Origin of the sequence: Henriciella barbarensis (genome assembly GCF_003576345.1) — a bacterium.
In the GTDB taxonomy this organism is placed as follows: Bacteria; Pseudomonadota; Alphaproteobacteria; order Caulobacterales; family Hyphomonadaceae; genus Henriciella; species Henriciella barbarensis.
Window position 1 is genome coordinate 509,297 of record NZ_QWGB01000005.1, and the last position, 114,222, is coordinate 623,518.

Here is a 114,222-nt window from a genome sequence, read left to right on the forward strand (position 1 = left end):
AACCTTGCGAATGAAACCGCCTTTCCATTCCTCGCCGCCGAGATCGAACGCCGTCATGGTGACCCGCAGAAGCCGCCGGTCCGACATGAAATCGTCCAGCGACACCGGCTTGGACAGCTTTTCGCTCATATAGGCGCGGTCGTTCTTGACGCTCGCGCTGTCGGAAAACGTCTCGAGCTGACGGTTATAGGTAGACTGGAGGAAGCTCCAGCCGGCCAGGCCCGACATGGGGATCGCTGGCTGCACCATCGCGTATCAGGCGACCTTCGCCTGTTGATGCTCGGTCATCGCATTCTTCAAGTGAGCATGGCGGAAAAGCTCAGCTTCCAGCTCGACGAGATTGCGCATGTGGCAAAGCGCGGAATAGTGATTGCCCCGGCGCAGCATCTGGCGAAGCTGTGGGATGGCCTGCGAGTCGATGCCGCGGAAGACATCCTCAAGGCTGTCGATTTCACGAAAAAGCGCTGGCAGGACGCGGTCCTCTTCGAGGTCGCCTGTGATCAGCAGCTGGATTGCGTAGTAAACCTGTTTGACGGGGGTATTCACCTCGTCAGGGCGCAGCGCATCGCGGCAGCGCAGGACGCGCGCATTGGCGTCCGCAATTCTCAGGCTCGAAGGTTTGTCGCCGTTTTCCAGCAGGGCGCCGTTGATGACGACTTTCTCGCCAGCGGCGAGCTTCAGTATCAGTCCGGACATTTAGGTCGTGGTCTCCATCTGGCTGGGGCCAACTTCGCCAGAAAGCCCCTTCATTATCGTTTCGTTGATCTCGACGAGGTCGGAAATATCGGTGTCGCCTGCGAGTACCTGATAGCTGACACGGCGCACCATTTCGGCCAGCGTCAGAAGATTGGTACGGAGGCTGTCGTCCAGCCCGTTCTCAGGGCTGACCAGATCCACGGAAAGAATATGCCAGAGTTGGAGGTTGCGATCGATCGCATCTGCCCAAACGGCAGGAAGCGGCACATCCTGCGCCGCCACATCCTTGAGAGCGTTCGTAATTTCGCTGAACAGGGCAAGTTCGATCTGCTTGTCAGAAGCCGTCCGGCTCGTGACAGTGCTGTATGCCTTGTGCGCCAAATTATGCATGTGCCCTCACTCGTAATTACTGGGTGAAACCGGGCGCCCCAAGGGACGCCCGGCCTCAATTCATTGTCCTTAACGGAACAGGGACAGCAGGGTCTGCGGTGCGCTGTTCGCGATCGAAAGCGCCTGGACACCAAGCTGTTGCTGAACCTGCAGAGCCTGCAGTTTTGCAGATGCTGCTTCGATATCTGCATCGACCATGGCGCCGATACCTGACTTCATCGAGTCGACCAGATTCTGAACGAACTCTGTCTGGCCTTCGATCTGCTTCTGGGCCGAACCAAACGTGGTCGCTGCCGTGATCGCCTTGTTGAGAAGGGTCTCGATCGAGGTCAGAGCTTCGGTTGCGCCGGTCGAAGTCGAAACGTCGACGTCAGCGAGAGCGCCAAGACCGCCAGCTGCAACGGCCACATTGGTTGCGCCCAGAGCGGAGGTGGAAATGTTCACATCTCCGCCGCCTGCCGTAAGGGTCAGCGTCGCGTCACCTGTGAGCGGATCGGTCGCAGCCGTGCTATCGACGGTCAGGTTGGTGATACCCGCATCTTCGATGTCACCGGCAAGCTCGCTGAGAACATCGTTGATGGTCTCATCAGCCTGGGCTGTGTAGCTGAAGTCAGTGTCGCCCACATTGACGGTGAAGGTGTCACCCGCGGAGATTGCACCGCCCTTGAAGGTGACGACAACATCGTTTCCGTCTTCAATGATGGCCTGCTCAAACGTCGTTTCAACGTCTGCCGGATCAAGCGCAACCGTACCGCCCGATGCAGCGATCGTGATGGTCGTGTCATCAGACTCCGGATCAGTTCCAGCTGTGAACCCAACGGCACCAAGGTTGGTGATTGTCTTCGTACCGATGTCGTCAGTCAACTTCTCAGCAATGTCTGCGAGCGTGTCGTCAGCATCAGCGGTCGCCGTAATCGTTTCGCCGCCCAGTTCGAACGTGAAGACGTCGCCTTCATTGATGACACCAGCCTTCAAGGTCAACGTAGCGGTGTCGCCATCGCCGATGTTGGTACCCGTGAGGCCCGTAATCGCGATCGTGCCTGGATCGCCTGAATCTTTAGCAACGTCGCTTGAACCAGTCGTCGACGCGGTAGACACGTAGCCCGCGTCTGTCGCTTCCTTGTCGGCCTCAGGAACAGCTGCCGTCGCCTGAAGGTCAACGCGTGATACGTTGATGAAGGCAGGTGCGACTGCGCCCGTGCCATCGCGGTCGAGCGAAGCGAGAACTTTCAGGTCATCGGTGCCCTTGAGCAAGTTCTGACCGTTCATCTGCGCGCCGTTGACGATATTCGTGATCGTCGAACGGATCGCCGCAACGTCTTTCTGGATTTTCTCGCGGTCGCTGTCGTTGAGGTCCTGCTGGGCGTCAACGATCAGGTTTTTCATGTCCTGAAGCAGGCTGGTGATCTGCTCGGAAGAAGCGCGGGCAACACCAACGGTTGCAGAGCCTTTGTTCAGCGAGGAAGAGATTTGCTCGAAGCTTGCAGCGTCGGTCGACATGACAGTCGAGATGGCCCAGACGGAAGCGTTGTCCTTGGCAGACGCAACTTTCTTACCCGTCGAGATTTCGTTCTGGACGGATTCAAGATTGCGGTTGATGTTGCGCAGGGTTTCAAGCGCAACCATCGAGCTATTGTTCGTAAGAATACTGGACATCAGTTATCCCCTTTTAAGTTCCAGATCGAGCCGGTGAGACCCGACCTCGAAGTTCCAACTCATGTCATCCTGACAGCAGGTATTTGCCCTGAACCAATCTTGGTTATGAGACCTGATTAGGGGACACTCATGGACAATCGGTTAACTGGCTCAGGCTTTTTTTGCGTAGCCGCCAGTTGCTTTGGAAAATGCTGTTTTTTCCCCGGCAGCCGTGTAGGCGCCGACATAGGACTGAGCCGTAGAATTGCTCACGCGCGTGACAGCCTGGCCAACACCGTTACGTACGGCCGAGAACAGATTTGCATTTTCCGTTGCGAGGCGAACGATACGCTCCATACGGACTTTTACATCTGCCACACCGCGCAGCCGCGCGGGGTCTTCGACGAGCGCGTCAAAGGCCTGCATAGCTTCCATCTTTGGCTGCAGCAAACCGCCGGCCTTGCCGGCTTGCCCCGCCTTCAGGGCTTCATGCTCTGCCTCGAGGAGCTCCAGAAGGTTGCTCAAGATGGCGTCTGGGTCGGCCTGCATAGTCATCAGGTGTCTCCAACAGTTCTGGACATCTCATAGGCCTCTACCGCCCGGTCCACGGCATTCAGGCCCAGCGGATGTTTCTCGGCGAGATCACGTGCGATCGCTTCGACAGCGAATTGGGTGAATGCAGCCGCGCCTTCGCCGCCAACGCTGGAGAAAGCTTCTTCAAGCCCTGTATGCCGGAGCATTTCGGCCCAGAGCATCTGCTCAAAGCGAACATTCACATCAGAATTATTCTCGGATGAAGCAGTCGCCGCTGCCGATTGTGCGGCCGGCGCGCGAACAGGTTCCACGGGCGGGCTATATGTAGATTGCGCGCGCGAGGGCGCAGCTGGTTCAGCCGTGCGAGCTGATGGCAATGGCGGAGGCGTGGCCGCTTTACGTCTTGCTGGCGCAAGCTGATCGGCATTCGGCGTCAGTACTTTCAGAGGGATCATCTTCGGCCTCCCTTCATTCAGCGCACCCGGGGCGGCGGGCGGCGTCGATTTTTCTGCCAGCGTTAAATCCGCTTTTACTTGTGGTGGGGCAGATTTGGTTAAGAGAGCGCTAATCAGAGTTAACCAAGGACACTGAATGCCCGCAGCCATTGGACCATTGGGCCCGCTTCTGGCCGAACCGGCGCGAGCCCGCAGTGAGCCTGCTCAATCAGGCCGCGGCACAGCTTTTGCCGAAGTTCTTGAAACTGAAGGTCGCAGCGACCAGGCTTCGTCGGAAGACGACGGTGAACATGCGGACGGCGCAGGCAATGCAGCTGTTCTGGCCTTTTCTTCGCAACCACGCGCGGCCGAAGAAGACACAGCAACCGAGATTGCAAAAGCAGATTTGGAACCGGATCGCGCGGCGTCTGATCCTGCTGCACTCGCACCTGCACCAGCCGCCGCCGCAGCTGCGCCCGCCAACGAAGCCGAATCGGAGCCAGCCCCCTCGTTCTCAGACAAGCCGGTGCAACCATCAGGTGATGTCAAAGTGGATGATGTCGCGGCCAAGACTAAGACTGCTGCGAATGTTGAAATTGCGAGCACCGATTCAGTCGCCGAGGTTAAGTCTGAAGGCAGAGCCGTTCAGGCAGGTGCTGTTCCTGCGGACGCACCTCGCCCCATCGCCGAGACAGAAATCACCAGCACCGAGACTGCCTCTGATGGACGTGTTCGCGGCACGGCCAGCGATGCAGCAGCCCAACGCACGGAGACATCTGAAGTCGATGTCGCGAAAGTCGCCGAATTCAAGGCTGGCAAGGTTGCGACCTCAGATGCCATGACCGATGCGCGCGCTGAGATCAGAGGCGGCGAAGCGCCAGGACGTCCCGATCTAGTGCTCGCCTCACTTAACCCTGGCGCACAGATGACCGAACGCGGCACCGGCCGCTTGAAAGACGTACCTGCAACCGCGTCGCCAGCGACAGTCTCGGCGGCAGGTATCGATCCTGAAGCCACACCGCAAATCGATCGCGCTGGTACGCAGCCTGCAATCACTCCTGCCCCGCCTGCGTCGGACAGTGTCGCCGAGAGCAGTGCCTTTCTGAGCGGCGGACTGGAAGTCAGCGCGCAGGCAACGGCACCAAGCGATAGCGGGCAGCAGGCCCCCACTCTGTCACTAGCAGCAGGCGCTCCAGCGTCCGCACCCGTCGCGGCCCAAGCGCCCGCTGCAGGTGCCACTGGCTTCGGTGCCATGATGACGCCAGCGCAAGCAACAATCGTCGCGGCCCCTCAGGAAATCGTGGACATCGTCAGCAGCAAACTTGCAGGCGGCGACAAGCCAGATCGCATCATGGTGCAGCTGGACCCACCAGAGCTCGGCCGCGTGTCGATCGAGTTCAAGTTCGATGCCCAGGGCCTCCAGCAAGTCGCTGTCAGAGCAGACACACCGGAAGCCATGAAGCAGCTTCGCCTGCTACATTTCGATCTCGTCCAGTCACTGGAACAGCATGGCCTCTCTGCACGCGACATGACCTTCAGCGAGGGATCAGCGAACGGATCGCAGAACCAGCAGGCATCCGAATTCATCGATTACACTGCAGTCGCAGATATTGAGGCCGAGACCATACCGGCCCCTGCGCTGCTACAAGCACGCCGTGCCCCCATCACCATCGGCGCAAGCGGCCTGAACATCAAACTCTAGGAAGGAGTTTCGGGAATGAGCGTTATAAACGCAGCGCAGGCGACCCAGATCGCCCAGTCAGCGCAATCGCCGCAGTCAAACCAGACTACGAGCTCGCAGCAGGATGAAAGCGGGAGCACGCAGTTTGTCGGCGAGGAATTCAACAACTTCCTGAAACTTCTGACCGCGCAGCTGCGCCATCAGGATCCGCTTTCGCCTCTCGACTCGACACAGTTTGTCGAGCAGCTTGCTTCCTTCTCGACGCTGGAACAGCAGGTGCAGTCGAATACGAGCCTGAAGAGCATGGCCAGTATGATCGGCGACCTGCATTCCATGTTTGCCAGCGAATGGCTGGGACAGTCCGTGACGGTCGAGTCATCTTGGGTCCCCTATTCCGGCGACCCTGTAGATTTCTCCTTCGACGCACCAAACGAAGCAACGGCAGCCGTGCTGACGATCGCAAACTCATTCGGCGAGGCTGTCTATAATGACCGTCTGACGATCAATGATGAGAGCAAAAGCTGGGATGGCCGCTTCTCGAATGGTGGCGCTGCAGCTTCCGGTGAGATCTACCAGTTCGGGATCGATCTTTATGCCGGAGATACCTTCCTCGGCACGGTTGCGCCTCAGGTCCTTACGACCGTGACCGATGTCGGCACGGAGAATGGTGAACTACGCATCGGAACCTCATCCAGCCTGTCGGGCGATCTTGGTCAGGTTCGCCGCGTAACCGAATAGATAACTCTGTAACAGAATTCCGGACAGCAAGGCAGCGCGCTAGATGTGCTGCTTTGCCATGTCCAGGATGAGCACGTTTTCGAGCCCTGTTGGAAGAACCTCGCGGAGGTTTGCCAGGATCATCGAGCGGATCGTCTCATAGTTCTCCGGATTGGTCAGGTCGCCGAGCGTATTGCCTTCGTTCGACAGTCGGATCAGCGTACTCATCACATTGTCGCGCAGCTTCGGCTCCATCCCGTAGACCTGGTCTGACACGGACTTGTCGATCTCAAGGTTGAGATTGATGATGACAAGGCTGTCGACGCGCTCACCCTCAGTGATTGGCACGACAAATTCACGGCTGAACTTGTAGTACTCCACGTCACCGGACATGCCGGCGCTCGACTTGCCGCCATGACCGCTGCCGCCATGACCACCACTTTTGGCCTCACCATGGCTGTCCCCCTCTGCCTCATGTCCATCGGCACTGGCCGATGCATTTCCGCCCGCGGAAAACGCGCCTTTCATGAACAAGGCGCCGCCTGCGCCCAAGACAACAAAAATGGCGGCAATAATGCCGGGAATGATCTGCTTCATGTCATGCTGACTCTAGAAAGGGACAATGGTGTCCAGGAGTTTGGGGACAAAGCCCGCGCGTACAGGCTCTGTCGCCTGACCTGAACTTACATAGGATAGCTGGGCATCGGCAATCTTCTCATACGTCACCGTATTCATTCGCGTGATGTCCTGAGAACGGATCACGCCCGTCACGGTCAGCACGCGTACTTCATTGCTGACACGCGTGCGCTGGTAGCCCTGAATCACCAGATTGCCGTTCGGCTCGAGCCCGATAACGCGGGCGGCAAGACGGAATGTGACCTGCTCGGCACGATTGATCGCACCACTGCCGTTTAGGGCGGAATTGCGACTATAATCGACACCCGGCGAAAGGTTCGCCCCGCCAGGCAGCACACCATTTGCCCATTCTGGAAGACCAAACAGCGCATCAAGGTTGAAGTCCTGATTGGTGCCGCGCGTGCTTTGCAGTGAGTTCTGCATGCTCGCCTGATCGTCCATCTCAACGACCACGGTCAGAAGGTCACCAACAGACTTCGCCCGGCGCATGCTGAGCAGTGAATTGGCCGACGTCGTCCAAAGTGAATTCGTATCATTGTGCAACGGCGCCTGCGGGAAGGCCGCCATGGACTGAACCGGCGGTGGGCTCGCAGGAGGCGCTGCCATCAGAGCCTGCTGGCTGGACGGCGAGGAAGCGCACGCAACGCAGCCAAGCGCCAGTAGGGAGAAGAGGAATGCGTTCTTCATTGTGCCAGCACCCATCCGCCCGACTGGACGACGCCAGACACCATCTTTCGGGAGTTCGTGTTGATCAGTGAGACCGTATCGTTGAGCCCCCCCTCTTCCATCGCGCGGGCGGTGGTCGAGATTTCGAGGCCGCCGCGAATGTATTTCACGGTGACGACTTGGTTGCGGCTCACAAGACGCTGCGACTGGGTGTTCTCCATCGACACTTCGCGCCCGGCATAAACCGTGCGGCGAACTTCGCGGCCAATGAGCGGGCTGTCGAAAACAGGCGTGCCATCTTCGGTGACCAGCATTCCCGGCGAAATGACTTCGCCTGAGCGGATAACATCCTCGGCTACAACGGCACCTGAGGCGGTGAGCGCAAGCATGAATCCGCTTGCGAGGGTAGCGACAATACTCATCGGACTACCTCACTCTCGTCGTGGCGGCGAGCATTTCATCCGCTGCCGTGATGACTTTCGAGTTCAGCTCATAGCCCCGCTGCGCCTCGATCAACTCAGAGATTTCCTGAACGACGTCGACGCCTGAATCTTCGAGATAACCCTGGCGCAGAATGCCGACCCCTTCAGTCGCGGGGACCAGCCTGTTGGGCGCGCCCGATGCCTCTGTCTCGAGAAACATGTTGTCGCCCATGGCTTCGAGGCCCTTTTCGTTGACGAAGCGCACCAGGGAGATCGTGCCGATGGCCTGACCTTGCGCTTCGTTCGCGAAGTAAGCGACCACTTCCCCATCGCTGCTGATGGAGATGCGGCGGGCGTCCTCTGGAATGGTGATCCCGTCGGCGAGTTCAAAGCCATCCTTGGTTACGATCTGACCTTCTGCGCTACGGTTGAGCTTGCCATCACGGGTGTAGGCAGACTCGCCCGAAGGCAGCTGGACTTCGAAGAAGCCGGTGCCATCGATCGCGATGTCGAGTTCTGACCCGGTCTGGCGAAGCGAACCCTGCGTGATCTCCATGGAGACCGATGACGGCTTCACCCCGGTGCCAAGCTGGACACCTGCAGGCACGACCGTACCGACCTGCGAGGAGATCGTGCCCGGTGTCAGGTACTGCTGGTACATGAGATCGGCGAACTCTGCCGTGCGCGGCCGATACGCGGCCGTGCTCATATTGGCGATGTTGTTGGAGATGACGTCGACACGTAACTGTTGTGCCGCCATGCCCGTGGCTGCGATCTGCAGTGATTTCATAGGGTCCTCCCTCGATCCACGTCCTGTGCGTTAAAGCTGTCGTAAAGTGCTGATGAATTTCGCAATCCGGTCGTCTTCACGTTCGATGAGTGCCTGGCCGGCTTCGTAGGCGCGCTGCACTTCAATCATGCGCGCAATCTCCAGAACCGGTGAGACGTTTGACTGTTCGAGAGCGCCCTGCACCACGCGGGGCTCTACAACTGGCTGGAAGCCTTCTTCGGCCGTAAACATGGCGTCGCCTGCGCGGCTAAGCTGGCCTTCGGGCTCGACGACACCAACCTGGTCGATGATCTGCCCATCGAAGGAAATCGTTCCGTCTCCAGCGATGCTGACGTTTGTCGCTTCTTCAGGGATCTGGATCGCACCGCCACCCGCATTGAGCACGCGGAAACCCGTATCGGTAATGAGCTCAGCTTGCGCGTTCAGCTGGAAGTGCCCAGCACGCGTCAGACGTTCACCTTGCGGCGTCTCAATCAGGAAGTAACCCTCTCCCTGAATGGCAAGATCGAACGTGCCATTTGTGAAGCGAAGGCCGCCCTGCTCCAGATCAAATTCGTGCCCTGCCAGCGTTCCCATTGAAAGGTCGGCGAGATTGTTACGCGTCCCGGCGATAAACTCGGCAAAGATGGCCCGGTCGGACTTGTAGCCGGTTGTGCTGGAGTTTGCGAGATTGTTGGCCACAACCTGCATTTCAGTCATCAGGCCCGACTGGCGGGCAAGCGCAGCATAAATTGCGTTCGACATCAGCGAACCTCCGTCGGAATTGGCCCTAGGGACTCTCGCAGACGCTCGAGCCTTGAGGATACATCGGTCAGTTCGATCTCTCCTCCAGTCGGCGGCTCCGGGGCAGGCCGGGCATCGGAGACACGAAGGGCGCGGATCTGGGTTTCTTCGTCACCGCTTCTGGCGGCAATCGTATAAAAGCGTTGCGGCACGACCCAGTGACCTGCGGCGGCGTCCGCCTCTATGAGCATGAGAGCGGTATCGACATCTTCGGGAATACCGCGCACGAGACGGTTGAAAGCCGCGCGGTCGCCGCGATTGATCGCGTCAATCAACGCAACCTTGCGGATGGCAACACTATCCGGGTTCTCTTCCAGCAGACGGGCCAGTGTCGCATCGTCCTTGAGCCGGAAAGCCAGCTCCGCCTGCGCCAGAGCCAACGCGGCATCATGTGTGAGACGCTCGGAAAGCTTTGCTGACATGGATGGCAGGCCGAGATTAGCTGCGATCGCCGCCGCGCGTGCAAATCGTGCTTCGGTCCCCGCGCGATCGGCGAGGAGGGCCTCGCCCTTCATCAGCGCATCCATGGCCTTGAGATTGATCAAGAAGGCGTCGCTTTGCAGGTCTTCGTCCAGCATGTCTTCAAAGTGCCCAGCAAGACGTTCACGTGATTCCGGGTCTGCCGCGGCGGGCACATCGGCAAGGCGCAACGTCAAGTCGTAGCCAACCGCGCTATTGAGGTCATGCAGGATAAGATCAAGGTTTTCGGAGACTGAGGCTTCGGCTGGCAGGTTGCCGAGTTCATTGATGTAATAGTCGACGATTTCCCGCTCCAGTTCGCTTGAAATCGCCTTTCCATGGCGGCGAAGGGCCGAGGCCGCCTCATTGCGATACTGTGCGCGGCGGAGATATCCGCGAATATCGTCGGCAGCACTCGGTGAGCCCATAGACAGGCGCTGAAGCGCTTTCACGAACTGCAACTCGCGGCTTTGCGCAAATTCCTCTGCCGTAAAGCTCGTCATTAGGCGCTCAGACAGGATTGGGCGATCCAGGCGGTCGAGAGCAGGGATGACGATAAAGGCGGCGTCAGCGCGAAGACGAAGCGGCAGCGCGCGAAAGTCTGCAAAGTGCTGAGCGAGCAGGTCTGCCCCGTTTGCGTCGTTCGATTTCAGCTGTCCAATGGCAAGCCACACCCCGTCTGCGTGAGCGCAGCTGGCAACGTCGCGGAAGAATGAAAGGTCAGGCCTGGTGTCGCGGTCTAGCAGATCCGTCAGAAGACGCAGCGCCACGCCGCCCTGACCATAGTCTCCTTTGATCTCGGACCGTGCTTCCGCGATCATGCCAAGTGACAGATAGGCTTTCGCCATGAGGCGGCCGAGGGCGGTGGTGCGTTCTTCACCCTCAAGAAAGCCGCGCCACTGCGCCAGGTCCCCATAGGAGGTGAAGTCGGAGAACTCCGCAAAGTCGTAGGGAGAGGTTTCAGGGCAGAGATACTCGACCTGGATTTGCGCAGTGGCGGCAGGCTCTGCTGGCGCCTGCTCCTCTGCGGTTTCGGTCACCTGCGGTCGAATGTCTTGAGGGGATACGTTTTCGGCTGGTTGGTCAGCCACAGGTGAAGCTGGCGTCTCAGCAGGCTGAGGTTTCGCAGGTCTCAACAGGCCTTCATTGATCGCGTCCTGAACAAAGCTGTCGAGCTCTCCGGGAAGACGGTCGATTTCATCTGGCTGACCAGACACAATCGGCGGCTCCTGCTGAGCAGAAGCCGCCTGCGCCAGCATTGCAGCGCCAAGACATATGACCACGAAACTTCTCAAGCTGCCTGCTTCAGCCCCCTCAGTGCTTCTTCAATTTCGTTGAAGGATGGACGCACCCGCGCTGGCGCATGGCGCCTTGCGACCTCGACGCAGATGTTGACGGGATTTTTATGGAGGTTCGACACCAGCATCTCGCCGATCATCGAGTAGAAGAAGTGCTCCTCGGTCCGGAGCGCTTTGACGCGAGAGGCGAAGGGGCCGACGAGACCGTAGGCGAGAAACACGCCAAGGAAGGTTCCGACGAGGGCACCGCCGATCATCCCGCCAAGCACTTCAGGCGGTTTGTCGATGGACGACATCGTCTTGATGACGCCAAGCACAGCCGCAACGATGCCGAGCGCTGGCAGGGCGTCCGCCATGGTCTGCAGGGCGTGCGACCCGGCGAGCTTGTCTTCATGCAGGCTCTCGAGGTGCTTCTCGAGTAGCTCTTCAACCTGGTGGACGTTATCAAAGTTCATCAACATGGAGCGGATCGTGTCGCAGATCATGTTGATGGCATCCTCATCCTTGAGGATTTTCGGGTAGCGCTGGAAGATGGAGGACTGTTGGGGGTCCTCAATGTGCTGTTCGATGTCGACTGGATTGTTACGTAGCACGTTCAGAAGCTCTGACATGAGGCAGAGCAGGTCCTGATAGTCGCTTTTCTTCCACTTCGAACCGGTGAATGCGGCCACAACATCCGCGCCAGTCTGCTTGATGGTGCCGAAGTCGTTTGCCGCCAGAAGTGCGCCGATGGCTGCGCCGCCGATCATCATGCCTTCGAATGGAAGCGCGTGCGTAATGATGTCCATATGACCGCCGGCAAGCATATAGCCACCGAAGACCATGCCGACTGTCACCAAGATGCCCAGAATTGCGTTCAACTCATCCTCCATCGCGCCAATAAAAGCGCGGATATTTCCTTCGTTCAGGCGCCCGATAGCTCCTGAACGAAACTTTCCAGCAGGGGCGAAGTCAGCTTTATGGCGCGTCTGTCTTTCCAGTTGCCTAATTCAGCCTCACCGATTTCCACAGGTCCGGTCAGTGTCTCCGCGTGCAGGTAAAGCTTGCCATCCTCCGCATCGGATAGAGGCAGCACCTGCCCCACTTCGAGGCGAGAGCAATCGGCCACCGTTATCGGCAGTTTTGCCAGCACAGCATCGAGCCCGACGCTTGAACGGCGGATCGACTTTATGAGGTTTGACTTGTTGACCGCAGGCCTGGGCTTCGCACTTGCGGCGACCGCCTGGTCAAGACGTTCGGCATGGGCGGTCAGGCTCTCGACGTCATAGTAGAAGTCCAGACGCGCCGTGGGCTCGACATCGCCGCGCCCGAACAGATTGACGGTAATGCAAACAAGCTTTGGGCCATCAAGGAAGACTTCGGGCAAACCTGCCGGGTCCGCGACCATATAGTCCTCCGGTAACGCCAACCCGGCCGGTACAGCGTGCGAAAGATCGCTCATCAGCCGGCGCACAGGCTTGTCGCACATCAGACGAAGAAAGAGGGGCGGCGCAATCTCGACATGTGAAAGGTCTTCTTTCAGACGCCGTGCTACAAACCGCTCCGCGAGGGACGCACCGATCGAAATGCCGTGAAGCCCGCCAGTCCCCCGAGGTAAACAAATATACCCGAATTTTTCACGAATGCGGGCTTTGGCCTGCTCGAGGGTGCATAGCGCCCTAGCCCCGATCTGGGCCTTCATTTCGAATCCGAGGGCCTCTTTCAGCCACGTCTCACAGGCCTTCGCCATGGTCGCCCACAGAGGCTCACATTGCAGGAGGGACGGGGGTAATCCCCCCGCTGACCTCATCATTTTAAGCAATGTTTCCGACACGCCAGCCCCTCAGCTGAATGGATATTTCTCCACAGTCCGGTGTGGGCGGATTTGGTAAACGTTTCGTTAGGGATACAGCGCCAATCGCGCGCCTCGCTTAGACGATGTGTCAGCCACTCTCTGTTATTGGAGATACTGAAACTGCAGAAAGCGGGTCAAACTCATGGCACAAACGCCTTCCGACGCTCACCACGTCACGATCATCAAGCGTAAGAAAGTCGTCAAAGGCGATGGGCACCATGGCGGTGCCTGGAAGGTCGCTTATGCCGACTTCGTAACCGCGATGATGGCGTTCTTCCTGCTCATGTGGCTGCTGAACGCGACCACGGAAGACCAGCGCAAGGGTATTGCAGACTACTTCAACCCGTCCATTCCTGTCAGCCGGGTCTCCGGCGGCGGCGCCGACGGCCTGAACGGCAGCTCCCTGATGGCAGACGACTCGGCGGCAAAGGTCGGGACGGGCGCGACAGGCATTGGCGACGGCCATTCGCTAGAGCAGATGCGCCACACCGATATCCAGCGTGACCTTGAAGCGATGCGCGAGGAACTCGGCGATGATCCAGAGCGCCTATCAGAACATCTAATGGTAAAGATGACGCCAGAAGGTATCGTGCTCGAAATCGTCGATTCCGAAAGTCGGCCGCTCTTTGAACTCGGTCGCAGTGAGCCAACCGCGCTCATGACCGACCTTCTCGACGCGGTCTCCAATTCGCTCAACGCGTTCGAAAATGACGTCAAGATTGTCGGTCACACCGATAATCGCCCCTTCCGCGGCGCGGCGGGCTACGACAACTGGCGGCTGTCTTCAGACCGCGCGAACATCGCCCGTCAGCTTCTGTCTTCAAATGGTTTTCCGATTGATCGTGTACGGGAGGTTTCTGGGCGCGCAGACACTGACCCACTTGTCCCTGGCGACCCGTCGGCTGCACGCAACCGCCGTATCTCCATCACCATCATGACAGACACCCCAGACCCCGCGGCGAGCTAATTATCCGTCTATTAAACATTCAGCTCCAATTTCAGAGGAAATCTGACAAAGGAGTTGTCAATGAGTATCTCGTCGTCCCTGAATGCAGGAGTAATGGGGCTGAATTCAAACGCGAGCCGTTTGTCCACGATCTCCGACAATATCGCGAACTCTTCGACTTACGGCTACAAGCGCAGCGTCGCTGACTTTTCCAGCATGGTGATAAACGGCCAGGCCTCTGCCTATTCGGCGGGCGGCGTGACCGTGAACACCTTCAAGGACATCCAGCAGACCGGTTCCCTCATCAATACTGGCAACTCAACCGATATTGCCGTGGGGGGCCGCGGCCTTCTGCCAGTGACAGACGGTGCCGGTGTCAACTCGCTCGCGTCTGAACGGGAACTCATGCTCCTTCCGACCGGCTCCTTCTATGCAGATGAGTCCGGCAACCTTCGCACCCAGAGCGGCATGTTCCTGCTCGGTTGGGCCGTGGACAGCGATGGCGACATTGGCACAGTCAGCCGCAACAGCGGCGCGAACCTGCAGCCGGTCAACATCTCTGCTTCTCAATATGTGGCATCGCCGACGTCTCGTGTTGATCTCGGCATCAACCTTCCAGCCGATGCGACCCTCGCAGGCGCATCCGGCCAGCCATATGACCTGCCAATCGAATACTTCGACAATATTGGCCGAGCACAAACGCTATCCTTGTCTTTCGCCCCGAACGTCCCGGCAAGCGGTGCAACCAATCAGTGGACTGTCCAGGTCTTCGACAGCGCGACAAGCGACACGACCCCGATCGCCGAACTGGTCATGACCTTTACCGATGATGTCGACGAAGGCGGCCGGATCGACACGGTCGCACCGGCAACCGGCACCGTCTATGATGAGGATACGGGCATCATGACGCTGAGCCTTCCGCACGGCGATGTCGACGTCCTGGTTGGCGAACCTGGAGGCACGACGGGTATTACCCAGCTTTCCGCACCCTTTTCGCCTACCAATGTGACCAAGGATGGCGCGCCAATCGGTGACCTCCAGTCGGTCGAAATCGACGAGAAGGGCTTCCTTCAGGCCGTCTATAATTCGGGCTATCGGCGCGCGCTTTATCAGATCCCTGTTGGCGATGTGCCGAACATGAATGGTCTTCGCGCCAAGGATGGTCAGGCCTTCTCCGTTTCAGCTGAAAGCGGCAACCTTTATCTCTGGGACGCGGCCACCGGCCCTGTCGGTGATGTCGCCGGCTACTCCCTCATGGAGTCGACGACTGACATTGCGGCAGAGCTGACCGACCTCATCGAGACGCAACGCGCCTATTCGTCGAATGCGAAGATCGTCCAGACCGTCGATGAGATGCTTCAGGAAACAACCAATCTGAAGCGCTAGGCTAACGCTGAGCGAGGGGGCTAACCCTTGAGTCTGTCAAACGCCATCAACACCGCCCGCACCGGTCTGCAAGTGACCGGTCTGCGGGCGGATATGGTCGCCACCAACGTCTCGAATTCGACCACGCCGGGCTATGTCCGGCGTTCGGTGCTGGTCAGCGAGCAGATGACGGTGTCGAATCCATCCGGCGTGCGGGTGGATGGCGTCGGGCGCGCAGCAAGCGAGCCCCTGACCGCTCAACGCATGGCATCGGGTAGCGACCTGGCCCAAGCCAGCGTGATGTCCTCTACATGGGCGTCGCTCTCGGCGCGCCTTGGCGATACCGTTGACGGCACCGGCCTCTTTTCGATGATGTCGAACTTTGAGACCTCGCTCGCTAATGCGGCCGCCACACCTGAGTCTCAGGCAAACCTCAATGCTATTGTCGATTCCGTTCGCGCACTGGCATCGGAGTTCAATAGCCTGTCGGACTTCATTTCCTCTGAACGTATCGAGGCCGACCGCGAAATCGCGAGCGGCGTAGATACGGTAAATGACGCGCTGAACCAGATACAGGCAATTAATTCCAAACTCGCCGGCAGCGACAGGAACTCTGCAAAGGCCGCCGCCCTGATGGATGAGCGCCAGCGCTATGTTGATACCATCTCGGAATTCCTGCCCGTACAGACAGTGCAACGCACTGGAGGCACGATCGACATCGTCACGAAGGAGGGCGTATTCCTTCTGGCAGGCGGCGCGCGCGAGATCGAATTTTCGCCTGCCGCAGCTGTTGGCCCGGGTGACGGCATCGACACCGGCGCACTCTCGGGCATCAAGGTCGGAGATGTGGACATCACCCCGGGTGCAGCGTCTTATGGCGCAGTTTCAAGCGGTCTGTTCGGCGCGCTCTTCACCCTCCGCGACACTGACCTCCCCGACTTTCAAGATCAGCTCGATACGGTCGCGGGCGATATCATGGCACGTCTCGACAATGCAGACCTTGCAGGCGGTGCGAATACAAGCCTGCTCGTCGATACCGACCCTGGCGCGGGCGCCGGCGTCGCGGCCCGCATCTCAATCAATCCCCTCATCGACCCCCTTCAGGGCGGCCAGCTATCTTTGCTTCGCGACGGCCTCGACGCCATCACAACGGGCGACGCCGGCAATGGCAGCCTCTTCAACGCCATGCTGGACGCCATGACCGCCAATCGCACACTCGGCAGCGGCGGCTTTCAGGGCAGCTATACGGCAACCGGCCTCGTCGCTGGCTTTGCCTCGCGTACCGGTCAGATGCGCGTCTCGAGTGAGGCGGTAGAGGCCTCCACCGCCGCGCAGCACTCCATCATGGTTGAGGCCGAGCAGAAGCAGACCGGCGTGGACGTAGACGAGCAAATGCAGCTTCTTCTTGAGATTGAGCAAGCCTATGCCGCGAATGCGCGCGTCATCGAAGTCGCCAATCAGATGATGCTCAGATTGATGGAGCTCTAGGATGATCAACAATTCCTATCTCGCCAATTCGGTCACAACGCAGCTAAGCCGCGACATTCAATCCATCCGTGAACGCATTGACCGCACCTCGAGCGAAGCGGTCACTGGCCGGACGGCAGATCCCACCTCGCACCTCTCTGGCCAAATTGGCCGGGCGATGGTTGCCAATGACGCGCTCAACAAGATCGACCGCGACACAAGCTTGCTTCAGATTCGTGAGAGCCGACTTGATATCACGCAGCAAAGCCTTTCCCGGATGCAGGAAGGTCTTGCCGAGATATCGGTTCGGGCGCTGGACAGTCTCAGCGCAGGATCGCCGGTGGAGCGCACAGCGCTGGCGCAGGATGCACGCGCACAACTCGATAGCGCGTTGATGGCGCTCAATTCTCGCCATGGCGAACGTTTCCTGTTCTCAGGCGACGCGACCGACAAGGCAGCGTTCGGTTCACCCGACGATCTCATGGAAGACCTGCGCGCGATCGCAGATGCCGCGACCGACAAGGCCGATTTCGATGCAAGGCTGAACGCCTACTTCGATCTCGATACTGGCGACTTTGCAAACAGCTTCTATCGCGGCTCAAAGACAAACTCTGACGGTGACGCCATCACAGGCCTGGACCCGGCCATCACGCAAACACTTCGCAATCTCGGCGTGCTTGCCATGGCCGCTCCAGGCGATGGTCTCGATTCTCTGTCGAACACGGAGACGCTCGATGTTATTCGCTCGTCAGCTGACAAGCTGGTGCAGGCCGACGCAGCGTTAACACAGTTGCGCGCCGCGAACGGCATCCTTCAGGAGCGAGTTGCAACGGGGCTGGACAGCCTCGCCAAGGAAAAGCTCGTCGTGAACACCCTACTTGAGGGTATGACCTCGCGCGACCAGTACGAAGCTGCCGCAGAGCTCAAAGCTCTCGAGGCCAGTCTTGAAGCCTCTTACATGCTGACCGCGAGACTCTCGCAGCTCAGCCTCATGAACTTCCTAAGGTGATCTGATGAAGCCGATCCTCGTTCTTCTCGCCCTCGCAGCCATCGCTATCACGGGCCAACCTGCCTGGACGGCAGACGCCCAAACGCGGATCCGCGATGTGGTGGATGTGGAAGGCGTGCGCCAGAACGACCTGATCGGCTACGGCATTGTGGTCGGCCTCAACGGCACCGGCGACTCAGTGCGCAACTCCCCCTTCACCGAAGACTCCCTCACCTACATGCTGGAACGCCTTGGCGTGAATGTGCAGGGCGAGGACATCAAACCTGACAATGTCGCAGCCGTGCTGGTCACCGCAACGCTTCCGTCATTCGCCCGTAACGGCTCAACGCTGGACATCTCGGTCGCCTCGATCGGCGATGCAGAAAGCCTTGAAGGCGGCACACTGGTGCTGACCCCGCTCAAAGGCGCCGATAACGAAGTCTACGCCGTCGCCCAAGGCAGCATCGTGGTGTCCGGTATTGATGTCAAAGCAGACGGCGCACGGGCACGCCGCGGCACCCCGACACAGGGAGCCATACCAAATGGGGCGCGTGTCGAACGCGAAATTCCTTACCAGTTCAATGACCGCAATTCACTCGTTCTTGCCCTTCGCGATCCTGACTTCACGACAGCCGCGCGCATCGAAGACACGATCAATGCGGCTGTTGGCTCCCCGGTCGCCTATATGCGTGATCCGGGCACCGTCGACATCGATCTTCGCAGTCTTCAGGGGTCCCCGTCGCGGGTGCTGGCCAGCATCGAGAACCTGCCGATCGAGGTTGCCATTCCAGCCCGCATCGTCATCGACGAACAATCCGGAACCATCGTCCTCGGCAAGGATGTTACCATCTCCCGTGTTGCCATTGCGCAGGGCGATATCTCCATAAAGGTAACCGAAAGCCCGGTGGTGTCGCAGCCGAACCCGTTTGCAGATGGCGAGTCGATCGTTCTGCCACGTTCGCAAATCGAGATCGGCCAGACCGGCACGCGCAACATCGCCACGCTCGATGCCAATGTAACGCTCTCGCAGCTAATATCTGGTCTGAACGCTCTTGGCGTCTCACCGCAGGAGATGGGTGATATCATCCGCACCATGAAGGCGGCAGGCGCCCTGCACGCAGATCTGATTATCCAGTAAAACGTCGGATGGATAGGCGAGAGCGAATGACCTTTCGCCCAACGTTTCTCTAGCCTGTCTTTGCCGGCGCCTTTTCAAGCGTAATCAGGCCGCGGCGCTTCATGGACATGAGCGTTGTCAGGAATGTGCGCTGCGTCGCGTCCGGATCTTCGACCGGCGTTCGGTTCGGATCTGACAGTGCATCGCGATATTGCACCGCCAGACGCGAGGAGATGTTCTCCAGAAGGTAGTCCTGCACCCGCTGGGCAGGGCCTGTCAGCGTCGCAAGCACCGGCACGAGTGTGTCCTCACCAAGCTCCTTGAAGACAACCGGCACCGACTGGCGGGCCAGGATTTCTGGCAGGCCCTCAATCGTGAACATGACTTTCTCGATGCTCTCGAACTTGTCCTCATGCTCAGTACGAATGAAGGACATGATGCGGGCGCGCGTATGGTTGGGCAGCAGGCTGAGAAGCTCACCAACAGATTCTGCGTTGGTGTTTCCGTCGCTTTCTTCTGCCTGGGCCTGATTGAGGAATTCAATCTCGACCATCTGGGCAACTACGTCTTCGATTTCGGCATCGACATCATCGCCGCCGACCAGATAGCCGATCGTGTTGTCGAGCATGGGCTCCTGCAGGTGGCCGACGACTTCCGATGCGAAGGCGACGTCCAGCTTGCGCAGGATGATTGCACTGATATTTGCGGTCAGCCGCGACAGATAAGCCGCCACGACGGCTGGCTTGCGCGCTTCCAGACGTGTCCAGACATCACTCGATTTCGAGACCGGCTGGGGCTTGGGCATCTCGACATTGCCAAAGACAATGTCAGCGCGGTTCTCGTCCAGAAAGCTCGAAACGATCTCACGAGCCCGCTCGCGTCCGCCCCGGAAAGAGCCGTTGGCCGCTCGCAAGGCCTGGAGGAAATCCATCACGATTTCGGTCAATTCTTCGCGGCCAAGATAGGACACCGCCTCAAGCTCATTCGCAACCTGCGCGAGCGAAGCATTGTCCAGTTTCTCGACGATGGGGCGCGCGGCCTGTTCGCCCAGCATGGCGATGACCACAGCCGCCCGTCTTGCGGGAGGGATGACGCCAGCCTTACCGGACGCTGCGCCAGGTCGGGCGCGCATCTGGGTGACGTTCGAACCTTGCCTTGTCGCAGCCCCGCTCATCCGGCGTATCCTCTTACCAGCGCCTCGGTAATCTTGAGCCAGCCATCGGCCAGCACGAAGAACCCGATCTTGAATGGCAGCGACACGACGGTTGGCGGAACCATCATCATGCCGACGGCCATGAGGACAGAGGCTACGACGAGATCAATAACAAGAAATGGAAGAAAGATTACAAATCCGATCTGAAATGCATGTTTAATTTCAGAAAGCATGAACCCGGTGGCCAACATCGAGAAGGCTGGCTCTTCTCCCTCGACGACGGGCCGGTTGAGCGCATCGCCAAGAACACTGAGCGTCCCCGGCTCGACGCGCGCAGTCATGAAGGTCCGGAACGGATCGGTTGTCTGCTGCCAGGCGACGGCCTCATCAATGGTGCCATCGATATATGGAGAGACACCATTCGCCCAGGCCTGCGTGAAGGTGGGCTCCATGATGAAGAAGGTCAGAAAGATGGCGAGCGCCATCAGCATCATGTTCGGCGGAGCCTGTTGAACGCCGAGCGCCTGCCGGATGAATGAAAATACGATCACCAGGAATGGCAGGCAGGTCACCATCATGGCGAGGCCCGGCACAAGACTGAGCACCGTCACGACAAGGAACAGGATAATGACGGTGCCGCTCAGCCCGCCTTCGCCATCCTGACCGAGCACAGCATCCAGCGCGGCACCCGCATCCCCGGCTTCCTGCGCGTGCGCCGCAAAGCCAAGGATCAGGGCAAAGGCGATTAAGCTGGCAAGACGCAGGATCAGGCCACTATCGCTAGCCTTCGGAAGCATCAGCCTCTTCCGCAATTTCAGTGATTTTGACGGCGATACCGCCATTATCTGTCTCGACCAGTTCGCCGCGCGCGATGAGCTTGTCATCGACCATGAGGCGAACCGGGTCTTCTATACGGGAATCGAGCGCGATGACTGAGTCCGGTGTGAGGTCCAGAACCTCCTGAACGCTGAGACGGCGCTGGCCGACCGAAACCGTCAGGGTGACCGGCACACCATAGATCGCCCGGCGAAACTGATTGACCGGAGAGGTGTCTCGCCGGTCTTCTGCTTCATCGCTGGTTGGCTGAACCTCAGGAATTGCCATCACCCACTCTCCTGTTCACTCGGCCGCTCGCTGCGAAGGTGCCCGATACAGGCCTCCAGCAGTCCATCAAAATCGAAATCCAGACCGCCACTTTTCCAGCTGACATCAACCCGGCTCCCGCCCGCGTCTTCCTGCGGGACCACGTTGCAGATGTCAGCCAGCTGCTCAGAGCGCTGGATCGTTTCGTACAACTGCTCAGCCAGATGTGGTTCGGCCTTTATGTCAATGCAGACCTCGCCGGGCGGGATCATCTTTTCCAGATGAAGTGATATCTCTTCGGCGAGAAAACGCCGCGCGAGTTTGGGAAAGAGGCGCTCTGCAATCGCGGCGATAGATGCCGCCGTCTGTCGGCGTGCATCCGCCTCGACCTTTTCGACCTTGCCTGCAAGGGAGTCGAGGATGAGCTGGACCTCACCCATCTGGCGGCTGAACTGGCTGTCCTGTTCGCGGCGACGCTGTTCCATTTCGCGCTCATGGGCCTGTTCAAGTTCAGCAAGCCTGTCGCGCGGGTTCAATGCTGGCGCGGCAGTCGCAACCGAAGCGCCGGCGTGCACGGAGTCGAAACTCGGGAAACGGGAAAAGACTGTCCTACTCATTGACCGCAGCCTTTCTGTCCTCGCTCAGCCAGGACTGAAGCAGCGCGACGGCCTCGTCCGGGCGTTCACGGGTATAGTCTGAAAGATAGACGAACGGGTCCGGCGACTCGTCGCCGGCATTCTCAGCCCCATTCGGCGCCGGACCTTCAAGCGCAGCGGTTTCGAGCTTCTTCTGCGACAGGAGAGGGCGAACCACACCAAGGCCAAGAACAATGACCACAAGTCCAAGCAGCACGGCCTGGAGACCTGACCAGAAGTAATTCTGCACCAGTGTTTCGACCATGCCGGGGGCAGTGACCATTTCCGCGACTTCAGCGACCTGGAACGGCATGAGCTCAACCGTCAGCGTGTCGCCTCTTGCGGTGTTGAGACCTGCGCCAGACAGAATGAGCTGTTCAAAGTCATTCAGGATTTCCCGAGCGGCGGCTTGTGCGGCGGCAGGGTCGAGCCCTTCCTGCAGCAGCGCGTCTTCATTGAGAAGAACCGCAATCGAGATACGCTCCACCTGTCCCGGCAGGAGTTCTGTCTCCGTGCGCCGCTCATTGAATTCGTAATTGATGCTCTCGGTGGAGTTGCGCATCGTGCTCGAATTGCCTTCGCCGGCGCCAGTACCCTGTGGCAGGTTGCTGGCTGCGCTGAGCGCGCCGCTCGTGCCCGCACTGGTCTCGCTGACATCATTAGTGGTGCGGCTACGCACGATCCGCGAGTCCGGATCAACGGTGCGTTCTGAAATGGTCTGGCGCTGACGGTTCACATCGACACTGACCGAGACGCGCGCATTGCCTGCGCCGACCCGGGCCTCAATGAGCCGCATGACCTTGTCTTCAACCATCGTCGCCTGATTGTCGGCAGCGATTGAAGGCTGGGAGGACTTTGCGACGTTCGGGCCCGCCACGACGCCTTTTATCGGATCAATGACGGCAACGTCTTCCGGTGCGAGACCGGCAACAGCCAGCGCAACCATGTACTGGATCGCCTCAGCCTGGCCAGGTGAAAGGTCGTGTGCCGTGCTCAGCGTGACCGAAGCCGTCTGCGGTGCTTGCGAACGGGCAAAGCCCGATCCGAGGCTTGCGCCAATATGAACCCGCGCGGCCGAGACACCGTCTATGGCCAGAATGGTACGCGTCAGCTCGCCTTCCTTGGCGCGCCAGTAGGCAGCGTTGTACATTTCAGAGGTGACCGAGAAGCCGTTAACATCGTCCAGGAGTTCGTACCCCTTTACCGATTGCTGCGGCAGGCCCTGACGGGCGAGCGCATAACGAACCTGGTCCCGCTGGCTCTGCGCGATGAAGATTGAATCGCCACGCAGCTCATAGTCGACGCCGCGCTGTTCCAGTTCCTCAATGATTTCGCCTGCAGTTGCCGGTTCCATCTTGGAATAGAGCAGCGACTTGGGTTCGCTTATCGCGCCCTGGACAAGGAAAACCATCGCGAAGATGACGCCGAGCACCGCCGCGGCGAGAGCAAGCTGACGGCTTGGCGGCAAGGATCTCAAAGTCTCTAGAAATTTCATAGCGGATATCAGCCCCGGGTTCTGAAAAGCGCTTCAGATGGAATGATTAATATTTCGGGCGAAATCATTAACGCTTCCTTTACCGGGGATTTACTAAAGCAGCCGTGTGGAATGATGCATTGCCGAGAGGGGCAGATGGCCGCTAATAACGCCAATAATCCGAACGCAGACGATGCCGCGCCCGCTGAAGGCGGCGGCAATCTCCTTGTAAACTCAGCGATTATTGCGGTGATCTGCGGTGCGGCAGCCTTCGGTGTCGTCTATTTCCTGGCGCCCACCGGGCAAGCCGAATCGGCGGCCTGCGTGGCCTCAGCAGGTGCCAGTGGCCCGCCGCCGCTTGCGAGCGCCGATACGGGCTATGTGGAACTTGAAGACATGCTCATCACAGTCGGTGATGGGACCAATGCGCGCTACGTTAAAGTCAATGCTGTCGTGATGACCCCGGCCGCAGAAGTCGAAGCTGTCCAGGCCGCATCGCCGATGCTTCAGGACGCTTTCCTGACCTATCTGCGCGCGATTGATGTTTCGGACTTCGAGGCCGAAGCCTTCTATCCGGACCTGAAGGAACAGCTTTCACGGCGCGCCGAACTCGTCCTCGGTGCAGACCGCGCCCGCGGCGTCCTGATAACCGAATTCATGTTGAGGTAGCGCCATGCCAGAGTTTCATATCACAGACCTTGCGCTTTTCCTCGTCTCACTGGCCGCATGCATCTACTGTGTTCAGCTTTCACGCAGGCTCAAATCCCTGCAGGATACTCGCGATGGGCTCGGTGCCACCATCATGGCGATGACCAAGTCTGTATCTGCCGTATCATCCGCAACGCAGGAAACCCGCAACCAGGCTGGCGAACTGGCCGCGCAGCTTAGCAAGCTGATGAAAGAAGCCGATGAAACGTGTGATCGGCTTGAAGCGCAGATTGCGCGCGCCGATGGCGCTGCCGCCCCTCGCCGCCCCGCGACCCGCCCTGCTGCAACCTATGAAGAACCGGCCCGCGACCCCGAACCGGCGAGACTTCGTAACGGCGCTGAGGGAGGGCTCGACCAGCTTATCGATGAAATGCGCGCCCGTCAGGAACGGCTCAAGAAAGCCGCCCGGAACGGCGACTTTCTCTTTGAAGACGAAGAAACCTGGGTCACCCAGAACCATAATTAGGATCTGAACCAGAAATGGCCAGAAAAGCGCGCACACATGTCCTCATCACGCTCGGTGTCCTCTTCACTGTTGGCGGTGTTGTGCGCATTCTTCCCGACACACTGGCCTCCGCAGAGAACACGTCTCCGGCAGAAGCGGCTGTAGAAGCTGCCGCGTCACCGGCCCAGCAAGCAGCGCAAACCGCGGAAACGTCCCGCGCGGACCCAACGACATCGTCCATATCGACTGAGCCGATGGCGGCCCTGCCGTCCGAGTTCTGTTTGACGGGCGAGGCTGCCGCTGCGCTCGCAAGCGACCAGAGCGTGCTTCAGGCCCGCTCTGCCGACTTCCAGCAGCGAGAGATCGACCTTCGAGCGCGCGAAGCTGACTTGCGACGCAAGGCCGAAGAACTCACCGCCCTGCAGCAAGCGGTGGAGTCTCGGTGGGATGAAATGACAGTCAACGCCGAGGCCGACCTCGAACATCTCACCAGAATGTACAGCGCGATGAAGCCCGATCAGGCTGCGCCCATCTTCAACCAGATGGACCCGAATTTTGCTGCAGGCTTTCTACGCCTCATGGACAGTGATCAGGCCGGCCTGATCCTGGCGAGCATGCAGTCTGACAAAGCCTATGTGGTGAGTGTGGAGATGGCCAATCGCAATCGCGACATCCGCTCCGCGAGCCGCGCTCCATAAAGCTTTTCTGCGACTTACCGTTTGCGTCCGCCAGCAGAATCTCTAAGGCGTCAGTACATGAACAAAATCACCTTGCATAAGGGCGATTTGCCCGGCGATCTCGATCTTGGCCGGGAAATTGCCATCGATACCGAGGCGATGGGCCTCAACCCTTTCCGCGACGCGCTCTGCGTGGTCCAGCTGTCCAGCGGCGACGGCACGGCGCATGTGGTACAGCTCGACCGCAGCTTCGATTGCCCGAACCTGAAAGCTATGATGGCAGACACGTCCAGCTTGAAACTCTTTCACTTCGCGCGGTTCGATGTAGCCATGATGAAGCATTGGCTTGGCATCGATTGCGCGCCGGTCTGGTGCACGAAGATCGCGTCCAAGCTCTGCCGCACTTATACTGATCGGCACGGCCTGAAGGATGTCGCACGCGAGATTGCAGGCGTCGATATGTCGAAAGCCCAGCAATCGTCAGACTGGGGCGCACCGGAACTCACGGACGCGCAGCTGCAATACTGCGCGAACGACGTGCTCCATTTGCACGCCATCAAGGCTGGTCTGGAAGAAATGCTTAAAAGAGAGGGCCGCATGGCCCTTGCGCAGGCATGTTTTGATTTCCTGCCGGTCCGGGCACAACTTGACCTTGAAGGTTGGGACGATACAGACATTTTTGCGCACAGCTAGGGACAGACTATTGCCGCAATTTGCGCTGATAGGCTGAGGGTAAGGGGCGCCGTGAACACGGCAAATTGCAATGGAAAGCAAGGCTATTGGCTGTAGACTCAAATAGCGCGCTAAGCTTGTGGGAGCCGCGGCGGCAGATGACGCTTGCGCAGGCGCGCAAACGGTCTTCGCTGGTTGCCATGCTCAGGCTTGCTTTCACGGCGGGTGCCGCCATCGCTGCGGGCATCATGGTCGGCCACCTTGCGGCGAACGCCTTTACCAGTGGGCCGGGCAAGATCGAGCAGCTGACATCGGAAGAAGTCGTGACGATGGTGAATGCAAGATTCACTGGCCGCGACGAAACGGGCAGCACGATCGTGATTACCGCCGACACTGCCCAGCGTCAGCGCGACAACCCTGAGCAGATTGCGCTTCAAAATCCTCGGCTTGTGACTGAGGACGGCACCGAAATCGATGCGCCTTCCGGTCTCTACGACCAGGCCGCACAGACGCTGGCGCTTTTTGAGGATGTCCGGCTGATCGATGCTCAGGGCTATGATTTTCGTTCTACTTCAGCGAAAATGTTTATTAGCGAGGGACGCGTGGACGGAATCGACCCACTTGTTGGATCGGGTCCGCTTGGCGATGTGACCTGTGATACGTATGAAATTGTTGACGATGGCGATCGGCTGCGGTGCCGCGGCAACGTAAACATGATGATCTTTCCCGGCGGACGCGATGCACAAAGCAACGCATCGGCCGCAAATACGGCGCCACCGGTCGTCGATGAGGAGTAAGTACTGAAATGATGAGACGTCTGACGACCATCCTGGCCATTGCCGCAGTCGCTGCACCGGCAGCCTTTGCACAGATTTCCGGAGAAGGCGGGCCGATCCGGGTCAACGCCGATACCAGTGAAGTCATGGAACGCCAGCGCCAGGTCGTGCTGATCGACAATGTCGACATCATGCAAGGCAATGCCCGCCTGCGCGCCGACAAGGTCACCATCTATTATGGTGGTGCGGGCGAAACCCAGACGGCGGGAATGAGCGGCTTTGGCGATATCGAGTCCATGGTTGCCGAGGGTGAAGTTTTCTACGTCACGCCTGACCTCAAGGCGACTGGCGACGTCGGAACCTACGACGCGCAAGCCGATACGATTACGCTGACCGGTGAAGTCGTTCTGGTTCGCGGTGAGGATGTCGCCACCGGCAGACGGCTCGTAATGCGTCTTGAAGAAGGCCGCACAACTCTCGATGGCGGCGACGGACAGGTCCAGTTTAACATCTCTCCAAACGAGAGACAGGGCGCATCCTCCAGCGAAGAAACTGCGGAAGACGCTGTCTCCACCGAGGATGATGAACTCACGAACGATGTTGAGGACAGCGCCGACGCAGACCTCATCAATGAAGAAACATCAAATTGAACGGACCGGTCTAAGCCGATATTAAGCCTGATGGCATAAGCATTTATTCGGGCGGCAATCTTCCGCGCCGGGCAAGGGAATGGGTTTTATGACGACAGAAGCTACAGGTCTCGTAGCGCACGGGCTCGCCAAATCTTTTGGCAAACGCACGGTCGTCAGAAACGTGTCTCTTTCTCTGCAACGCGGTGAGATTGTGGGTCTGCTCGGACCGAACGGTGCGGGCAAGACGACGTGTTTCTACATGATCATGGGTCTGATCGGCGCTGATGCCGGGACGATCGAGATCGACGGGGCGGATGTAACCACTCTCCCCATGTATCAGCGCGCACGCCTGGGTGTCGGTTACCTGCCACAGGAAGCCTCTATCTTTCGCGGGATGAGCGTCGAAGAGAACATTCTCTCAGTCGTTGAACTCGTTGAAAAGGACAAGGCCGCTCGCAAGCGGGAAGTCGAAGCCCTTCTGGAAGAGCTGCACATCACGCATCTTCGCGAACAGCCCGCCACCTCCCTTTCAGGGGGTGAACGGCGCCGCGTGGAGATCGCCCGTGCACTCGCCTCCAGACCGAGTTTCATGCTTCTGGACGAACCGTTTACCGGTATCGACCCCCTCGCCGTGTCGGATATTTCCGATCTGGTCGGTTATCTCAAGCAACGCGGACTAGGCGTGCTGATCACTGACCACCAGGTGCGAGAGACGCTTCAGATCGTGGACCGGGCATCGATCATCTATGATGGTGGCGTGCTGTTCGAAGGCACACCGCAGGATGTCCTGTCCAACGAGGATGTGCGCAGGGTCTATCTCGGCGAGCGGTTTGCTGCGTAACGCCAATGGCCATTTCACAACGTCTCGACATGCGCCAGGGCCAGTCCCTGGTGATGACCCCGCAATTGCAGCAAGCGATCAAGCTGCTGCAGCTGTCAAACATCGAACTTGCCGAGTTCGTTGAAGCGGAAATCGAGCGCAATCCCCTGCTTGAACAAGGCGAGAGCAGTGACGGCGACGATGGTGACCGGGACACACCCGAACGCCCTTCCAAGCGCGAAGAACTGAACCTCGATGACAATTCCGCGCTAAACGAGGCGCGCGAAGCGATGGATGCGCCGAAGGAAGACCTTTATGACGGCGGCACGACATCCGACAGCGCGACGACGGCTAATGAGATGTCCGGCCCTTCAGCCCGCACTGACTGGTCGCAGGCTGGATCCGGTGGCAGCTTCTCAGGCGACGACTATGACTTTGAAGGCTCGCTCAGCTCAGAAACGACACTGCACGAGCATCTCCACAAGCAGATTTCAATGTCGGGCCTCTCACAGGCTGACCAGCTGATCGCAGCCCGCCTCGTCGATGAGACGGACGAGGCCGGCTATTGCAAGACCGATCTTGAAGAGGTCGCGGGCGCGCTCGGTGCCGATCCGGCAAATGTCGAGGCCGTCCTTGAAGTCTGCCAGGGTTTTGAACCGGTAGGTGTCATGGCCCGCGATGTCAGCGAATGCCTTGCACTTCAGCTACGTGACCGTGACCGGCTCGACCCGGCCATGCATGCCCTTGTCATGAACCTCGACCTCGTCGCCAAACACGATATCAAGGCGCTTTGCGAGATTTGCGGCGTCGACAAGGAAGACGTGTTCGACATGATCTCTGAGCTGCGCGCGCTGACTCCGCGCCCGGGCTCTGCCTTTGCCAGCGGCACCACCATTGCTGTGGCCCCGGATGTCTTTGTGCGCGAGATGCCAAATGGCATGTTTGCCGTCGAGCTGAACTCCGAGACGCTTCCGCGCGTCCTGATGGACAAGGCCTATTATGCTGAGGTCAGTGCCCTACCGATGCGTGAGCGCGAGAAGGAATTCATTTCTGAATGCGCACAGAACGCCTCCTGGCTCATCAAGTCCCTGGACCAGCGCGCTCGCACCATCCTCAAAGTGGCTAGCGAAATCGTGCGCCAGCAAGATGCTTTCTTTGCACATGGCGTCGCACATCTGCGCCCGCTGAACCTCAAACAGGTGGCCGACGCGATCGACATGCACGAATCCACCGTCAGCCGTGTGACCTCGAACAAATATATGGGCACGCCACGCGGTCTGTTTGAGCTGAAATACTTTTTCTCCGCAGCCATCCCAGGCACGGCAGGCGGCGATGCCCACTCCGCCGAAGCCGTCCGCTACCGGATCAAACAGCTCATTGATGAAGAGGGCCAGAAGGTCCTCTCGGATGACAAGATTGTAGAAATTCTTACGGAATTCGGTATCGAGATCGCCCGGCGGACGGTCGCGAAGTATCGAGAAAGCCTCAATATCCCCTCCAGTGTACAGCGGCGTCGGCAGATTCGCGCCAGCGCCTGAGTTCAGATGCCCTGCGCGCAGCGCATTGACTCAACCTGTCACGAAATTATGGAGGCGACGCCTCGCAATCCCAGACTTTGGGCGTTATACTAGGCACCCATAACCGGAGAGTTCCGTGCAGATACAAATAGCAGGACGGAAGATGGACCTCGGTGAAGCGCTCAAAGCGCGGATCGAAACTGGTCTTGAAGCAGCCGTCACCAAATATTTCGACCGGGATTTTGACGGTCACGTCACCGTCAGCCCGAATGGCCACGAAACAGAAATCGATTGCAATATTCATTTGCCGTCTGGGATCATCCTCCAGTCAACGGGCAAAGCGGTCGATCCTTACGTTGCGCTCGACGAAGCGCTGAACAAGATCGAGAAACGCGTGCGCCGATACAAGCGCCGCCTCAAGGATCATCACAAGAACGGCCAGTCCCCCTTCCCCAGCGAGCCAGCATCGTCTTTCGTGCTGAAAGGTACACCTGAAGGCGATGATGAGGATCCGGCGGAAACCGGTGAAGACGGAAATGCGCCTGTGATTGTGGCAGAAGCTGCCTCACAAATTCGCACCATGACCGTCTCGGCCGCTGTGCTTCAGCTTGAACTTGCCGACGCCCCCGCACTCATGTTCCGGAATGCTAAACATTCTGGTCTCAACATGGTCTACAGGCGTGCAGACGGTAATATCGGTTGGGTCGACCCAGCCGCAGACAATAAATCCTGACAGAACATCCGGACGCGTTATGGCGACTGATTTGACAAGCCTTCTCGCTGAAGGCGTGATACTTGAACCATCCTCGGCTGACAGCCGTAAGCAGGCGCTGACGCTTCTTAGCCAGGCACTTGCGGCCAAGACGAAGCTCGACGCACGCGACATCTTTGATGCCGTGATGGAGCGCGAGCGGCTTGGGTCGACTGGTGTCGGCGAAGGGGTCGCTATTCCGCATGCGCGCATTGATCGCCTGGCACGTCCGATTGGCGGTTTCCTACGCCTCGAGTCTGGCGTTGATTTCGATGCCGTCGATGAGCGTCCGTGCGATCTTGTTTTCATGTTGATCGCACCTGTCGGGTCGGGCGCCGATCACCTTCGCGCTCTCGCGCAGGTGAGCCGCACGCTACGCCAGCCAAATATTCGCGAAGCCCTGCGCAAGGCAGAGAATGAGCAGGCAATCCGCAAAATCCTGTGCCCGGAAGCGGCGAAGGCATCCGCTGCCTGATCTATTGCCCCTTGGGGCACCATTGACGAATGCCCTGCCTGGGTCATCTTGTCTCCCGTAAGTTGAGGGAGACATCTGATGACATATAGGACTTTAACGAAACGCGCGGCGGCAATTGTCGCCTTGAGCCTTGTTTGCGCGGGCCCTGCAATTGCGCACGGCAGCCACGCACACACCGCACAATCAGCATCACCGACGCCGGTTGAGACGACGGAGCTCGGCGAAGGCATTTATATGCTGACCGGCCGCGGCGGGAATGTCGGTGTCCTTACAGGCGACGACGGTACCTTTGTCATCGATAGCCAGTATGCCGACATGGCCCCCGGCCTACTCTCGGCTATCGAAGAGATTGGCGGCGAAACCGATATTCGTTTCCTGCTGAATACCCACTGGCATGGCGATCATACGGGCGGGAATATCCCGATGGCCAATACAGGCGCGACAATCCTCGCCCATGATGAGGTGCGCACGCGCCTGAGCAGCGAAAACACAAGTCAGCTGGGCGGCGATACGCGGATCACCCCGCCTGCCGACGAAGCCGTTTGGCCGTTGCTGACCTATTCAGATGAAATGCGCGTTCACCTGAACGATCAAACCATCCACGTTATCCACCTCCCCGATGCGCATACGGACGGCGATTCAGCTGTCTATTTCGAGGAAGCTAACGTGCTGCATACCGGAGACGTCATGTTCTCTGGTCGCTTTCCCTTCGTCGATGTCTGGAGCGGTGGCACCTTCGCTGGCTACATCAAGGCGCTTTCGACCCTCTACGATCTGACCGATGAAGAGACCCGTATCATCCCTGGGCACGGTCCGGAATCGACGCGTGAAGACATCAAGGAACTGCGCGACATGATGATCGCGGCCGTTGCTGCGGTGGAGGAAGAGATGTCGGATGGCGCCTCGCTCGAGGCTGTTCAGGCAGCCAATCCGCTAGAGCCTTGGGCAGCCGAATGGGACTGGGGCTTCATCAATGCAGAGCGCTTTACCGCGCTTATCTATACCGACCTCTCAAGCTAGGCGTCGGACTTCGTCCCGCACACTGGGCAGGCGGGGTCACGCGGCAGTCCGATCTGGCGCGTGACCCCGCTCAATCCGTCTACGGCGCTGATCTTCCCGATCAATGGCTGGCCGGCTCCGGTGATCAGCTTCAACGTCTCAAGCGCCATGTGCGAGGCGACAATACCTGTCACCGGCCCAACGACACCGACATCCTCGCAAGCCTCTGCCTCGGGCGGGGCTTCAGGCACGAAGCACTGATAACAGGGTTTGCCTGCCGCAACGCCCGACGCAAAGACGGACACCTGTCCAGACCAGCGCGTCGCCGCACCAGACACGAGAATGCGACCACTCGCATGTGCGGCCCGGTTCAGCGCAAAACGGGTTTCGAAATTGTCGGTCGCATCGATCAGAATGTCGCCGGAGAGCTTCTGGGCGATATGCCAGCGCCGCGGTTGCACGTTGACTCGGCAGTCACTGTTTGCCGCTTTGAGCCGCGCCGCGAGGCAACGCACTTTTGCCTCTCCAATATCGGCTTCACTGAATTGAACCTGCCGCTGCAGGTTCGAACGCTCCACCGTATCGGCATCCCATAGCTCGATCTCACCAACGCCTGCTGCGGCAAGATACATTGCGCATGGTCCACCAAGCGCCCCTGCGCCCACTATGGAAATTCTTGCATTCTGAAGCTTCTGCACGCCCGGTCCGCCAATCTCCTTGAGCAGGATATGGCGCTTGTGACGGTCGAGCTGCTGCGGAGTGAGTGCCATGCTCTCGCTTAGCAGGGCGGATGCGTCTAAGGCTACGTGAAATGCAAACGTCTGACACAAATACCCTGCCCGACACGGTCTATTCTGCCCCCGCTGAATGGGTTGCGCGGGGCGCCGGCGCGCAGGGCAATCTTTTCCTCACGGGCCGGGCCGGTACGGGCAAGACCACGATGCTGCGTCGATTTCTGGCCGAGGCGGGCGAGAATACAGTCGTGCTCGCCCCGACTGGTGTCGCTGCCATGAATGCCGGTGGGCAGACTATCCACTCCTTCTTCAAATTTCCGCCGCGCCTGATCGAAGAAGCCGACATCAAGCGTCTGCGTGGCGCCCGCCTCATCAAGGCGATCGAGACGATGATCATCGACGAGATCTCGATGGTGCGCGCCGACATGCTCGACGCGATCGACAAGAGCCTGCAGCTCAATCGCGGCAACAAGCGTCCCTTTGGCGGCGTCCGAATGATCCTGTCCGGCGACCTTCACCAGCTGCCGCCCGTCGCGCGCGGCGAGGAAGCCGAGATTCTCAATGAGCGCTATGGCGGGCATTACTTCTTCAACGCACCGGGCTTCAAACAGGCCGAGTTTGCGCTCCTCGCGCTGAAACACGTCTTCCGTCAGGAAGACCCACGCTTCCTCGCCCTGCTCGGCGCCATGCGTCAGGGCCGGCTCGCACCGACCGACGAGCGCCTGCTTCAGGCCGCTGTTTCGGGCCGCACCGCCGTTGAAGCCAGCGAAACCCACGTTGTTCTAACGCCGAACAATGCGAACGCCTTTCGCATCAATCAGGCGCGCCTGGCTGACCTTCCAGGCAAGCCTCACGGGTTCGAGGCCAACGTCCAGGGCCAGTTCGACGAGAAGTCCTTCCCCACAGAAGCCGATCTCGAGCTGAAGAAGGGCGCGCGGGTCATGCTCATCAAGAATGACCCTGAGGGGCGCTGGGTAAATGGTTCACTCGCGACCGTCGAGGGTTTCAAGGGCGACAATGTCTGGGTGGAGCTGGACGGCCACATCCATGAGATCGAACCTGCTGCCTGGGAGAAGTACAAATACACGCTCGACCCGGAGACGAAGAAAGTCTCACGCGAGGTGGTCGGCACGTTCAAACAGGTGCCACTAAGGCTCGCCTATGCCGTGACCATTCACAAGGCGCAGGGGCTCACGCTGGACAAGGTGTTCATCGATTTTGATCGAGGGATGTTTGCCCATGGTCAGGCATATGTCGCCTTTTCCCGGGCGCGCACGCTAGAGGGGCTGGAAATATCCCGCACGCTGCGGCCGCGGGACATGGTCATCGACCGCAATGCTTTCGCCTTCGGGAAGCTGGAGACAGTTGAAGAGACGGACGCCTATCTCCTGGCGAAATTTGCCAAGGAAGATGGCGTCCTCATCTAGGTCAGGCGCTTAGGCGAGGCGACGGATCTCATCGCGCAGGCGCTCGTCCTTGTCGGTCGCGATGGTCTCGAGCACGCGTACCCTCTCGGTCAAACGCGCAATATCACGGCGCATCGATTCCAGTTCATCCTGATTGGCGGCGCCATCCTCACGGTCCGACCGCATCTTGATGTAATTATTGATGACGCCGGCACCTACGCAAACGAGCACAATGACGACGATCATTGTGAAGGGGCTGGTGATTTCCATGAGGCGATCCTTTCTTATCGTAAATCGATAATAAGGATTGCGAACAGGTAATTCAAGAAGATTCGGATGCAGCTGATTGGATTTTGCACGTGCCTTTAGCGGCCGGTGGACCCAAAGCCGCCTTCACCGCGCATCGTTTCCGGTAGGGTGTCGACCTCTTCCCAGTGGAGGCGCGTTACAGGCGCAAGCACCATCTGGCCAATGCGCTCGCCGCGCGCGATCGTGAACGTCTCCTGTCCATGATTGATCAAGATGACTTTCAGCTCGCCGCGATAATCACTGTCGATCGTGCCGGGGCTGTTTAGGCAGGTGAGGCCGTGTTTGGCTGCAAGCCCCGAACGCGGCCGCATCTGGATCTCGTACCCTTCAGGGATCGCGACGCTGATACCTGTCGGCACCATGGTCCGCTCACCAGGCTTCAGCTCAAAGGCGTCACCCTCATCATAGGCAGCGCGCACATCCATGCCCGCAGCACCTTCGGTTTCGTATTTGGGGAAAGGCAGGCCCTCAAAGTGGGGCAGCGTACGGATAGCGACTTTGATCTCTTTCATGAGGGTCAAAGCGCCGGAGTCGCGCGCCGGAGTCAACTTTAAAAGGCCTAGATGGCGTAGGCGGTCACATCTTCGCCGAAAGGCGCGGTTTGCTCGGGCACACCGTTGGTTTGCTGAAGCTCGGCTGCGGGCGGCACATCCTGGGCTTCAACTTCACTTGACGCATGCGCGTTCGCGAAGATGGACAGTCCTCCAAGGAGGACGACGATCAAAGCGAAATAGCCGATAATGAGCTTCATGGTCCTGTCCGGTCTGCTGTACGTGTTAGTTTAACGACGCAATCAACAATAATTTCTTATCACGCCGCATAGCAAACAAGAGTCAATGCAATTCGTTCCGCACGTGCACAGTTGGCTGAGATTTGTTTTCTTTAGCGTAAATAGTAGCAGCGAGGCACAACCTAAGGTAATTTCGCAAGTGCAGCAATTCATTCTGCGGCGATGCGAGGCTTGCCTTTGCCATTCAGATCTTCTGCAATCCTCTCCGCCAGGCGGCGCGCGACCGCGGTCTTGCCCATACGGGGCCAGTTCTCGACGCCCGCATCCGTTACTAGGGCGATCTCATTGTCTGCCCCGCCCATCACATCGCCTGACACGTCATTCGCCACGATCCAGTCACACCCCTTTCGTGCACGTTTGCGCAGGGCATTCTCCTCGACCGTATCCGTCTCGGCGGCAAACCCGACCACCAGCTGCGGCCGTCCCTTCTCAAGACGCGAGATAGTCGAAAGAATGTCGGGGTTCTCAGACAGTGACAGGGCTGGTGGGCCCTTGCCCTCATCCTTCAGCTTCAGTTTGCGATCTGCCGGGCTGGATGGGCGCCAGTCCGCCACTGCGGCCACAGACACAAAAACATCTGCGGGCAGCGCTGCCTCACAGGCCGCCATCATCTCGCGAGCGGTCTCTACAGAAACAAGGTCCACACCTCGCGGCGAGGCGATTGAAACGGGTCCGGACACCAGCGTGACTTGCGCACCAAGTTCGGCCAGCGCCCCCGCGATTGCATAGCCCTGCCTGCCAGAGGAATGGTTGGAGAGATAGCGTACGGGGTCCAGCGGCTCGCGCGTGGGGCCTGCTGTCAGCAGGACATGCCGTCCCTCAAGCGGTTTCGGGCCTGACTGGCGGGCTAGCGCGCTTTCGATCTCGTCGGCAATCGCCTCAACTTCGGGCAGGCGCCCCGGACCGAATTCACCGCAGGCCATCGCCCCTGTGCCTGGCTCCATGACATCGACACCGTCACCGCGCAGCGTCTCTACATTGCGTTTGGTCGCAGCATGCTCCCACATGCGCACATTCATGGCGGGCACCATCAGGACCGGCTTGTCCGTTGCCAGCAGCGTCGTCGAGGCAAGATCGTTCGCATGGCCGTTCGCTGCCTTGGCGAGAAGATCTGCCGTCGCTGGACAGATCACAAGCAAGTCCGCCGAGCGCGACAGCTCAATATGCCCCATCTCTGCCTCATCATCGAGGCTGAACAGGTTGCTATAGCATTTGTCTCCGGACAGGGCCGACACAGAGAGCGGGGTCACGAAATTCGCGCCGCCAGCGGTCAGGATACAGCGGCTGGAGATACCACGCTTGGCCAGCATGCGGATCAGCTCCAGCGACTTGTAAGCCGCAATGCCGCCGCCAATGATGAGAAGAATACGCTTGCTGCTCATGCCAGAGTGTCCGGTTACCCGACCCTCTCCTAGCACGGATTTGGTTTACAAATCGACGGCAAGCCTGCGCGAAACAGACCCGGTCATCTTGCTATTCGCCCTAATAGCGGCGCAGCGGTCCGACCGTGACGCGCGGTGCGCCCTGCCCCGTGCTGATCAGGTAATGACGCTGCAGCGCCTCGATACCCGTATCGTAGACGGCCCGCTCGATCGCAACAGCCTCACACCGGCGCTCTGCCCGTTGGTAGGAAAGCGAGCCGCGATTGGCGTCGCAGGCAGCGTCAGCAGCTCGCGCAATACGCGAATAAAGGATTTCGATGCCGCGCGCGTCGTCCACCGGTGAGAGGTCACGGTAGCAGACTTCATAGCGCTGGCGGCCCCGGCGATCCTCGCCGAGGGCCGTGATCTCTTGCGCGCAATAACCAGAGGCACGGGCCACGACCGGCGTGTAGTCGTCGTAATACGGCCCTTCATGCCCATAGTTGTCACCATGCGCCGCATAACTGTTGGTGACCGTGCGGCTCGAATGGGTCACTGGAGCCGAATAAGTGGTCACGCGCGGCGCTGACGAATGTACTGTGCCACCGCAACCAGAATAACTCGTCGTGACACGCGGCACCGAGTAGCTGCACGGGCTCACCGGCGTCGTCACATAGGTCCGCGTACCGTTATAGACACCGATATTCCGACCATGATGGACGGGATAATGGGTCTGATAGCTGGTAGTAGGCCGATAGCCATGGCCGTAATACCGGTCGGATGTCCACCATTCGAAGCCATAGCTGGTTGCGGCCCGGTCAGCATGCCTGACCGGATGATGCCCATGCCCGTAATAGTTATTGGCGTGGTGTGCATATCCGCCCGGATGGTGGCGGACGGCAGAACGTGTCCCATGATCCCCGGAAGAATGATGGTTCGTAGGCGCTGGCGGGTGGCCATAGGCCTGCCGCTCGACCCGTATGATCTTCGTCGCGGATGTGGAGCTACCGCAAGTCTGCACATGGCCTCCACCGGTCAGCTCAGAGCACCCATAACTCTGCGCGGAACCAGCCTGCCAGGCAGGCAGAAGACAGATGGCGGCAGTCGCAGCGAGATACTTCATGGGGCAGCCCTCCAGGGTCCGGGCAATGTTAAGGTTAAGTTGTCATTAACCTATCACGAACCCTGAGAGCGCACAGGCAATTCTCGCTTTACGCGAATTGCGCAAGAACAAATCCGGCGATGACCGCAACGCCAATTAAAGCCGCAAGGGACCAGGGGGATGGGCCCTGACCGCGCACTGGCCCTTCTCCCTTCGCCCTTTCGGACTCCAGAAAATCTTCGAACGCATCCATGACATGAGGCAGTCTTTTCAATCTGTCGGTGACCTCACGTGCCTGGCGCGCCGCCAGCTTGGTCGCCCCGGCAGGCCCGAAATTCTGCGCAATCCAGCCTTTCACGATTGGCTCTGCTGCTTTCCAGATATCGTGCTTCGGGTCGATGGAGCGTGCGACGCCTTCCACCTGAACCATGGTCTTCTGAAGCAAAACAAGTTCTGGCCGTAACCGCATGCCAAAAGTACGGGTATAGTCCATCAGCTGGAGCAGGATGCGGCCCATATAGACGTCTTCGGCTGGCTTGCCGTGGATCGGCTCACCGATAGAACGTAGCGCCTGAGCAAACTCACCTACGGACTGGTTGGCAGGTACATATCCTGCCTCGAAGTGAACTTCTGCCACCCTCTGATAGTCGCGGCGAATAAAGCCCCAGAGAATCTCCGCGAGAAAGCGGCGCTCACTGAAACCGATCCGGCCAATCAGGCCGAAATCGACAAGACCGACCTCATTGTCGGGCAGGATGAGAATGTTGCCCTCATGCATGTCCGCGTGAAAAACGCCGTGCCCGATCGCATGAGAGAGAAAACCGCGCGTGATCTTGTTGGCCAGCGCGACACGTTCCAGCCCCGGCTGGTCAAGCGCTTCGGGACGGGTCAGCGGGATGCCCTCAACCCAATCAATTGTTAGCACCCTTTGCGCCGTACGGTCCCAGTCGACCGCCGGGACGCGGAACCAGTCATCCTTTTCGGAGATGGAGCGCATCTGGTCGGCGCCACCTGCTTCCAGCCGGAAGTCGAGCTCTTTCTCCATCGATGTAGCAACCGTCTCGGTGAACCTTACCGGTTCCAGCCTGCGACTCTCTACCGACGCCCGCTCAACGGTCCGCGCAGCGCGGCGTATCGCGCGAAGCTCCTGGTGGATCATCCGCTCAACGCCGGGCCGGAGGATCTTCACAGCCTTCGGCCCGTTAGAAGTCTCCAGCCTGTGCACCTGGGCAAGTGAGGCAGCAGCAACCGGCTTACCAAGCCCCGCAAAAAGGGTTTCAGCCTCCTCGGCTCCAAACTCATCGGCAAGGATGCGGCGGGCCTCTTCCATACTGAACGGCTCAAGCTTGTCTTTAAGACGGGACAGGTCCTGCGCCGTTTCTGCGCCGAACACGTCCGGCCGCGTCGCCAGGAACTGGCCGAGCTTGATATAGGCGGGCCCTAGCTTTTCCAGCGCGCTCGCAAGCCGTTCGCCCGGCCTGCCTGTTGTCCGTCCGCCAAACATGCGAAGCACCCGCCCCGCCATGCGCGCAGGCAATGGCAGTCGTGTCTGGTATTCGCCCGGCAGGATCACGTCATGGCGCACCAGCGCCGTACCTGCACGCATCAGCCGGCCATAATCAGCAAGTGCTTTCAGCAACTACTCTCTCCAATATTCGGGAACGCTTTCACTGCACTGGCGTTTTCATCGCCATCACAAGGAGACGACAAATGGCTGACAATACTCAATCCAATAACGGTTTTCTCTACTTCATCGTCGGTGCACTTCTGGTTGCCGTGATAGGCTTCGGCGTCTGGTATTTCGCCGGCCAGCCGAGCGCCGCGAGCAATGACGCCGATCTGTCGATTTCGGTCAATGAAGACGGCATGTCCGTCGATACGCCTGACGAGTAAACCCCTCAAGCCGCCCATCCATAGTGCAGCGCGGCAATGCCACCTGAGAAGTTGGTGACGGACACGGCCGAGAAACCGGCTGTGTCCAGTTCTTTTCTGAACTCGTCCTGCTTTGGAAAACGCCGGATGGACTCCACCAGGTACTGGTAGGACTCCCGATCTGAGGCGACAATTTCGCCGAGCTTTGGAATGACGCTGAAACTGTAGGCATCATACATTTTCTGAAGCGACGGCGCTGTCATGTGGCTGAACTCAAGCACGGCTAGGCGCCCGCCTGGCTTCAGGACCCTGCGAAACTCGGACAGCGCTGCGGCCCGGTCGGCAACATTACGGATCCCGAAAGCGATGGTCAGCGCGTCGAAACTGCGGGCCTCGAATGGTAGCGCCTGCGCATCGCCGCAGACCCAGTCCATACGATGTTGATAGGCCTCCATATCCCGGCGCGCGCGGCCTGCATTCAGCATCGCCTCGTTGATGTCACAGACGATAGCGCTGGCTTCAGCTTCGCGATGACGCCGGCGACCGGCCTTGTCAGCGCGATCAATGAACGCCTTGGCAAGATCGCCAGTGCCGCCCGCCACATCGAGCAGTTTCTCACCCGGTTGCGGGTTTAGCTTGGCAATCGTGTCATGTTTCCAGAGCCGGTGAACGCCCGCTGACATGAGGTCATTCATCACGTCGTAACGGTCTGCAACGGACGCGAAAACGCCTTTCACGCGCGAGACTTTTTCCTCGGGCGAGACCTCTTCAAAGCCGAAGCTGACCGTCTTGTCTGTCTTCAAATCATCTGTCATGCGCGGCGACCATAGTTGCAGCATCCCTGAAACGCTATATCGGCTTTCCATGCCTGAATTGCCCGAAGTAGAGACAGTTCGCCGCGGCCTTGCCCCTGTCATGGACGGCAAGCGCATCGTGGCGTCAGAACTGCGCCGCCCTGACTTGCGCTTCCCGTTTGCGAGCGACTTTGTCGAGCGAACACAGGGCAACCGGATCGAGCGGCTGGGACGGCGCGCCAAATACCTGGTGGCAGAGCTGGAGACAGGCGACGCCCTTATCATGCACCTCGGCATGACCGGCCGTTTCACGATTACGGGCGCTGGCCGCCCTGGCAGCTTTCATCACGAGATCACGCCCGACTCCAAACACGACCATGTCGTCTTCCAGATGGAGGGAGGCGAGACGGTCACATATAATGACCCGCGCCGCTTCGGCTTCATGGAGCTCTGGCCGCTCTCGCAGCTCGACGTCTATCCGCGCCTTGCGGGCTTCGGGCCTGAGCCGTTGTCGAACAGCTTCTCCCATGCCTGGCTGAGCGAGGCGTTTAAAAACAAGTCCGGGCCAATCAAGTCCGTTCTTCTCGACCAACGAGTGATCGCTGGGCTTGGGAATATCTATGTCTGCGAGGCGCTCTGGCGGGCCGGCATCAGCCCTCGCCGCAAGGCGTCGACCGTCTCGGGCGTGCGTGCCGGGCGGCTTGCCATCGCCATCAATGATGTGATCCGCGAAGCCATCGCCGCCGGTGGGTCATCCATTTCTGACTTCAAGGCGGCCAGTGGCGAACTTGGCTATTTCCAGCACACTTTCGCCGTCTATGATCGTGAGGGCGAGCCCTGCAAGAACTGCAACGCCCCGATCAGACGTATCGTCCAGTCGGGGCGCTCAAGCTTCTATTGCGGCAACTGCCAGCGCTAGGCGCGGCGCCTAACCAAGGGCGAGTTCGTAGATCTTTTCATAGTCGGCTTGGGTCGCCGTCTTGGCATTGCCGCGGTGAGCGAGATCAGCCAGCGCATACTCAACAACACCCGGACCGTCGGAGGCGTCGAGGCCGATTTCCTTCAGCGTCGACGGGATGCCGATATCCTCGTTCAGCTTCTCGATGGCTTCGGCAAGGTCAGCGCCCGGCTTGAGCCCCATCGCAAAGCGCAGGCGCTCATACTTGCCGTCGGCAGAACCATCATTGAATCGCAGCAGGTGCGGCAGGAAGATCGCGTTAAGCGTGCCGTGATGAAGCTTTTTGTCATGCAGGCGACCAGCCGCGTGGCTAAGTGCATGCACCGAACCAAGGCCCTTCACGAAGGCGAGCGCGCCCTCGTAGGACGCCATCATCATGTGCCAGCGCGCTTCCTTGTCGGAGCCATCCTGCACGGCGCGGCGCAGCCAGCCATCACCGACTGCGCGCGTCAGACCATCATAGCCGATACCTTCGGCTGGCGGGTTGGACGCCGGCACCAGAATGGCCTCGATGCAGTGGGTCACCGCGTCCATACCTGTTGCTGCCGTCATCATCTTAGGCAGTCCGAGCGTCAGGTCCGGGTCACAGATCGCAACTGGCGGAATGAGGTTTGGCGACGCAAAGGTTTCCTTGCGGCCATTGTTCAGCGTCGTAATCATGCCGACGGAAACTTCAGACCCGGTACCAGCCGTCGTCGGAATGGCGATCAGCGGATCAAGCTTGCCGATATGTTTTGAGCCGCCGGACATCGCCGCATATTTCTCCAGCGGACCGCCATGTGCTGCCAGCAGGCCAACCGCCTTGGAGAGGTCCATGGAAGAGCCGCCACCAAGCGCGATGATGCCGTCGGCGCCCGCAGACTTGTACAGCTCGGTCACCTCGATGGCCTGGTTCTCTGTCGGATTTGCGACCGTGTCAGCAAAGATACCGCCCGGCTCGCCGCCCAATGCGCCAAGCACCGTATCGAGCAGGCCAGCTGCCTTGATGCCGGGATCGGTGATGATGAAAGGCTTGGAGACGCCATGGCCCTTCAGCACACCCTGAAGCTTCTGGATCGCCCCATGGTCAAAAATACAGGTGTTGAGGAATGTCATAACGGGCATGGCGTTTTCTCCGAAGTTTCTTGTCCTGGTATGGTCCCGGCCACTGGTAGGACGGAGAGACGCGGTCACGCAAGCAGAAGTCTCGCGGCAATCTGCCCCTTCAGCCCTCTTTTGCGCGCCTGAGCGATGTGCCAACTGGTGCAACCTGTTGACTTGATCCCGCCTGTCGGGCCCGTTGAGAAACGAAGACGTTTGCCATCCGAGGATACGACCCCGACGTGACCGACCCCATCCTATCCGTCCGCGACCTGAAAATCGATTTCGACACGCCCGATGGCACTGTCCATGCCGTGAAGGGCACAAGCTTCGATGTAGCGCCCGGCGAATGCCTCGGCATTGTGGGTGAGTCCGGCTCGGGTAAGAGCCAGTCTGCCCTCGCCGCTATGGGCCTGATCGCTGAGAACGGGGATGTGACAGGCTCCATCAACTTCCAGGGTACGGAGATGGTCGGCGCGAAGACAAAGACGCTGCGCAAGATCCGCGGCGCGCAGATGTCGATGATCTTCCAGGACCCGCTCACATCACTTACCCCCCACCTAACCGTCGGGGCGCAGATGCGCGAAGTCCTGGCCCTGCACATGAACATGAAGGGTGAGGAGGCCACAAAGCGCTGCGTCGACTGGCTGGAACAGGTCCGTATTCCGGAAGCCCGCCGCCGCCTCGACCAGTTCCCGCATGAGCTCTCTGGCGGCATGCGACAGCGCGTCATGGTCGCCATCGCCATGTTGTGTAATCCAAAGCTTCTGCTGGCAGATGAGCCGACGACAGCGCTTGATGTCACTGTGCAGGCGCAGGTTCTCGACCTGATGTACGACCTCAAGAAAGACACCGGCACCGGCATCGTTCTCATCACGCACGATATGGGCGTTGTTGCCCGCATGTGTGACCGCGTCATCGTCATGCGCCATGGCGAGATCGTGGAGACGGGGACCAGCGACGACATCTTTTACAAACCGCAGCACGAATACACGAAAATGCTGCTCAACGCTGTGCCACGCATCGACCAACCGAACCGCGAAGGCCGCCCACAACTTGGTGAGCCACCTGCCCAGAGCCAAGAACCGATCGTGAAGGCGCGCGATGTGAAGGTTCAGTTCCCGGTCAATGTCGGCGGTGGTCTTTTCGGCAAGACCAAGATGTTGAAAGCCGTCGATGGGGTTTCTTTCGACCTTCGAGCCGGCGAAACACTTGGCGTGGTCGGCGAGTCCGGCTGCGGCAAGTCTACGCTTGCGCGCGCTGTGCTGAAGCTGGTGCCGCAATCTGCCGGCACTGTCGCCTGGATGGGCCGCGACATCAGCCAGGCCGGGCGCAAGGAAATGAACGCCCTGCGCGAAGACCTGCAGATCGTCTTCCAGGACCCGCTGGCGTCACTCGATCCGCGCATGACGATCGGCCAGTCCATCGCCGAGCCGCTCACCGTCCACAAGCCGCACATGTCGAAGGCAGAGCGCGAAAAGATGGTTCGGGAGTTCCTGCCCCGCGTCGATCTCGACCCCCACCTCATCAACCGCTACCCGCATGAGCTTTCAGGCGGCCAGAACCAGCGCGTCGGCATCGCTCGCGCCATGATCCTTCGACCCAAGCTTCTGATCTGCGACGAGGCTGTCTCCGCACTCGACGTGTCGGTCCAGGCCCAGGTCGTCGACCTCCTGATCGATCTTCAGAAAGAGTTCGGCCTGGCCATGATCTTCATCAGCCATGACCTGTCGGTCGTGCGCGAGATCAGCCACCGCGTCATGGTGCTCTATCTCGGCAAGGTGGTCGAGGTCGCGGGCCGCACCGCCATATACGAAGACGCCCGCCACCCATACACCAAGGCGCTCATCTCCGCTGTACCCACGCCAGATCCCGAGTTTGAACGCAGCAAGGAGCGCATCAAGCTGCGCGGCGACCTGCCCTCACCGCTCGATAGCCGTGCGCCGCTGCGCTTCATGAAATCAGTGGTGATCGACGACCCGGATGCCGACCAGTACGACCCGCAGCTAATCGAAGTTGCACCCGGCCATCTGGTGGCAGAGCATGATCCGTATCAGGGCGTCGAAGGCCTCTACGCGAAGAAAACCGAAGCGGCCTGAGCTCCTGCCTCAGGCAGCGCCGCGCGTCTTGTCCGTGATAATTTCCTCGACGGAGATTGGCATTGGAAACGGCCGGCTGATCAGGAAACCCTGAAACTCATGGCAATTGGCCTCTAGCAGCCGAAGCGCCTGCGCTTCTGTCTCCACGCCTTCTGCGACGACAGGGATGGAAAGGCTGTGGCCGAGCCGCAGGATCGCATCGACAATGGCAAAGGATTTCGGGTCGGTGTCCATCGCGAGCACAAATGACTTGTCGATCTTGATACGGTCGAACGGCAGCTGCTGCACGAACCGCATCGAGGAATAGCCCGTCCCGAAATCATCGAGGGCGATCTGCACGCCGAGCTTCTTGAACTTCTCAAGGAGGTTTGCCGCCACCTGCACATTGTGGATGATCGCCGTCTCGGTGATCTCCAGCTCAAGGCGGTGGGGCTCCAGACCGGACCGACGCAGAGCTTCGCGCACATCGCCATAAAGTTTCGGGTCCAGGAACTGGCGCGCGGAAAGGTTGACCGACACGCCGACATGCGATTCCCAGCGGGACGCGGCTGCGCATGCCTCCTGTATGCACCAGCGGCCAATGTCGGTCACGACCATACTCTGTTCGGCGATCTCGATAAAATCATTTGGCATGACGAGACCGTGGCCGGGGCGTTCCCACCGGATCAACGCCTCATAAGACAGGACTTTGCGCGTCTGGGCGCAGACCTTTGGCTGGTAGTGAAGCACGAATTCGCCATTCTCAACCGCACGCGACAAGGCAATTTCAACATCCCGGCGCGCTTCGAAGTGTTCGTGCAGTTCGTTGTCATAGATGCGTGCGCGGCCACGGCCGTCTGATTTAGCGGCGTAAAGCGCGCGATCAGCCGTCTTCAGCAATTCGCCAGGGTCTTCAGTGAGTTCTGTGATCCTGCTGGCGCCAGCACTCGCGCCGCAACGGATCGAAATTTCGTCATGCTGAATTGGAAGAGACAGCGCACGTACACATTCGCTTGCGAAATCAAAGATACGGTCGGCTGGCAGGTCAGGGCCCGTCAACAGCGCGAATTCATCACCACCCAGACGCGCCGCAAGTCCGCCTTTCGGCGCCAGGGCCCTTAGTCTGTTCGCAGTTTCGATGATGACGGTATCGCCAGCGCCGTGGCCGAACTGGTCATTCACATCCTTGAACTCATCGAGGTCAAAGAGAATGACTGCCGTATGCTCCTCGCCCCCACGTGTGAGGCTGGCGAGCAGTTCGCGTTGAAACGACTCGCGATTGGCGAGCCCGCTCAACTGGTCATTGAACGCCAGTTCGCGGATCTCCGCCTCCCGGCGAAGCCGTTCGCGAAGATCGCGAATGGAACAGATGGTTGCGCCAGTTCCATTGGCTTCTGAGTCGCTGTCGAGCTTTCTCATCCGGACCTCGACTGGGATGGAAACACCATCCGCGCTGACGATCTCAGTCTCGCGATAACTATCAGCGCTTGTTGAGAGACTGGTCATGTTCAGGATGGGCAGGACGTCTGACCCAATCAGGTAACTGCGGTCAGCGCCAAGCATGTTTTCAGCAGCCCGGTTCACTTCGACGATCTGTCCGTTCGCATTTGCGATCAAGATGCCTTCGGACGCAGAATTTGCGAGCATGGATATGCGGCGGGACTCGCGGTTACGCAGGCCCGAAATCGTCCGGTCAAAGCCCGCGGCCATCATCGCAAAAATGAGGATGGCGACCACCCCGAACACGATGGCCAGAGCGAGTTCGCCTGGAGCCAGAGACCAGGAGATTTCCTCGACACCGCGGATCGGGAACACAGTCATGCCTGCCATGCCCACAAAGTGCACCGAGGCGACTGCAAGCAGGGTAGAAACTACGCCAAGAACGTTGCGCCATTTCTTGTGCTCGCTGATCCCGACTGAGTAAGCGATCGAGAAGAAGAGGCCGCAGAGCGCAACAGCGCCTCCAACAAATGCCGCATCATACTCAAACAGCGCTGACGCTTTCAGCGAGCTCTGACCGTAGAAATGCATAATCGTCAGGGTCGCCGTCGCCATGAAGCCACTCAGCGCCCTCCTGACCGGACCCAGCGAAGTTATGAGCAGCTGCGAGGTCGCCACGAAACCCGATACAGCAACAAGGGCGGAGACAACCGTTACGACGCCGTCAAAGGCAATTTCGAATCCCGGCCGGTATCCGAGCATGGCAACGAAATGGGTTCCCCATACGCCAAGACCCGTAACCACACCCGACGCGGCAGCCCAGAGCCGGCGTGTCGACTCTTTCTCACTCTCCATGCCGCGATGAAAAACGATCAGCGAGCAAACTGCCGCTAATGTGCAGACGAATACCGCCATCGCGACATAGAAAAGTGCGTGATCGTCCTGAAGACAGGAAAGGACACGGTACATGAGGTCACCCGAATATAATCGGAGGCAGCCCTACCCAATGAGTCCTAACCGTTCGTGCATGTTCTTTATATTACTGTAAATATTGAATTTGTGCTGTTAGAGGCAGATCAATTTATTAACCCGCAGCGATGGAATGAATGGCTTTCAGCTTCGCCAGCAGGGTCTCGGCCTGCGCAAGATCCAGACAGCTCGGCCCGTCGCATAGCGCCTTGTCAGGGTCTTCGTGGAATTCGAGGAATACGCCATCAGCTCCAGCAGCAATCGCCGATTGCGCGATGATGGCGACACCTTCGCGGCGGCCACCCGTTGACCCACCAGACGTACGCGGGTCTGCACCCGGCAGCTGCACTGCATGGGTCGCATCAATCGTGACCGGCACACCCAACGCTTTCATCGCCGGAATGCCCAGCATGTCGACAACAAGGTTGTTGTAGCCAAAGCTCGACCCGCGTTCACACAGGATGGTGGGGTTGCGGGCGTCGCCCGTCACCTCGCTAATTTTGGTCACGATGTTCTTGCAATCCCATGGTGCCAGGAATTGCGCTTTCTTGACGTGCAGCCAGCCGCCACTCGCCATCACGGCCTCGGCACCTGCGACGACCAGATCGGTCTGACGGCACAGGAAAGCCGGCACCTGGATGATCTCTGCGACCTCCGCCACCGGGGCTGCCTGCTCTGGCGTGTGGTAGTCGGTTACCACTGGCACATCGAAAGCCTCTTTGACGTCGGACAGGATGCGGAGACCCTCATCGAGCCCGGGCCCGCGATAGGATTTGATAGACGACCGGTTCGCCTTGTCGAAGCTCGCCTTGAATACGTAGGGCAGCTCCAGCCGCTCGCAGACGGTCTTCAGATGCTCGCAGATCCGCATGGCCAGATCGCGGCTCTCCAGAACATTCATGCCAGCCATGACGGTAAGAGGGTGGCCCTCGCCGATGGTTATGCCATGACCCGGAAGGGAAAGCGTTTTCATTCTGGCGCTCCTCACTCTGTCTGCGCTCGCGCTTAAACAAACGGGTATTTACAGGCAAGTACACACAGCGGCTGTGCTAGCTTGCGCGGCTACAAACCCCTCAATAGGGTGCGCCGCGATTGATACTGGACATAACGCCATGAGCAAGAAACTTCCGATCAGCCTCGACGATGTACGGGACGCTGCGCGTGTTCTCGAAGGACAGATCGAGCGCACGCCCATGCGCCTGTCCAAGACGCTGAGCGCCATTACAGGCGCGGAAGTATGGGTGAAGTTCGAAAACCAGCAGTTCACGGCCGCATTTAAGGAACGCGGCGCGCTCAACAAGCTTGCCCGCCTCAGCGAAGAAGAAAAGCAGGCCGGCGTAATCGCCGCGTCAGCAGGCAATCATGCGCAGGGTGTTGCCTATCACGGCCGCCGCCTTGGCATCCCCGTGACCATCGCAATGCCGACGACAACGCCATTCAACAAGGTCCAGCACACGCGAGATTTTGGCGCGCGCGTTCTTCTGGAAGGCCAGACCTTTGATGAGGCCAAGGCCTTTGCAGAAACGGTACGCGAGCGAGAGGGCCTGACCTGGATCCATCCTTTTGATGATCCGCAGATCATGGCGGGTCAGGGCACCGCTGCCCTCGAAATGCTTGAGGATGGACCAGACTTCGACGTGCTGGTCGTCCCGATCGGCGGCGGCGGGCTCATCTCTGGTATGGCGACCGTCGCCAAGGCTCTGAAGCCCGGCATCAGGATCATCGGCGTACAGGCCTCGATGTACCCCAGCATGCTGGCCGCGATTCAGGGGCGTGAAGCCAAGACGGGCGGCGCATCCATCGCCGAAGGCATCTCGGTAAAGACACCGGGCTATCTCACAAGGGAAGTGGTCGAGGCACTGGTCGACGAAATTCTCCTGGTCGAGGAAGCGCATATCGAGCGCGCCATCACCCTCTTTGCCGATGTTGAAAAGACGATTGCCGAGGGCGCAGGCGCTGCTGGCCTCGCCGCCTTACTTGCTCACCCTGAAAGGTTCGCAGGCCGGAAGGTCGGCCTCATCCTGTGCGGCGGCAACATCGACACCCGGCTGCTGGCGTCTGTCCTGACGCGCGCGCTGGTGCGTGAAAAGCGGCTCGCCCGCATCCGTATCATCGGTGATGACCGACCGGGCCTGCTCGCGCTCGTCTCCAAGATCATCGGCGACAATGGCGCGAACATCATGGAAGTGGCGCATAACCGGATTGCTCTGGATGTGCCGGCCAAGGGGGCTGAGTTCGACATCCTGATGGAAACACGCGATGCCCAGCACACACAGGACATTATCGACGCGTTGGATCGGGCTGGCTATCCGCCCCGTTCCACTTAGTCTTGCGCTCCATCAAGCCGCAGGTGACAGGCGGGCAAAGCTTGCCTAAGTTCCTCAACTCAAACAGATAAAAGCCTCTGACGGAGACTGCCCATATGTTGAAACCTCTCTCTGGCCTCGTTTGCGCGGTTCTGCTGACCGCCTGCAATGCACAGGAGCAGAGCTTCGATGAGTTTTTCCCCTGGGACCCAGAGGCAGAAAACGTCCAGGAGACCGATTCGGGCATTCAATACGTCGTTGTTCGTGAAGGGCCCGAGGACGGCGCTTCCCCGACTATCAACTCCACCGTTCAGGTTTTCTATGAAGGCCGGCTGACCGATGGCAGGACCTTTGACGGCAATTTCGATGAGGGCCGGCCGGCTATTTTTGGCGTCGGTCAGGTCATCCCCGGCTGGACGCAGGGTCTTCAGCTGATGTCTGAAGGCGACGAATACGTGTTCTACATTCCGTCAGATCTTGCCTACGGCGAGAGCCCACGCCCCGGGAGCATCATTAAGCCCGGTGACGATCTCATCTTCCGCGTTTCGCTCGAGGAGGTCTTCGCACCGACCCCCGCCGATGAAGACGCCTGGAACACCTACACACCATGGGACTCCTCCAATAGCGACATTCAGTCGACGGAGTCGGGTCTTGAGTATGTCGTTCTGGAAAGCGGCGCTGAAAACGGGGTCAGCCCGGAGCCGAATGATACTGTCGTCGTCCTTTACGAGGGCCGGTTTGCGGAAAGCGGTGAAGTGTTCGACAGCGCATACCAGCGCGGCCAACCCATCATGTTCCAGGCGAATGGCGTCATCCCAGGCTGGCAGGAAGCGCTGTCAATGATGAAGCCGGGCGACCGCTGGCTCATCCATGTGCCATCAGATATCGCCTATGGTGAGCGCGGCTACCCTGGCGCGATCCCACCGAATTCGGACCTCAATTTCGAGGTCAAGCTGATTGATGTTCTGCCAACGGAATAAAACTTGCTTGGCAGGCTGCGGATAGACTTGAAGGGGGGCGTCGATATGGCTCAACCACAACGCAAGCATGGGCAGTTTGCCAGAGTTCTTACGGGACTCGCGGCCGCAGCCTTTGTTCTGACTGCCTGTGAGACCGCCGCCCCGGCGTCTCAGACTGAAACACCTGCAGCCGTTGAAGCTGATAGCGAAGCGGCTCTGGCCGCAAAACGCGCGGCGAAGGCGAGCACGCCATGCCCCGACTATGGCCGCGGGTCTGGGACGTTCCAGCCGCCGTTTCCGGCAAACTGCGCAGGATTGCAGACCACCGAAGGCGGCCTTCGCTGGATCGAGATCGCGCAAGGCCCAGAAGATCGCGAGCCGCCCCTCGACGGCGCGACAGTGATCGTCGCTTACGAGGGCTATCTCGCAGAGACCGGCGCCAAGTTCGACAGCTCTTATGATCGTGGCGAAGCAGCGATCTTCGTGATCGATCAGGTCATCGCTGGCTGGACCGAAATCCTGAAGCGCATGACGCCCGGGGATGAGTGGATCACCCATATTCCGGCAGAGCTTGCCTATGGCGGCGTATCGCCAAGCGCAGCCATCCCGCCGAACTCAGATCTTGTTTTCAAAATTCGTCTCGACGGCTTTCTCAATGCCGAAGAAGTCGCAAGCCTGCCGCCGCCCGCTGGCGTCTCCGAAGCGGTATGGGAAGAGTTTTTGCCCTGGGACCGCTCACGCGAAGGCATCCAGCGCCAGCCATCTGGCCTGACCTATTTCCAGATTGAGGACGGCGAGAGCGAAGGACCGAACCCGCGCGCAGACGATCTCGTCGCCATCGATTATGAAGCCCGTCTTGCCGAAGACGGCGCCCTAGTCGCTTCGACATGGGGACGTCAGACACCGCTCGTTGTGCGCGCCGGTGACCTCATTCCAGGTTTCGCGCAATTGCTTAGTCTGATGAAGGAAGGCGACGTCCTTATCGGTCGTCTCCCGCCGCCGCTCGCCTATGGCGATGCTGGCCTTGAGGACCTCGTGCCGCCCGACGCGTCACTGGTCTATGTGGTCAACCTCATTGAGATCAATCCGGAAGTCTCCCAGCCAGAGCGCTAAAAGTCCTTCGGAACGGAACCAAAAAAGGCGGACCGTGCGGTCCGCCTTTCTTCGTTTCGCAATTTATTTGCCGCGCCTCAAGCCCTGGCGAGAGCTTTGACCGACTGGACTGTATGCATGTCGCAGACGAGCGTCTCACCGCCTGCCGCCACGATTACGGTATTTTCCCGGCCCGCCACGGAGATCGACGTGTCGGTCGCGCGGATATAGCAATTCTTGCAATCAATGGCTCTCACATTGCCGATGAGGACGTTGCCGTTCTCGTCCTTTTCGGATCGCTCCCACAGCGCCTGGAAGTCGCCAATATCGCTCCAGCCCATATCGACAGGCACAACTTTCAGATCGTCATGGTGCTCGATGATCGCATAGTCGATCGACTGCGAACGGCAGGCCTCAAAGGCGGCCCCTTCAAAGCACGCAGCGGTGCCCTGTCTAGTTTTCGGGATGGCGGCGCTGACCGCCTCCAGAATATCCGGCGCATGAGCCTTGAAGGCTTCGATCATGTCGCCTGCACGAAACAAGAAGATACCTGCATTCCAGAAGAAGTTGCCGGAAGCGATATAGGATTTTGCCGTTTCAATGTCCGGCTTCTCGACAAAACGTACGACGTCGATGACATCGCCAGACTTGCTGGCCGCTTCGATGTAGCCATAGCCTGTCGCAGGCGTTTCTGCGATGATCCCGAAGGTTACAACACTGCCCGTCTGCGCGGCTCTCGCGCCCGACAGGATGGCGCGGTGGAACGCGCCGAGGTCTGCAATGTCATGATCTGCTGGCAGGATCAGGACGAGGTCATCAGCATCTGCGGACAGAGCCGCTGCCGCCACGGGCGCAGCCGAGTTCTTCCCCACAGGCTCCAGCAGGATGTCGGCTGTCCCAGACAGACCGCTCATAAGGTCGCCATGCCGTTCGGCGCCAATTACCATCGGCCGGCTGAAGGACAATCCGTCGACGGGGGTCCCCTGAACCCGCGCCAGCGTCACTTCCAGCATTGATGAGGCACCCAACAGGTTCAGAAACTGCTTGGGATGCTGCGGCGTCGAAAGCGGCCAAAGCCGTGTCCCACTGCCGCCACACAGGACTACCGGTTTTATAGAGATCGTCATCTACGCTTTTCCCTCCACGAACATCTCAAGCCTTTAGGCGTGACACACCCCAGATTGCAACCAGCGATGGCTTGACCTTCGCTGCGGTGAAGGCAATCAAGCATTATGCCGATTATATCCGTAGACAAGTTCGCGATTCCAGGCCCCGCACGGCTTCAGCTGAAGCGTGCAGGCGATGAGCGTGGCTGGTTCAGTGAGACCTGGAACGCGAAGGATTGGCTTGAAGCTGGTCTGTCCGAAGAGAAGTGGGTGCAAGACAATCACGCGTTTTCGGCTGAGCGCGGCACCACGCGCGGCCTCCACTTTCAAGCGCCGCCGCACGCGCAGGCAAAACTGATTCAGGTGATCCGCGGCCGCATCTTTGATGCAATCGTCGACCTACGTACCGGCTCGCCGACTTTTGGACAATCGGTTTGCCTGGAGCTCAGTAGCGACGCCCCGCAGGCCTTCTATGTGCCAGTAGGCTTCGCACATGGCTACCAGACCCTCGCTCCGGATACGCTCGTCTATTACAAGGTCACCGATTATTACGCGCCCCAGACGGAAGGCGGTCTACTCTGGAATGGAAAAGCGGTGGGCGTAGACTGGCCAATGAAGCAGGACGTCACGCTGTCAAAGCGGGACCATGACTGGCCAGACCTTGATACACTCGCCTCTCCTTTTCAGTACCTCGCCTGATGGATCGCAGCGCCATCCTCGTGACTGGCGGCGCGGGCCGGCTGGGGCAGGCTCTTGGCCATCTGGGCTGCACTGCAACGGGCCGCGACGCTCTGGACATCACGGACAGCGCATCGATCAGGCAAGCCATTCATCGATCCAGGCCTTCGCTCGTTATCAATGCGGCGGCCTACACGAATGTTGACGGCGCAGAAACCGAGACTGATCGCGCCCACAAGATAAACGCTGCAGGCGCTGGATTGGTCGCTGAGGCCTGCACGGCCGCAGACATTCCTCTCATCCACATCTCAACCGACATGGTGTTCAGCCAAGGCAGACCGGATCAGCCCGTGAACGAGCAGGCCGATCCCACGCCAAACTCCGTCTATGGCCAAAGCAAACTCGACGGAGAATTGAAGGTCCGCGCAGCTGGAGGCCATCACTGCATCGCCCGCGTCAGCTGGCTGTTTGCTGGCGAGGGCGAAAGCTTCGTCAGCAAGATGCTGGCCGTCGCCAAGCAGCGCGATCATCTTCAACTCGTCGATGATGAATATGGCCGCCCAACCCATGTAGAAGCGCTGGCTGGTCATCTTCTGAAGCTTGCCAGACACATGCTCGACGCGAGCAACGCGCCCACACTCCTGCATCTCGGCCCACCGGAGCCGGTAAACCGGCACGGCTGGGCACGCGAGATATTCGATGTGTCAGCTAATTACGGCGGTCCATCGCCCACGATGAGTCCGGTTCCCGGCAGCACTTTTCCAACGCCTGCTCCACGTGCACGTGGTTTGGTTCTGGATGTCAATCTTGCCGACAGGCTGCTCGGTCCAATGCCAGCCTGGCAGCCAATGAGCGAAACGGTTGTCCGGATAATTCTCGGTAAAGCCTAGTTCTTCTGGGTAAGCAGTTTGCGCAGATAGGCGGCGTATTCAGACTTGCCGTAGAAATCCGCGCTTTTCTCCAGCTCGGCCTGCGTGATGAAGCCGCGGTGCAGGGCAATCTCTTCGGGGCAGCAAACCTTCATGCCCTGGCGCTTTTCGATCGCAGCCACAAACTGGCTTGCATCCAGAAGGCTATCCGGTGTGCCCGTGTCGAGCCAGGCGAAGCCGCGCCCCAGTGGCTGCACAGACAGCTTGCCTTCTTCCATATAGGTCCGGTTGAGATCAGTGATCTCGAGTTCACCGCGGTCAGACGGCTTCAGCGCCTTGGCCCGGTCGCATACGCTCGCATCATAGAAATAGAGGCCGGTGACCGCATGGTTCGACTTTGGCTGCTCCGGCTTTTCCTCGATGGATACGGCCCGCCCATCTTCGCCGAACTCCACAACCCCGTAACGTTCAGGGTCGCTGACAGGGTAGGAAAAGACGGTCGCTCCGTCCGAAATGTCAGTTGCCTTCAAAAGAAGACCGCCAAGGCCGCCGCCATAGAAAATGTTGTCACCGAGGACGAGGGCGCAGGGCTCACCATCAATGATGTCTTCAGCAATGGTGAAAGCCTGAGCGATGCCTTTCGGCTCTGGCTGGACGCGGAACGTGAAATTCACGCCGAACCGGCTGCCATCACCGAGCAGTCGCTCGAATGCAGGCTGGTCATGCGGTGTCGTGATGATGATGATGTCCCTGATCCCTGCCAGCATCAGGACGCTGATCGGGTAGTAGACCATCGGCTTGTCGAAAACAGGAAGCAGCTGTTTTGAGGCTGCCATCGTCATTGGGAACAGGCGAGAGCCGGTCCCCCCGGCCAGAACGATGCCCTTCATACCAAATCCCCTGCTCTACCGATGATCTATGGCCGCGCTGGCCTCGACTTCAGCGGCGTTCTATGACATCGGGCGTTGAGCATCGTCAAGCTGGCCGCATTGTAGCCAGACCTGCACGATGAGGATAAATTGCACACGGACGCGACATGAATTTTCTCGTAACGGGCGGCGCTGGCTTTATTGGATCAGCTGTTTGCCGGCATCTGGCCGGCGACCTTGGCCACGACGTGACCAACCTCGACAGACTGACCTACGCTGCCAATCTTAGCTCGCTAAAGCCAATCGAAGACCTCGAGAATTACAAATTCGTCCAGGGCGACATCTGCGATGAGGCGCTCGTTTACCGTCTTCTCGTTGAGAACCAGATCGACGCTGTGCTCCACCTCGCCGCAGAAAGCCATGTCGACCGGTCAATTACCGGCCCCGGCGAGTTTATCCAGACCAATATTGTCGGCACCAGCACAATGCTTCAGGCCGCTCGCCGCTACTGGGATAAGGACCTCGGCAAATCCGACGGCTTCCGCTTCGTCCACGTCTCGACAGATGAAGTCTATGGCGACCTTCCGCTCGATTCAGGGATCTTCACCGAAGACTCCCGCTACGAACCATCTTCGCCCTACGCAGCATCGAAAGCCTCGTCTGACCACCTTGCCCGGGCCTGGGGCCGCACATACGGCCTGCCTGTTATTGTGACAAACTGCTCCAATAATTATGGGCCATACCATTTCCCGGAAAAACTGATTCCGCTCGTCATCCTGAATGCGCTCGCCATGAAACCACTGCCCGTCTACGGCAAGGGCGAGAATGTCCGCGACTGGCTGTACGTCGAAGATCACGCCAATGCGCTGGCCAAGGTGGCGATCGAGGGCGCGCCGGGCGAAACCTACAATATTGGTAGCAATTCAGAGCGGACCAATCTTCAGGTGGTTGAGGCCATCTGCGACCTCATCGACGCGCGCCGTCCAGCGGACAAGCCGCGCCGAGACCTCATTGAATATGTCACAGACCGGCCGGGTCACGACCTTCGCTATGCCATTGATGCCAGCAAGATTGAAAACGAGCTGTCCTGGACGTCATCGGTATCATTTGAAGAGGGCCTCGCCCGAACCATCGACTGGTTCATCGAGAATGAGTGGTGGTGGAAGCCGCTTCAGGCCCGCTAGACCGCCAAAACCGCCGCCACGTCCTGCGTGGCAAAAGCGCGCCACAAATCAATAAACATGCACTTTGTGGGTGAAGCTGTTGAGCCTGCGTCAGCCCTTCGCTAATGGACTTTGGGGCGGCGCATCTTCTGTGCCCACAAGTTTAGTTACGGGACTGTTTCAATGACAACGAAAAACAAGACAGCGCTGGTCACTGGCGTGACGGGACAGGATGGGGCGTACCTGGTCGAACTCCTGCTGGAAAAGGGCTATACGGTCCATGGCGTGAAGCGCCGGTCTTCCTCGTTCAATACTGGCCGCATTGAGCATCTATATCAGGACCCGCATGTCGATGACCCGCGCCTGATCCTTCACTATGGCGACATGACCGATTCGACGAACCTCATCCGGATCGTCCAGGAATCCCAGCCAGACGAGATCTATAACCTCGCAGCACAGAGCCACGTTCAGGTCTCTTTCGAGACGCCGGAATACACCGCGAATGCCGACGCCGTTGGCGCGCTTCGCCTGCTCGAAGCAATCCGCATCCTTGGCCTCGAAAAGAAGACCCGTTTCTATCAGGCCTCGACGTCAGAACTTTACGGCCTGGTTCAGGAAGTGCCGCAGAGCGAAACCACACCCTTCTATCCACGCAGCCCATATGCGGCCGCGAAACTCTACGCGTACTGGATCGTCGTGAACTACCGCGAAGCCTATGGCATGCATGCCTCCAACGGCATCCTCTTCAACCATGAGAGCCCCCTGCGCGGCGAAACCTTCGTGACCCGGAAGATCACGCGCGCCGCAGCTGCCATCAAGCTTGGCCGTCAGGAAAAGCTCTTCCTCGGCAATCTCGATGCCCAGCGCGACTGGGGCCATGCGCGTGAATATGTCCGCGGCATGTGGCTGATGATGCAGCAGGACAAGGCCGACGATTACGTACTCGCGACCGGTGAGACGACGCATGTCCGCCAGTTCGTCGAGTGGGCCTTCGAAGACGTGGGCATCAAGCTCGAATGGAAGGGCAAGGGCGTCGACGAGAAGGGTTACTGCTCCGAGACCGGCAAATGCCTCATCGAGGTGGATCCCCGCTATTTCCGCCCGACCGAGGTCGAGCTTCTGCTCGGCGATCCGGCAAAGGCGAAGAAAGTGCTCGGCTGGAGCCATGAAACCTCGCCGCGTGATCTTGCCCGCGAGATGGTCCAGTCGGATCTCAAAGTGATGCAGAAAGACCCCATCTGGAAGGGTGCCTGATCATGTATGACCTCGCTGGAAAACGGGTGTGGGTTGCCGGCCATCGCGGGATGGTCGGCTCGGCAACCGTGCGCCGTCTGGAGCAGGAAAACTGCGAGGTCATCATCGCTGGCCGCGACAAGGCCAATTTCATCCGTCAGGATGAGACCGAGAAGCTGCTGGCCGAGATGAAGCCGGACGCCATTGTGGTGGCAGCGGCCAAGGTCGGCGGCATTCTCGCCAACGACACCTATCCGGCAGATTTTCTCTACGACAACCTCATGATTGAGGCGAACATCATCAATGCGGCCCACAAGAGCGATGTCGACCGCATCCTGTTCCTTGGCTCCAGCTGCATCTACCCGAAGTTCGCAGACCAGCCGATCGTCGAAGAGAGCCTGCTGACCGGCCCGCTTGAGCCAACCAATGAATGGTATGCGATTGCCAAGATCGCGGGCATCAAGCTCGCCCAGGCCTATCGCAAGCAGTATGGCCGCGACTATGTCTCCGCGATGCCGACCAATCTTTACGGTCCCGGCGACAATTTCGACCTGAAATCCAGCCATGTGCTGCCCGCCCTCATTCGCAAGGCGCATGAGGCAAAGAAGGCTGGCGCCAGCGAGATCGAGATCTGGGGCACCGGCACGCCGCGCCGTGAATTCCTTCACTGCGATGACTGCGCCGACGCACTCGTCTTCCTCCTGAAGAACTATTCCGGTTATGAGCACGTGAATGTGGGCTCCGGCACCGACGTCACCATTCTTGAGCTGATGGAGATGGTCGCAGAAGTGGTCGGCTTCGACGGCAAGATCGTCAAGGATGAGAGCAAGCCTGACGGCACGCCGCGCAAGCTGATGTCAGCCTCTCGCCTGCGCGATATGGGCTGGGAGCCTTCGATCAGCCTCCGCGATGGTATCGCCTCGACCTATCAGTGGTATCTCGACAATGTGAGCGACGCCTGAGGCGAACAGCCGACAGGCTGGGTCAGCTGCAGGGGCGCCATTGTGCGTCCCTGATCTACCTGTTCAGTCTTCTATCTGAACTTATTGAGGGCGCGGCCCGCGACATTACGAACCGGCTTCGACATACGGCCGAGCTTGTTCTTCACCCGCAGAAGCCGCCATTTCTGCACCTCCCATGAAGGGAACAGCCTTCCCACAAGGGCGCGTTCAGCAGACCGCTGCTTGCGCTCCACTCGCAACAGGTGGCTGAAGGCGCGCGCCTCCAGAAGCGCCGCGTGCTTCTGCTCCCGCTCGCGTTTCAACTGTCCTGACAGATAGGCTTCACGCAGTTCAAGCTCTTCGATCCGGGCCGACTTCGAGGCGATGATCTCGTTAAAGGCCTTCTCGCGCTCTCGCATGCTCGTCTGCAGGTTGACCTCTTCAACGTCATCCGCGCTCGGAAGCTCGGGGCTGAGAATCTGGCGCTCCATCTTGCTGGTAAAGGCGAACTGGTCGACCCGCGCATCCGGGCTGCCCGTAAAGCTGTGATCCCGCAACATGTCGCGAACTGTTTCAAACAGCTCATACTCAGGCGCGAGCGCGCGCTCGATCCGCGCGCGTTCTCTGGAGGTCAGCTGGAGAATCAGCTCGTCGCGATCTCCGACATTCTCTTTCGGCACATCGATCGGGGGCTTGCCCAGAAGCTCTGCCAGATACTTCATGGAGGCGTCGATGTCAGACGTATCGCCGATGAAATAGAATGAGTTCAGTATGTTCGAACGCTCTTCAGCGTTGCTCGCACACATCGAGTTTCTATAGATGAAGCGGTTGGGAAATTCCGCGAACGACACGATGTCTTGCGGCAAATCCTTATCGCTCTTGCGGCGAAGATGGTAGTAGGACGAAACGAGGTGATCCAACGGGTCACGCAGAAGCGTGAACACCTTGTAGTCAGGGTTTCCGATGACTTCCGGCAAGGCATCGGTCAACGCGCCTTCTTCACCAAAAATCGATGAAGCGAAATGGCTGGTCACGCAGATTTCCTCGCCAGCGCCCTCGCGCAATTCCGTTATGCGTTGGCCCTGCTCGACCCGGTAGAGCTCATACCAGCTTTCGATGACGCGTTTGGTGCTGGTGCCCGCCGTCTTCGGAATATGAAAGTGTACGAGCATGGAGACCCTATGTCAGGACAACGGAAACAAGGAGTGCCGTGACAACACTCGACGGACGCGAAAACCTAGTTGGAGAAACTGAAACTAGCCAGCCTTTGGGTGCGCGAGCAAGGCTTCCATGAACTCATCAGGATTGTCGACACGGATATTCTTCGTCCTGCAGCGCTCCGGCTCTGGATCGCCCTCCCAAAGCTTGGCCCCGAGATAGGTTGGCATATTGTATTCCATGCTCAGCATTACGCGTTCGCGTTCACCCGGGCGCCCGCCGCCATGCAGGCACCGGCATGTATCGGTGAAGATGATCGTGCCCGCTGGTCCGTGATATTCGTGAAGGGCACCATCAGGCAGCACTGAGTCCTCCTGACGGTCGAGGACGAAGTCAGGTCGCTCGAACAGGACCTCGCAATCCCTTGCAGCCGCTGCCATGAACGGACCGGAATCGGCATCCACGTCAGTAATGTAGAGAAAGACTTTCAGCTGCGCACGGTCTTCCGGGTCGAAGTGAAGCCGTTGGGACGATTTGCGGTGAAATTCAGAGTTCTTCGCCAGTGTCACACCAAAACCGGTCATGATTGGAAACATGCCGAAATACCGGATGACCGGGGCCAGCAGGAGCGGGCTCGTCGCAAGTTTGAAGATCGCGCTATCGGCCCCGAAGGGTTTTCCCGCCGAGCCCAGGAATTGAAGACTGTCCTTCGACAGAAACTCCCGGCCCGAGGCAATCGCGTCCTGATAGGATCTCAGCCCCTCCGAGACGGCATCTTTCACCAATTGGTCATGGCTCAGATCGATCGAAGCGTGCGCAATGTCCTGCGGGATCTCGAACTCCGCCGTTTCCGCGGCAAGCGTCTTCTCAGCGAGATAGCGCCGTCCCAGCGCCTCGCGGCGCGCAATCTCTTCGCTTTTTATGAAGCGGGCCAGTTCATGATACTGCTTGCGCTGTTTCATGCTCCCCTGACGGATCACAAAGGAACGCTCGAACACGGCGGCGGAGCGTGAAACCTCCATGAACTGCTCGGCCTTGTTCCGCCAGAAGTCCCGTTCGCCGACAAGTTTGTCGACCTTCACGTCCTGCGCTGCATCAGGCATGAGCTATCCCGCTCCCTTGATCTGGAGTGTATCCGAACTGGTCGTTTCGCAAGCCTTACGCGGGCTTGGGGTGCGCCAGCAAGGCTTCGGTGTACTCATTCAGATTATAGTCCCTGACCTTCAGCGTCCGGCAGCGGCGCTCTGGCGTCGGGTCACCCTCCCAGAGCTTCGAATTGAGATGCGTCGGTATATTGTACTCGATGCTCAGCATGAGGCGCTTCTTGCCGCCGGGCCGGGCACCGGCGTGAAGGCAGCGGCACGTATCACAGTAAATCGCCGTACCAGCCGGACCGGTGAATGTGCGGATAGACCCCTCCCGAACTGCCGTATCATCCTGACGGGCCAGTTTGAAATCCGGATCATTATAAAGAACGGCGCTGTCTTCGGCCGGGACGGCCATGAACGGGCCGGACGTCTCGTCCACATCAGTGATGTAGAAGAATACCTTCAGCTGCGTGCGGTCTTCCGGGTCGAAATGCAGGCGCTGTGAAGAATGCGGATAGAACTCTTCATTGCGGGCTGACAGCAGGCCGAAGCCGGTCATGATTGGGAACATGCCGAAATAGCGAATAACCGGGGCAAGCAGCAACGGGCTTGTCGCCAGCTTGTAGACACCGCCGCTGGCGATAAACGGCCAGCCGGCGTCGCCGACAAATTCGAGGCTATCCTTGGACAGGAGCTCTTTTCCAGAGTCGATTGCTTCCTGATAGGTATCGCGACACTCTTTGATGGCGTCCTGCACCAGCGGATGATGGCTGAGATCAACCGACGCAAAGCCATCCTTCTGCAACACGACCAGTTTGGAGGTTTCAGACTCCAGCTTCTGTTCTGCAAGGTATTTTTGACCAAGCTCCCGGCGCCGCTGGATATCAGCCGCCTTAACTTCCTTCGCCAACGCGTGGTAGGTCTGACGCTGCCGCATCGTGCCTTTGGTCAGAAGGTAGGAACGATCAATCGTAGGTGTATTCTGGAACTGCTCGGACAGCTTTTCAGCTTCGGCCCGCCAGCGGTTGCGGTCGGTTCGAAGAGCCGCAAGCTCAGCTTCGTAGTCGCGCTCTGGCGCTTTTGTCGCCTGAGCCGGATCTTCGCCCCGAACGTCCTGATTAACAATAGACATGCTTAATAAACTCCAACCCACTTGTCGGGAGAATCTCTCACAGCGTTAAAATGTCAACTACGTAACATCCGCACACCGCTTGCTCTGCCTGCGTAATTGCGTCTACACGGGGACGCACTTTCGACGCTTGAGGATTGCCGCATGCCAATTGAGAATTCCGCCCATATCGCAGATGCATTTGCCAGGATCGCAGAAAAGAAAATCGAGGTTGGCAGCTTGATCAATATCGGGTCCGGCCGGGGCGACGATCTGGGTTTCTACAAGTCACATTGGCCAGACATGCAGGCTCTGCTCATCGATATGGACCCCCGTTTCCTCGAGATCTGGGAAAAGCTTGCGGCCACCCACGAAGGGACAAAGTACGTCGTATGCGGCGCTTCGTCCGAGGACGGTGAAGGTCAGTTCCTCAAGTCGAACGATGTCGGCGGCGCGCTTTCCAAGGTCACGGCTGGCGACAATGTTCACACAACCCCGCTGCGGAAGATCGACACCCTCGTCAAGGAATTCGATATGCCGGGGCCGTACTTCATGAAGTTCGACACGCACGGCGTGGAGCTCGACATCCTCGCCGGGTGCGAGGAGACACTGAAGAATACGAGCCTCATCATGATGGAGGTCTATAACTTCAAGCTGAATTTCGTGGACCGCAAGAACCTCACCTTCGATGAGATGTCCCTTCACATGAAGTCGCTCGGCTTTCGCTGCGTAGACATGTGCGATCCGCTTTTCCGGCCCGGTGACCATGCGCTCTGGCAGATGCACCTCATCTTCATCAGGGATGATCATCCAATCTGGGAGCGCAGCTCATACGGGACCGGTGCACCGGCGGCCAGCTAAGCGTCGCCCAGCTGAAGGTCGGCGAGGTCCTTTTTCTTAACCGCAACCGAAGATGAGCGGCCTCCCACCTCATGGGTGAACCGCTCGTCTTCAGCTGCGCGACTTGCCGGGCCTGCTGGATATAGACCTTGCAAGTGCGCCGACGTGCTGAAATCGATTAGTCGACCGGCAGTAAATTAGCAGGAGCAGAAAATGGAGTGGGCAAGACGCGTGCGCCGTGCTGCGAGTTCAATCCTCCGAGGACGCCGCAAACCCCCGCCAGGACCTCAGACGGCTGAAAAAGCCGTAGTCAGCAACTGGCATGCGAAGTTGAGCGATGAGCAGCGCCAATACGTCGTCGATCATGCTGTCGATCCCATCCGCCCCGACATCGGACAGGCTGGCGCGCCGCGTCCCCGCCACGCCTGCCTCGACGCGCGTCCCCGCATCAGCGTGGTTCTGGGCACCCTCAATCGCCGCAAACTACTCGAGAAGTGTATCGCCACCGTGCGCCGCGAGCTCGAAGGACTTGATGGTGAGATCATCGTTGTCGACGGCGGCTCTAATGATCGTACCATTCCGTGGCTGACCAAGCAGGAGGATGTGATCACCATTCTCCAGTACAATCGCTACAAGTCTGGCAACACATCGATGCGTCGGCGCAGCTGGGGCGGCTTCATGAATATGGGCTTCCGCGCCGCCTCGGCCGACTACATCCTGATGATTTCGGACGATTGCCTCCTGATGCCCGGCGCAATCCGCAACGGCATTGCCCAGATCGAAGCTGCAAAGCAGGCTGGCATTCCCGTCGGGGCCTGCGCCTTCTACTTCCGCGACTGGCCAAAGCAAAAACGCTACTACGTCCAGCGCACGATCGGCGGCAACCTGATGCTCAATCACGGCATCTACACGCGCGAGGCCCTCGAGGCCGCACAATACGCGAATGAAGACGACTATGTTTTCTACAAGTCGGATACCGATCTGTCGCTGAAGATCTGGGATAGCGGCTACGCCATCATCGATGCACCGCAGTCAATTTGTGAACACTATGTCGGCATAGAAGAAGAGCTTCGGGCCGGGAATACAGCGCTCATGTCGTATGATCGGTCACAGATGAAGCAGTACTGGCCAGACCTGGTCACTGATGAAGGCGTGGCAAAAATGGGAAAGATCTATCTTGACCAGCCACCCGGTGATGAAGCGGACAAGACATGGGGCAGGCTGTACCGGCAGGAAGAACGAGCCGCCAAGAAAACAAAATCCTAACTTGAAATAGACGCCGCATCGGGCGATCCGGTCCTGTGTTCAAGTTTCCGTAGACGGATGACAACCATGGCGCAGCCACAGAAAGAGAATAAGGCCGCAACGGCGAAAACCAGTACGGCTGATCGACGGGCACCTTATCTGCTGAGGGGTGAGTCGCCCGAGCCAGATATCCAGTCGCTCTTCCAGCTTCTGGCGACACTCCGAGACACGCAGGCCCGGATCGAGCTGAGCGGACTGATCCGCACAAGACTGCGCTCAGTCTTCCCTGCCGGTTCCGGCAAGACTGGCACGGCCCCGTTGAAGAACGGATTGAGCTTCGATGTGGATCTCGGAGATCTTTTTGGTGCTGAGTTCTACCTCGGCAACATGAATGAAACCGACGTCCTGAACGCGCTCACCGCAACGCTTCCGGATAATGCCAACACAGTCGATGTCGGTGCCAATTTCGGCCTCTTCGGTGTTCATGCTGGCCATGTCGCCCAGAAAGGCAAAGTTGTGGCTCTTGAGCCGCTCCCATCAGCGTTTGAACTGCTCGAAAAGAATATCGCGCAGAACGGGTTGAATGACCGCATCGAGGCCGTGAACGCCGCTGTATCTGAAAGAGGTGGCAAGGCAAAGTTCTTCGTTGCCACTGACGGGGCCTTCAGCGGACTGCGTGACACCGGGCGGTCGCCGGTGCTCGACACGGTGACAGTCGCCAAGGTTGCGCTCGACAGGTGCGCACCTGTGAAGGCGCTGGACCGCATAGACTTCCTCAAGATCGATACTGAGGGGCACGAAAACCAGGTGCTTGCGGGCGCCCGCAAGACACTTGAGCGCGCACGCACAGCGCTCGTCATGCTCGAATACAGCCACAAGAACCTCACCGCCGAAACGCGGGACAGCCTGCTTGCAGAACTTGAGCCCCTGCTGGATGCCGGTTTCGAGGCCCACCTCTACGATGGCAGTCAGAAGCTGGTTAAACTCAAGACCGCCGGCGATATCCCACCCGAAACATCAGGCACGGTCTTCCTGGCCGGTGAGGATTGCGCCTGGGCGAAGGACTTCTTCTCTGCGCTAGTCAATGAAGTTGATGCGACCAGGCCGTCCGCCTCGGATGAGTCCTCCGTCCTGATCCTGCGTGAATTCACCAAGATCCGGAACCAGGTAGCCGACGTTGAACGCCTTCAGGCAGCTTTTCCGTCAACTGGCGGCGCCGCGCCAATCTCGAAGCGTGTCCTGAATGAAGTCGCCCGCCTCCAGACTGAAATTGAACGCGCCGAAACCTATCGCAACGCGCTTCAGGGTCACTACGACAAGGCTGATGCGGAGAGAAACCGGCTACGACAGCAGACCTCGGACCTGAAAGAGGCACTGACCGAACAGAAAGAACGTATGCAGGCGTTCCAGAAGCTTTCCGATTCGCTTCAGGAAAAGCTGGATGCCCGCGACAGTGAACACCGCCAGAAGATTGCGGATGTTCGAAGCTCACTTGATCGTCAGCATGAGCGCGCCGAGGAACTAAAAAAGTCGCTTCTGGAATCCATGAGCGCCCAGAACGATCTCCAAGCCGAGCTCGCATCCGTCAACGAACGCCTGACCGCTTCGAAGAAGGAATACGCCTCTACCAAGTCGCGCCTGGTCAACGTCGAAGCGCAGGTATCCGATCTCGACACAAAGCTCGAAAAAGCGAGGAGCGACCGCGACTCTCTCAATGAGCGGGTCGAGGCCTTCCGCAACCTGTCGGCAGATCTTCAGCAGAAGCTGGAAGCGGCGAAGGCTGGGCAGGAATCAGCGCGCCGGGACTTCGATCTTCTGCTGTCCAAAGAAAAGAGCGCGCATGATCAGACGCGCGTCCGCCTGGAATCCGACCTCGAGAAGGAAAAGACTGCCCACGCGAAAACCCATCAGGATCTGAAGCAGATCCTCTCGGAAGAGCGGAACGCGCACAAGGGCACGAGAGCGGAGCTCACAAAGGAAAAAGAGGCCCACGAGAAAACTCATCGTGACCTGAAATATATCATCTCGGAAGAGCGCAACGCCCTCAAACGCGAAAAAGCCGCTCACGAGAAGACCCACCGCGACCTGAAAGCCATACTGTCCGAGGAACGCAACGCTCACAAGGAAACGCGCAAGCATCTCGAAGTCAGCCGCCAGCTTCGCGCAGATCAGCGCCGTGAGCTTGACGAAGCCGCCACCAGGCAGGCCGCGCTCGAGGCAGAAATCGCCGCTCTCGCTGCAGAGAAGCAGGCGCTTCAGACCGAGATCAACGAAAAGCGCGCGCTCGTCCGGGTGATCCAGCAGCGCGAAGCGCTTCACGAAATCGGCCTCGGCAAACACCTCCGCCAGCGCCGCTAGCGAGCGCCCGAAGCCCCCCTACATCGCCAGGAAGCCGCCGTCGATGCGGAAGTCCGCGCCGTTGGCATAGGATGAGGCGTCCGACATCAGGAAGGCCGTCGGCCCGACATAGTCTTCGGCGAGCGCCATGCCGCGCAGGCGGTCATAGTCGCCGCCCCGGCGCAGCGGGATCTTTTTCTCGTAATTGTCGAGGAACTCGCCGTCCTGATTGTTGAAGACGCCGGCAAAGGTCAGCGTATTGGTGCGCACGCCCTTCGGCCCCCAATAGACCGCCAGATAGCGTGTGAGATTGTAGAGCGCCGACTTCGACGCGCTATAGGCGACCGGCTTGTAGAAGGTCTCACCCCGGTCACGCCGGTACTGGTACAGCGACTGGTCAGGCGACACTGTGCCATAGATGGAGGCGACATTGGCGATGGAGCCCTTGCCCGCTTCCGCCATCGCCTTGCCGAAGACCTGGCAGCACTGGAAGACGCCCTTCACATTGACGTCCATGATCCGCTCCCAGCTCTCGGCCGGGTAATCCTCAAAGGGCCCATTCTCTGCCGCCGTTGAGTTTGGCGGGCTGTCGAGCGCGGCATTGTTCACAAGGCCGGACGGCGTGCCGAAATGCTGGGTGATTGACTCTAGCGCAGCCTCAAGCGAGGCGCGGTCGGTGACATCGGCCTTGAACGCCTTGATCACCTTGTCGCCGGGCCCGTCCGGAAACGCCTTGGCCGTCGCTTCATCGCTGGCATTTGGCTCGACAATGGCGACATTCGCGCCGCAGCCGACAAGGCCGTTCGCCATCGCCCGGCCAATCTGGCCATAGCCGCCGGTCACCACAATCGTGCGCCCATACAATCCGAAAAGTTTGTCCAGCATCTTGCCTATCCTTCATTGCCTTGGCGCGCCTGCGCAATCGCATCGCAGGCTTCGCGCACCGCGCCATCTCCGCCAAGGCGCTTTGTTCTGAATGTCTCGATCGTATCGAGGACGTCGTGAGAATCGCTGACCGATATCGGCAGGTGAACCTTTTGCAGCACACCCTTGTCATTGGTGTCATTCCCGATGAACGCCGCCTGCGCGAAGCTGAGGCCGCGTTCTTCCAGGACCTTGGTAAAAGCCGCCACCTTGTCCGGGATATTCTGCTGACAATCGATCTTCAGCTTCTTCGCCCGCGCCGTGACGACGGGGTTTTCCTCGGTCGACATGATGAAGCAATAGACGCCGGTCGCCGCGGCCGCGCGCAGGCCATAGCCTTCGAGGCGCGAGCAGACAACGGCCTCGCGGCCATCCTCGAACACATAGACCTTGTTGTCGGTCATCACCCCGTCGAAATCGATGCCGAGTATCTCAACATCGCGCGCCCGCGCGGCAAATTCCGGATCGTCCAGCGACCTGATCATGGCGTCTCCCCCGCGCAGTCCCGCGCATTCTCATCATCTATCGTTTCAAACGGCGCACCAGCAAGGATGCCCTCGCAAATCGCGTCCATATTCGGGTCGGCGTCTGGCTTGGCCAGGCTATAGGCGTCGGCATGAAGCTGCGTCAGCGGCCACCCGGCAGAGCCGTCCAGCGCTTTTAGCGGAATGCAGCGGCGGAAATAGAAATGGTACACATAGCGCCGCGCCGCTTCGATCTCGCTATCGGTCAGGGGGTCGAACGTGCCCGGGCTCTCCAGCAGGCGGAAATAGGAGTCCCGGTCATACGCATCGCGCCCGAAACCCTTGCCGCGGATCCACGCATCCCCCGCCACCACGACAGGCATGCCGCGCGCTGACAGTTCCATGCCAAGCTTTGTGTTGAAGATCAGCGCGCCCTTGGAAAGCTGCGCAATCGAATAGGTGTTGATGTCATTTTCTGGCGAAACCAACCGCACATTCTCCGGCATCTCCGGGAAGGCCGCACGCAGGGCATCGTCCAGCCTGTCAGACGCGCGCGGGCTGTTCATCACCTCGCCCGGATGACACCGCACCACCAGCTGGCGATCGGGGTGTTTGGCAAACCAGGACACAGTGTCGATCGCCCATTCAATCATGTGGCCATAGGCCGACTGGGCATAGTTCAGCCGCGCATCCCAGACGACATTCGCCGCCAGCAGATACGTGTCCTTGTCCGGGTCGAGATCCAGCGCAGCATAGGTCGACTGCAGGCTTTCCGGGTCTCGCCGCTGAAAGGTGATCCAGTCCTGCGCTCCGGTTTCTCGCGACGCGAGATAGGTATCGAGTTCAATCGTTTCGTCAGCGCTCAGCGCCCGCTGGTTCCAGACGCTTTCTGGCTCATCGATCATCGCGCGGTGATACGTGTCGCCATGCTGATAGATCAGCCGCCCGCGCCGATAGGCCGGATGCCATGTCACAAGGCGCGTGTCGCTATCGCGTGCCGCTTCGGCAAACTGGCCCTGCGGGACATAGATCCCATGATGGGCCACGATAACGTCATACTTATGGGCCTCGATCAGCCTGCGCGCCGCCGCATCGGACAGCCAGGCGGCGGCCAGATAGCGGCTGAAAATCTGCGTCTCCAGATCGCTCGCCCCGAGATCGCCCTTGCCGAAGAAGCGTAGCGCCCCTGCATAGGCATGCATGACGCGTGGGTCGTCATGCTCAGTGCTGCGATGGTTTTGCCAACGCTCCCCGAACGCTTTCGCGTCGGCACGGTCCATCTCATCCAGCACATCAGAAAACTTGCGGACATTAAGCCCAAGCGGCGCACTCACCCGGTTCGCTGCGCCTGTGCAGGCCCCGCAGAAATCAGGGCCCGGGCCTTCCTTCGCGATGCGCCGCAGACTGGGTGCTAGCGTATGCTCGATCACCTGACAGGCAGGCAGGCCGTCACAATAGCCGATATCAACCTTTGCGCCGCGCAGCGTCAGCGCCGCCGCCATCAGCGTATCGACCGTATTTGCCGTGAAATGCAGCCCAAGGCTGGTCGCAATCAGGATGCGCTTGCCGCCCGCTTTCTCGCGCGCGGCAGCCCAGTCCTGCTCATGCCCGGAAAGCAGAGCGCGCCAGTCAGGGTAAACCCCCGGCCGGCGCGTCAGACGTTCAAGCCGCCAGCGCCGGACCGGCGCATAGGCTTCAGATTGCCTTACGGCTGTGCGTATGTCGCTGAGAAGCGAGCCCACACCCTCTTACCAATCAGGCTTTGAGGGCTTCGTTCGCAGCAGCTTCCGTCAGGCCGATGTCTTCAAAGGTGAAGGGCTGGTCATCGGCAACGGCCTTGGTCAGCGTCTTGCCGACGAAGACGTCCTGGAAGTAAGGCGCAATGCCGTCACCTGGCGACTTCAGCGCAATATCAGCTTCGGTGATCGTGTGACCGGCTGGCAGATCGCTCGTTGCGCAGAGCTTCTTGCCCATCTTGATCAGTGGGGCGTGCTCGGAGTCGTAGGTGCGCTTCACACCATCGCCGAGCGCGGCGCGGGCGCGCTGCAGGTCACGGACGAGACGGCGCAGGCCGTTTGGCTCCAGCGAGAATGCCTGGTCGGTGCCTTTCCAGGCACGGTTCAGCGTGAAGTGCTTCTCCAGGACGCGGGCGCCGCACATATAGCCGAGCATGGCCATGGCGATACCGCTATCGTGGCTGGAGAAACCAATCGGAATCTCGGGGAACTTCTCGCGATAGGTCTCGATGACGCGGATGTTCAGCTCTTCAAAGGTCGGCGGATAGCCCGAGGTGCACTGCATGATGCAGATGTTCGGATTGATCGGCATGATCTCGTCATAGACGCGCTGCACGTCTTCGATCGACGCGCCGCCGGTCGAAATGAACATCGGCTTGCCGAACTTCGCGATGTACTTGATCTGCGGCAGCGTCTTCAGGTCGCCAGAGGCGATCTTGTAGGCCGGCATGTCGAGGTCTTCGAGGAAGTCCGCGCTCTTATAGTCCCAAGCGGTGGAGAAAAGCGTGATGCCGATTTTCTTGGCATGGTCGCGCAGCTCGATCCACTCGTCGCGGTCGAACTCGAGCATTTCACGGTGCGCGCCATATGTCGCCGCGTATGCGTTCTCGGAGTTGTACGGCTGGTTGTAGTATTCCTTGGTGTAAAGCGAGCGATTGTCGCGCTTCTGGAGCTTTACCGAATGCGCGCCTGCAGCTTTCGCCGCATCGAACAGGTCCTTACATTTCTGGACGTCGCCTTCATGGTTCTGGCCAATCTCGGCGATGACGTACATGTCGTCATTGTCGCTGATCTTGATTCCGTCCACGACCATTTCACGATTAGCCATGACTATACCCTCATTCTCTCTCGGGAGACTGTGGTCCCCGCCTGCTAGGTTCGCGGGAAGGGCTAGCCCGTTTCCCCGGCGTTTTCAATCGATCATGGATGAATATGACAGCGTTTATGGACTTTAGATCAGTGAACCTGTTGTGACACTCCTCCAGCCTGTGCCGTCGCTGAATATTACACCCGCCCCGGCAGGCAGGTCCGGGACGAAATAAAGGGCGCCTGCTCCGGCGTCCGACGCGCTCGGAAGGCTCGCAATCGCCGCGCTGCCCAGCCTTACGGCCCCGGCCACATGCAGGGCACAGCTCGGCGAAGTCGTGCCAATACCGACCCGGCCAGCCGATGTAATCCGCACTCGCTCATTCACGCCGCCATTGCCCGTCCAGAAGCCAAGCGACATGGGCACGTCGGTCCCGGAAACAGGCCCATCCACTTGCGCGTTGACCAGCGCGCTCTGGACCCAGTTATCCCCAGCCGCAAATCCGCGAAAGGAGAAGCCGCCGCACCAGTCGCCTGACTGGACCGGAAGCGGCACATCGAGCGTCCCGCGCGCCCGCTTCTGGATAGAGAAGGATGAATAAGTCGCCGGGTTGGCATAGGTGTCGAGGCTGGCGGTTGCGAAATAGCCATCCCTCACCACGCTCAAGGTTGATTGATCGTTCGTTGCAGCGGTCTGGTCGATCACGGATAGCCGCCCCGTCGGCGGCCCGCCTACGCCAACGTTTGCCGTTGCTGTGTCGACACTAAGTGCTGTGTCGAATGAGGTGCCATCATCACTGGTGCGAAGCTCGAACCCGCCATTCGCTGCAAGACCAAACTCTGCCTCCCCAGTAAAACCAGTCTGGAAGACGACCGACGCGACCCTGGTGTCATCTGCCCGGTTGATGATTTTGCGTGCATCGCCCGTCCCCGGCGTCACATCATCATGGGTCAACAGTTCGGCATCGCTGCGAACCGTCAGCCTGTTGGCAATATCGGCCTCGGAATTGATACCCAGCGTCTCGACAGGCCCGCTCGCTGTGCCCTGCACGGCTTCCCAACCTTCGCCGGTCAGCACAAAGAGAGACGCCTCGTCTTCTATCCAGGCAAGCCAGCCCTCGCGCGGCGCGATCTCGATCCAGGCGCCATCCTGAAAGCTCGCCACCGCCCCATCTGCCATGAAGTCCCAGTCATCGCCGGTCTTTTCAGATGGCAGGATGTAGGATGTCGCCGCCAAGGGCGCTGCGGGCTGGGCCGCTTCGCTCCGGCTCACGACGCTGAGCTGCACGACCGCGTCCAGCCGCCGCAGGCTTTCATTCAGGGTGACATGCTTCATCGCCTGATTGGCGGCGAGGTATGAAAGGCCGATACGGGGGGTCTGGTCCATCTGGGGCTCCGGCAATTGACTGGAGCGGTGAACCTAGTCGTGCACCTTATAAGGTCTGAAAGTTCAGCCCTGCCTGGCGAGCGCATCCCTGACAAGACGGGCAAATCCGGGCAGTTCGGATGCGGAAACCTTCTCGCCCGTCCCTGCTTCTGACCAGCCTTTCGCAAGCTCCCGGGCCAGACCGTCCAGCACCGGAACCTCACCCGTCAGCCCTTTATAGACCGCCCCCAACAGCACCAGTCGCCCTGCCAGACTCAGATGAACCCCGTCAGGCTGGAACAGCGCCTCACCGCCGACACTGGTCGCCAGCTGCCGCATCAGTCCAGCAAGATCAAATGACGGAACCCGCCGTTCACGCGCGACGTCGAGCGTCACATCATTCGCGCTCGGACCACCCTTACAGAGCGGCCTTGACCAGTCGAACCGTTCCATCACGCCAGATGCTGTCGGCGATGTCAGCACCAAGCCAGAAAGCCCAGCATCGACAAGCCGTCCAAGCCTTGCCGACATGAGCGCTTGCAGAGTTTCAGGGGTCAAAGGGTGAGGCCCGCTATCCTGAAGGGCAAATCGAGTGCCGGATTTCGCGGCGGCCAACTCGATTAGCGCGTCGACTGCGTCACCGTCATCCGGGGAGCCTCCAAAGATCGCGAAAAGCGGCTTCTCTCCGACTTCGAAAAGTCGGTTCAGACCAAGCTCCGAAAAAAACACTGGCAGAAACACCGCCGGTACACCGTCACTGCACCGTGAAAATTCGATTTCGCCGGCGAAAATACTGTCGCCAAAAAGAAGGACGGGCGTTCTGTCTCCACACGCCTCCAGCGCGGACCGCCAATACACTTTCCGGCGGGACTTGGCACCGAGATCCCCCGCCAGCCAGTCGGCCCGAAGGTCGCCCGCCCCAGCACTCATCAGCTATTATTGCCGGGCTCGCCGATCAGCTGGATACTCGGCTTGCGGCCGCGATAGCGCTGGCGAAGGTGGAAATCCTTGTTCATGGTCAGGAGCGGATCGAACATGCCGATATGCTTGGCCATCATCGTGTTATAGTAATCGCGCGGCAGATTTCTGAAGATCGGCTTCGATGAGTTCATCGAAAGGTCAAACCGCTTGGACAGACGGGTTTTCGCCCAGTCCCATGCTTTTTTCTTCAGTCTCCACGTCCGGCTCGGCGCGTCATACTGGGCGTAATTCTTCTTGTAGAGCTCATGGAAGCGCTCATGCTTGGCCTGAAGCTTCTTGTAGTCTTCGCTTTCCTTGTCCTCAGCCCAGTTGCGATAGTGATGGATGGTCACATCGCGGGTGTAGACAACATCGCGGCCTAGGAAGAGCACCTTGGCGGTCAGATCCGGGTCGATGCCATAGTCTCGGAATTCCTCGCTGAAGCCGCCCACAGCGCGCATGACTTCGGTCGGCAGCATGCCCTGATTGACGTTCAGAATGCCGATTGGCGAGACGCCGCCAATATAGGGCGCCTTCACAAACGGGCCTTCCTTGTCCTTCACCTTGAGGCCGACCATGCCGATCTTCTTGTTCGCCTGAAGAATGCGCACCGCCTTGTCGAGGCCGTTATCGACAATCTCATTGTCGTCGCTGACCCAGCAGACATAAGGCGTATCGACCTGCATGAAGACGTCATTATAAGCGCGCGCCTGACCCAGCAGCTTGCCGACAAAGATCGGGCGCACACGGTCGCTGGCAACTGATTCCAGATACTCGATGGTACCATCGGTCGAACCAGCATCAGTGATGTACAGGATGTACGGGATCTTGGTCTCGCGCTGCACGGACTCGACCAGTCTCTTGACCTGGTCACAGCGGTTATAGGTGCCCGCAACGATCGAAAGAACGGCATCCGTCATTCAATTATTCCCATAGTTTTCAGGACTGTTGTGTCTTGAACCAGTCCGCATAGCGTTTCAATCCCGCCTCGATGCTGACCTTTGGTGAAAAACCAAGATCGCTTCGAAGGTGTGTCGCATCCGCGACCAGGTGCACCGGGTCACCGGAGCGCGCCTTGCCGTTAAAGCTCAACGGCGTGTCATATCCAGCAGCCTTGACCAACATGGAAGCCAGCTCGCGCACAGAAATCGCAGTGCCGCTACCGCCATTGAACAGGCGTACCGTGCCTTCGCCGCCGGGTTTTGCCGACAGCATGGCGAGAATCGCGGCCGCGTCATCGACATGTACGAAGTCGCGCGTCTCTTCCCCGCTGCCCCAAAGGTCGAGCGTCGTTTCCGGGTCAGCGCTCACGCGGCGCATGATATCCCAGAGAAGCTGCTTGCGAAGGCCTTCGCCGAAAATGGAAAACAGCCGCACGATCGACACATCGAGACCATTCATGCGCGCTTCGCCGGTCACCAGCTCCTCGCAGACATGCTTGTGCAGTCCATAGGGCGACATGGCTTCACACGGGTCGGTTTCCGACAGGCGGTCTTTGCCCTGATTGCCATAGACGGCCGCAGACGACACAAGCACCAGCCGCGCCTCGGGCGCTTCCTCGCGAATGAAATCGAGGATCTCGACCGTGCTGCCAACCGACAGGTTGAAGTCGCCGCGCGGATCATCCCAGGACCGCCCGACAGACGCCCCGCCAGCGGCATGGATGATAACATCGGGCTTGCCATGATCGGCCATGGCCGCGTGGAAAAGCTGGCGCTGGATCAGGCCTTCGGCATGGTGGACATTGCCCTCGCGCACGAAGGCGCCCTGCGGCGCACCAAGCCCAAGCGTCACAACCTTCCAGCCCCCCGACGCCATCAGGCGGGCGGTCGCGGCGCCAAGAAAACCGCCACCCCCGGCAATCATTACAAGGCCGGGTGACGTACTATTTCCGCCAGTCGTCGTCACGGCGTGGCTCCTCGGTTTGAAGTTCGAATGTCCGCATTATCGACGCCGCCCCCCTCCAGCAACTACAGAAACCGGGTATTCTCAGTTGCCGCAATCTGCGCATACATGAAACTCTCTTAGAAACAGCGTGCATTAGCCAGTCAATGAATCTTACATATCTCAAAAACGCCCATCAATTCAGAACCATAATTGATATCGGCGCGAACGATGGCGCTTTCGGCGCTTACCTGCAGCGTTTTTTTGAGGCTGAGAAAGTCATCGCCTTCGAGCCACAGGCAAAGCATCGCCCGGAACTCGAGAGCCGCGGGTTTGAAGTCCACACGGTCGCCGTGAGCGATAAATCCGGCACGGCATCCCTGAGTGTCACTGAGGCCGATTCGGCTTCCTCTCTTCTTCCTGTCGCCGATGTCACGAAAGCCGAGTGGGGCGAACTCGTTTCTGTCGTTGGCGCAGAAGACGTGCGAACGGAATTGTTGGACAATTGCATCGACGGCAAGTTTGACGATGAGCTTCTGATCAAGATTGACGCTCAAGGGTTCGAGACTGAAATTATTGACGGCGGCAAAGCCACTTTCGGGCGAGCGTCCTGCGTTCTCGTCGAAGTCAGTTTTCTGCCCATCTATGACGGGCAAGGGCTATTCAATGACGTTCACCAACGGCTCGACCAGCTTGGTTTTCGTCTGAGCGGCTTTAGAAGCCAGCATGATTCAGCTGCAGACGGTCGCCCACTCTTTGCGCACGCGGTTTACGAGAAACACTGACACCTGGCGTCGGGAGATTAGTCGATAAAGGCGTCTTCAAATGAAGAATGGCCGCCCCTCTAAGCATCGCGACCCAGGTCGCTCATCAGCAGATCGGTCGCGCTCCTATTTCCGCCAATAGTCCTCGCGGCGCGGCTCTTCAATCTGTAGCGGTTCAAATCCGGGAACGCTGACCGCATCATGGGTCAAAAGCCAGATACCACGGCGCGGATGACGGGTTTCAAGATCCCGGAAGTCATCATGCTCGACGGGCAGTTTGCACTCATAAACGTTGCTGAAGCCTGCCGCCCACATACCGCGCTCAAGCGCAGCACGGCTCAGGATCATCGCGAGCGGCTGGATACCTTGCGTCGCGTTGGGGTTCTCACGGGCGACACGCCCGATGAAATCGCCATCCGGCACGATCATGGTTTCCAGAAGCATTGCCTTACCGGCCATCGCCCCCATCATGCGGAGCGCGCGAAGCGGGTTTTCGAGATGATAGAGAATACCGAAAGACAAGGCGAAATCGCGCGGCGCCAAGGCATCGGACGTTGCGCAATTGTCGAAATCGAACACGCTGAAGTCACAGCCGGGCGCCCGTCTTCGACCGACCTCCGCAACTTCCTGGCGCCCTTCAAGCGCCATCACGTTCAGGTCTGAATGGTTAAGACGCTTGGCAAACCAGCCCGGCCCTGCCCCGAAGTCATAAGCGGTTTCCAGCGTCATGCCAGATGAGCGCAAGGCTTTCAGAACCTTATCGGCGATGGCCCAACGTGCCTCATTGATGGCGATGTAATTGTCTACATCAAACAGCGCAGTTGCAGGCACCTGGCTCATGACTCGCGCTCCGTTGACCAGTCCATGCGAGGACGTAGCCCGCCCGGGAAATTGCGGGAATAGCGTCCGCGCGCACGCTGAAGATCATCGCCCTGCGGCTCATAGACTGAGAAGGACACAGCGTTATCGACACTCTGATGGCGGACCATCGGGTCTGCTGTCACCATTGCGACGGTCACATAGTGCAGCCCTTCATTGAGAAGATTTGGCGGGATCTGCGCGCGGCTTTTGTAACGGCCGGGCTCGTTGATCGCCCCCGGATAGTCCCCGTCGGTGAAGGCGACGACGAACATCAGGTCGCCGATTTCATTCCTGACGTGAAGGGCTGGCTCGACACGTTTATCGGCCTGCAGGACATCATATGCGATCTCGATGGCGCAGGGCATATCGATCTTGACCGAGCGCGCAATCTGGCCGGCATCATCAAGAACGCGCGCCGTTACCAGTTCTGCAACAGGGCCTTCTGCTTCGGCCTCAAGCAGACTGCTCGCCTTTGGCCCCTCGGCCTTGGCGTCTTTCTTCTTCTCGTCCGTTTTCGTCTCGGTCTTTTCCGGCGCCTGATAGGTCGCAGCGACATTCATCATCTGCGCCTCATAGGCTTCGGTCACGCTCATGACATCGTCGTCCATGACAACTTCACCATGATCGATCCAGATGCAGCGGTCGCAGAAACGCCGGATGGCACCGGTTGAGTGCGAAACGAAAACCAGGGTGCGGTCATGGCCGGTAATCTCATCCATTCGCTGCAGGCACTTCTTCTGGAAGGCCGCGTCGCCGACAGAGAGGACTTCGTCCAGCATCAGGATGTCGGGGTCGAGATGGGCCGCAACAGAGAAGCCGAGACGCGCGCGCATACCGGTTGAATAGGTCTCTACCGGCTCCTCAATAAACCGGCCGATCTCGGAGAAGGCGACGATCTCATCCATGCGCCGGTCGATTTCCTTGCGCGTCAGACCGTGCAGCGCGGCATTGAGATAGACGTTCTGGCGCCCGGTCATCTTGGGATTGAAGCCTGTCCCCACCTCGAGCAGTGAGGTTGCCCGGCCATAGATGAAGGCTTCACCGTCGCTTGGATTGAGCACGCGAGAGAGGATTTTCAGCAGCGTCGATTTACCGGCGCCATTGTGACCCATGATACCGACGCGGTCACCTGACCAGACCTTGAAGCTGACGCCTTTGAGCGCGTGGTAGTGAGTGTCCTTGAACGTGTTCCCATCCTTGTCGGTCCGGGTCACGGGCGAGGTCATCTTGTAGCGCTTGGACAGGCCGCGCACGTCCATGACCAGCTTGCGCTCATCATCACCGGCCGCCGCTTCGGGCGCAGATTGTGGCAGGGTATCAGGCATCACACTCGCTCAGCGTAGCTTTTGGCAACCCGGTCAAGAAGCAGCAGGCCCACAATGGTAAAGCCGACCGCCATGATCGCGGAGACACCGAGAGACATCCAGTCGACATGCTCTGGCGCAAAGAGCGCGCCGCGCAAGCCGGTCAGCACGCCGACCATCGGGTTGAGATTATAGTAGGTCTGGACAACCTCTGGCAGGATCTGTTTCGAAAACAGCACCGGCGAGAGGAAAAGGCCAAGATAGACGGCCGTCTCGAGGAATTTCGAATTGTCCTGATGGATGAGATAGAGCGCCGAAAAGAGCACGCCGATGCCGAAGGCGAGCAGGAACATCACCGCTGTCACCGGCACCATGGCGAAAATTTCCCATGACAGGGGCACACCAAGATAGAGCTGGAAGGCGATCACGGCCGCCGAGATGATGAAGATATCGACCCAGCGCGCCGCGATCACCGAGATCGGGCTGAGGATCAGCGGGAAGTAGACCTTCTTGGAAATCCCGGAGTCGAGCCGTAACGACCCTGCCGACTGAATCACCATTTCGGCCCATAGGAACCAGAAACACAGCCCGCTGAAGATGAAGAGCGGGTATGGGATCTGCGCCCCAAGATTGGCCGCCGACATATTGCGGATGAAGACCAGCGCCAGCGCCATGATGGCCGGCCGGATGAAGCCCCAGACAATGCTGATCGGCGAATTCAGTATGCGCGAGCGGATGTTCCGGTTGATCATTTGCGCCAGCAGGACCCGGAACTTCCAGATTTCAGGCAGGCTCAGTATGCCGACAGGTCGCTGCGGCCTGATATGGATCACGGGCTGGTTCGACGGTGTGGACATCTCGGAAGGTCTAGCTCCGCAGCTTCCGGCGAATGAAATCCTTCAGCCGGAACAGGAAATTCTGTGACGCAAGTTGCGCGCGTGCGCGTGGAGAATCAATGGCCGACTGCATGCTTGCAATCCGTTCACGTCTCTCTGCCTCATCACTGGCCGGATCGTAATCGAGGAAACGCTGACGCATCTCCGGCGGCGCCTTGGCGAGCGTTGCCTGAACGAGGAGCTTGTCGCTCTTCGCCGCAAAGGCAGAATTGCTTTCGGCGATCATGCCGCCAATCCGCGCAAGGTCCTCCGGGTTTTCGCGCAGTGACAGGCGCGTATTCCCAAGCCAGCGGTCAAAGCTTTCCTGCGTGACATGCGGGTGTTCGCCGATTTCATCGAACAGGGCTGGCGCCGCCTGCGCGATGACCGCGCCGGCGTCATGACGCGCCGGATCAAAACGTGTGGCGGTGAAACGGGCGATCTCCATGAAGGTGCGCGCCCGGTCGGCAACATAGGCGGCGTGCTTGCTGGACGCCTTCGCAAGGCTGGGGCGTTTGGGCGGGTCTGCAACGAAACGCTCCAGCGCGCTCGCCAGCGACTCCACATCATTCGGGTCAAAGAAGACCGAGTCCGCTGGCGACTGTTCACGGTGGACAGGAATGTCCGAAAGGAGCCCCGGCAGGCCCAGCGCACGCGATTCCTCGACGAAAGTGCTCCAGCCTTCAAAGAGGCTAGGCTGCACGAAGCCCCGCGCGCCCTTGAGGAGCGCGAGTTGCTCGTCGCGGCTGATCCGGTCTGTAATCGTGACACGGCGGGCCACATCCGCGCGCGCGAGCAGGTCACGGATGCTGGCGGCATAGTCCGGCCAGCGCGTGTCCTCGATGGCCCCGGTCATCACGACATGCACATCAAGCCCTGGCCGGGCGGCCAGCGCCTCGACGATCTGAAGGTGGTTCTTGTGGCGCCAGAACTGGTTGCAGACGATCAGATAGTCGTCAGGAACGTGGAAGCGCGCGCGCACTGTGTCGGTATCGCCGCTGCCTTCCTGCCAGAAACCTTCATCGAAGACGGCCGGGAAGTGAAAGATCTTCCAGTGGTCCTTCTCAAAATCGGGGAACAGCTTTGCGGTGTCTTCAATCGCCTGCTGGCTCGAGAAGACGCAGGCCGCCGGGCCACGCGCAAGTTCCCTGTACTGAAGGAAGCGTCGGGCCTGCTCTTCTGGCGGAAACAGTTCTGGATAGTGCTGACACTGCCAGTCAGGGATCCAGCCAGCCCAGGGCGCGCCGAAGGGTGCTTCTGGCAGCTGCGTCGCTGGATAGACAAAATCGAGCTTCAGGGACGCGGCTTTTGCGAAAGGCGCAATCTCGTCGGCAAGGCCTGCGTGTTCTGCAGCGATTTCCTCAGCCTGGGGCGTACTGGTCAGGAACGTAATATGAGGTTGCTCACCCTCAGGCAGGGTGCGCAGCATGCGCGCGATGTTGAGAACATAGTTCACACCGCCCATCCATGCCGGGTTATAGAATATGCGCAGCCCAATTTTCATGGGAGCTCCTGAGCTTGTTTCGCGTAAGGTGCGAGGCGTTATCAATGCTCGTTAGATGCGTAAAGCCATTTGCTCAAGCCACGGCGCTACAGCGCGCCCGGAAGCGCTGAATGCTGGACTTGATCCATGGCAAATAGAAAACTAACGCTGTGGGGCTGGTGAGGGAGAGCAACACATGCGCGGCGCACTGTACCCGGATGATCACGCGTTCGCGGAAGGTCTTGTTTACCCAAAAGTCGCTTCACTGAGCGAAGCTGCGGGCCACATCCCCGACAATGAAGCCGATGCTCAGCGCCTTCTGGACGTGTGGACGCGTTTCTCGAAGGGCGCTGTCCTGGATGACAACGTCAAACTCGGCATCAAGGCGCGCCTGATCAATGGCGGAGCGCCAGAAAACGTCCGCATACATGGCCCGACCGCGATCCGCGGAATCCTGAAGGCCGAAGGCGACGCAACCATCCACATCGGCAAATACACCTATGTTGGCGACGACACGATCCTGTCGGCGTCGCAATCGATCACAATTGGCCAGGCAACCCTGCTGGCGCACGGCGTTCAGCTGTTCGACAATGACTCGCACCCGACCCATGCCGATCAAAGGGAAATCCAGTTCCGCCGCATGCTAGGCGACAAACGGGTCGCAATTCCCCTCGAAATCCGATCAAAGCCGATTTCTATTGGCAGCCGCTGCTGGATCGGCCTGGGGAGCGCCGTGATGAAAGGCGTCACGATCGGTGACGATACAGTGGTCGCGGCCCAGTCAGTCGTCACGAGCGACCTGCCCGCAGGCGTCGTGGCCGCAGGAAATCCCGCAAAGGTTGTCAGGGAGCTCAGACCAGACGAGCGACTGCCCACACCTAACCCGCCCGGCGGCTGACCTCTTGGTCAATCACTGATTGATCCGGCCGCCTATAATGTCCCAGTATCCGGCCAACGGCGAAGAATGGAAGTAACTAAGCGCTTATGTCCTCGAAACTGAAAATGCCGCCACGCTTCAAAGGCGCCACCAAGCCTTTCACCCCTGAGAAAGGGTTTGCGTCGTGGCCAGACCTGATCACCGCGTCGAATGGCCAGTGGGAAGCTGATGTGAAGTCAGCCGCAGGTCCGCGCGTCCTGATCGGGTCCAATACCGGCATGCATGGCGCGGTGACCAATCTTGATGGCGTACTTGCTGCCGGCCTTACAAAGGCGGGCGCTCAAGTGGGCCGCGTTTTCTGCGACGGCTCCATGCCGGCCTGTCTCATGCCGACCTATAGCGACGCGACACCGCCAGACATGATCGCCGAGTTCGGCCTGGTGAACCGCCTCTGCAAGGCCTGTTTCAATCGCGGCACCAACAATCATCGCCCAATGGGCCTGCCTGAGTTTCGCTATTCCGACTATTTGAAACCTGAAGACTTCAGCGAAGCACAATCACTTGCGGCGAGCGTCGACCTGTCCGCCCTGTCAGAATGGACGCTGGACGACATCGCGGTCGGCGAACACGCGCTGGCTGGCGCGCTTCGCTACTATGCGACAGGCGACCTTGAAGGACAGCCGCGCGCAGAAGAGGTGCAGCGCCGCTATCTTGAGGGCGCGATCCTCACCAAGCGCGTCTATGAGCGCATCATCGCGGCCTGGAAGCCAGAAGTCTGCGTGCTCCATCATGGCATCTACAGCCCGCAAGGCATTGCCGCCGATGTCTGCCGCAAGGCTGGCGTCCGCGTGGTGACCTGGGTCGTCGCCTACCGGAAGAACTGTTTCATCTTCAGCCATGACGACACCTATCATCACACCATGATGAGCGAGCCGGTCGAGACATGGGAAGAGCTCGACATGTCAGAAGCGGTCCGCGACGAAGTGCGCGCTTATCTGGAAAGCCGGGCCAGCGGCGGTAAGGACTGGATCTATTTTCACGAAGAACCGGATTCGGACTTCAAATCCTTTGCCGAGAAGAAGGGCATCGACCTTTCAAAGCCTGTCGTCTCTATGCTGACCAACGTCATGTGGGACGCTCAGCTGCATTATCCGGCCAATGCCTTTCCGGGCATGAAGGACTGGATCATCGATTCGATCCGCTACTTCATCGACCGGCCAGATCTGGAAGTCGTCATCCGTGTTCACCCTGCCGAAGTGCGCGGTGCGATCCCGTCCCGCCAGCGCGTTGTGGACGAAGTGAAGAAGGCTTTTCCGGACCTGCCGCGCCATATCCACATCATCGAACCCGATGAGGATGCGAGCACCTATGCGCTGGCACACGCCTCCAACGCGGTCATCATCTATGGCACCAAGATGGGCACAGAGCTCACACCGCTCGGCAAGCCTGTCATCGTGGCCGGTGAAGCGTGGATCCGCAACAAGGGCGTGACGCAGGACGCCAGCGACAAGCCGCATTACTTCAAGCTGCTGAACCAGCTTCCGGCCGCACCGGGCCAGTGGGCCCCGGACCGCGAGCGCGCGCTGCGCTATGCGTATCATTTCTTCTTCCGCCGGATGATCCCGCTGCCTTTCCTGCAGCCAAACGGGACAGGCGCCATGTTCGACATCGAAGTGCCAAGCGTCGATGACCTCGCCCCCGGCAAATGGCCGGGACTGGACACTATAACTCAGGGCATCCTCACCGGCGCCCCCTTTGTCTTCAACGCAGAGCACCAGGGATAGGATTCCTAATGAGCTTCAGGGTACCTTTGTTCGTCGACCAGGCGATCCGCTTCGTCCGGCGCAATTTGCCCAAGCGCAAGTTCCAGCCCCGCGATGGCATCGAGAGCGAGTCATGCTCTGCCAAGATGCTAAAGCTCTCAAGGTTCAAGAACGGCGTCGCGATACATCGCCCGGAAGACAAGAGCGAACAGGAGCAATTGCTCAACCCGTTTGGGGACCCGTGGATCTCACGAGAGGCGCACAATCCGTACATCCCGACCATGACGGGCTCGCTGATCGCCTTCCTGAACTCCAAGGTCGGCAAGATGGGAACGCCTCTACGTGGCGGCCCGGAAGTCACACACGCCTATACTCGCTATTCCGGCTACTCGGCCAGCAATTATCACTATGATGAGAGCGTCTGTAAGCTGACGATGAAGATGCCCGCCTTCGAGAAGATGCGGGAAGTCTTCAAGCGAAAGGGGCTGAACAAGCGCTTCATCGGCTATGCCGTTCTGAACTATGACGACGGCTACCTTTTCGGCCCGAATGCAGGCCTTCCTGAAGAATATTACGTCCACAATCCGGACGGAAGTCTCGAGCCGAAGCACCGCCTGAAATTTGTCGAAGGCCCTGCGCTCGATGCTGAAGGCTGCGTTTTCGATATTCGCAGACCAGAGGTGCGTGCGGCACTTTGCAATCGCGTCCTCGAAATCATGGTTGCCAATGAGATCGATGCCGTCCTGATCGATTACGCCGTCCGCCGCTATGGTTTCGGCGCGCCGAGCCTCATCTTCGACATGCCGAAAGACTGGTTCCCGAACTTTCAGGAGAACCAGATACTGTTGTTCCGCGAACTCCATGCGCTGCTCAAGGAGAATGGAAAAACACTTTTCCTGAACGGCACGATGCTCGACAGCATCCTCGTCACCGAGCCGCAGCTGGTGCGCCAGTATCTCAAAATATCAGACGGCATGTTCTGGGAGCAGCCTTTCCGCTGGGAATGGCGCAACTATGAACGCGACGGCATCGACTATTATGACCGCCTGCAGCAGTTCTTCGACAATTCTCACGTCATGAAGAAACAGCTCATCGTGAAGTCCGGCACCTACCGGTTTCATGGCACCGAAGACAAGATTTCAGGCTGGACCAAACGCTTCCAGATGACAGATGCCGGTATCGAGCGTCATCTGGCTGAATATCTGACCTGCTTCTTCATGCTGTATGCGAACAGGCATTTCGACGTCCTGTTCCATACGCATCCGGCGAAGTTCTTCGATATCTACACGAGCGAAGCCTATTTCGACATCTGGTCCAAACGGGTCGGTCAGGGCGTCACAAAGCGCGTGCGCTATTCGAAGCATGTGCACATGCGCGAGTTCGAGAATGCCTTTGTCTTCGTGAACAATACGCTGGACCCGCTCGATCTCGATCCATCCGTGGTCGAGGGCGAATTCTCGCAACCGATACCGGCGATCACGCTGGAGCCGCTCTCCGGCAAGATCGTCATGAAGGACGAGCTTGCGGCAATTGAAGGCGGCGCAGCCACCAATTGACCTTGCCGGGGCTGGCTTTAATCGGCTAGCACCGGGACGCGCGCAGCCGCCGCGCGGGTAAAGACGATCACAGGAGCTGTCATTGCTGGACACATTCGATCCGCAGAACGTGAAATCCCTGATCAATGGAGAGGCCGTTTCCAGTCAGACCACGTCTGACATCCTCAGCCCCCACACCGGACAGCCGATCGCCAAGCTGCACCATGGCGGCGCAGACGAAGTCGAGAAGGCCGTCGCTGCCGCAAAGGCTGCGCAGAAAGCCTGGGCCGATACGCCCGCTGTCCAGCGCGGACAGATCCTGCACGCCGCCTGCAATTTGATCGAAGCACGCGCCGAAGAACTTTCGAAGATCGTCGCTGAAGAAGCTGGCAAGCCGCTCTCGGCGGCGATGGGTGAGACGACCGGCTCTGTCATGTGCGGCCGCTTCTATGCTGGCGAAGGCCAGCGCCTTTTCGGGCGCACCATGCCGTCCGGCGCGCCGAACAAGTCCTGCATGACGGTCCGCCAGCCTTGCGGTGTTGCGGCCCTGATTGCCGCCGCCAACACCCCGGCCCCGAACTTTGCCTGGAAGGTTTTCCCGGCCCTCATCTGCGGCAATGCCGTCGTGCTGAAGCCTGCGGAAGATACCCCGCTTTCGGCTGACTGGATGGCCCGCGCGCTTATCGAAGCAGGTGTGCCTGCAGGCGTGATGAACGTCGTTCAGGGCCTCGGCCAGGAAGTCGGCCCTCCGCTGACCGCTCATAAGGACGTTGACGTCATCTCGTTCACCGGCTCGACCCGTGTCGGCCGCGAGATCGCCGGCAAGGCAGGCGCGGACCTCAAGAAAGTCTCGCTGGAGCTTGGCGGCAAGAACGCTTTCATCGTCTGCGATGATGCCGACATCGAAAAGGCCGTCCACTGGGCCTCTCTCTCTGCCTTCTCCAATGCGGGCCAGCGCTGCGCGTCGGGCAGCCGCTTCATCGTCATGGACGCCGTCTATGACAAGTTCGTAGGCGCCTTCGTTGCCAAGGCAAACTCCCTCAAGGCCGGTGTTGGCGACGATTGTGAGCTTGGCCCGGTCATCAATGAGCGCCAGCTGAACAACATGCTGAGCGCCATTGAGCGCGCCAAGGGCGAAGGCGCCAAGGTGCTTTGCGGCGGCGAGCGTATAGACGGCGACCTTTCAGGCGGCTTCTACCTGCAGGCGACACTGATCGAAGGCTCTCCGGCGGACTCCCACCTTTCGACCACAGAGCTCTTCGGCCCGGTCGGCGCGATCTACAAGGTTTCGAGCTTTGAAGAGGCCGTCGCCCTTGCCAATGACAGCCCATACGGCCTCACCGGCACCATCCACACGACAAGCTGGGACCGCGCCTGGACGTTCACGAAAGAGCTCAGCACCGGTGTCGCTGTCGTCAATGCAGGTACGTTCGGCTCAGAGCCGCACATGCCATTCGGTGGGCTTCGGGCGTCTGGTAATGGCACGCGGGAGCCGGGCACCGAAGCGCTGGACGTCTACACAGAGCTGAAAGACATCTACCTCATCACCGAACCGGGACGGCTCTAGGCTCATGACAACGGCGTCTTCCCCCAGCTGTATCGCGCTCATCCCGGCTCGCTCTGGCTCAAAGCGCGTGCCGCACAAGAATATTGCGCCGCTCATGGGCCACCCGCTGATCGCCTATACGATCGCGGCGGCCAAGCAGTCAGGTGTGTTTGGGCGGGTCATCGTCTCCACCGACTCCCATGATTATGCGAAAGTCGCCCGCCACTATGGCGCGGAGACGCCCTTCATGCGCCCGCCGGAATTTTCTGGCGACAAGTCCCCCGACATTGACTGGATCCAGCATGCGCTGCGCTGGTTTGCAGACCAGGGCGAAGCCTATGACGCGTTCGCCCTGCTGCGCCCGACCAGTCCGTGCCGCCTGCCATCGACCATCCAGCGCGCCTGGGACCAGTTCACCCGCCAGGAAGGCGTCGACAGCCTTCGCGCGGTAGAGCCCTGCGCCCAGCATCCCGGCAAGATGTGGGTCGTGCGGGGTGAGCGGATGCACCCGCTCATGCCGATGCAGCCGGAAGAGATCACGCCGTACCACTCAACCCAGTATCCAGGCCTGCCGCGCGTCTATGCCCAGAATGCGAGCCTTGAGATTGCCTGGTCGCGCGTCGCGCTGGAAGCTGGCACGATCGCTGGCGAGGTGCTGACGCCTTTCCTGACTTCGGGGTCGGAAGGTCTTGACGTGAACTCCCCGCGTGACTGGCGCCTCCTTGAAATGATGGTCGAGGATGGCGAAGCCGAACTGCCGAAAATCGAACAACCCGCCTGGCAAGGCGACTGAACCGAAAATCTGAGGATACGACCCCATGGGTGACCTGATTACCGAAGCCGTCTCCGGCACACTTTATTACCTCGACAAGCCGGCCTTTGCGCGCGTGCAGGAGTGCAATGCTTCCGCAGAGCAGCGCACCAGCCTCTTTGCCGACATGGCGCGCCTCAACACGCTCTACATGATCGCAAATGCAGGCTCCGGCCATATCGGCTCCAGCTTCTCGAGCATGGATGTGGTCGCCTGGCTCTATCTCAATGAGATGAAGGGCGAGGATCTCTACTTCTCTTCCAAGGGCCATGACGCGCCCGGCCTTTATGCCGTGCTGACCGCGCTCGACGTGCTGCCGTTCGACAGTATCCACAAACTTCGCAAGATTGACGGCCTGCCGGGTCACCCGGATGTCGGCGTTGCGGGCATGGTTACCAATACCGGCTCGCTCGGCATGGGTATTTCGAAGGCCAAAGGCATGGCGTTTGCCAACCGGATGCTGGACAAGCCAGCGCGCATCTATGTGATGACGGGCGACGGTGAGCTGCAGGAAGGTCAGATCTGGGAATCGCTGATCTCTGCTGCAAACAACGGCGACTCCGAAGTCACCGTCATCGTTGACCACAACAAGATCCAGTCGGACTATTCGGTGGAACGCACCTCCAGCCTCGGTGACCTGGAAGCGAAATTCAACTCCTTCGGCTGGCACACCCAGAGCATCGATGGACACGACATCGACGCCATGCGCGACGCTCTCACTGCGGCCCGTCAGGACGAGAAGCGCCCAAGCGTGATCATTGCGAACACGATCAAGGGCAAGGGCGTGAGCTTCATGGAAGGCGTCTCGGTCGACAGCGACGTCGAGCGCTTCCAGTTCCACTCCGGCGCTCCGCAGGCCGAAGACTATACCCTCGGCGCGCAGGAGCTTATTTCCCGCATCCTCGACGGCCACAAGGCCGCTGGCCTGCCAGAGCCTGAATTCGAAACAATCGAGCGCCCTGCTGCGCCGCAGGGCGGCAACCCGGTCAAGCTGTTCCCGTCCTATACGGCAGCGCTGCTGGACCAGGCAAAACGCAATGACAAGCTGGTCGCCCTCGATGCAGACCTTGTTCTCGACATGGGTCTCGAGCCTTTCCGCGATACACATCCTGACCGCTTCGTCGAATGCGGTATCGCAGAGATGGACATGGTCAGCCAGGCTGGCGGCATGGCACTTAAGGGCCTCCTGCCTGTCGTGCACTCTTTCTCCTGCTTCCTGTCGACCCGTCCGAACGAGCAGATCTACAACAATGCCACCGAGCACACGAAAATCGTCTATGTCGGCGGCCTTTCCGGCGCGCTTCCGGGCGGCCCGGGCCACTCCCACCAGTCGGTGCGCGAGATTTCAGCCCTCGGCTCTATCCCGAAAATGGCGATGGTCGAACCGGCCCACCCGGATGAGGTCGCCCCGCTGCTCGACTGGTGCCTGAACACGCATGACGGTCCGTCCTTCCTGCGCCTTGTCTCCATTCCTTATGAGACCGCCTATGAAGCGGATGCCAGCTGGACCCCGGCCGCAGGTCAGGGCCGTGTCGCGCGCAAGGGTGATGGCAGCGCCGTCCTCATCGCGTCCGGCCTCGTCGGCACCGCGCAGGCCCTCAAGGCTGCAGACCGTCTTGCCGGTGAGGGCGTCGACGCCACTGTCATCTCCCTGCCCTTCCTCAACATCGTGGATGGCGAATGGCTGGCGAAGACGATTGGCGATGCGAAGCTCGTTGCGACAATCGATAACCATTATCGCCGCTATGGTCAGGGCGATGCTGTCGCGACCGCGCTTGCCGAAGCAGGCGCGCTGTCAGGTTGCAAATTCGTCCGCCTCGGCCTCGACCTGACCCCGCCATCCGGCACCAATGATCAGGTGCTGAAAGCGGTTGGCCTCGATGACGAAACCATCGCAGCAGCGGTACAAGCCGTGCTCTAGGTCTTTTCACTGATGCCCGGCCGGTCTCTCTCGCAGAGACCGGCTGGACGTCCGGCTTCCCGCAAACCATGATCTGGCTTGCCTGACTGGAGTAGCAGACCTTGGTTGCCGCATCGCCTTTCCGCGCCAGCGTCATCATCGTGAACTATAATGGCGGCGAGCTTATCCAGTCCGCCATCGACCACCTGAAACAACAGACGCTGAAACCACTCGAAGTGCTGGTGGTGGACAATGCCTCGAGCGATGGCTCTGCCGACCGGCTGGATCTCTCTGGCCTCGATGGCGCCCGCCTCATGCGCATGGATGACAATCTTGGTTTTGCAGGCGGCAACAATGTCGCCGCGAAGGAAGCGGCCGGCGACTGGCTCATCCTGCTTAATCCCGACACCGAACCGCATGCCGACTGGATCGAAACGCTGGCCGATGCCACGCAGCGCTATCCGAACGTGACCCAGTTTGCGAGCGCCCAGTTCGACGCTGAAGACCCGAACCGTCTTGATGGGACGGGTGACTGTTATTCGGTCTTCGGCTTTCCATGGCGCGGCGGCTTCGGCGCGAAGGCGAGCGACCTTCCAGAAGAAGGCGAGTGCTTCTCGCCCTGCGGCGCCACGGCCATGATCCGCAAGGATATCTTCCTTGGCGCGGACGGTTTCGATGAGAGCTTCTTCTGCTATTGCGAGGATGTCGATCTTGGCTATCGCCTCCGCCTTGCGGGCGAGCGGTGCATCTTCGTGCCGCGTGCCATCGTGCGCCATCATGGCAGCGCCATTACGGGCCTTCGCAGTGATTTCACCGTCCGCCAGGGAACGCGCAACCGCCTGACCACCTATCTGAAGAACACGCCGCTCCTTCTGCTCATTGCGAGCATGCCGGGGCATATCCTGTTGACACTTTATCTCTATGTCTCAGCCCTCGGAAAGCCGCGCGCAAAGTCGATCCGGCGGGGCCTGTCCGAAGCATTTGGCCGGTTTGGCGATACGATGAAGGCCCGCCGAAAAGTGCAGCGCGAGAAGAAGCTCTCCAGCTGGCAGATTTCCCGCGCCATGCACTGGAGCCCGATTACGCTCAGCCGCCGTCGCCCGCATGTCTGGCGCGCGCGCCGCTATCCAGCGCCGGGCACCAGCCTTTCAGGCGATGCCAGAAACCCGACGGACAAGCCTTCCGCTCCGTCAACGCACTAGGTGGCGCTGTCAGGCGCCTTCACTTCACCAGCACGAGCAGCTGCTTCGAACGCCGCCCGCCGGATTTCGGCAATGATCGACCCAACGCAAGCCATGATAAGGCCCAGCGAGAAAAGCCCGCTCGATATTGCGACGGTTATCCAGCCGCCGACGCCGTAGTCATTCCCGCCAATCTGGCGACCTGTGTATTCGCTATACGTCGGCGGCTCGGCTGCACCCATTACCATGAAGCCGACGACCATTCCGGCGAACGCCAAACCCATAAGCGCAAGCCCTATCCCCGTCGTCTGAACCTTGTCGTCGTCAGGCAACGCCGGTCTATTCCATTCCATGTGATTCCTTCACTGTTCAATCTTCTCGACCCATGCAAAGCGTATAGGGCGACGGGCGAACTTGCTCTAAAGTGTGGACAAATGAAACCCCGAAAACGGCACGAATTCGGCGATCAACTGTCCGCAGCTTGTCGGACGGTTGAAGGCCGGTTGATCGGCCCTAAACCTATATAATATCTATATTTTATCAATCGTCCGATAGAATGCCCTGACCGGGGGTCTAGCCCCCGATCAGACCAGCCTGCTCCAGCCGTGAGATAATCAGCTCTGCAGCTTCTTCCGGGGCCATCTTGTCAGCGTCTATATGCATCTCTGGATCTGTCGGCGCTTCATAGGGGCTGTCGATACCGGTGAAGTTCTTGATCTCACCAGCCCGCGCCTTCTTGTAGAGGCCTTTGACATCGCGGCTTTCGGCAACATCCAGCGGCACATCGACAAAGACTTCCCAGAACTCGCCATCCTCGACCATCTGGCGCACGATACGCCGCTCGGCCCGGAATGGTGAGATAAAGGAAACGAGCACGATCAGGCCTGCATCCAGCATGAGCTTGGCGACCTCGCCAACGCGGCGAATATTCTCGACGCGGTCAGCATCGGTAAAGCCAAGGTCATTGTTGAGGCCGTGGCGGACATTGTCGCCGTCGAGCGTGTAGGTGTGCTTGCCCATGGCCGCGAGGCGCTTTTCGACAAGGTTTGCCACGGTCGACTTGCCAGCGCCAGAAAGCCCCGTAAACCAGAGCATGACCGGCTTCTGGCCCTTCATGGAGGCCCGCAGGTCCTTGCCCACATCGAGAGACTGACGATGGATGTTGGAGGCACGGCGGAGCGCAAAGTTAATCAGGCCAAGGCCCACCGTTTCATTCGTCATCCGGTCGATGACGATGAACCCGCCCATTCGGCGGTTAATATCGTAAGGGTCGAACGCGACTTCACGGTCGAGGGCGACATTGACGACGCCGATCTCATTGAGGCCCAGCGTCTTGGCCGCTTCATGCGCACGGGTGTTCACATCGATACGGTGGCGCTGTTCGGTGACCTGCATCTGGCATTCACGCGCACCGATCTTCATCACATAGGACCGGCCGGGCAGCATCGGGCTGTCCGACATCCAGATCATGGTCGTCTGGAACTGATCAGAAACTTCTGCAGGCGACTTGTCCGCGCAGATGACATCGCCGCGCGAGATATCGATCTCGTCTTCCAGCGTCAGCGTCACTGACTGGCCTTCGACCGCCTCATCAAGGTCGTTGCCCATGGTCACGACGCGGGCAACCTTGCTGGTCTTGCCAGATGGCAGAGAGCGTACGCCATCGCCCGGCTTGATCGTGCCGGACACGACCTGACCGGCAAAGCCGCGGAAATCGAGATTGGGGCGGTTCACCCACTGGACCGGCATGCGGAAAGGCTGCTCCTGCGCGTCCGAGGCGATCTCGACCGTATCGAGATATTCCATCAGCGGCGGGCCATCATACCAGAGCGTGTTCTCGCTGCTGGTGACGACATTGTCGCCGGCGAGCGCCGACACCGGGATGGCCTGGATGTGCTCGAAGCCGAAATCGGACGCAAAATCGCGATAGTCCGCCTCGATCTCATCGAAGACGTCGCGGTCATAACCGACAAGGTCCATCTTGTTGATACAGAGGACGACGTTGCGGATACCCAGAAGGGAAACGATAAAGCTGTGACGGCGTGTCTGCGTCAGCACGCCCTTGCGCGCATCAATCATCACAATGGCAAGGTCAGCCGTCGAGGCACCTGTCGCCATGTTTCGGGTATATTGCTCATGGCCCGGCGTGTCGGCGACAATGAACTTGCGCCGGTCGGTGGAGAAGAAGCGATAGGCGACGTCGATCGTGATCCCCTGCTCACGCTCTGCGGCAAGGCCGTCGACCAGAAGCGCGAAGTCGATCTCTTCGCCCTGCGTGCCGAACTTCTTGGACTCATTCTTCAGCGAGGCGAGCTGGTCGTCGAAGATCATCTTCGACTCGTAGAGGAGCCGGCCGATCAGGGTCGACTTGCCATCATCGACAGAGCCGCAGGTGATGAAGCGCAGGAGCGACTTCTTCAGCTGGCTGTCGAGATATTCCTCGATATTCGCGAAATCCGGGGCTGCGTAACCGTCCATCAGAAATAGCCCTCCTGCTTTTTCATTTCCATGGAGGCAGGCGCATCCTTGTCGATGGCGCGGCCTTCACGCTCAGACGTCGTGGTGCGCAGCATTTCCTCGATGATCTCTGTGATGGAAGAGGCTTCGGACTCGACAGCGCCGGTCAGCGGATAGCAGCCAAGCGTGCGGAACCGCACCTTCTTCATTTCAGGCTTCTCGCCGGGCTCCAGCGGCAGGCGGTCATCATCGACCATCACCATGATGCCGTCGCGTTCGACCACAGGGCGCTCATCAGCAAAATAGAGCGGCACGATGTCGATATTCTCCTGATAGATGTACTGCCAGATATCGAGCTCGGTCCAGTTGGAGATAGGGAAGACGCGGACGCTTTCCCCCGGCTTGATCCGCGCATTGTAGAGCGACCAGAGCTCCGGGCGCTGATTCTTCGGGTCCCAGCGATGCTGGGCTGAGCGGAACGAGAAAATGCGCTCCTTGGCGCGCGACTTTTCCTCGTCGCGGCGCGCCCCGCCGATGGCTGCGTCGAACTTGTATTTGGTCAGTGCCTGCTTCAGCGACTGCGTCTTCATGATGTCGGTGTGGACCGCAGACCCATGACTGAAAGGCCCGACGCCCTGCTCAACACCTTCCTCATTGATATGGACCAGAAGATCGATGTTCGGATCGTCCTTCAGCGCATCGCGAAACGCGATCATCTCGCGAAACTTCCATGTCGTATCGACATGCAGCAGCGGGAACGGAATCGGCCCCGGATGGAACGCCTTGCGCGCGAGGTGCAGCAGGACAGAGCTGTCCTTGCCGATGGAATACATCATCACCGGATTCTGCATCGAGGCTGCCACTTCACGCAGGATGTGGATGCTCTCGGCTTCGAGCCGGTCGAGATGGGTCAGTGTCGTCATGATTAGTCCGGTTTGTGGCCAGGTCGCGGCTAGGTAACAAGCACGTCTCAAGCCAACAATACAGGGACGGTCAAGTCAGACACGGCGTTTACTAAACTTGCGCCTTTTCTGGGCAAAGTGCGAAGCTTGACGAAACGCCTTCTCCCGCGCAGACCGCAGGCAGGATTTCCAGAGGCAGCTGGCCAATGAAAACACTAATCGTCATCCCCGCGCGGATCGGATCGACCCGGTTTCCGGCAAAGCCGCTGCACCAGATTGCGGGCCATTCGCTGGTGTCCCGCGTCGCTGATGTGGCCGCCCGCGTCGCTGCGGCACGCTCAGACATATCCTATGTCATCGCAACCGACGACAGCGCCATTATGGACCATGCCGCAGAGATTGGCGCGCCCGCCGTGATGACCGACCCGGACCTACCATCGGGCACAGACCGCGCCCTCGCTGCCGCCCACGCGCAGGATGAGGCGCCAGACTTCATCCTGAACCTTCAGGGCGACGCACCTTTTACCCCGCCCGCCTATCTCGAAGCGCTGATTGAGGCCGCCACCACGACGACCGCCGATGTCGTCACACCTGTCGTCCAGCTCGATTGGACCGCCCTCGACACGATCCGCGACCAGAAGGCACGTGAGCCTTTCAGCGGGACGAGCTGCATCAGGCGCAGCGATGGTATGGCGCTGTGGTTTTCCAAACAGATCATCCCGGCCATCCGCAAGGAAGAGAAGCTCCGCGCCGTTGGGCCGCTCTCACCCGTCTTCCGCCATATCGGGCTTTACGGGTTCCGCATGGCCGCGCTTGAACGTTTTGCGAGCTTGCCCCTCGGCCACTATGAAGAGCTGGAAGGCCTCGAACAGCTTCGCTTCCTCGAAAACGGCATGAGCATCATGACGGTCGCCGTCGAGCCCGGCGCGAATGCGATGTGGGGTATAGACACGCCTGAAGATGCCCGCTTTGCAGAAGACCTCATCGCCGAGAGCGGCGACCCCATGGAGGCGCCCCGCTAATGGCCCGCACCCTCTACATCGTCCGCCACGGCAATACATTCGACAAGGGCGACACCGTCACCCGTGTCGGCGCCCGGACCGATCTTGCGCTTTCCAGGTCTGGAGAGGCGCAGGCCACCGCGCTTGGCGCTCATTTTCGTGACAGGGGCATCGCATTTAGCCAAGCCATCGCCGGCCCGCTGAAGCGTACGCGTCAGACGGCTGATGCCATCCTCTCGGCGCAGGCAAACCCGCCAGAGCTGGAGATCGGCAACTTCCTGCGCGAGATCGATTACGGCCCGGACGAGAACAAGCCCGAAGACGAGGTCATTGCCCGCATCGGTAAGGACGCGCTCGACGCGTGGGAGCGCGAGGCGGTGCCGCCACCCGGCTGGCGCTTCGACCCTGCCGCGATAGAAGGCCAGTGGCAGAGCCTGTTCGCCAAGCTCGCCAAGTCCGCGGGCGACGGCCCGGTCCTGATTGTGACGAGTAATGGTATCGCCCGCTTCGCCCTGACTGCCGCCGGGCTGAAGCCTGACAGCACCCGTCACGACAATCTCAAACTGAAAACTGGCGCTTACGGCATTTTCCATCTCGATGAGGCTGGCGACGTCTCTCTTGCCGACTGGAATATCCGCCCCTGAGCCGCAGACGGAGAGTTGCCGCGCGCCTGCGGACTGGTTACCCGAAGGGCTTGTTTCTGCCGGTCCAGAGGCCCCGCTGATGAAAGCGTTGCGTTTCGCAATCCTCGGAAAAAGTCCCCTCGCGGTCGAGCGCCTCAAAGCGATCGAAGCCAGCGAGGACGCACGTATTGTGCGCAGCTTTTCCGCCGCCCAGGTCAGCCGCTTTGAAGACGCTGACTGGTCCAGCCTGCTCAATCGCAATCAAGTCGATGCGCTGATCCTTGCCCTCCCCGCAGAGCAGGCGGCCGATGCCGCCCGCCGCGCGCTTCTGGCGGGCATCCACGTCCTCAGTGAGCTTCCCGGCGGTCTCACCGTTGAAGACATTATCAATCTGCGCGAAGCCGAAACAAAGAGCCGCGCCATCCTGAAATTCGGCTGTTCGCTGCGTTATCACGCCAGCGTGCGTGCGGCCGAAGATCTTGTGCGGACGAGGCCTTATGGCGAACTGCTGACCGCGCGCGCCGTCTATGGCCATGCCGGGTATCCCGGCGCCGACGCAGAAAAGCATGGCGTTCTGCTTGGTCATGGCATCCATATGCTGGATCTGCTGCACGTCTTCTTTGGCCCGTTTGAGAGTGTGAAGGCCATGTGCGCGGACGGGCGCGGCGGGAATGCGAACCTCTTCGCCATGCTGAAGTCGGGCAGCGGCGCCATTGCGCAACTTCACGCGTCAGCGACGTCCTGGCGCCAGACCTTCCGGCTCGAGCTTGGCTATGAGCGCGGCTATGTCTGGCTGGACGGGCACCTTCCCGGTCTGGAGGACTATGGTCCGGAAATGTTGATCCACGCCCAGCTCATACAGGATGGGAGCGGGCGGGATCTTCCCAATCCCGACGAAACAGTCACCGAGTTCGAGCGGGTCGACTTTGCCGACCAGGAGCTTTCGGAATTCATCGAGGCCGTGACCGGCAGCGCGTCCCTGCATCATGGAACGAGCCGCCACGCTTTTGACGCCATGAATATCGCGCAGCGTATTTGCGCGGCTACTGAAACATGGGCATAAGCGCCGCGGACCGACATTCCCGCCCTACAGGAGACGGCATGACGAGGATTACAGGTGAACAGCTGGCGCGCATTGCGCTCGACGCAGGCAAGCTGGTGATGGAAATCTATTCGACCGACTTTAATGTCGAGCGGAAAGATGATGCCTCCCCGGTCACTGAAGCAGACGCCAAGGCCGAAATCCTGATCCTCGATGGGTTGAAGGCAGCTGAGCCGGACCTCAAGGTGATCGCAGAGGAGTCCGTTTCGGCAGGCAACGTCCCGGAGCACGGCCATCGGTTCGCCCTAGTTGACCCGCTGGACGGCACGCGCGAGTTCATCAACCGCAATGGTCAGTTCACCGTGAACATTGGCATCATCGAACATGGAAAGCCTGTGATGGGCGTCGTCTATGCCCCGGCCCTCAACCGCCTCTTCGTTGCCGATGGCCCGGACAGCGCCTGGCAGGCTGACGTCAAACCGGGCGCACCGGTTCCGTCAGAAGATGCGCGCCGCCCGCTGCATATCCGCAAATGCCCCGATGCTGGCGTCACCGCCATCGCGTCGAAGTCTCACCGCTCACCAGAGACCGACGGCTTCCTGAAAAAGTTCAAGGTCGATGAGATCATCTCGGCAGGCTCATCACTTAAATTTTGCCTGCTTGGCGCGGGCGAGGCTGACCTCTATCCGCGCATGGGCCGCACCATGGAATGGGACACCGCCGCCGGTCAGGCCGTCGCGGAGGCTGCAGGCGCAGTGGTCCTCACTGAAGACGGCGCACCGCTGCGCTATGGCAAGCGCGAGCGCGGCTACGACAATCCGCATTTCATCGTCTATGGGGATGTGTCGCCGGTCACCGCTTAGTTGTCGGGGCGGGATTTGTGATTGTCCTTCTGGTGCCAGGCCCAGGCCGTCTCCAGGATCGTATCGATATCTGAACGCTGCGGGCGCCAGCCCAACACGCGTTCAGCCTTTGCAGCCGAGGCAACGAGCGATGGCGGATCACCCGGACGCCGCGCGCCGGACTGCCGCGGCACGGACTTGCCAGCGACACGCGATACAGCGTCCGCGAGCTCGCTGACTGACACGCCCCGGCCCGTCCCTAGATTGAAGACATCACTCTCGCCGCCGGCATCGAGATAGTCGAGCGCACGCCAGTGAGCATCCGCAAGGTCACTGACATGCACATAGTCGCGGACCGGCGTGCCGTCGCGCGTGTCGAAATCTGTCCCGTTGATCGTGAACGTGAAGGTGCCATCCATGGCGCCCATAATGGCCAGTGGAATAACGTGCGGTTCGGGATCATGGCGCTCGCCAATCTCGCCTGCCGGGTCTGCGCCGCCTGCATTGAAATAACGAAGGATCACTGATTTCAGCCCATGCGCCATGCCAAAATCGCGGATCATGCGCTCGGCGATCATCTTGGACGCGCCATAGGGATTGATTGGCGCCTGCGGCGTTTCTTCGGTGATCAGCTCTTCATGAACGCCATAGGTCGCGCAGGAAGATGAGAAGACGAGCCTGCGCACATCAGCGGCCCGCATCGCCTCAAGCAGGCTGAGCGTGCCCGCCACGTTGTTTTGATAATAGATTTCCGGCTGCTTCATCGACTCGGCGACGTAAGCAAAGGCCGCGAAATGCGCGACCGCGTCCGGCTTCGCGTCTCTCAGGACCTCGGTCAGCTTTGCCGTATCGTGCAGGTCCCCCTCGATCAGTTCACCCCAGCGCACAAAATCCCGCCAGCCGCGCGAGAGGTTATCATAGACCACGATGTTCCAGCCAGCCTCAGCAAAAGCCTTGCAGCTATGGCTGCCGACATAGCCAGCCCCGCCGGTTACGAGCACGGTTTTGGTCATTTGCGCGGCCCCTTCACCTGAACGCTAATCTCGACAGAAGGCCTACCGTCTCCAGCGCGGAATTCAAACCTCAAACCCGAATGCAGAAAAGGCGGCACCGAAGTGCCGCCTTCCCCCGATTTCTTTAGTTTCGAAACCCGGCCTAGTTGCCGCCGAAACGCTTTGTCAGGCTGATCTTGAAAGTCCGGCCAAACGGATTGTGCGTGTACGGGTCATAGTTCAATTCGAACTGGGCGAATGGCGGGTCTTCGTCGGTGACGTTGACCACCGAAAGACCAAGATCGAGATCGTAGTCCGACCGCCAAGTGTAGAAGACATCGAAGGTCGTCTGGCTGTCGATGTCGGAGTTCCCATTGCCTGTGAGATCGCCACGTTCATCATCATAAGAGTCGATGTACCGCATCACACCACGAATGTTGTGGTTGCCGAACATATAGTTGGCAAACAGGTTCGCTTTGATCTGCGGCAGGGAACGCGAGAAGTTCGATCTGTTGAACTGATCGACGCGGTCACCCCCCGGAATGATGGCGTCCTCGATCTGGAAGTCGTCCACGTCATATTCGAAGACGTATGTCGCTTCGCCACCGAGGGTGAACTCACCCCGGCCTGCGTCCCAGACCTGCTCAGCACGAAGATCGATACCGGACGTCTGAATGTCCGGACCGTTCACGACATTTGTCGTGATACGAGCGATCTCGTTCGGCTCGTTGATGCCGTTGCTGTTATTATCGGTGAAGGTGACCCGGTTTAGGATCGCCGCCTGCTGATTGCCAGCAGCAATTGCCGCGAGGGCCGCACCAACAATCGACGCCTGATCTTCAACGATGATCGGATCCTTGAAGTCGAAATTGTAATAGTCAGCCGAAGCCGTGAAACCATTACCATTGTCGAACAGTGCACCGAAGTTGAAGCTGAAGGCCGATTCCGGGTCCAGCTGTGGGTTACCGAACTGATCAACCGCTTTGAATGCGCTGGTCGGTGCAACGAATTGCAGCGTCGTGACCTGTCCAGAAAGCTGGTTCAGCGTTGGGCCACGGAACGAGCTCTGAGCAGAACCGCGAAGTGCGAAACCGTCGGACACCTGCCACTTGGCCGCGACCTTCGGGTCAAAGGTTGAACCCACGTCGCCGCCATAATCTTCGTAGCGGACAGCAAACTGCATATCCACATCTTCGAAGAGTGGCACCTGAAGTTCACCGAAAGCCGCATAGATGGTCTGGCTTTCATCGAACGGCGTCGTGCCCGCAAGGAAGGAGAACGGACCCGTTCCGCCCGGACCCGGATTCTGCGTGAGGTCAGTCACTTCATTCGGGTCGACTTCATAGCTCTCCCGGCGGACCTGAACGCCAGCAGCCCAACCAATCTCACCGCCAGCAGCCTGAACACCGCTGAGTCCCGACAGGGTTGCGTCGAAGACTGTCAGATTCGTCGTCACGACTGAGCCGACACCGTCCGTCATCCATTCAGCGAGGGTTGAGGAGTTCTCAAGCCCCGGAACGTAGTTCGGGTTGGCCTGGCCGGTAATGGCACTCGACTGAATCGCATTGGAGAATGGATTGTAATATTCACAATCACCCTGACCCGCGACTGCACCCGCCGGGATCGCACCCGTGTTTGCATCACCACAGACACCAAAGCCCTGAAGCGCGATGGTCAGGCCGTTGATGTAGGTATCATTGGTAATCCGCTCACCTTCGGTTTGCGACCAGGTAAGCGCCGTATCCCAGTTCACACCGTTTGAGAACTGACCATCGAACTGACCACCGAGGCGGTAGCTCTCATAGGTCCGGAAGCCTTCCTGTGCCCCGCCCGTGCCGGGGAAACCACCCCAACCGAATGACCGGCCGATATAGAGTGCAGCCAGTGTGCCCGCGGGAAATGCGGTGGGATTGTCGGCCCTGTACTGGGCGAAACCCGGATGGGAGGCTGGCACCACCTGGTTGGTCAGAACCTGTGGCGGGTAGGAAGGTGATGTCTTCCACTCAGGCACATCCGAGTAACCATAGAGCGCCTCAAGGTGCATGTTCACGCCATTCGCGAACTCGCGATTGTACTCAGAGAAAACCTGGTAGCGTTCTTCTTCTTCAACGAGGTTGTCGAATTGCGTGAACTGGAAACGGCATGTGCCAACGACGATGCCGCCGACATCCGTACATCCATTATCGCCAACCGCACCGGCGATCGGACCGACGCCCGTGCCGGTAAAGCCGAGCGGGACATAATAGCCGGGGTTGGACAGGGAAGACCAACCACCAACAGGGTTCTCGCTGAACGGCACGATTGCCCAGTCTTTTTCGAGCAGCGAGACTTCGCTGCGCTTGTTGTAACCAACAGACGTGACCCAGCCCCAGTTTTCGCCCTGGAGACCGTAAGTAGCATTGATGTTGTAGTTCCCGTCCGTGCCTTCAAATGTTGAGTAGTCGCCGCCGACCTCAAAGCCTTCGAAGTCGTCACGGGTGATAAAGTTCACAACGCCAGCGATGGCGTCAGACCCGTAAATCGCGGCTGCACCGTCTTTCAGCACCTCGATCCGGCCGACAGCGGCGGTCGGAATCATGTTCGTGTCGACGAAGAGCTGCGCCTGTTCGCCAATTGCGTATGGGTGGAAGGTCTGGCGACGGCCGTTGATGAGCACCAACGTCCGTGCCGGGCCAAGACCCCGCAGGTTGATGTTCGACGTACCTTCAAGACCGTTCGATGCGAACTGGTTGGTCTGGCTGTCTGTACCGGACGAGACGCCAAGATTGCGGATCAGTTCGGTGATGGTGGGTGACCCTTCGAGCTGGAGATCACCAGCTGTCAGAACATCGACAGGCAGGGCGGCGTCTTCCGGCGTACCGGCAATCGCAGACCCCGTGACGGTGACGGTCTGCTGGCGCAGTGTGTCGTCATCTCCGTCTTCCTGGGCGTATGCAGCACCGGCTGCGCTTAGCGCAAACACCGACGTCGCAAGCAGCCACTTGTTCGTAGTTTTCATGTGTCGTTTCCTCCCAAATACTGGACGATCCGCTCTTTTGGCGGCGGATTCCCGTTGATCACTGCTGATTTGGAAGTCGAATTCAATCGCAATTCGGTGTTGCGGTGCCGCAAAAATACCTGACCACTTCGATAGCTATCGAAACTGATAGGTCCCTATAGGTAAAGCTGACTGGTATTCACTTTCACGCTTTGGCCTTCCGCGGGGTCATTTTTGCCTCTTCGGCTTGCTGCACCCGACAAAAACTGTCATCAGGCCGCCATGCATTATCAGGCCGCGCCCGCTTTCCTCGCCCTGGCTGACGCCTTCGCAGACGCAGCAGAACCCGCGCACTTTCAGACCTCCGTGTTGCGATTTCGCAACACTCGCTGGGATGAGCGCGTCGGATTAGGGCAGCTGACGCCGGAAGCATGGGCAAATCACTTCGCCAGATTTCGTCCGCTCCCGGACAATATCGAGACGCCGCTCGCCATGCGGTATCACGGGCATCAATTCGGCGTGTACAACCCGGAGCTCGGTGATGGCCGCGGCTTCCTGTTTGCGCAGCTTCGCGACGATCAAGGCCGTCTGCTGGACCTTGGAACGAAAGGGTCAGGCCAGACGCGCTGGTCGAGACAAGGCGATGGCCGCCTCACGCTCAAGGGCGGGGTCCGTGAAGTCCTCGCCGCGCAATACCTTGAAGCGCACGGCGTAAAGACGTCCAAACCGTTCAGCCTGATCGAGACGGGCGAAGAGCTTGCCCGCAATGATGAGCCCTCGCCTGCCCGCAGCGCCGTGCTCACCCGCCTGTCGCACAGCCATATCCGCTTCGGCACTTTCCAACGCGCCGCTTCGATGGGGGAGACCGAAAATCTTGCCCGCCTCATTCGCTATTGCTGCGAAGTCTATTATCCCGACGCGGTGGACGAAGACATTTCCGTCATGGCGCCTGCCCTCCTGCACCGCATAACAGAGCAGACGGCCCGCATGGTCGCCCAGTGGATGGCGACCGGCTTCGTGCACGGCGTGATGAACACCGACAATTTCAACATTACCGGTGAGAGCTTCGATTACGGGCCGTGGCGCTTCCTGCCAGAGTCGGACCCGAATTTCACGGCCGCCTATTTCGACCAGCAAGGCCTTTATCGCTTCGGCCGCCAGCCGACGCAGGGGCTCTGGGCGCTGCAACAGCTCGCCATTGCGATGTCGCCTGTCTGTGACACTGACCCGCTTGGCGAAGCGCTCCAAGCTTATGAGCCCGCCTATCAGGCTGCCCTTGCCGAACATAACCTCAAACTCTTCGGCCTGCAGTCATCAGGCGACCTGCATGATGACCTCGTCTGGCTGCAGGCGCTCTATACCTGGATGTCGGAAACGCGCGCGCCTTGGCCGCAGGTCTTCTTTGACTGGTTCTGCGGCAGCGAAAGCGAAGCACGGGCCGCCAAAAGCCCCATCGCTTCCATGTATGCAGACGCAGGTTTCGCCCCGGTGAGAGACGGAATGTTCGCCCGCAATCCGGACCGACCAGAGCGCCTGTCGCATGCCTATTGGCAGCGCGAAAAGCCGATCTCTCTTCTCTATGATGAGGTCGAGGCGATCTGGGCCCCGATTGCAGAGCGCGATGACTGGAGCCTGTTTGAACAGACGCTCAAGGACATCGACGCGGCCAGAGAGGCGCTCGACATCACTTTTGAACCTTCCGCCCAAAAGGCATAAGCTGCCCCTGCGGCAATAAATGTCGCTGCGCCGCAGCAAAATTTGTGTCAAATGCGCCCCGGTGCGATAGATACATGGCGCAAGAGTCGCCCGGAGGGATAGAAAATGGACGGTACAGCCGCAGAAAAGATTTCACCTGTGATGGACGGCCTGCTTCCTGCGATGAAGGAAGCCGTGGTCAGCCTCGAAGCCTTTGGCGAAGATGCGAAGGCCGCGATGCGCGCCCGCCTCGCCCCGGAAGGCAAGATCGACCGCAAACTGCTCGACCATCACCAGCATTCGGCCCACGGCCTGGCTTGGGTCATCACCTATGTCGAAACGCTGCGCGAGACGGCCGACTGGGCTGACCGCATGACGGCAGAGGGCAAGTTCGGTGAAATCGAGCAGCTTCTCTCACAGGTCCTTTTCTCGGAGTATTGCGCCCAGCTGATCGGCGGCATCCCGATGAACCAGGGTGAGATCATCCGCCCATCCGACATCGGAGTCTCGAAGGACGGCATGGAGCGCCTGTTAGAGCCTGCCGTCCAGCGCTTCCTCACCGAAGGCAAGACGACCGAGGTCATGGCCGCCGCCGCAAAGCACCTGCCCGACGCCCTGTCGCGCGCCACGGTGGAAGAGACCGGCCTCGACGAAACCCTCAACATGATCCGCGACCAGTTCCGCCGTTTTGCGACCGACCGGATCCTCCCGCACGCCCATGAGTGGCATCTGAAGAACGAATACATTCCGATGCCGATCGTCGAAGAGATGGCAGAGCTTGGCGTCTTTGGCCTCACCATCCCGGAGGAGTTCGGCGGCCTCGGCATGGACAAGACGGCCATGTGCGTCGTCTCCGAGGAGCTCAGCCGCGGCTATATCGGCACCGGCTCGCTCGGCACGCGGTCAGAGATTGCAGCGGAGCTGATCCTGATCGGCGGCACCGATGCCCAGAAGCAGAAATTCCTGCCGGCCATCTCCTCCGGCGACATCCTGCCAACGGCTGTCTTCACTGAACCGAATACCGGCTCTGATCTCGGCGCGCTGAAGACCCGCGCAGTGAAAGACGGCGACACCTACAAGATCACTGGCAACAAGACCTGGATCACCCACCCGGTCCGCGCCGACATGATGACGGTGCTCGCGCGCACGGACCCGGCGACGAATAATTTCTCCGGCCTCTCAATGTTCCTGGCTGAAAAGCCACGCGGCGATGATGCTAACCCCTTCCCCGCAGACGGCATGACCGGCGGTGAGATCGAGGTGCTCGGCTATCGCGGCATGAAAGAGTACGAGATCAGCTTCGATGAGTTCGACGTGCCCGCCGCCAATTTGCTGGGTGAGACCGAAGGCATGGGCTTCCGTCACCTGATGGCGACCTTTGAAAGCGCCCGCATCCAGACCGCTGCCCGCGCCATCGGCGTTGGTCAGAACGCGTTCGAACTCGGCCTGAAATACGCCATCGACCGCGAACAGTTCGGCCGCTCCATCTTTGAGTTTCCACGCGTCGCCAACAAGCTCGTCATGATGGCCGCTGAACTGATCGGTGTGCGCCAGCTCACCTATTATTCAGCCCGCCAGAAAGACAGCGGCAAACGCTGCGACCTCGAAGCCGGCATGGCCAAACTCCTTGGCGCCCGCGTCGCATGGGCCGCCGCCGACAACGCCGTCCAGATCCACGGCGGCAACGGCTTCGCGCTGGAATACCCGGTCAGCCGCGTCCTCCAGGACGCCCGCATCCTCAATATCTTCGAAGGCGCTGGCGAAGTTCAGGCCATGGTGATCGCGCGGCGGCTGGTTGAAGGCGGGAATTAGGCACCTCTGTCTTTCGACCGGCTAGCCGAAAAGCGGAACTCTACGGCATGCGTCACCCTCGACGGGCGAAAGCCCGTCTGAGGGACCATCACCTGTCATCGCCGCCCGACGCAACATCCCAGGTCAGATGATGGACGCTCAGACCGCGTCCCGCGGTCGAGCGTGACGCAAGTTTAGAAGGTTTCATCCTCCCTCTCCGCTGACCCCTGCGCAGGCATCTTCGGAATGAAACGCGTTTGAGTATGTAGTGTCCAAGGTGTGCGTCACCCTCGACGGGCGAAGGTCCGTCTGAGGGTCCATCTCCTGCCATCGAAATTCGTCCTGGCGCTATCAACTCTATCGTCATCCCGGCCTTGAGCCGGGAGCCAGAGAAAACGAAGCGCGACGCAGCAGCTGGGTCCCGGTCTTGCGCAAGAACGCAAACCAGGATGACGGCGAGGCAGGGCTGTCGGACAAAACAAATCCATCCCCACCCTCTAGAGCCTAGCGCATACTACACGCCTCCCATCACCAGACAGGGCGGTCCGGACCGACCGGGTGGAGATGGTTCTCGTTGATGCTGCACGTGCCGGCACTGACCCCGGCGCGCGCAGGCAGAAGCGGGAGGGCTCATGCGCGGCAATGCTGACCATGAGCGGAGTGCGAAGGTGACCGGTGCTGCCGGCGGGGTGTAACGCCCCTGCCATGCGGTCGGCGTCATGTGGGGTAATCAGTGCTGCGCAGGCTGTCCTGCGTACGAAAATGTTTCCGAGACGGGCCGGGAGTGAGACATCCGAACGGCCGACACCCTTCGCAGGGCGCGTCCATGGCGCACGCTCTACAGCCACGCCGAAAGGCTGGCATTACCTATAGCGTCCACCCTGGACGCGCCCGGCCCTGTCACTGCAGGGCGAGACGACAAGCGTACCGCCAGCGGGAACCCCGTATGGCGATATTGGTGTTTGAGTTTTAGTGTCCGCTCACCCCGGCGCAGGCCGGGGTCTCGTGAAACAGGCGCAGCACTCAATCTGGCTGAGAGCCCGGCCTGCGCCGGGATGAGCGAATGTATCAGACGCTGCAGCCCTGAGCCCGCTCCATGAGAGGCGCGCCAGCAGCACCGAGACGGGAGCAAACCTGAAAGGAGCCTATTCAGAAGCATTCCCCACAAGGTCGCGCACGCCATTTAAGAGGCGTTCGGCAAGGCCCTCGCCCACTTCTTCAGGGTCAGCGAACTCATTCTCGGCGAGCATGTTGGCTTCGCCATTTATCTCGGCTTCTTCAAACAGGCGGAGAGAGCGCCCCTCGCCCTTTAGCGCAGTGATCGCGCCGATTAGCGACCCGCCTGTGGCCTCCAATGCGTCGGAAAGCTCAGCTTTGCTGACGCCAAGGTGCTCGCTGACAAGGCGCGCGCGCAAATTGGAGATAGAGGCCCTGATCTCGTCCGGCTCCCCGCACTGGGCGGCCTCGACGGCGAGATCGGTTTCGGTATCGAAGCCCATGGAGCGGTTGTTCAGATTGGAGGAGCCGACACGGATCAACTCATCGTCGAGGATCAGAATCTTGGCGTGCACATAGATCGGAGATTCACTCGTCGTGACCGGATAATAGGCCGCGAACCGGTTATATGGGTCGTTCGCCCAGAGGTGTTCCAGCATGCGCACACGTGCCCCATCCATCGCCTTCTGGCGCAGCCACCCTTCTGCGTTTCGCGGAAGGATGAGAACGATTTCTGGTCCGTCGTCCTCCTGCAGGCGTTCGGCCATTGCGTGGACCAGTTTGGCGGAGGCGAGATACTGGCTCTCGATGTAGAGCGTGTCTTTCGCTCGCGCGATGGCCTCAAGATAGAGCGCCTCAATCTCGCGGACTTCATCGAAATCCGAGAAGCCGGGAAAGGTGCGGGCCAGCGCAACCGGCACGTTGCTCCAGGTCAGGTCGAGGCCCGGCCAGACGGGGTCATTGTCGCATTGCGGCGGCGGCAGCTTCTCGCCCGTCGAGCGCAGCCATCGCTCACGCGCCACGTCCCCCAGCGCGCAGGCGATGTCGCCGGAGACGGCCACGGTTGCGTCGTGCCAGGGCTTCGGCATCTCGCTTTCGCCGGGCAGCGTGCGGCAGGGCTGGTCATCGAGATGCTCGCACGTGTCCCAGCGGCCCGCTGTCATGTCGATGCCGCCGCAGAAGGCCACCTGGTCGTCGATGACAATGATCTTGGAGTGATGGGCTGCCCCGACGGGGTGCGTGGAATCGAGCTGGAAATGGAAATTGTCGTTGAACCGCATCGGACGAACGCCGATCGGCACCATGCCGCGCAGCACAGATTGCATCGCCCCGACATTCCATTTCAGCATGTAAAGCTGAAGCTGTTCGCGTTCATTGGTGATCCAAGACAGAAACTCGCCGAGCTGGTTGGGTCCATCGAGGGTCTGTTCGTCTGGTTCGAACTCAATTCGTGTGTCGAAATCCCAACCGATCATCATGATCGTCTTTTCGGCGTTCAGCATCGCTTCCTTGACGGACCTGAAATAGTCCCGGCCTTCGAGGATGATGCGCAGCTTGTCAGCATTTTCGATACGTTGGCAGGTTTTCCCCGGAACCAGCAAATTCTCAACAGCCATGTCTGCGGCGTCCCCGTTTCCTGCCTTCTGCATTATGATGGCGATAGCGTTCGCTATCCAGTAACGCAGCTGCTGGCGCTGGGTTGCCCGCCTTCGCTGATGGGCTGGTTTCTGCCATAAGGCGCGCGAGGAATTTGAAGGTAAGACTATGGACGAAGCAGACTGGAACTTCACCGAGCAACAGGCAGAGACGGTCTATACATGTGAGCAGCTCCGCGATTCCAAAGGCGTGAAGCCGCATAGCGAGATCATGCTGGACCTTTTCTTCGTGCCGATCGAGGGCGAAGAGGCCCGCCGCGCGGCGTTCGAAAAGGCGTTGGAAACGTTCGGCTATCAGCCGGGCGAGGCTGAGAATGAAAACGAGGTTGCCGCCTCAATCGGGCCGATCCCCTTTACACCGCAAGATATCTGGCTGCATGAGGAACGCACGACCAAGATGGCGCTGGCCCGCGGCTTCAGGCCGGACGGCTGGGGCTTCGCTGAACCGGAATAGGCGCTGTCCTGATCAAAAGGGCGCGCGAAAGTTGGAGAGACGGCACATGTCATCTGGACCGGACAAAGACATCGAAACCGCCCGCCGGGTCGTGCAGATCGAACGCGAGGCGCTGGACGCGCTCGCAAACAGTCTCGATGACAGCTTTTCGGCTGCCGTCGACGCGATCGTGGCCTGCAAGGGCTATTTCATCGTCGCAGGCGTCGGCAAGTCCGGCCATATCGGCCAGAAGATCGCCGCAACCATGGCATCGACAGGCACGCCCTCCTTTTTTCTCCACCCGACCGAGGCCAGCCATGGTGACCTCGGCATGGTACGCCCCGATAGCGTGGTTCTCGCCATCTCCTATTCGGGCGAAACGCGCGAGCTGATCGATCTCCTTCGCTATTGCCGGTCACACGATGTGACACTCATCGCGATGACCCGCTCGGCTGACAGCCTGCTTGGCCGCAATGCCGATATCCTTCTGGCGCTGCCTGAGCATGAAGAAGCCTGCCCGAACGGTCTTGCGCCAACCTCTTCGACCACGATGACACTCGTCATGGGCGATGCGCTGGCGGTGGCGCTTATGGCGCGGCGTGGCTTCAGCCGGGAAGATTTCGGCGCGCGTCACCCGGGCGGCAAGCTCGGCAAAGCGCTTCACACGGTTGCCGACTATCTCATGTCCCGTGATGCGAGCCCGCCAGTCATCGCGCAGGATGCAGGTCTTCGAGACGTCATTCAGGCTATCGCAGAGGGCCGACAGGGCTGTGTTGCTGTCGTCGATGCGGACGGGCGCTACACGGGCATTATCACGGACGGCGATCTTCGCCGCTATATGCAGGATGCCAGCGAAGCAGGCACCGCGCGCGAAATGATGACGCGCGGCGGCAAGACGTTCGTCAAGGGTGACCGCATCGCCCTCGTCGTTGATGTGATGACCAAACTCCGGATCGCGAACGGGTTCGTCCTGGATGATGGAAAGCCGGTCGGCATCATTCACACCAAGGACCTTCTGGAAGAAGGCTACATCTAGCAGAGGGCCGGTCGCGGCTCGTTTCAGGCTCGTCATGGAAAACGTCGACGTCGATATCGTTCACAGCATTGAACTGGCCGTAGCGCCAGTCTTCCTGATTGCGGGTATTGGTGCGCTCCTCACCGTGCTGACGAACCGGCTTGGCCGTACGGTTGACCGCTCCCGCGCTCTGGAAATGGAACTGATGGTTGAGGGCGCGATGGAAAGTCATCCGCGCTGGCGCGCTGAAATCATTCTGCTCGACCGGCGCATCTCATGGATTAACCGGGCGATCGTGCTGTCGACCGCGGCGATGCTGCTTATCTGTCTCGTCATTGTGACGCTGTTCACCGGCCAGCTCTTCAATCTCAGTGTCGGCATCCCGGTCTCGGTCCTCTTCATCATGACGATGGGCGCGCTCATCACCGCGACAGGCAGCTTCCTCTGGGAGATTCACCTTGCCGCAGCGATGATCCGCGTGCGTACCGACGTTCTGCAGCGGGCGCGTCCAGTCGCACGGCCGAAGGTGCGTTTCTGGAAACGCTGGAAGTAGGCTGACCAGACGGCCTGTAAGCCGGGTTCTGTCCAGCGCCTTGCGGCGCCTGTGCAGTCATTCCTCTGGGAGCCCTGTCGCCAGGACCCTCACGCGACACACCCGGGGCGCGGGCTGGAAACGGCCCATGCGCACCCCCTATTCGGTCTTGCTCCAGGCGGGGTTTACCATGCCAGGGACGTTACCGCCCCCGCGGTGGGCTCTTACCCCACCCTTTCACCCTTACTCCGGACGAATCCGGAGCGGTCTGCTCTCTGTGGCACTTTCCCTCGGCTCACGCCGGGCGGACGTTATCCGCCGCCTTGTTTCCATGGAGCCCGGACTTTCCTCCAGCATAGCCTTGTGAGCCATACCAGCGACTGCCCGGCCGTCTGGTCAGGGCGCCCCTATACGCCAGAATATCCCCACCCGCCAGATCGCGTGTAAGATCCCCGGATTACCGGAAACAGTACGCACATGGTGATGTCCTCTTCAAAGTCTTGCCATGCGAGCAAGGACCCACGGAAATCGTGTTTGATGGCAGGCCGCTATGGCGTCACGGGCCGGGCTGATCCATGCTGCGCAGATCAACGCAGCCTATGCAGGGGAGCCCGATGGAGGCCTGGCTGACCAAACTGCCCATGCCGCAATTCATGCGGGAGTGGATCATTCTTCCGCTTTGGCGTGCCATTGTCAGGCTCTCACGCCCGGAAGTCCGTATCGTGACGGGCGGGATCAGTTTCTACGCGCTCTTCTCTATTTTCCCGCTCATCTATCTCACGCTGACCCTTCTCTTCTCGCTACTTCCTCATGACCTTTCGGGCGCGCTGTCGAATACGGTGGACCAGGTGCTGACCTCTGCCGTCGCCCCGCTACAGCAGGCTGACCTCGCAACGATCCGGGACTCTACACCGCAGGGCCTCACCATCCGGGCGATAGGTGCAATCCTTATCGTTCTTTATACCGCGACATCCGGAGCCAAGGCTGCCATTACCGGCATCCGCATGGTGGCAGGCAGCGAGCGACGTTCAAACATCATCCGCTTTCAGGGCGTGTCCCTGCTGATGACGACGCTCCTCATCCTCATCGTGTGGCTGCTTGGCGCGCTACAGCTTCTGATGTCATTTGCCACCGAACGCGAAGGCTTCATCGCCTTCTCGCTGGCCCGCGACATTTCCAGATTTGCCGCCCAGCTCTGGCTTGGTAAATTCGTCGCCTGCTTTGTGATCTTCTACCTGATCATCTCGCTCTCACTATATGGCCGTATCAGTTCAGGCCGCTCCATGATGCTGGGCGCGGCGGCGGGGGCGTTCAGCTGGAGCATCGCGACCTGGGCCTATCACCTTTACCTGCGCATATCGGTGCTCGACACATTCTACGGTGCGCTGGCTTCGGTGATCCTCGGTTTCATCTGGCTTGTGGTGTCGGTATCGTCGCTCCTGCTCGGGGCCGCACTCAGCGTGGAGTGGTCAAAACTGCTCTCTGAAGAACCGCCCGAGACCGAAACCCTGGCAGACGATCTGCTTCAAGGCGAGGCTGATCAGACCGCAGAGTAAGCCAACGCCACTGCCGCCGCCAGGGCTCGCACCTCGGCGCTCTCTATTCCATCGACGCGAGCAGGCAGCCAGCGGCGCTGAAAAGCTGTGATCGCGGCGGCAGGGTCGTTCACATCATAACCGATCGCGCGCAAGGACGTCTCAGCGGGCCGGTCCGGCGCGTCGACCTCCTTGGGCCAGATGCCAATGCCGGCTTCGGCAAGCCGCTGCCAGGGGAAGTGCTCCCCCGGGTCCGCCTTGCGGGCCGGCGCGATATCGCTGTGTCCGACAATACGGTCCGCCGGGATATCCCAGCGGGCTATGATCGCTTTCGACAGCGCGATGACAGCTTCGATCTGCGCATCCGGATAGTCCGGCAGGCTGCCATCGCTCGCGGGCCAGTCATGACCACCATTGATGATCTCTATGCCGATGGAGCGGGAATTGAGGTCTTCGTCGCCTTGCCAGCTGGACACGCCTGCATGCCATGCCCTTTTGTCTTCATCCACGAGCTGGAGGATTTCGCCGTTTTCGCGCACCACATAATGCGCCGATACGCCGGCATCCTTGTCGCAAAGCCGCTCAATCGCCGCGTCGCCTGTTTCCATCCCGGTATAGTGCAGCACCAGCATGTCGAGCGGTGCCTCGCGATCATTGAAGTTCGGGCTGGAGAGGCGTTTGATCTTCATTTCGCGACACGTGCTTTCTCAGGCAGCGCAGCCTCTGGCAGGGACTTGTTCCGGCGAAGCGCGATCACGAACACACCGCTTAGGGAGATCGCCGCTCCGACAATCAGGCGCAAGGTAAGCGGTTCGCCAAGCAGGCTGACAGCAAGGACCACGCCCCAGATCGGTGTCATGAGCGTCAGCGGCGAAAGGAGCGAGATGTCGTATTTTTTGATGAGATAATAGTAAGCGCCATGGCCGAAAACGCTGACGCCTAGCACCGCGAACACGGTCGCAATCCAGACAAACCAGCCGCCGCCAACAAATGCCTCGACCTGGCCTCCTTCCGTCAGGAAGGAGAAAATCAGGAGCGGCCCAAAGCTGAATAGCCCGAGCCAGGCCTGAAGCTGCAGCGCGCTGATTGGCGCCATCTTCTTCATCAGGATGCCGCCGGACGCGCCGATGAAGGCAGAGATGATCACATAGATGAGACCGAAGCTGACCGAGAAGCTACCGGGATCGAAAGCGATCAGGGTCACACCGGCAAAAGCCAGCATGATGCCGAGCCCCCGCCTCCAGCCGACTTTCTCACCCAGGAAAGCCATACTCATCAATGTGGCGAAAGGCACGCCCAGCTGCCCGGTAACGGAGACAGCGCTCGCTTCGGCATTGGCGAGCCCCATGAAAAGAAGCGCAAAATGCACCGCCCCCATACACATGGAGATGGCGAACAGGGTCAGCATCTGTTTGGGAGCTGGAAACAGGAATGGAATGAGGACGAGTGCAATCCCGGCAAAGCGCACGGCCGCGAAGAAGACGGGCGGTACGGCCGCGTCAGCGACGACCCAGCGGGTCACGACAAGGTTCAGCCCCCAGACAAAGCAGACGGCGAAGAGAAGCAGAAAATCGCGGAAACCCATGACAGGCGCTGTAGCAGTGTTTCGATGCGCGCGTCACCGTCTTTCGCCGGGGAAAACCCTAGCTCGGGCGAACCTGATCATACGGACTATCGAGCGAGAAGGCTGGCACACGGGCGATAAATTCCGCGCCATTGTCAGACACGAATGTGTAGCTGCCACTCATCATACCGGAGGGCGCAGCCAGCGGCGCGCCGGACGAATACCGGAACGTGTCGCCCGGCTCAAGCCGCGGCGTCTGGCCCACTACGCCCTCGCCATCGACGGTCTGACGCCTGCCGAAGCTGTCGATAATGTCCCAGTGCCGAAGCGTCAGCGTCCAGGTCGTGTCGGACCCGTTTTCCATTTCAATCGTGTAGGCCCAGACAAAGCGGCCCTTCGCTGGCGCGGATTCCTCATCGAGGAATTTCGGTGTGACGGCGATCTTCATGCCATCGGTGACCGCTTCAAACCGGGCCAGTTTTCCAGACGTTGCCATGCGCTTTTGCCCTTCCGCCTAGCCGTTCATCGCCGAGAGAGCGGAGAGAATATCCGCTTCAAGATCGCCAGCATCTTCAAGACCGACAGAAATGCGGATCCAGCTTTCATCAAGGCCCATGGAGGCGCGCTCTTCTTCATTCAGGGCGCGATGGGTGGTCGACGCCGGATGGCAGGCCAGCGATTTGGTGTCGCCGAGATTGTTGGAGATGTCGACCAGCGTCAGCGCATTCAGCACACGGAAGGCTTCAGGCCGGCCGCCTTTGATCGAAAAGGCGATCAGCGTGCCGCCTTCTTCCATCTGCTTTGCGTGGACGTCGTGATGCGGGTGGTCGCTGCGGCCCGGATAGCGGACAGCCGCCACGTTTTCGTGGCCAGCAATCGCGTCAGCGAGACGCGCGGCATTCTTGCTGGCCTGACGCACGCGCAGGTCGAGCGTCTCAAGCCCCTTCAGGACAACCCACGCATTGAATGGCGAAGCTGCGGGCCCCGTATGACGCAACCACGGGTCGATGAATTCTTCCATCCAGTCCGACGGACCGAGGATCGCGCCAGCAAGCACGCGGCCCTGCCCGTCCATATGCTTGGTGGCCGAATAGACAGAGATGTCAGCGCCAAGCTCAAGCGGTCGCTGCAGGATAGGCGTGGCGAATACGTTATCGACAATCAGCCTGGCGCCGGCCCTGTGCGCAAGCTCTGCTACGGCGGCGATGTCCACTGCTTCGAGGAGCGGATTGGAGGGCGACTCGATGAGCACATAATTGGCAGGACGCGACAGCGCTTTCTTCCAGGCTTCGAGATCGGATCCCTGAACGAATTCGGTCTCCACCCCGTAGCGCGGCAGGATGGTCTGGCAGATGACCCGGCAGGAGCCAAACAGCGCGCTCGCCGCCACAACGCGGTCGCCCTGCCCGACCGGCGCAATCAGCGCGGACGAAATTGCGGCCATGCCGGACGCGGTGACCCGGGCGGTCTCCGCCCCTTCAAGCATTGCGAGGCGGTTTTCCAGCATGCGGACCGTCGGGTTCGCATAGCGCGAATAGACATAACCTTCTTCATCGCCGGACATGCGACGCGCAGCCTGCTCGGCGCTGTCATACGCATAGCCGGAGGTCAGGAAGATCGCTTCGGAGGTCTCTCCGAACTCGGACCGCATCGTGCCACCGCGGACGAGTTTCGTCGCCGGCTTCCAGTCCTTGCCATCTTCAGCCGCCATGGACTTCATCCTTCCAAACATGAGCGGTCCGTCTTAAGCCTCTTGGCGGAAAAGGATCAAGGCATGGTTGAGCCAAGACAGGGCGTCCTGCCCGACGGGGAATTGAAAGAGCTGTTCGAGAAAGGCTCGATCAGCACTGACCGGCCGCTAGACGCCGACCAGATCCAGCCTGCCAGCCTGGACCTGCGTCTGGGGACCGTGGCCTATCGCATCCGCGCAAGCTTCCTGCCAGGCGATCGCCGCAGCGTCAGCGATGTGCTGGCGGAGCCGGGCCTTGCCCTGCATGAGATTCCGCTGACCGATGCAGGCGCCGTTCTGGAGACAGGCTGCGTCTATCTCGTTCCGCTGATGGAAACGGTCCGCTTGCCAGACGGCATTTCGGGGCGCGCAAACCCGAAAAGCTCCACCGGGCGGATCGATGTTTTCACCCGGCTCGTTACCGATCGGGCCAATGCGTTCGATGACATCCAGGAAGGCTATGACGGCCCGCTCTGGCTGGAAATCAGCCCGCGCACCTATTCGATCCTCGCGCGCCCCGGTGACCGGCTGGCCCAGCTGCGCCTTCGCCGCGGAAAGCCGCAGAATGTCAGCGACCTCATCGTCTCCATCGACATGGAAGCTGTCGACGGCAAGCCTGTTGGCTGGCGCGCCAAGCACCATGCCGGGCTGATCGACCTTCGGGCCATTGGCGGCCATGAGGTTGCCGACTATTGGGAGCCGCTCTTTCCGCATAAGGGGCGGGTCGTCCTGAACCCGGAGGATTTCTACATCCTGGCCTCCCGCGAAAGCGTTAGCGTCGCGCCGGAACAGGCCGCCGAAATGGCGCCGGTCGCGCCGGAACTAGGTGAATTCCGTGCCCATTATGCCGGCTTTTTCGATCCTGGTTTCGGGACGAATGCAGGAGGGTCGCGCGCCGTTCTGGAAGTGCGCTCACGCGACGTGCCTTTCATCCTCGAGCACGGCCAACCGGTCGCAAAACTCGTCTATGAGGACATGGCAGGCGACCCTGCCGCGCTTTATGGCGGTAAATCGAGTAACTATCAGGGCCAGCGCCTGAAATTGTCGAAGCATTTTGCCTGACGCCCTGAATTCGCTGGACAAGCGGTTCGCTTGGCATTTGGGTTGCCGGGTCTTTCCAACATAACGGGGCTTACGTCATGAAATTCCAGATCATCAGCGCAGCGATTGCCGGTCTCGCACTCACCGCTTGCGGCGGTAGCGACACAGATACAGATCCGGCGGAAACGGATGCAACCGAAGAGGTGGTTGTCGAGGACATCGAGGAGACTGAAACCGTTGCGGCAGGCGGTACTGCTGAACTGGAAGCCGACTGCCTGATCCTTGCAAGCGATCCTGAGGCGCAGGAGAGTTTCGTCGATATGGGCACTGACACCGAAGGCTTCTGCGGCTGCTTCGTGGACGTCATCGACAACAGCCCGGAAGAAGATCGCGCGCAAATGCTGACAACGCTCGCAGAAGTCACCGACGGTATGGAAGCCAGCGGTGAAGGGGCCGAGGAAGTTGTCGGCCGCATGATGAGCGATGCGATGATGAACATGGAAAGCGAAGCCTCACAGGG

110 protein-coding genes and 1 other RNA gene (2 of these 111 only partly in view) are annotated in these 114,222 nt (G+C 59.6%); 53 read left to right on the top strand and 58 right to left on the bottom strand.

Annotation, left to right across the window (positions count from 1 at the left end; translation table 11 throughout):
- The 6 genes from D1224_RS05390 to D1224_RS05415 form a co-directional block, all read right to left on the bottom strand.
- Positions 1-228, bottom strand: partial view of a DUF1217 domain-containing protein gene (locus D1224_RS05390; RefSeq protein WP_233350407.1) — the start only. Its footprint begins 585 nt before the window's first position; the window shows 228 of its 813 coding nt (coding positions 1-228); it begins with the start codon at positions 226-228; its stop codon lies off the left edge, out of view.
- Between the two features lie 27 nt (positions 229-255).
- Positions 256-696, bottom strand: a complete 441-nt coding sequence (locus tag D1224_RS05395) for a flagellar biosynthesis repressor FlbT (RefSeq protein WP_119378886.1) — start codon at positions 694-696, stop codon at positions 256-258.
- Positions 697-1,086, bottom strand: a complete 390-nt coding sequence (locus D1224_RS05400; RefSeq protein ID WP_119378887.1) for a flagellar biosynthesis regulator FlaF — start codon at positions 1,084-1,086, stop codon at positions 697-699.
- 69 nt (positions 1,087-1,155) lie between these two features.
- Positions 1,156-2,742: a flagellin gene (locus D1224_RS05405; RefSeq protein WP_119378888.1), complete on the bottom strand. Its 1,587-nt coding sequence runs from the start codon at positions 2,740-2,742 to the stop codon at positions 1,156-1,158.
- A gap of 150 nt (positions 2,743-2,892) precedes the next feature.
- Positions 2,893-3,276, bottom strand: a complete 384-nt coding sequence (locus tag D1224_RS05410) for a hypothetical protein (RefSeq protein ID WP_119378889.1) — start codon at positions 3,274-3,276, stop codon at positions 2,893-2,895.
- Positions 3,276-3,710 (bottom strand): hypothetical protein, encoded by a 435-nt coding sequence (locus tag D1224_RS05415; RefSeq protein WP_119378890.1) that lies wholly within the window; start codon positions 3,708-3,710, stop codon positions 3,276-3,278. The genes D1224_RS05410 and D1224_RS05415 overlap by 1 nt, the downstream gene beginning before the upstream one ends.
- Positions 3,711-3,846: 136 nt before the next feature.
- Here D1224_RS05415 and D1224_RS05420 point away from each other — a divergent pair, with 136 nt between their 5' ends.
- The gene (locus D1224_RS05420; RefSeq protein WP_119378891.1) at positions 3,847-5,391 is read left to right on the top strand and encodes a flagellar hook-length control protein FliK; all 1,545 of its coding nucleotides are present in this window, start codon (positions 3,847-3,849) and stop codon (positions 5,389-5,391) included.
- Between the two features lie 15 nt (positions 5,392-5,406).
- Complete coding sequence (locus D1224_RS05425; RefSeq protein ID WP_119378892.1) at positions 5,407-6,108, top strand: flagellar hook assembly protein FlgD; 702 nt, start codon at positions 5,407-5,409, stop codon at positions 6,106-6,108.
- Between the two features lie 39 nt (positions 6,109-6,147).
- On the opposite strand, the gene D1224_RS05430 is transcribed toward D1224_RS05425, so the two are convergent.
- The 8 genes from D1224_RS05430 to D1224_RS05465 are packed head-to-tail and all read right to left on the bottom strand — an operon-like array spanning position 6,148 to position 12,870.
- The gene (locus D1224_RS05430) at positions 6,148-6,684 is read right to left on the bottom strand and encodes a flagellar basal body-associated FliL family protein (protein WP_119378893.1); all 537 of its coding nucleotides are present in this window, start codon (positions 6,682-6,684) and stop codon (positions 6,148-6,150) included.
- A gap of 12 nt (positions 6,685-6,696) precedes the next feature.
- Positions 6,697-7,410, bottom strand: a complete 714-nt coding sequence (locus D1224_RS05435; protein WP_233350408.1) for a flagellar basal body L-ring protein FlgH — start codon at positions 7,408-7,410, stop codon at positions 6,697-6,699.
- A complete protein-coding gene (gene flgA / locus D1224_RS05440; RefSeq protein WP_119378895.1) occupies positions 7,407-7,811 on the bottom strand; it encodes a flagellar basal body P-ring formation chaperone FlgA in 405 nt (134 codons plus the stop codon). Before flgA ends, D1224_RS05435 begins: the two co-directional genes overlap by 4 nt.
- 4 nt (positions 7,812-7,815) lie before the next feature.
- Positions 7,816-8,601 (bottom strand): flagellar basal-body rod protein FlgG, encoded by a 786-nt coding sequence (flgG, locus tag D1224_RS05445; protein WP_119378896.1) that lies wholly within the window; start codon positions 8,599-8,601, stop codon positions 7,816-7,818.
- 30 nt (positions 8,602-8,631) lie between these two features.
- On the bottom strand, positions 8,632-9,345 hold the full coding sequence (locus tag D1224_RS05450; protein ID WP_119378897.1) for a flagellar hook-basal body complex protein: 714 nt from the start codon (positions 9,343-9,345) through the stop codon (positions 8,632-8,634).
- Entirely contained in the window at positions 9,345-11,138 is a 1,794-nt protein-coding gene (locus tag D1224_RS05455; protein WP_147372335.1) for a hypothetical protein, read from the bottom strand. Before D1224_RS05455 ends, D1224_RS05450 begins: the two co-directional genes overlap by 1 nt.
- Complete coding sequence (motA, locus tag D1224_RS05460) at positions 11,135-12,001, bottom strand: flagellar motor stator protein MotA (RefSeq protein ID WP_119379904.1); 867 nt, start codon at positions 11,999-12,001, stop codon at positions 11,135-11,137. Before motA ends, D1224_RS05455 begins: the two co-directional genes overlap by 4 nt.
- Before the next feature lie 44 nt (positions 12,002-12,045).
- Positions 12,046-12,870, bottom strand: coding sequence for a FliM/FliN family flagellar motor switch protein (locus D1224_RS05465; RefSeq protein WP_182482172.1), 825 nt, complete (start codon positions 12,868-12,870; stop codon positions 12,046-12,048).
- 247 nt (positions 12,871-13,117) lie between these two features.
- Between D1224_RS05465 and D1224_RS05470 the strand changes: the two genes are divergently transcribed.
- Genes D1224_RS05470 through D1224_RS05490 form a run of 5 tightly spaced genes read left to right on the top strand, consistent with a single transcriptional unit; the run spans position 13,118 to position 18,879 of the window.
- Positions 13,118-13,942, top strand: coding sequence for a flagellar motor protein MotB (locus tag D1224_RS05470; RefSeq protein WP_119378900.1), 825 nt, complete (start codon positions 13,118-13,120; stop codon positions 13,940-13,942).
- A gap of 60 nt (positions 13,943-14,002) precedes the next feature.
- Positions 14,003-15,307 carry a flagellar hook protein FlgE gene (locus D1224_RS05475; protein WP_182482173.1) on the top strand — a complete coding sequence of 435 codons (1,305 nt, stop codon included), beginning with the start codon at positions 14,003-14,005 and terminating at the stop codon, positions 15,305-15,307.
- Positions 15,308-15,334: 27 nt separating this feature from the next.
- A complete protein-coding gene (gene flgK / locus D1224_RS05480) occupies positions 15,335-16,774 on the top strand; it encodes a flagellar hook-associated protein FlgK (RefSeq protein WP_119378902.1) in 1,440 nt (479 codons plus the stop codon).
- 1 nt (position 16,775) lies between these two features.
- The gene (locus tag D1224_RS05485) at positions 16,776-17,762 is read left to right on the top strand and encodes a flagellin (RefSeq protein ID WP_119378903.1); all 987 of its coding nucleotides are present in this window, start codon (positions 16,776-16,778) and stop codon (positions 17,760-17,762) included.
- Between the two features lie 4 nt (positions 17,763-17,766).
- On the top strand, positions 17,767-18,879 hold the full coding sequence (locus tag D1224_RS05490) for a flagellar basal body P-ring protein FlgI (RefSeq protein ID WP_119378904.1): 1,113 nt from the start codon (positions 17,767-17,769) through the stop codon (positions 18,877-18,879).
- A gap of 49 nt (positions 18,880-18,928) precedes the next feature.
- Here D1224_RS05490 and D1224_RS05495 read toward each other — a convergent pair whose 3' ends face one another.
- The 5 genes from D1224_RS05495 to fliF are packed head-to-tail and all read right to left on the bottom strand — an operon-like array spanning position 18,929 to position 23,224.
- Complete coding sequence (locus D1224_RS05495; RefSeq protein ID WP_119378905.1) at positions 18,929-20,032, bottom strand: FliG C-terminal domain-containing protein; 1,104 nt, start codon at positions 20,030-20,032, stop codon at positions 18,929-18,931.
- On the bottom strand, positions 20,029-20,808 hold the full coding sequence (fliP, locus tag D1224_RS05500; protein ID WP_119378906.1) for a flagellar type III secretion system pore protein FliP: 780 nt from the start codon (positions 20,806-20,808) through the stop codon (positions 20,029-20,031). Before fliP ends, D1224_RS05495 begins: the two co-directional genes overlap by 4 nt.
- A complete protein-coding gene (locus tag D1224_RS05505) occupies positions 20,792-21,115 on the bottom strand; it encodes a FliM/FliN family flagellar motor switch protein (RefSeq protein WP_119378907.1) in 324 nt (107 codons plus the stop codon). Before D1224_RS05505 ends, fliP begins: the two co-directional genes overlap by 17 nt.
- Positions 21,115-21,711: a hypothetical protein gene (locus D1224_RS05510; RefSeq protein WP_147372336.1), complete on the bottom strand. Its 597-nt coding sequence runs from the start codon at positions 21,709-21,711 to the stop codon at positions 21,115-21,117. The genes D1224_RS05505 and D1224_RS05510 overlap by 1 nt, the downstream gene beginning before the upstream one ends.
- Entirely contained in the window at positions 21,704-23,224 is a 1,521-nt protein-coding gene (fliF, locus tag D1224_RS05515) for a flagellar basal-body MS-ring/collar protein FliF (protein WP_119378909.1), read from the bottom strand. Before fliF ends, D1224_RS05510 begins: the two co-directional genes overlap by 8 nt.
- A gap of 135 nt (positions 23,225-23,359) precedes the next feature.
- On the opposite strand from fliF, the gene D1224_RS05520 reads away from it, so the two are divergent.
- The 11 genes from D1224_RS05520 to D1224_RS05570 all read left to right on the top strand — a co-directional run bounded on the left by D1224_RS05520 (position 23,360) and on the right by D1224_RS05570 (position 31,696).
- Positions 23,360-23,872 carry a flagellar basal body-associated FliL family protein gene (locus D1224_RS05520; RefSeq protein WP_182482174.1) on the top strand — a complete coding sequence of 171 codons (513 nt, stop codon included), beginning with the start codon at positions 23,360-23,362 and terminating at the stop codon, positions 23,870-23,872.
- A 4-nt stretch (positions 23,873-23,876) separates the two neighbouring features.
- A complete protein-coding gene (locus D1224_RS05525; RefSeq protein WP_119378911.1) occupies positions 23,877-24,377 on the top strand; it encodes a DUF6468 domain-containing protein in 501 nt (166 codons plus the stop codon).
- Positions 24,378-24,391: 14 nt separating this feature from the next.
- Entirely contained in the window at positions 24,392-25,054 is a 663-nt protein-coding gene (locus tag D1224_RS05530; protein ID WP_119378912.1) for a MotE family protein, read from the top strand.
- Between the two features lie 57 nt (positions 25,055-25,111).
- Positions 25,112-25,726, top strand: coding sequence for a ribonuclease D (locus D1224_RS05535; protein WP_119378913.1), 615 nt, complete (start codon positions 25,112-25,114; stop codon positions 25,724-25,726).
- Between the two features lie 179 nt (positions 25,727-25,905).
- Positions 25,906-26,502 (top strand): LPS export ABC transporter periplasmic protein LptC, encoded by a 597-nt coding sequence (lptC, locus tag D1224_RS05540; protein ID WP_182482175.1) that lies wholly within the window; start codon positions 25,906-25,908, stop codon positions 26,500-26,502.
- Between the two features lie 8 nt (positions 26,503-26,510).
- On the top strand, positions 26,511-27,131 hold the full coding sequence (locus D1224_RS05545; protein WP_119378915.1) for an LptA/OstA family protein: 621 nt from the start codon (positions 26,511-26,513) through the stop codon (positions 27,129-27,131).
- Positions 27,132-27,219: 88 nt separating this feature from the next.
- Positions 27,220-27,954: an LPS export ABC transporter ATP-binding protein gene (gene lptB, locus D1224_RS05550; RefSeq protein WP_119379905.1), complete on the top strand. Its 735-nt coding sequence runs from the start codon at positions 27,220-27,222 to the stop codon at positions 27,952-27,954.
- A 5-nt stretch (positions 27,955-27,959) separates the two neighbouring features.
- The gene (rpoN, locus tag D1224_RS05555; RefSeq protein WP_119378916.1) at positions 27,960-29,471 is read left to right on the top strand and encodes an RNA polymerase factor sigma-54; all 1,512 of its coding nucleotides are present in this window, start codon (positions 27,960-27,962) and stop codon (positions 29,469-29,471) included.
- 115 nt (positions 29,472-29,586) lie between these two features.
- The gene (gene hpf / locus D1224_RS05560) at positions 29,587-30,183 is read left to right on the top strand and encodes a ribosome hibernation-promoting factor, HPF/YfiA family (RefSeq protein ID WP_119378917.1); all 597 of its coding nucleotides are present in this window, start codon (positions 29,587-29,589) and stop codon (positions 30,181-30,183) included.
- Positions 30,184-30,202: 19 nt separating this feature from the next.
- Entirely contained in the window at positions 30,203-30,676 is a 474-nt protein-coding gene (locus D1224_RS05565) for a PTS sugar transporter subunit IIA (RefSeq protein ID WP_119378918.1), read from the top strand.
- A gap of 78 nt (positions 30,677-30,754) precedes the next feature.
- Positions 30,755-31,696 (top strand): MBL fold metallo-hydrolase, encoded by a 942-nt coding sequence (locus tag D1224_RS05570; RefSeq protein WP_119378919.1) that lies wholly within the window; start codon positions 30,755-30,757, stop codon positions 31,694-31,696.
- Here D1224_RS05570 and D1224_RS05575 read toward each other — a convergent pair.
- Positions 31,693-32,445, bottom strand: coding sequence for a HesA/MoeB/ThiF family protein (locus D1224_RS05575; RefSeq protein ID WP_119378920.1), 753 nt, complete (start codon positions 32,443-32,445; stop codon positions 31,693-31,695). The genes D1224_RS05570 and D1224_RS05575 overlap by 4 nt on opposite strands.
- Positions 32,446-32,486: 41 nt before the next feature.
- Here D1224_RS05575 and D1224_RS05580 point away from each other — a divergent pair, with 41 nt between their 5' ends.
- On the top strand, positions 32,487-33,836 hold the full coding sequence (locus D1224_RS05580) for an ATP-dependent DNA helicase (RefSeq protein WP_119378921.1): 1,350 nt from the start codon (positions 32,487-32,489) through the stop codon (positions 33,834-33,836).
- Positions 33,837-33,845: 9 nt separating this feature from the next.
- On the opposite strand, the gene D1224_RS05585 is transcribed toward D1224_RS05580, so the two are convergent.
- The 6 genes from D1224_RS05585 to ubiB form a co-directional block, all read right to left on the bottom strand.
- On the bottom strand, positions 33,846-34,085 hold the full coding sequence (locus tag D1224_RS05585; RefSeq protein WP_233350410.1) for a hypothetical protein: 240 nt from the start codon (positions 34,083-34,085) through the stop codon (positions 33,846-33,848).
- 95 nt (positions 34,086-34,180) lie between these two features.
- Positions 34,181-34,636, bottom strand: coding sequence for a dUTP diphosphatase (gene dut / locus D1224_RS05590; RefSeq protein ID WP_119379907.1), 456 nt, complete (start codon positions 34,634-34,636; stop codon positions 34,181-34,183).
- 47 nt (positions 34,637-34,683) lie between these two features.
- Entirely contained in the window at positions 34,684-34,875 is a 192-nt protein-coding gene (locus tag D1224_RS05595; RefSeq protein ID WP_119378922.1) for a hypothetical protein, read from the bottom strand.
- A 188-nt stretch (positions 34,876-35,063) separates the two neighbouring features.
- Positions 35,064-36,296 carry a bifunctional phosphopantothenoylcysteine decarboxylase/phosphopantothenate--cysteine ligase CoaBC gene (coaBC, locus tag D1224_RS05600; RefSeq protein WP_119378923.1) on the bottom strand — a complete coding sequence of 411 codons (1,233 nt, stop codon included), beginning with the start codon at positions 36,294-36,296 and terminating at the stop codon, positions 35,064-35,066.
- Between the two features lie 100 nt (positions 36,297-36,396).
- Positions 36,397-37,398, bottom strand: a complete 1,002-nt coding sequence (locus D1224_RS05605) for a UrcA family protein (protein ID WP_119378924.1) — start codon at positions 37,396-37,398, stop codon at positions 36,397-36,399.
- Positions 37,399-37,486: 88 nt separating this feature from the next.
- A complete protein-coding gene (ubiB, locus tag D1224_RS05610; protein WP_119378925.1) occupies positions 37,487-39,016 on the bottom strand; it encodes a 2-polyprenylphenol 6-hydroxylase in 1,530 nt (509 codons plus the stop codon).
- 71 nt (positions 39,017-39,087) lie between these two features.
- Here ubiB and D1224_RS05615 point away from each other — a divergent pair, with 71 nt between their 5' ends.
- Positions 39,088-39,270 carry a hypothetical protein gene (locus tag D1224_RS05615; RefSeq protein ID WP_119378926.1) on the top strand — a complete coding sequence of 61 codons (183 nt, stop codon included), beginning with the start codon at positions 39,088-39,090 and terminating at the stop codon, positions 39,268-39,270.
- A gap of 5 nt (positions 39,271-39,275) precedes the next feature.
- Here the strand turns inward: D1224_RS05615 and ubiE are convergent, their stop codons facing one another.
- On the bottom strand, positions 39,276-40,064 hold the full coding sequence (gene ubiE, locus D1224_RS05620) for a bifunctional demethylmenaquinone methyltransferase/2-methoxy-6-polyprenyl-1,4-benzoquinol methylase UbiE (protein WP_233350411.1): 789 nt from the start codon (positions 40,062-40,064) through the stop codon (positions 39,276-39,278).
- Between the two features lie 49 nt (positions 40,065-40,113).
- Here ubiE and mutM point away from each other — a divergent pair, with 49 nt between their 5' ends.
- Entirely contained in the window at positions 40,114-40,962 is an 849-nt protein-coding gene (gene mutM / locus D1224_RS05625; protein ID WP_182482176.1) for a bifunctional DNA-formamidopyrimidine glycosylase/DNA-(apurinic or apyrimidinic site) lyase, read from the top strand.
- A 9-nt stretch (positions 40,963-40,971) separates the two neighbouring features.
- Here mutM and D1224_RS05630 read toward each other — a convergent pair whose 3' ends face one another.
- Positions 40,972-42,105 (bottom strand): iron-containing alcohol dehydrogenase, encoded by a 1,134-nt coding sequence (locus D1224_RS05630; RefSeq protein ID WP_233350412.1) that lies wholly within the window; start codon positions 42,103-42,105, stop codon positions 40,972-40,974.
- 218 nt (positions 42,106-42,323) lie between these two features.
- On the opposite strand from D1224_RS05630, the gene D1224_RS05635 reads away from it, so the two are divergent.
- Complete coding sequence (locus tag D1224_RS05635) at positions 42,324-44,180, top strand: ABC transporter ATP-binding protein (protein ID WP_119378929.1); 1,857 nt, start codon at positions 42,324-42,326, stop codon at positions 44,178-44,180.
- A gap of 9 nt (positions 44,181-44,189) precedes the next feature.
- On the opposite strand, the gene D1224_RS05640 is transcribed toward D1224_RS05635, so the two are convergent.
- Both D1224_RS05640 and kdsA read right to left on the bottom strand, forming a co-directional pair.
- Positions 44,190-46,568, bottom strand: a complete 2,379-nt coding sequence (locus D1224_RS05640; RefSeq protein ID WP_119378930.1) for an EAL domain-containing protein — start codon at positions 46,566-46,568, stop codon at positions 44,190-44,192.
- A gap of 115 nt (positions 46,569-46,683) precedes the next feature.
- A complete protein-coding gene (gene kdsA / locus D1224_RS05645) occupies positions 46,684-47,541 on the bottom strand; it encodes a 3-deoxy-8-phosphooctulonate synthase (protein WP_119378931.1) in 858 nt (285 codons plus the stop codon).
- Positions 47,542-47,680: 139 nt separating this feature from the next.
- Between kdsA and D1224_RS05650 the strand changes: the two genes are divergently transcribed.
- The 3 genes from D1224_RS05650 (at position 47,681) to D1224_RS05660 (ending at position 50,946) form a co-directional block, all read left to right on the top strand.
- Positions 47,681-48,895, top strand: a complete 1,215-nt coding sequence (locus D1224_RS05650; protein WP_119378932.1) for a threonine ammonia-lyase — start codon at positions 47,681-47,683, stop codon at positions 48,893-48,895.
- Between the two features lie 95 nt (positions 48,896-48,990).
- A complete protein-coding gene (locus tag D1224_RS05655) occupies positions 48,991-49,854 on the top strand; it encodes an FKBP-type peptidyl-prolyl cis-trans isomerase (protein ID WP_119378933.1) in 864 nt (287 codons plus the stop codon).
- Positions 49,855-49,899: 45 nt separating this feature from the next.
- Complete coding sequence (locus D1224_RS05660; protein WP_119378934.1) at positions 49,900-50,946, top strand: FKBP-type peptidyl-prolyl cis-trans isomerase; 1,047 nt, start codon at positions 49,900-49,902, stop codon at positions 50,944-50,946.
- A 77-nt stretch (positions 50,947-51,023) separates the two neighbouring features.
- Here D1224_RS05660 and D1224_RS05665 read toward each other — a convergent pair whose 3' ends face one another.
- Positions 51,024-52,052 carry a mannose-1-phosphate guanylyltransferase gene (locus tag D1224_RS05665; RefSeq protein ID WP_119378935.1) on the bottom strand — a complete coding sequence of 343 codons (1,029 nt, stop codon included), beginning with the start codon at positions 52,050-52,052 and terminating at the stop codon, positions 51,024-51,026.
- Positions 52,053-52,157: 105 nt separating this feature from the next.
- Here D1224_RS05665 and rfbC point away from each other — a divergent pair, with 105 nt between their 5' ends.
- Positions 52,158-52,730, top strand: coding sequence for a dTDP-4-dehydrorhamnose 3,5-epimerase (gene rfbC, locus D1224_RS05670; protein WP_119378936.1), 573 nt, complete (start codon positions 52,158-52,160; stop codon positions 52,728-52,730).
- Positions 52,730-53,599, top strand: coding sequence for an SDR family oxidoreductase (locus D1224_RS05675; protein WP_119378937.1), 870 nt, complete (start codon positions 52,730-52,732; stop codon positions 53,597-53,599). Before rfbC ends, D1224_RS05675 begins: the two co-directional genes overlap by 1 nt.
- Here the strand turns inward: D1224_RS05675 and rfbA are convergent.
- Entirely contained in the window at positions 53,596-54,468 is an 873-nt protein-coding gene (gene rfbA, locus D1224_RS05680) for a glucose-1-phosphate thymidylyltransferase RfbA (RefSeq protein WP_119378938.1), read from the bottom strand. The genes D1224_RS05675 and rfbA overlap by 4 nt on opposite strands.
- 146 nt (positions 54,469-54,614) lie before the next feature.
- Between rfbA and rfbB the strand changes: the two genes are divergently transcribed.
- The 3 genes from rfbB to fcl all read left to right on the top strand — a co-directional run bounded on the left by rfbB (position 54,615) and on the right by fcl (position 57,805).
- A complete protein-coding gene (rfbB, locus tag D1224_RS05685; protein WP_119378939.1) occupies positions 54,615-55,631 on the top strand; it encodes a dTDP-glucose 4,6-dehydratase in 1,017 nt (338 codons plus the stop codon).
- Positions 55,632-55,793: 162 nt separating this feature from the next.
- Positions 55,794-56,864, top strand: coding sequence for a GDP-mannose 4,6-dehydratase (gene gmd / locus D1224_RS05690; RefSeq protein WP_119378940.1), 1,071 nt, complete (start codon positions 55,794-55,796; stop codon positions 56,862-56,864).
- Between the two features lie 2 nt (positions 56,865-56,866).
- Positions 56,867-57,805: a GDP-L-fucose synthase gene (gene fcl, locus D1224_RS05695; RefSeq protein ID WP_119378941.1), complete on the top strand. Its 939-nt coding sequence runs from the start codon at positions 56,867-56,869 to the stop codon at positions 57,803-57,805.
- Positions 57,806-57,876: 71 nt separating this feature from the next.
- On the opposite strand, the gene D1224_RS05700 is transcribed toward fcl, so the two are convergent.
- The 3 genes from D1224_RS05700 to D1224_RS05710 form a co-directional block, all read right to left on the bottom strand.
- Positions 57,877-58,956, bottom strand: coding sequence for a sulfotransferase family 2 domain-containing protein (locus tag D1224_RS05700; RefSeq protein ID WP_119378942.1), 1,080 nt, complete (start codon positions 58,954-58,956; stop codon positions 57,877-57,879).
- 84 nt (positions 58,957-59,040) lie between these two features.
- The gene (locus D1224_RS05705) at positions 59,041-60,045 is read right to left on the bottom strand and encodes a phytanoyl-CoA dioxygenase family protein (protein ID WP_119378943.1); all 1,005 of its coding nucleotides are present in this window, start codon (positions 60,043-60,045) and stop codon (positions 59,041-59,043) included.
- Positions 60,046-60,100: 55 nt separating this feature from the next.
- Complete coding sequence (locus D1224_RS05710) at positions 60,101-61,162, bottom strand: phytanoyl-CoA dioxygenase family protein (RefSeq protein ID WP_119378944.1); 1,062 nt, start codon at positions 61,160-61,162, stop codon at positions 60,101-60,103.
- A gap of 141 nt (positions 61,163-61,303) precedes the next feature.
- Here D1224_RS05710 and D1224_RS05715 point away from each other — a divergent pair, with 141 nt between their 5' ends.
- The 3 genes from D1224_RS05715 to D1224_RS05725 all read left to right on the top strand — a co-directional run bounded on the left by D1224_RS05715 (position 61,304) and on the right by D1224_RS05725 (position 65,581).
- Positions 61,304-61,999 carry an FkbM family methyltransferase gene (locus tag D1224_RS05715; RefSeq protein ID WP_119378945.1) on the top strand — a complete coding sequence of 232 codons (696 nt, stop codon included), beginning with the start codon at positions 61,304-61,306 and terminating at the stop codon, positions 61,997-61,999.
- 309 nt (positions 62,000-62,308) lie between these two features.
- The gene (locus D1224_RS05720) at positions 62,309-63,244 is read left to right on the top strand and encodes a glycosyltransferase family 2 protein (protein WP_182482177.1); all 936 of its coding nucleotides are present in this window, start codon (positions 62,309-62,311) and stop codon (positions 63,242-63,244) included.
- Between the two features lie 66 nt (positions 63,245-63,310).
- Positions 63,311-65,581, top strand: coding sequence for an FkbM family methyltransferase (locus tag D1224_RS05725; protein WP_182482178.1), 2,271 nt, complete (start codon positions 63,311-63,313; stop codon positions 65,579-65,581).
- Positions 65,582-65,599: 18 nt separating this feature from the next.
- Here D1224_RS05725 and D1224_RS05730 read toward each other — a convergent pair whose 3' ends face one another.
- From D1224_RS05730 to D1224_RS05765, 8 genes are all read right to left on the bottom strand, one after another.
- Positions 65,600-66,445: an SDR family oxidoreductase gene (locus D1224_RS05730; RefSeq protein WP_119378948.1), complete on the bottom strand. Its 846-nt coding sequence runs from the start codon at positions 66,443-66,445 to the stop codon at positions 65,600-65,602.
- A gap of 5 nt (positions 66,446-66,450) precedes the next feature.
- On the bottom strand, positions 66,451-66,969 hold the full coding sequence (locus D1224_RS05735) for a KdsC family phosphatase (RefSeq protein ID WP_119378949.1): 519 nt from the start codon (positions 66,967-66,969) through the stop codon (positions 66,451-66,453).
- Positions 66,966-68,690: a hypothetical protein gene (locus D1224_RS05740; protein WP_119378950.1), complete on the bottom strand. Its 1,725-nt coding sequence runs from the start codon at positions 68,688-68,690 to the stop codon at positions 66,966-66,968. Before D1224_RS05740 ends, D1224_RS05735 begins: the two co-directional genes overlap by 4 nt.
- A gap of 13 nt (positions 68,691-68,703) precedes the next feature.
- Positions 68,704-69,792, bottom strand: coding sequence for an N-acetylneuraminate synthase family protein (locus D1224_RS05745; RefSeq protein WP_182482179.1), 1,089 nt, complete (start codon positions 69,790-69,792; stop codon positions 68,704-68,706).
- 123 nt (positions 69,793-69,915) lie between these two features.
- A complete protein-coding gene (locus D1224_RS05750) occupies positions 69,916-71,157 on the bottom strand; it encodes a DUF2793 domain-containing protein (protein WP_119378952.1) in 1,242 nt (413 codons plus the stop codon).
- 63 nt (positions 71,158-71,220) lie between these two features.
- A complete protein-coding gene (locus D1224_RS05755; protein ID WP_119378953.1) occupies positions 71,221-72,066 on the bottom strand; it encodes an SGNH/GDSL hydrolase family protein in 846 nt (281 codons plus the stop codon).
- The gene (locus tag D1224_RS05760; protein WP_119378954.1) at positions 72,066-73,016 is read right to left on the bottom strand and encodes a glycosyltransferase; all 951 of its coding nucleotides are present in this window, start codon (positions 73,014-73,016) and stop codon (positions 72,066-72,068) included. Before D1224_RS05760 ends, D1224_RS05755 begins: the two co-directional genes overlap by 1 nt.
- A 19-nt stretch (positions 73,017-73,035) precedes the next feature.
- Positions 73,036-74,004, bottom strand: a complete 969-nt coding sequence (locus tag D1224_RS05765; protein ID WP_147372337.1) for an NAD-dependent epimerase/dehydratase family protein — start codon at positions 74,002-74,004, stop codon at positions 73,036-73,038.
- Positions 74,005-74,147: 143 nt separating this feature from the next.
- On the opposite strand from D1224_RS05765, the gene D1224_RS05770 reads away from it, so the two are divergent.
- Positions 74,148-74,765, top strand: coding sequence for an FkbM family methyltransferase (locus D1224_RS05770; protein WP_119378956.1), 618 nt, complete (start codon positions 74,148-74,150; stop codon positions 74,763-74,765).
- Positions 74,766-74,870: 105 nt separating this feature from the next.
- On the opposite strand, the gene D1224_RS05775 is transcribed toward D1224_RS05770, so the two are convergent.
- The 4 genes from D1224_RS05775 to D1224_RS05790 are packed head-to-tail and all read right to left on the bottom strand — an operon-like array spanning position 74,871 to position 79,288.
- Complete coding sequence (locus tag D1224_RS05775; RefSeq protein WP_119378957.1) at positions 74,871-75,584, bottom strand: methyltransferase domain-containing protein; 714 nt, start codon at positions 75,582-75,584, stop codon at positions 74,871-74,873.
- Positions 75,581-76,930, bottom strand: coding sequence for an ABC transporter ATP-binding protein (locus tag D1224_RS05780; protein WP_119378958.1), 1,350 nt, complete (start codon positions 76,928-76,930; stop codon positions 75,581-75,583). Before D1224_RS05780 ends, D1224_RS05775 begins: the two co-directional genes overlap by 4 nt.
- The gene (locus D1224_RS05785) at positions 76,930-77,766 is read right to left on the bottom strand and encodes an ABC transporter permease (RefSeq protein WP_119378959.1); all 837 of its coding nucleotides are present in this window, start codon (positions 77,764-77,766) and stop codon (positions 76,930-76,932) included. The genes D1224_RS05780 and D1224_RS05785 overlap by 1 nt, the downstream gene beginning before the upstream one ends.
- A 10-nt stretch (positions 77,767-77,776) precedes the next feature.
- Positions 77,777-79,288, bottom strand: a complete 1,512-nt coding sequence (locus tag D1224_RS05790; RefSeq protein WP_119378960.1) for a glycosyltransferase — start codon at positions 79,286-79,288, stop codon at positions 77,777-77,779.
- A gap of 175 nt (positions 79,289-79,463) precedes the next feature.
- Here D1224_RS05790 and D1224_RS05795 point away from each other — a divergent pair, with 175 nt between their 5' ends.
- From D1224_RS05795 to D1224_RS05825, 7 genes are all read left to right on the top strand, one after another.
- Positions 79,464-80,165 (top strand): acyltransferase, encoded by a 702-nt coding sequence (locus D1224_RS05795; protein WP_119378961.1) that lies wholly within the window; start codon positions 79,464-79,466, stop codon positions 80,163-80,165.
- A 104-nt stretch (positions 80,166-80,269) separates the two neighbouring features.
- A complete protein-coding gene (locus tag D1224_RS05800; RefSeq protein WP_233350413.1) occupies positions 80,270-81,928 on the top strand; it encodes a capsular biosynthesis protein in 1,659 nt (552 codons plus the stop codon).
- A gap of 8 nt (positions 81,929-81,936) precedes the next feature.
- Entirely contained in the window at positions 81,937-83,463 is a 1,527-nt protein-coding gene (locus D1224_RS05805; RefSeq protein ID WP_147372338.1) for a hypothetical protein, read from the top strand.
- An 82-nt stretch (positions 83,464-83,545) separates the two neighbouring features.
- Positions 83,546-85,009, top strand: coding sequence for an aldehyde dehydrogenase family protein (locus D1224_RS05810; protein WP_119378964.1), 1,464 nt, complete (start codon positions 83,546-83,548; stop codon positions 85,007-85,009).
- 4 nt (positions 85,010-85,013) lie between these two features.
- Positions 85,014-85,781: an acylneuraminate cytidylyltransferase family protein gene (locus tag D1224_RS05815; RefSeq protein ID WP_119378965.1), complete on the top strand. Its 768-nt coding sequence runs from the start codon at positions 85,014-85,016 to the stop codon at positions 85,779-85,781.
- 25 nt (positions 85,782-85,806) lie between these two features.
- A complete protein-coding gene (locus D1224_RS05820; protein ID WP_119378966.1) occupies positions 85,807-87,720 on the top strand; it encodes a transketolase C-terminal domain-containing protein in 1,914 nt (637 codons plus the stop codon).
- A 101-nt stretch (positions 87,721-87,821) separates the two neighbouring features.
- A complete protein-coding gene (locus D1224_RS05825) occupies positions 87,822-88,901 on the top strand; it encodes a glycosyltransferase family 2 protein (RefSeq protein ID WP_119378967.1) in 1,080 nt (359 codons plus the stop codon).
- Here the strand turns inward: D1224_RS05825 and D1224_RS05830 are convergent.
- The 3 genes from D1224_RS05830 to cysD all read right to left on the bottom strand — a co-directional run bounded on the left by D1224_RS05830 (position 88,898) and on the right by cysD (position 92,260).
- On the bottom strand, positions 88,898-89,233 hold the full coding sequence (locus D1224_RS05830) for a hypothetical protein (RefSeq protein WP_119378968.1): 336 nt from the start codon (positions 89,231-89,233) through the stop codon (positions 88,898-88,900). The two genes, D1224_RS05825 and D1224_RS05830, sit on opposite strands and share 4 nt — an antisense overlap.
- A 220-nt stretch (positions 89,234-89,453) precedes the next feature.
- Entirely contained in the window at positions 89,454-91,358 is a 1,905-nt protein-coding gene (gene cysN, locus D1224_RS05835; protein WP_119378969.1) for a sulfate adenylyltransferase subunit CysN, read from the bottom strand.
- Entirely contained in the window at positions 91,358-92,260 is a 903-nt protein-coding gene (gene cysD, locus D1224_RS05840; protein WP_182482180.1) for a sulfate adenylyltransferase subunit CysD, read from the bottom strand. The genes cysN and cysD overlap by 1 nt, the downstream gene beginning before the upstream one ends.
- Positions 92,261-92,445: 185 nt before the next feature.
- On the opposite strand from cysD, the gene D1224_RS05845 reads away from it, so the two are divergent.
- The 4 genes from D1224_RS05845 (at position 92,446) to cysQ (ending at position 95,768) form a co-directional block, all read left to right on the top strand.
- Entirely contained in the window at positions 92,446-93,261 is an 816-nt protein-coding gene (locus tag D1224_RS05845; protein WP_119378970.1) for a 3-deoxy-manno-octulosonate cytidylyltransferase family protein, read from the top strand.
- The gene (locus tag D1224_RS05850; RefSeq protein WP_119378971.1) at positions 93,261-93,884 is read left to right on the top strand and encodes a histidine phosphatase family protein; all 624 of its coding nucleotides are present in this window, start codon (positions 93,261-93,263) and stop codon (positions 93,882-93,884) included. Before D1224_RS05845 ends, D1224_RS05850 begins: the two co-directional genes overlap by 1 nt.
- A gap of 79 nt (positions 93,885-93,963) precedes the next feature.
- Positions 93,964-94,926 (top strand): Gfo/Idh/MocA family protein, encoded by a 963-nt coding sequence (locus D1224_RS05855; RefSeq protein ID WP_182482181.1) that lies wholly within the window; start codon positions 93,964-93,966, stop codon positions 94,924-94,926.
- Between the two features lie 38 nt (positions 94,927-94,964).
- A complete protein-coding gene (gene cysQ / locus D1224_RS05860; RefSeq protein ID WP_119378973.1) occupies positions 94,965-95,768 on the top strand; it encodes a 3'(2'),5'-bisphosphate nucleotidase CysQ in 804 nt (267 codons plus the stop codon).
- Here cysQ and galE read toward each other — a convergent pair.
- Positions 95,765-96,760, bottom strand: coding sequence for a UDP-glucose 4-epimerase GalE (gene galE / locus D1224_RS05865; protein WP_119378974.1), 996 nt, complete (start codon positions 96,758-96,760; stop codon positions 95,765-95,767). The genes cysQ and galE overlap by 4 nt on opposite strands.
- Positions 96,761-96,902: 142 nt before the next feature.
- The gene (locus D1224_RS05870; RefSeq protein ID WP_119378975.1) at positions 96,903-99,737 is read right to left on the bottom strand and encodes a TonB-dependent receptor domain-containing protein; all 2,835 of its coding nucleotides are present in this window, start codon (positions 99,735-99,737) and stop codon (positions 96,903-96,905) included.
- A 261-nt stretch (positions 99,738-99,998) separates the two neighbouring features.
- Here D1224_RS05870 and D1224_RS05875 point away from each other — a divergent pair, with 261 nt between their 5' ends.
- Both D1224_RS05875 and D1224_RS05880 read left to right on the top strand, forming a co-directional pair.
- Entirely contained in the window at positions 99,999-101,432 is a 1,434-nt protein-coding gene (locus tag D1224_RS05875; RefSeq protein WP_119378976.1) for a protein adenylyltransferase SelO family protein, read from the top strand.
- 105 nt (positions 101,433-101,537) lie between these two features.
- On the top strand, positions 101,538-103,223 hold the full coding sequence (locus D1224_RS05880) for an acyl-CoA dehydrogenase family protein (protein ID WP_119378977.1): 1,686 nt from the start codon (positions 101,538-101,540) through the stop codon (positions 103,221-103,223).
- A gap of 1,124 nt (positions 103,224-104,347) precedes the next feature.
- Here D1224_RS05880 and D1224_RS05885 read toward each other — a convergent pair.
- Positions 104,348-105,814, bottom strand: coding sequence for a phospholipase D-like domain-containing protein (locus D1224_RS05885; RefSeq protein ID WP_119378978.1), 1,467 nt, complete (start codon positions 105,812-105,814; stop codon positions 104,348-104,350).
- A gap of 148 nt (positions 105,815-105,962) precedes the next feature.
- Between D1224_RS05885 and D1224_RS05890 the strand changes: the two genes are divergently transcribed.
- From D1224_RS05890 to D1224_RS05900, 3 genes are read left to right on the top strand one after another with little or no spacing between them, the layout of a single operon-like run.
- Positions 105,963-106,307, top strand: coding sequence for a hypothetical protein (locus D1224_RS05890; protein ID WP_119378979.1), 345 nt, complete (start codon positions 105,963-105,965; stop codon positions 106,305-106,307).
- A 46-nt stretch (positions 106,308-106,353) separates the two neighbouring features.
- Positions 106,354-107,322, top strand: a complete 969-nt coding sequence (locus D1224_RS05895) for a KpsF/GutQ family sugar-phosphate isomerase (protein ID WP_119378980.1) — start codon at positions 106,354-106,356, stop codon at positions 107,320-107,322.
- A 34-nt stretch (positions 107,323-107,356) separates the two neighbouring features.
- Entirely contained in the window at positions 107,357-107,854 is a 498-nt protein-coding gene (locus D1224_RS05900; RefSeq protein ID WP_182482182.1) for a DUF2721 domain-containing protein, read from the top strand.
- 1 nt (position 107,855) lies between these two features.
- Here the strand turns inward: D1224_RS05900 and rnpB are convergent.
- Positions 107,856-108,229: RNase P RNA component class A (gene rnpB / locus D1224_RS05905), an RNA gene on the bottom strand.
- 179 nt (positions 108,230-108,408) lie between these two features.
- On the opposite strand from rnpB, the gene D1224_RS05910 reads away from it, so the two are divergent.
- Complete coding sequence (locus D1224_RS05910) at positions 108,409-109,389, top strand: YhjD/YihY/BrkB family envelope integrity protein (RefSeq protein ID WP_233350414.1); 981 nt, start codon at positions 108,409-108,411, stop codon at positions 109,387-109,389.
- Here the strand turns inward: D1224_RS05910 and D1224_RS05915 are convergent.
- From D1224_RS05915 to metZ, 4 genes are read right to left on the bottom strand one after another with little or no spacing between them, the layout of a single operon-like run.
- The gene (locus D1224_RS05915) at positions 109,374-110,057 is read right to left on the bottom strand and encodes an N-acetylmuramoyl-L-alanine amidase (protein WP_119378983.1); all 684 of its coding nucleotides are present in this window, start codon (positions 110,055-110,057) and stop codon (positions 109,374-109,376) included. The genes D1224_RS05910 and D1224_RS05915 overlap by 16 nt on opposite strands.
- Entirely contained in the window at positions 110,054-110,953 is a 900-nt protein-coding gene (locus D1224_RS05920; RefSeq protein ID WP_119378984.1) for a DMT family transporter, read from the bottom strand. Before D1224_RS05920 ends, D1224_RS05915 begins: the two co-directional genes overlap by 4 nt.
- Positions 110,954-111,011: 58 nt before the next feature.
- Positions 111,012-111,428 (bottom strand): Co2+/Mg2+ efflux protein ApaG, encoded by a 417-nt coding sequence (gene apaG, locus D1224_RS05925; RefSeq protein ID WP_119378985.1) that lies wholly within the window; start codon positions 111,426-111,428, stop codon positions 111,012-111,014.
- Between the two features lie 18 nt (positions 111,429-111,446).
- Positions 111,447-112,643 (bottom strand): O-succinylhomoserine sulfhydrylase, encoded by a 1,197-nt coding sequence (gene metZ / locus D1224_RS05930; RefSeq protein ID WP_119378986.1) that lies wholly within the window; start codon positions 112,641-112,643, stop codon positions 111,447-111,449.
- A gap of 63 nt (positions 112,644-112,706) precedes the next feature.
- Between metZ and D1224_RS05935 the strand changes: the two genes are divergently transcribed.
- A complete protein-coding gene (locus D1224_RS05935; protein WP_119378987.1) occupies positions 112,707-113,723 on the top strand; it encodes a 2'-deoxycytidine 5'-triphosphate deaminase domain-containing protein in 1,017 nt (338 codons plus the stop codon).
- A 77-nt stretch (positions 113,724-113,800) separates the two neighbouring features.
- Positions 113,801-114,222: the 5' portion of a hypothetical protein gene (locus tag D1224_RS05940; protein WP_119378988.1), read on the top strand. The gene runs 88 nt beyond the window's last position; the window shows 422 of its 510 coding nt (coding positions 1-422); its start codon is at positions 113,801-113,803; its stop codon lies beyond the right edge, outside the window.

Bases quoted from the DNA above. Each gene is read 5' to 3' on its own strand.
- D1224_RS05395 (WP_119378886.1), bottom strand. From the start codon at position 696: ATGTCCGGACTGATACTGAAGCTCGCCGCTGGCGAGAAAGTCGTCATC.
- D1224_RS05400 (WP_119378887.1), bottom strand. From the start codon at position 1,086: ATGCATAATTTGGCGCACAAGGCATACAGCACTGTCACGAGCCGGACG.
- D1224_RS05405 (WP_119378888.1), bottom strand. From the start codon at position 2,742: ATGTCCAGTATTCTTACGAACAATAGCTCGATGGTTGCGCTTGAAACC.
- D1224_RS05410 (WP_119378889.1), bottom strand. From the start codon at position 3,276: ATGACTATGCAGGCCGACCCAGACGCCATCTTGAGCAACCTTCTGGAG.
- D1224_RS05415 (WP_119378890.1), bottom strand. From the start codon at position 3,710: ATGATCCCTCTGAAAGTACTGACGCCGAATGCCGATCAGCTTGCGCCA.
- D1224_RS05420 (WP_119378891.1), top strand. From the start codon at position 3,847: ATGCCCGCAGCCATTGGACCATTGGGCCCGCTTCTGGCCGAACCGGCG.
- D1224_RS05425 (WP_119378892.1), top strand. From the start codon at position 5,407: ATGAGCGTTATAAACGCAGCGCAGGCGACCCAGATCGCCCAGTCAGCG.
- D1224_RS05430 (WP_119378893.1), bottom strand. From the start codon at position 6,684: ATGAAGCAGATCATTCCCGGCATTATTGCCGCCATTTTTGTTGTCTTG.
- D1224_RS05435 (WP_233350408.1), bottom strand. From the start codon at position 7,410: ATGAAGAACGCATTCCTCTTCTCCCTACTGGCGCTTGGCTGCGTTGCG.
- flgA (WP_119378895.1), bottom strand. From the start codon at position 7,811: ATGAGTATTGTCGCTACCCTCGCAAGCGGATTCATGCTTGCGCTCACC.
- flgG (WP_119378896.1), bottom strand. From the start codon at position 8,601: ATGAAATCACTGCAGATCGCAGCCACGGGCATGGCGGCACAACAGTTA.
- D1224_RS05450 (WP_119378897.1), bottom strand. From the start codon at position 9,345: ATGTCGAACGCAATTTATGCTGCGCTTGCCCGCCAGTCGGGCCTGATG.
- D1224_RS05465 (WP_182482172.1), bottom strand. From the start codon at position 12,870: ATGGCGAAGGCCTGTGAGACGTGGCTGAAAGAGGCCCTCGGATTCGAA.
- D1224_RS05470 (WP_119378900.1), top strand. From the start codon at position 13,118: ATGGCACAAACGCCTTCCGACGCTCACCACGTCACGATCATCAAGCGT.
- D1224_RS05475 (WP_182482173.1), top strand. From the start codon at position 14,003: ATGAGTATCTCGTCGTCCCTGAATGCAGGAGTAATGGGGCTGAATTCA.
- D1224_RS05485 (WP_119378903.1), top strand. From the start codon at position 16,776: ATGATCAACAATTCCTATCTCGCCAATTCGGTCACAACGCAGCTAAGC.
- D1224_RS05490 (WP_119378904.1), top strand. From the start codon at position 17,767: ATGAAGCCGATCCTCGTTCTTCTCGCCCTCGCAGCCATCGCTATCACG.
- D1224_RS05495 (WP_119378905.1), bottom strand. From the start codon at position 20,032: ATGAGCGGGGCTGCGACAAGGCAAGGTTCGAACGTCACCCAGATGCGC.
- fliP (WP_119378906.1), bottom strand. From the start codon at position 20,808: ATGCTTCCGAAGGCTAGCGATAGTGGCCTGATCCTGCGTCTTGCCAGC.
- D1224_RS05505 (WP_119378907.1), bottom strand. From the start codon at position 21,115: ATGGCAATTCCTGAGGTTCAGCCAACCAGCGATGAAGCAGAAGACCGG.
- D1224_RS05510 (WP_147372336.1), bottom strand. From the start codon at position 21,711: ATGAGTAGGACAGTCTTTTCCCGTTTCCCGAGTTTCGACTCCGTGCAC.
- fliF (WP_119378909.1), bottom strand. From the start codon at position 23,224: ATGAAATTTCTAGAGACTTTGAGATCCTTGCCGCCAAGCCGTCAGCTT.
- D1224_RS05520 (WP_182482174.1), top strand. From the start codon at position 23,360: ATGGCCGCTAATAACGCCAATAATCCGAACGCAGACGATGCCGCGCCC.
- D1224_RS05525 (WP_119378911.1), top strand. From the start codon at position 23,877: ATGCCAGAGTTTCATATCACAGACCTTGCGCTTTTCCTCGTCTCACTG.
- D1224_RS05530 (WP_119378912.1), top strand. From the start codon at position 24,392: ATGGCCAGAAAAGCGCGCACACATGTCCTCATCACGCTCGGTGTCCTC.
- D1224_RS05535 (WP_119378913.1), top strand. From the start codon at position 25,112: ATGAACAAAATCACCTTGCATAAGGGCGATTTGCCCGGCGATCTCGAT.
- lptC (WP_182482175.1), top strand. From the start codon at position 25,906: ATGCTCAGGCTTGCTTTCACGGCGGGTGCCGCCATCGCTGCGGGCATC.
- D1224_RS05545 (WP_119378915.1), top strand. From the start codon at position 26,511: ATGATGAGACGTCTGACGACCATCCTGGCCATTGCCGCAGTCGCTGCA.
- lptB (WP_119379905.1), top strand. From the start codon at position 27,220: ATGACGACAGAAGCTACAGGTCTCGTAGCGCACGGGCTCGCCAAATCT.
- rpoN (WP_119378916.1), top strand. From the start codon at position 27,960: ATGGCCATTTCACAACGTCTCGACATGCGCCAGGGCCAGTCCCTGGTG.
- D1224_RS05565 (WP_119378918.1), top strand. From the start codon at position 30,203: ATGGCGACTGATTTGACAAGCCTTCTCGCTGAAGGCGTGATACTTGAA.
- D1224_RS05570 (WP_119378919.1), top strand. From the start codon at position 30,755: ATGACATATAGGACTTTAACGAAACGCGCGGCGGCAATTGTCGCCTTG.
- D1224_RS05575 (WP_119378920.1), bottom strand. From the start codon at position 32,445: ATGGCACTCACTCCGCAGCAGCTCGACCGTCACAAGCGCCATATCCTG.
- D1224_RS05580 (WP_119378921.1), top strand. From the start codon at position 32,487: ATGCAAACGTCTGACACAAATACCCTGCCCGACACGGTCTATTCTGCC.
- D1224_RS05585 (WP_233350410.1), bottom strand. From the start codon at position 34,085: ATGGAAATCACCAGCCCCTTCACAATGATCGTCGTCATTGTGCTCGTT.
- dut (WP_119379907.1), bottom strand. From the start codon at position 34,636: ATGAAAGAGATCAAAGTCGCTATCCGTACGCTGCCCCACTTTGAGGGC.
- D1224_RS05595 (WP_119378922.1), bottom strand. From the start codon at position 34,875: ATGAAGCTCATTATCGGCTATTTCGCTTTGATCGTCGTCCTCCTTGGA.
- coaBC (WP_119378923.1), bottom strand. From the start codon at position 36,296: ATGAGCAGCAAGCGTATTCTTCTCATCATTGGCGGCGGCATTGCGGCT.
- D1224_RS05605 (WP_119378924.1), bottom strand. From the start codon at position 37,398: ATGAAGTATCTCGCTGCGACTGCCGCCATCTGTCTTCTGCCTGCCTGG.
- D1224_RS05615 (WP_119378926.1), top strand. From the start codon at position 39,088: ATGGCTGACAATACTCAATCCAATAACGGTTTTCTCTACTTCATCGTC.
- ubiE (WP_233350411.1), bottom strand. From the start codon at position 40,064: ATGACAGATGATTTGAAGACAGACAAGACGGTCAGCTTCGGCTTTGAA.
- mutM (WP_182482176.1), top strand. From the start codon at position 40,114: ATGCCTGAATTGCCCGAAGTAGAGACAGTTCGCCGCGGCCTTGCCCCT.
- D1224_RS05630 (WP_233350412.1), bottom strand. From the start codon at position 42,105: ATGCCCGTTATGACATTCCTCAACACCTGTATTTTTGACCATGGGGCG.
- D1224_RS05640 (WP_119378930.1), bottom strand. From the start codon at position 46,568: ATGTACCGTGTCCTTTCCTGTCTTCAGGACGATCACGCACTTTTCTAT.
- kdsA (WP_119378931.1), bottom strand. From the start codon at position 47,541: ATGAAAACGCTTTCCCTTCCGGGTCATGGCATAACCATCGGCGAGGGC.
- D1224_RS05650 (WP_119378932.1), top strand. From the start codon at position 47,681: ATGAGCAAGAAACTTCCGATCAGCCTCGACGATGTACGGGACGCTGCG.
- D1224_RS05655 (WP_119378933.1), top strand. From the start codon at position 48,991: ATGTTGAAACCTCTCTCTGGCCTCGTTTGCGCGGTTCTGCTGACCGCC.
- D1224_RS05660 (WP_119378934.1), top strand. From the start codon at position 49,900: ATGGCTCAACCACAACGCAAGCATGGGCAGTTTGCCAGAGTTCTTACG.
- D1224_RS05665 (WP_119378935.1), bottom strand. From the start codon at position 52,052: ATGACGATCTCTATAAAACCGGTAGTCCTGTGTGGCGGCAGTGGGACA.
- rfbC (WP_119378936.1), top strand. From the start codon at position 52,158: ATGCCGATTATATCCGTAGACAAGTTCGCGATTCCAGGCCCCGCACGG.
- D1224_RS05675 (WP_119378937.1), top strand. From the start codon at position 52,730: ATGGATCGCAGCGCCATCCTCGTGACTGGCGGCGCGGGCCGGCTGGGG.
- rfbA (WP_119378938.1), bottom strand. From the start codon at position 54,468: ATGAAGGGCATCGTTCTGGCCGGGGGGACCGGCTCTCGCCTGTTCCCA.
- rfbB (WP_119378939.1), top strand. From the start codon at position 54,615: ATGAATTTTCTCGTAACGGGCGGCGCTGGCTTTATTGGATCAGCTGTT.
- gmd (WP_119378940.1), top strand. From the start codon at position 55,794: ATGACAACGAAAAACAAGACAGCGCTGGTCACTGGCGTGACGGGACAG.
- fcl (WP_119378941.1), top strand. From the start codon at position 56,867: ATGTATGACCTCGCTGGAAAACGGGTGTGGGTTGCCGGCCATCGCGGG.
- D1224_RS05700 (WP_119378942.1), bottom strand. From the start codon at position 58,956: ATGCTCGTACACTTTCATATTCCGAAGACGGCGGGCACCAGCACCAAA.
- D1224_RS05705 (WP_119378943.1), bottom strand. From the start codon at position 60,045: ATGCCTGATGCAGCGCAGGACGTGAAGGTCGACAAACTTGTCGGCGAA.
- D1224_RS05710 (WP_119378944.1), bottom strand. From the start codon at position 61,162: ATGTCTATTGTTAATCAGGACGTTCGGGGCGAAGATCCGGCTCAGGCG.
- D1224_RS05715 (WP_119378945.1), top strand. From the start codon at position 61,304: ATGCCAATTGAGAATTCCGCCCATATCGCAGATGCATTTGCCAGGATC.
- D1224_RS05725 (WP_182482178.1), top strand. From the start codon at position 63,311: ATGGCGCAGCCACAGAAAGAGAATAAGGCCGCAACGGCGAAAACCAGT.
- D1224_RS05730 (WP_119378948.1), bottom strand. From the start codon at position 66,445: ATGCTGGACAAACTTTTCGGATTGTATGGGCGCACGATTGTGGTGACC.
- D1224_RS05735 (WP_119378949.1), bottom strand. From the start codon at position 66,969: ATGATCAGGTCGCTGGACGATCCGGAATTTGCCGCGCGGGCGCGCGAT.
- D1224_RS05745 (WP_182482179.1), bottom strand. From the start codon at position 69,792: ATGGCTAATCGTGAAATGGTCGTGGACGGAATCAAGATCAGCGACAAT.
- D1224_RS05750 (WP_119378952.1), bottom strand. From the start codon at position 71,157: ATGGACCAGACCCCCCGTATCGGCCTTTCATACCTCGCCGCCAATCAG.
- D1224_RS05755 (WP_119378953.1), bottom strand. From the start codon at position 72,066: ATGAGTGCTGGGGCGGGCGACCTTCGGGCCGACTGGCTGGCGGGGGAT.
- D1224_RS05760 (WP_119378954.1), bottom strand. From the start codon at position 73,016: ATGACGGATGCCGTTCTTTCGATCGTTGCGGGCACCTATAACCGCTGT.
- D1224_RS05770 (WP_119378956.1), top strand. From the start codon at position 74,148: ATGAATCTTACATATCTCAAAAACGCCCATCAATTCAGAACCATAATT.
- D1224_RS05775 (WP_119378957.1), bottom strand. From the start codon at position 75,584: ATGAGCCAGGTGCCTGCAACTGCGCTGTTTGATGTAGACAATTACATC.
- D1224_RS05780 (WP_119378958.1), bottom strand. From the start codon at position 76,930: ATGCCTGATACCCTGCCACAATCTGCGCCCGAAGCGGCGGCCGGTGAT.
- D1224_RS05785 (WP_119378959.1), bottom strand. From the start codon at position 77,766: ATGTCCACACCGTCGAACCAGCCCGTGATCCATATCAGGCCGCAGCGA.
- D1224_RS05790 (WP_119378960.1), bottom strand. From the start codon at position 79,288: ATGAAAATTGGGCTGCGCATATTCTATAACCCGGCATGGATGGGCGGT.
- D1224_RS05795 (WP_119378961.1), top strand. From the start codon at position 79,464: ATGCGCGGCGCACTGTACCCGGATGATCACGCGTTCGCGGAAGGTCTT.
- D1224_RS05800 (WP_233350413.1), top strand. From the start codon at position 80,270: ATGCCGCCACGCTTCAAAGGCGCCACCAAGCCTTTCACCCCTGAGAAA.
- D1224_RS05805 (WP_147372338.1), top strand. From the start codon at position 81,937: ATGAGCTTCAGGGTACCTTTGTTCGTCGACCAGGCGATCCGCTTCGTC.
- D1224_RS05815 (WP_119378965.1), top strand. From the start codon at position 85,014: ATGACAACGGCGTCTTCCCCCAGCTGTATCGCGCTCATCCCGGCTCGC.
- D1224_RS05820 (WP_119378966.1), top strand. From the start codon at position 85,807: ATGGGTGACCTGATTACCGAAGCCGTCTCCGGCACACTTTATTACCTC.
- D1224_RS05830 (WP_119378968.1), bottom strand. From the start codon at position 89,233: ATGGAATGGAATAGACCGGCGTTGCCTGACGACGACAAGGTTCAGACG.
- cysN (WP_119378969.1), bottom strand. From the start codon at position 91,358: ATGGACGGTTACGCAGCCCCGGATTTCGCGAATATCGAGGAATATCTC.
- cysD (WP_182482180.1), bottom strand. From the start codon at position 92,260: ATGACGACACTGACCCATCTCGACCGGCTCGAAGCCGAGAGCATCCAC.
- D1224_RS05845 (WP_119378970.1), top strand. From the start codon at position 92,446: ATGAAAACACTAATCGTCATCCCCGCGCGGATCGGATCGACCCGGTTT.
- D1224_RS05850 (WP_119378971.1), top strand. From the start codon at position 93,261: ATGGCCCGCACCCTCTACATCGTCCGCCACGGCAATACATTCGACAAG.
- D1224_RS05855 (WP_182482181.1), top strand. From the start codon at position 93,964: ATGAAAGCGTTGCGTTTCGCAATCCTCGGAAAAAGTCCCCTCGCGGTC.
- cysQ (WP_119378973.1), top strand. From the start codon at position 94,965: ATGACGAGGATTACAGGTGAACAGCTGGCGCGCATTGCGCTCGACGCA.
- galE (WP_119378974.1), bottom strand. From the start codon at position 96,760: ATGACCAAAACCGTGCTCGTAACCGGCGGGGCTGGCTATGTCGGCAGC.
- D1224_RS05870 (WP_119378975.1), bottom strand. From the start codon at position 99,737: ATGAAAACTACGAACAAGTGGCTGCTTGCGACGTCGGTGTTTGCGCTA.
- D1224_RS05875 (WP_119378976.1), top strand. From the start codon at position 99,999: ATGCATTATCAGGCCGCGCCCGCTTTCCTCGCCCTGGCTGACGCCTTC.
- D1224_RS05880 (WP_119378977.1), top strand. From the start codon at position 101,538: ATGGACGGTACAGCCGCAGAAAAGATTTCACCTGTGATGGACGGCCTG.
- D1224_RS05885 (WP_119378978.1), bottom strand. From the start codon at position 105,814: ATGGCTGTTGAGAATTTGCTGGTTCCGGGGAAAACCTGCCAACGTATC.
- D1224_RS05890 (WP_119378979.1), top strand. From the start codon at position 105,963: ATGGACGAAGCAGACTGGAACTTCACCGAGCAACAGGCAGAGACGGTC.
- D1224_RS05895 (WP_119378980.1), top strand. From the start codon at position 106,354: ATGTCATCTGGACCGGACAAAGACATCGAAACCGCCCGCCGGGTCGTG.
- D1224_RS05900 (WP_182482182.1), top strand. From the start codon at position 107,357: ATGGAAAACGTCGACGTCGATATCGTTCACAGCATTGAACTGGCCGTA.
- D1224_RS05910 (WP_233350414.1), top strand. From the start codon at position 108,409: ATGCTGCGCAGATCAACGCAGCCTATGCAGGGGAGCCCGATGGAGGCC.
- D1224_RS05915 (WP_119378983.1), bottom strand. From the start codon at position 110,057: ATGAAGATCAAACGCCTCTCCAGCCCGAACTTCAATGATCGCGAGGCA.
- D1224_RS05920 (WP_119378984.1), bottom strand. From the start codon at position 110,953: ATGGGTTTCCGCGATTTTCTGCTTCTCTTCGCCGTCTGCTTTGTCTGG.
- apaG (WP_119378985.1), bottom strand. From the start codon at position 111,428: ATGGCAACGTCTGGAAAACTGGCCCGGTTTGAAGCGGTCACCGATGGC.
- metZ (WP_119378986.1), bottom strand. From the start codon at position 112,643: ATGGCGGCTGAAGATGGCAAGGACTGGAAGCCGGCGACGAAACTCGTC.
- D1224_RS05935 (WP_119378987.1), top strand. From the start codon at position 112,707: ATGGTTGAGCCAAGACAGGGCGTCCTGCCCGACGGGGAATTGAAAGAG.